Raw genomic sequence first — 98,913 nt, 5'->3', positions numbered from 1 at the left:
CCTGAGCCTTGGTCTGTTCAAAACTCTAAAGCTTAATTTTAATTGTAAAATCTCGCTCCCGCTTCAAACGGTAGCTTTTCCATTCCCTTAATTCAATATAAAAAAGCACTGGAATTTTTCCAGTGCTTTTTTGTTTATTGATTTTGTTTTTTATCGACAAGGCATTCCTTGACGAAGTATGAAAAGATATTGCGTGATGCTTCATCGCCTTGCAGAGCGAACTCTTCTGGATGCCATTGAATGCCCATCGCAAATTGGTGATTCGGGCTTTCCAAAGCTTCAACGAGTCCATCGGCTGCTCGAGCAGAAACTTGCAATTTATCGGATACATCTTTTACGCCTTGGTGATGGAAAGAGTTAACGTTGAACTCTTTTTCTTTCATGATTTTATATAACAAGCTATCCTCTTCCAGTTTCACAGTATGCGTGCGGTGCGTACGCATAGCCCTTTGTTTATGCTGGTACAAAGTTCCTTCATATTGGGCTTCAAGATCCTGATAAACCGTCCCTCCAAGTGCCACGTTGAACATCTGCATCCCACGGCACATGCCGATGAACGGTTTGTCGAGCTTCAAGAAGTTCAAAATCAGTTCCTCTTCATATATATCACTGCCAGGATACACAGCGCCTAAGCGGATATGCGGCTCTTCGCCGTAAAGGCTCGGATTAATATCGCCTCCACCGGTTACAATCAAGCCGTCCAACCGTTCACAAAGCAACGGAATATCTGCTTCGTCCACAATCGGGACGATTAGCGGCAAACCGCCTGCTTGGAGAATCGCCTGTGAGTAAACTGGATCCAAAGAATATGTTTGATCTTCCTCTACCTGTGCAGTAATTCCAATAACTGGTTTATCTTTTATTGCCATTTTAACTCCCCATTTCTGCAATCAAAAAATTGGCTGATGAAGTTTTATACCCCTTTTTATATGAATGTTAAACTATCAGCGCTTTGATTGCGGCTCTGGGAAATATTGATAGCATTCCAAGGATACTTTGCCGTTTGCCTCAACGAAAAGCCCCTCTTCTTCGAGCAAAACTTTTTGTGTGTAGCGTCCCTCAGCCTCTTGTATCGCAATTTCACCTTTAGCATTGACGATCCGATGCCATGGAATCGCTTCTTTTTCGCTCATACTGTGGAGAATCCGCACTACTTGCCTTGCTCCACGGGGACTTCCGGCCAAACGGGCTATTTGGCCATATGACATCACTTTCCCCTGTGGAATGCTTTTCATAATTTCAATTGCTTGTTTTGTGAATGCTTGCATATCGTAAATTACTTCCCCTTTTCATTCTCTTCCAAAGATTTTTCCATCACTTCTTTATGGAGTTCGCCACTTTGATAGCGCTGCAGCAACTCTTCGGCAAATTCGAATAGCTGCAGATTTGCGGCTTCCACCGCCAACCCGCCACTTTCTTTTTGAACAGCCCGGTAATAGGCGGTCATTTTTTCAAGTTGTTCCTGAAAGCCTTGTAGGCTCAACTCTTCGCTATGTTTGAGTTCACTCGGCGCCGTAGGTTTTTTGCGTTCGTTCACATAAAGGTAATGCGGTTGGTCCAGTTCTTGTACTTTTTGGTCAAACAAACGTTGCTGATCATCATAGCGATAAAAGTTCCGCCAATATTCGAAAATGCTTTTAGCGACACCTAAACGAAGCGCCCCTTCTACAGCATCTAATTGTTCGACAGCACAAATTTCATGCATAATTTTGCGAAGCGACTTTTTGTACTCTCTTTCCACTACACCTTTATATTGAGTATATCTCATCTCTAGGCCTCCCTAATCATTTTTTTACGAATTAAATGTTGCGGTATCGCCGGATAATTTCGTCGTCATCCAAGGATATAAATTGTTGGTATATCGCTTCGTTATGGATATGCTTTCCAATATAAAAAGTGTAGGACGGCTTGTTGGCGATCGCCTGTTTCGCTTGACCCAGTTCACTGTCCAGGCTGCCACCGAGATGAAACTCCTCATAGTAATTATCCACACCCCATTCGGCGACTTTCATCAGCAATTTCCGATCTGCCTGATGCGCTTTTGCTTCCGGCAAATTGCCTTCCAGGTGAAAATGGATTGTTTTCCCCATCGCCAACACATAACAGGCAGATATCAGTTTTTCTTCGTGGTAAGCTCCAAACAGATGAAGGTTCGGCCCGAGCGAACTGACTAAAGCTTCAAAATAGTCGTTTGTAAAAAAGTAATAACTGTCTGCTTCTTCTCTTCTGCGGGCTTCCGAATAGTACAAAACCAAAAATTCAAACATATGGCGGACTGTGCCGAGCTTTCGGATGTCGACATCAGCAGAAGGCAATTGGTTCCCATGTTCCTGCTGCCATAGTTTTAAATCAACCGAATAACTTTCGTATAATGGCAACAACTGCACATATCCTTTGAAGAAACTGGCGTTTTCGCGTGACGGATGAAAGCGGATAAATTCTGCAATGATTTGTTCGTTCCGGCAAAATGCAACAAACTCTTTACGAAAATCGGCTATCAGCGAATTGCTGTTTGTGCGGACCTTCAAGACCGGGCCGCCATAGCCGAATGGTGTTGTAATATCAAAGCATCGAGGTTCTTCTTCATTTACAAGCCGTTTGATAAATGGATAAGCAACTTCTCCATGCTCGCATTGGAAATGAAAAAGGTATGCTTCACCGGGATCCAATTTCAGGGCACTCAAAAAATATTGTGTTGTGTAGTAAATATCCTGTATTTCTAAGGCATCGAGTATTTCCTGCCACTTTATATGCTCTTGGATGGATACCAGCGTATACATAATTTGTTTCACCTCAACTTTGACTAACGGTCATTTGAAGACCGTTTGCAAATGCGTATTCTTTTTCTTGCCGTATTGGGCAAAGCGTCCTCTAAGGGCTATCAATTCGAAAAGGAAACTTAGGACTAAACCGGCTACAAGACCGGCTACCGCAGCAAGCGGCAAAAGAATGCCCAAGCTCTTGCTTTCTTCGAGCGAACTATAGGATGTTCCGGCTTTCAAAATGACACTGACATTATCCACTTTTAACGAACTCTTTACTTCTTCCTGCAGGCTGAATGCTATTGCGTTGGCCATTCCTGCAGCCTTGTTTTTATCAGAGGCGGTGACGACGATATTTAGTACTTGTGAATTTTCCGGGCGGTCGATCGCGATGCGATTGTGGAGCTCAGAAATGGAATAGGAACTTTCTATACGCTCAAGCACCCGTGACAGCACTGCAGGACTTTTCGCTAAAACCTGGTAGGCTTCAAGCGTTTGGTAGTCTGAGGCGAGGACAGGATCCCCCCAGCCTGTGTCAGCTGTCGGCGGCTCGATGAAAACTTGGCTCGTTGCTGTAAATTCAGGCTCATAGATGAATACCGAGACTAGCCATACAGCAAATACCGTCGAGACCGTCGTCCCTGCCACAAGCAGAAAGTTTCGGCTTATGCAGCTTAACAAGCGATGCTTAAGTATGCGTTTTTCCATAAATCCATCCCCCTTCCGCCAATTACAATGCCTTACATATCTAAAAATTCAGATTATTATAGTACATTTATATCACACTTCATTGGTTCTTTCTACACTTTTTTACTTATTTTCATGTTTTTTTTCAATAAATATAAGTATAAAGGCTTTATAAAGACAGAAATTATAGCAACTAAACCCTTTTCTGGTTATATAGATTCATTATGAATCAGTGAGTATTCACCTACTAAATTCCGACATTACCGCTAATTATTCAATCAAAAAATTTCAATCAACTGGGAATTCTCCACCCGGCTCTGATATTGTGTGACAGTTCTCGAATGGTTAACGAGTCCTATTCGAATCTCAGCACACCAAAAAAACAGGCTGAGAAATGAATTCTCAGCCTGTTTTTTTATTGAGTTTTCCTACTCGCTCCAAAATCCGATAATGCCGTTTCTTCTATAAATAATCTCTTTTTCCCCGAGCCGCTTTAATATTTTGGTCAAGGTTTGATGAGATACATTCAAGTCATGGGTTATCTCTTTTATCGTCTTAAAAAGAACTCCTTCATTAGAGGCATTCTTTATAAAATATTCCACGAACCTTTCGCCGATTTCTGCTGTTCGAGCAGTTTCCGATGAAAAATAATGGCGGCATTCCTTGAGGATTTTTTCCTCAGAAAAAGCACGCGCAGAATTGCTTATGTTATTCTCAACTACTTTCACTTTCATCACCTCCATATCAAGATTCGAAATAGTGCATAGTTATCTATACCCGATTCACTGAAAAATATACACTGCCTATCATTTTATCCTGTTAATTCCATCAAATTTCATTAAAAACCAAATTCTGTATGTTTCTCGATTCTCCCGCATGCCTCCCTTTTCACGGTACCTTTTAACTAAAAAAAAGACGGGAATCTGTCCCCGTCTCTTAAGATTAAAATTATTCGAATGCGCTTTTCTTCATTCGTGATTCAATAAACGCTTTTAATACGTGAACGCCTTGCACGCAATCCGATAATGACGACCATTCTTTCGGATTGTGGCTGATGCCGTCTTGGCTGCGCACGAATAGCATCGCGACCGGAATGCGCCTGCCTAAAATCATGGCATCGTGACCGGCGCCGCTTGGAATTCTGACAGGCTTGATCTTCTGCTGTTCCAAAATATCCGCCAGCTCCTGCTGCAGCTCATCCGCGATCGGCACTGGAGTGATGCTGGTGTTTTGCTGAAGCGTTAAAGAGACTCCGTGTTTTTCCGTCACTTCCTCAGCTAAGTGTTGAACTCGTTCAACGAGCAAGTCTCTCGGTTCTGTTTGGATATCCCGCGCATCGACATGCAAAACGACACGCTCTGGAATAACATTTATGCCATTTGGCGAAACATCGAGTTTGCCGACTGTCGCTACGGCCGTATCGCTGACCGATTGCGGAAGTTCCGGCAAACGGCTGACAAACTCCCCAGCTGCCACTAAGCTATCGGTTCTTCCAATCATCGGTGTATTGCCCGCATGTCCAGCGTGCCCGGAAAACTCAACTTGTATCCAGGCAGGTCCTGCTATGCCGCTGACGATGCCGACCGGTTCATTTTCCTGCTCCAACTTTGTTCCTTGTTCGATATGGACTTCTGCAAATAATTCCAGTTCGGATAAATCCCGGACAGATTGTTGAAAAGCCGTTAATGAGCTGCCGTAAGAAGTAAGCACTTGTTCTAAACCTTCGCCATTGTAATCCCTCAATTGCTTCATTTCGGCTTCAGTGATATCACCGGTCATCGCTCGGCTTCCGGTCAACCCGCTATTAAAGCGGGAGCCTTCTTCATCCGTAAAGATGACCACTTCATACGGTTTTTCAGGAACAAAGCCGGTTTCTTTCCAAGCTTCCACTACTTCAAGCGCTGACAGCACACCGAGTGGACCATCAAAGTTTCCGCCATTCGGCACACTGTCCACATGTGACCCTGACGCAATCGCTGGGCCTGCTGTTTTCCCTGCCAAAGACCCAAAGACATTTCCAGCTCCGTCTTCTCTTACCTTTAGTCCTGCCTGTTCCATCCAGGATTTGACCAATTGCTTGGCCTGTTTTTCCTCGCTGGATAAGCCGGGGCGTCTGACTCCACCCGGTTCCGTATAGCCAATTTCCGATAACTCATGCAGGCGTTTTGCAAGTCGTTCGCCTTTGACACCTGAATGATCCAATGTCACATCGTATGATTTAATTAAATCGTCATATACTGTGCTGTTTCCCATAAGTCCCTCCATTAGTTCGTTCGATTTTTGTCCAAATATGAATAAGCGTACTGAGCGTATAATTCTGCGCCCGTTGAAAGCGCGTCTTCATCAATGTTGAACCGTCCGTGATGATGGGCCCATTGTGTGTCTTTCTCCAGATTCCCTGAACCGACCAATGCGAAACAGCCAGGCGCCTCGTCCAGGAAGAACGAGAAATCCTCTCCGCCCATCGTCGGGTCTTCAACGTAAAGCGCATCTTGCCCGAACGCTTCCGCCGCAACTCTTTGTGCATGTTCTGCACTTTCTGCATCGTTAATGACCGCTTGCGTGCCGCGGGTATACTCCAGTTCGGCTGTCCCTCCGTAAAGCTCGGCGGTATTTTTCGCATACACGGCCAATTGCTTTTCGATATGATCTCGGACAGCCGGATCAAAACAGCGCACCGTCCCTTCAATGACTGCGTTTTCCGCAATGATATTAAAGCGGGTGCCGACTGTCATTTTCCCGACCGTCACGACTGCCGGCTGCTTCGGGTCGATGGTCCGTGAGACGATCGACTGTACGTTCATAACGAATGAAGAGGCCATGACCGATGCATCGATGCACGCTTGCGGCATCGCTCCATGCCCTCCGCGCCCTGTGAAACGGATCTTGAAAATATCGGCTGATGCAAACGATGGACCGGGCGTACACGATACTTTGCCAGTCGGGCTTTGCGACCAAATGTGAATACCAAAAACATTGTCGACACCTTCCATTGCGCCTTGCTTGACCATTTCCCGTGCTCCGGTCGCGACTTCTTCTGCCGGCTGGAACAAGAAGCGCACCGTGCCGGAAAGCTCTTCTTTCACCGTGGCAAGTGCCTTTGCCGCAATCAACAGCATCGCTGTGTGCGCATCGTGGCCGCAAGCGTGCATTTTACCGGGCTCTTTGGATCCGTACGGCAACTCTTCTGTCAGCTCTTCTACTGACAATGCGTCCATATCTGCCCGAAGCGCGACCGTCTTGCCAGGCTTGCCACCGGCCAGTTCCCCGACGACACCCGTCGGTTCGGTTTTACGGCATGTGATGCCGAGCTCCGTCAAATAGCTCGCCACGAATTCCGACGTCTTATATTCTTCCCAAGACAATTCCGGTTCGCTGTGCAATTTTCTCCGGATGCTGACCAATTCCTCGTTATTTTCTGCAATATAGTTTTTTATCGTTTTATGAATCATTGCAAAACCTCCTAATTATCGTTTACAAGAAACCGACGAATATACCCGCAAGAATGACCGATACGATGGTCACGGTAATAAATCCGGCGACGAGCATCGGCGGTAGCATGCGGCTTGTCAGCATTTTCCGTTCTTCCTCGTCACGTGTCAGGGCGTTGATTACTTCGACAGTGATGATATAATCCGCCGGGAATCCGTACAGAGCCGTCAATGAACAGGCAAATGCCATTTCTTTACTGACTTTGAGGATTTTCCCGATGATGAACGAGAAAATATACATTCCGATAAGGCCGATGATAATGATGCCAATCAGCGGGTACAGAATTTCTAGCATCATTTGAGGCGTCGCCGTTTTCAACCCATCAAAGATAAACAGCAATAACGCCATGATGGCGAAGCCGAAGCCGTTTGCCTTCTGCAGCGGATGGCGTTCCAAAAAGCCGATAGAACGTGCGATGACCCCAAACAATAAGCACAAAACGAACGGGCTTATCTCGACCACAGGTGCTGCGAGCGTCGATACGAGATAAGCGGCATAGCCAACTAATGCCAAGCGGAAGAACTTGAAGAAATCGGTATTGTATTTCTCAGGCATGGCTCTGAACATTTTTGGCTTTTCATCTTGTTCTGTAACTTCAGCTGTTTCTTCCGCTAAAGGCTGATAGTCCACCAATTCATTATTGCGGTATTTGTGCAGTAAATTGCGGCCTTCCTTTTTCAACATAACGGATGTCAGCGGATACCCTGCAAAGCCTTGGATAACGTAAATGACAATTGCAAATACGGCTAGCGTCGGCAATCCCGCTGCCGTTGCTCCTTCTGACATAATTAATGCAGATACCAATCCTCCAACAAGCGGTGGAATGGCTACGATGACCGTCTGAAAATCAAAGAAAAGTGTCCCGATGCTGAGCAGGAAAACGATAATCCCTAAAATTCCGGATAGGGCAATTAAAATTGTACGCCACTGTTTTTTAAGTTCATCCAATGACAGCAGCGTCCCCATGTTCGTAATCAAAAGATAAATCAGCATGACCGCGACAGTTGACGGAATTCCGCCAAGCGTTACGATGTCCTCAGGGAAGAATGTCCAATATCCGATCAAGAACAACATTCCGCTGATAAAAATGGAAGGAATCCAAGCTTTTGTTCGTATGGAGATCATCTCTCCGATAAACAAAATAAAAATCATAATGGCCAGAGCTAACATTTTCGGCATGTCGTTTCAGCTCGCTTTCATGACTTCCAAAAAAACTATAGAGATACAAGTTTTTTAGGAAATCTATTAGTTTTAAGCAATAGTAGCACAGAAATCCCATCTATAAAACGGAATTTATAGACTATTTTGAAATAACTTTAAATTGAATAATCATTCATTTTTTCGAAAACACGACAACCAGCAATATATTGCGTATTGTTTAGACTTGTTTATTTTTTTGACAAACCTTATAATTTTCGCATGATTTATGGTGAATGAGGGAACTAATATAAAGTAGCACAACCCTAGACTTATTCAAGAGAAGTATAATTAGCTATTAGAAAAAAGGAGGAATTTTTAATGAATGGCAAACATTATATAAATGGTGAGTGGACCGATAAAGGCAATGATTCGATTAAGGTCATGAACCCAGCTACTGGCGAACAAGTCGGAACAGTGCCTAACGGCGGCGAGGAAGAGGCAACGGCAGCGGTCGAAGCTGCAGCAGCTGCATTCCCTAGCTGGTCGAAAACGACAGCATACGACCGCGCAAAACTATTGATGAAATGGCACGATCTTCTGTTGGAGCATAAGGAAGAAATCGCCGAAATCCTGACGAAGGAAATGGGCAAACCGCTAAAAGAAGCGATCGGTGAAATCGAGTATTCCGCATCGTTCATCTCCTGGTTCGCCGAAGAAGGAAAACGGGTCTATGGGCGCACTATTCCAGCGAGCAAAGACGGCAAGCGGATTCAGGTCAACAAGCAGCCTGTCGGCGTTGTCGCCTCGATTACGCCATGGAACTTCCCCGCTGCGATGATGGCGAGGAAAATGGCTCCCGCTCTCGCTGCCGGCTGTACGTTTGTTTCCAAACCGGCGAAAATGACGCCGCTCACTGCTGTCCGTATATTTGAACTGGCCGAAGAGGCAGGGTTCCCGAAAGGCGTCATCAATTTAGTGACCGGCCGCGCATCAAAAATCGGCAAGGTGTTCACGAGCCATCCATCAGTACGCAAATTGACCTTTACAGGATCAACGGAGATCGGCAAGGAATTGATGAAGCAAAGTTCTGAGACGATGCTCAACCTGTCATTGGAACTCGGCGGCCATGCACCCATTATCGTCCTCGATGATGCCGACATAGACAAAGCGGTCGAAGGCGTCATGGCTTCGAAATTCCGCAATGCCGGACAGACCTGCGTTTGCGGCAACCGCATTTACGTTCAAGAAAGCATAGTTGATGCATTTTCCGATAAATTGCAACAAGCAGCAGGACATTTGAAAGTCGGCAACGGACTCGAAGAAGGGGTAGACATCGGGCCGCTCATCGACAAAGAAGGCTATGAGAAAGTGGCGCGCCACGTAAAAGATGCAGTCGATAAAGGCGCGAAAGTGCTCGTCGGCGGTGACGGCACAACCGAGAATGACGCCTACTTCTACAATCCGACCGTGCTCACCGGTGCAAAAGAAGACATGCTGGTCATGTTCGAAGAAACCTTCGGGCCGGTCGCACCGATCATGAGTTTCAAAACGGACGAGGAAGCAGTAAAGCTCGCCAACGATAGCCGGTTCGGCCTCGCTTCGTATTTCTTCACTGAAAGCATGTCGCGCGGAACGTTTCTCGCAGAAAATCTCGAATACGGCATTGTCGGCTGGAACGACGGAGCCCCTTCTACTGCACAAGCACCATTTGGCGGCATGAAAGAAAGCGGCATCGGCCGTGAAGGCGGACAGGAAGGCCTTGAGGCGTTTCTTGAAACGAAATACATCTCCATCCAGCTCTAAACACCGCATATCTTAACATACTACTCATTTGATTCATGCAAAATAAAAAACGCTCCGGAAAGCAAATGCTTTCCGGAGCGTTTTAGTTATGCGACTGTTTCACACGATTTCGTACCTGCATTCGCCGGTTTTGTCACCAAGCTTTCATAATGTGGAAAGCGTTCACCGAGAGCTCTAGCAATCCGCTGCTCCTCACCGCTTTTTACTGGAATGAATAGTGATGGGCCGGCGCCGCTGATGGCATAGCCATATGCTCCAAGTTCCAAGCAAACTGTCCCGATTTCAAGGTAGTCCGGAAAGCGATTTTGGCGGTACGGTTGATGGAACAGATCTTTGCTCATCAGTTTTCCAGCCTTTTCCCAGTCGCCTTGCACGAGTGCTGCAGATAACACATTTGCTGCAGCGCTCCCTCGCACACTGTCGCTGTAGGCCAGTTGTTCAGGCAATAACGCTCTCGATTCCTCTGTCAGAAAAATCGCTTGCGGAATGAGTAGCACGACGCCGATATCCACTTGTTCGATGTGCACCGTTTCGAGTTGGTCGTCATCAAAATAAGAAATCGTCAAACCGCCGAGCAGCGAGGCGGATATATTATCGGGATGACCTTCCATATCCGTGCCGATACGCACTTTCTGCTGTTGCGTCATATCCAGTCCGAGCAGGCGATCCGCCAGCTCGATGCCGGCTGCAATGGCAGACGCGCTGCTGCCAAGTCCCCTGCCGAGCGGGATGTCGGTATCGATTTCGAGTTTCGCCGTCGGCAATGTTTTGCCGTAAGCGGATGCTGCCTGTTTAGCTGCCTGCAGAATCAAATTATCTTCAACATTCGATAGATGGGCATATCCAGCAGTTTTATAGTCGAGCTGCCAAAAGTCCGAAGGCGACACGTGAATGTTCAAATGAAGGTCGAGCGCCAATCCAATGGAGTCAAAGCCCGGCCCAAGATTTGCCGTTGAAGCCGGTACTGCTATCGAAAATTCTTTCCAACTCATACATTGACCTCCTTTTTCAGCGCCTCCCAAAACCGTTCCATATCGTCGGCTTGGAGCATCCCTTCATCTTTGCTGACGTCGATGGCTGTTGCCGGATCCTTCAAGCCGTTTCCTGTCAGGACGCAAACGACAGTTGAACCTTTTTCTACTAGTCCTGCTTCCACTTGCTGCTTCAGTCCGGCGATCGATGCACAAGATGCGGGTTCCGCAAAGATTCCTTCTGTTTTAGCTAATAATTGGTAAGCCTCCAGAATTTTTTCATCGCTCCTTGCCAAAATCGTGCCGTTCGATTGATCCAGTGCGTCAAGCGCCAGTTGCCAGCTCGCCGGGTTGCCGATGCGGATTGCTGTCGCTACGGTTTCGGGCTGTTCAACGATTTTGTTCTGGACAATCGGCGATGCACCTTCTGCTTGAACTCCGAGCAACACTGGGCGTTTTTCGCCTGTGCGTTCTGCGTATTCAGTGAAGCCTTTCCAGGCAGCTGAAATGTTTCCGGCATTGCCGACCGGGAGTGCGAACAAATCAGGAACTTTCCCGAGTTGCTCGATTACTTCGAACGCAATGGTTTTCTGTCCTTCGATGCGATACGGGTTGACGGAGTTGACGAGTGCGATCCCTGGTTCTTTTCCAATTTCACGGACCATCTCCAGCGCATCATCGAAATTGCCTTTGATTTCCAAAATTTCTGCACCGTACATTTTGGCCTGCGCCAACTTTCCGAGTGCGATGCGGCCTTCCGGGATGACGACAATTGTCCGCATGCCCGCTCTTGCGCCGTATGCAGCTGCAGATGCCGACGTATTCCCAGTTGATGCACAGACCAGTACGCTGTCGCCTTCTTCTTTCGCTTTGGCGACAGCCATGACCATGCCGCGGTCTTTAAACGATCCCGTCGGATTGGCGCCTTCGATTTTAGCGTAAACATCGATGCCCCACTGCTCAGACAGTTTTTCCAAATGCACTAGCGGCGTATTGCCTTCCTGCAAAGTCAGTGAAGGAGTAGCTTCCGTTACTGGCAACCACTCTTTATATTGTTCGATCAATCCAGGCCATCTCATGCTGCTTCCTCCCCTTCAATGCGGTAATGGCTGATGACACTTGCCATGCCTTCCATTTCTTTTAACACATCCAAATGCTGCTGGCGTGAAATTTCATGTGTTTGCAAAATGAGTTCAGCTTTTCCTTCATGTTCACCGGTTGCAGGATTTTGCGTAATCGACTGGATGCTTGCGCCGTGTTTGCTGTAAATCGCGCTAACTTTCGACAACACGCCGACCACGTCATCGACGAGCAGGCGATGGAAGTATTTCGAGCAGCTTTTCTCTGCCGGTTTGATGACACGAGCGTATTGTGCGGAGTGTTTCCGTTTCCCATTGACGCCGAGCAACAAATTCCGACAAGCGGCGATGATATCCGAAACGACCGATGTGGCTGTCGGCAAAGAACCTGCCCCTGGGCCATAAAGCATTGTTTCTCCGACTGCATCACCATGTATATAGACAGCATTGAATTCATTATTGACTGCAGCGAGCGGGTGGGCGTTCGCCAGGAAAATCGGTTCTACGGAAACGTCGATGCCGTCTTCATCTTTTGTCGACGAGCCGACCATTTTCATCGTATAGCCGAGCCTTTCCCCCATTTCCACGTCGCCGTCTTTAATGGTATCCATGCCGCGGATGTGCACATCCTCCAATTTAACTTCTGTTGAAAATGCGAGAGAAGACAAGATGACCATTTTACGCGCTGCATCTAGCCCTCCGACATCTGCTGTCGGATCCGCTTCTGCAAAACCGAGTTTGGTCGCTTCCGCTAATGCGTCTTCATAGCTTTTCTTTTCCTGTTTCATTTTCGTCAAGATGAAGTTTGTCGTCCCGTTGACGATACCCATCATGCTAGAAATGCGATCCGACGCCAGCCCGTCTTCGAGCGTCCGGATAATCGGAATGCCACCTGCGACACTTGCTTCATAGAACAAGTCGCATTTTTCGGCATCCGCCAATTTCAAGAGCTCGTGGCCATATTCCGCCATGACATCCTTATTCGCTGTGACCACTTGCTTCCCGGATTTCAGCGCTTGTTCCATCGCCGATTTCGCACCTTCAATGCCGCCCATCACTTCCACAATGATGTCTAGGGAAGAATCATTCAAGATTTCTTCGATATCCGTCGTGAAGACATTCGGATCGAGGTCCGTAAACCGGTCTTTCCCGGCATCCCGCACCAATACTTTTCGGATCGCGACTTGGGCGCCTAGTTTATGCTGAAGATCATCCTGGTGTTGCTGTATGATTTTCGCTACGCCGCTCCCTACTGTTCCGAAACCTAATAATCCGATTGAAATTTCATTTTTCATTGACGATTCCTCCCATGGTGTGTACACTGTGAAAAAACAGTTGTTTTTGTCATAGAGACATTATAGTATTATATTTTAACGAATACAACCCTTTTCACTGACTATTAAAAAAGATGGGACTTGATACGATGAAAGTATGCAAATTCGGTGGAACTTCAGTCGCTAGCGCACAACAAATCAAAAAAGTCGCAAGCATCATCCAAGCAGACCCAGCGCGCCGCATTGTAGTCGTCTCGGCACCCGGCAAACGCTTCAGCGGCGATACGAAAGTGACTGACCTGCTGATTCGGCTCGCATCTGCAGCGCTTGCAGGCGAATCTGCCCAGTCCGCAATGCAAGCTGTCATCGACCGCTACACGGAAATCGCCGATGGGCTCGGGCTTGACCGTGATATCATCGACATCATCCGTGCAGACCTCGCAGATCGTTTGCGCGCGAACCGCGGCCAGCATGATTTGTTCTTCGACTCGATCAAAGCAGCAGGCGAAGACAATTCCGCAAAACTGATTGCCGCTTACTTCACTTCCATCGGATTACAGGCGGAATATGTCAATCCCGCGAACGGCGGACTTTTTGTCAACAATCCGCCAGAGCGTGCACAAGCGCTCGACGAGTCTTATGACAACCTCGCAGCCCTTGCCGAAAAACCGGGAATCACCGTTTTCCCTGGATTTTTCGGCTATACAAAAGATGGCATGCTCCGCACGTTCGACCGCGGGGGATCCGATATTACCGGATCGATTCTTGCAGCTGCCGTCAAAGCTGAACTTTACGAAAACTTTACGGATGTCGATTGTGTGTTCGCCGCCAATCCCCAAGTTGTCGAAAACCCAGTCGAAATCGAGCAGATGACGTACCGTGAAATGCGCGAACTGTCGTATGCCGGCTTTGCCGTGCTGCACGACGAAGCGCTGATGCCGGCTTTCCGCGCCTCTGTTCCGCTATGCATCCGCAATACGAATAACCCGTCTGCACCGGGCACGATGATCGTCGCAGAGCGCAGCGATTCTCTGCGGCCGGTGACAGGCATTTCCGCAGACAGCGGCTTCTCGACATTATACGTCAGCAAATACTTGATGAACCGGGAAGTCGGCTTTGGCCGCAAGCTGCTGCAAATCCTAGAAGACGAAGAAATCTCCTATGAACATATCCCATCCGGCATCGACAATTTATCGGTCATCCTCCGGAGCCATCAGCTTGATGCGGAAAAAGAAACACGCATCGTTGAACGGGTAAAACGCGAATTGTGCGCAGACGATGTCCACATCCGCAATGATTTTTCGATGATCGTCCTAGTCGGCGAAGGCATGAACAATCACAAAGGCTTGACTGCCCGGGCATCCGCAGCTTTTGCACGGACCGATGTCAACATCGAAATGATCAACCAAGGCTCTTCTGAGGTCAGCTTGGTGTTCGGCATTTTAAAAGCTGATGAAGAAAAAATCCTCAATGAACTGTACAAGGAATTTTTTGCACCGGCACTTGTCGGACAATGAAAAGATGCACAAGGCAGCTGCCTTATGCATCTTTTTTTGTCGTCATAGCTTCCATTCGACAACAAGGGGCCCATCGTCTCCGTAGACCGGATCCTGTCGTGGCAGCGGCACATTCGGGATATCTTCCAGCACATACGGCCGCTCGTCCGGTTCACCGATTTTAAGATTGTATTCGACACCGCCCGGATAAGCGCCGACGATGCGGAAATCATCGCTTGCTTCCAGGCATTTATGGCCTGTGCCTGCCGGCAGGACACAGACATCCCCAGCTTTCACTGTGACAGCCTCTCCATTTTCCCCGCCAAGCTGCAAACGCGCAGAGCCGCTTACAACGCCGAGCGCTTCATGTGTATTGCTATGGTAATGGTGATAGCCGAAAATGCCGCCTTGCCACGTATTGCCCCATCCATGCTGTTGAAAAGCGCGCTCGATGCGGTCAGGCTGCCCACTGAATGCACCGGGATAAAAGAGGACAGGCAGCGAAGGGTTGTTCGGCATGCTGCCATCATCTTGAAAACGGAATGATTGAGCATCGTTCATCCTGATCAGCTCCTTTTTTCCTCTTTACCCCGTGCGTAGACGGTTATGCGTTATTATCTGTGAAAATCGAGGTGAATTGGGAAAGCAATAAATCCTCCAAAAGGACAGGCATTTCCTCAAAAGCATTTTTCCGGTTCAGCCGCTCTGTCCGCTGATGCGCATCGCGCCCGAACGGCCCGACATTCAATACGGGAGCCTGCAATTTGTGCATTTCTTCAAATGGAATGCTGTAGCTTCTGCCGTAAACCGGTGTGTTTTGTTCATAAGTCTGCCAGCCGTCATTCTGGTCCTGGAAATTGACATAACTCAAATCCGAGATGCCGTTGAAATAATGGCCTTGCTTCACTTCCAAGCCAAATCTCTCAAGCGCTGTATTCTGTACTTGCTGGACGTATAATTTGACGAGTTCGGATTCGCTTGAATTGACCGGCGGATAATAAGGCGGCGCGAACAGCAAAATAACGGCTGGCGTCAGCTCATGGCACTGGATCAATAATTGATCCGTAATGGCGTGGGACTGCTCCCGCACATCGTGATCGACGTCTTCTGTCACGTTCGACATGATTTGCTCCACCGTTTTTTCGCCCAGTTTCTCCAGCGCATATTCCTTCAATTCTTCAAATCGGAACACTTTCACTTCATTGACCGGCTCAATGCCTTCGCGTGTGCACATCTCGACATAATCGCGGCTCATTTTATGAAGCGCGTCTCTCGCCGTATCTTCAAACAGTTGCATTGTCTGCTCTGCGTCGCGTTCGAGTAAAAAGACATTATACATGGACACTGCGCGGTATGGCGTCTGCGCGGAATATTCCATTTTGACATCGCGCTGCAGCACAGTGACCGGGAGCGGTGATGTTTCCCCGAAAAGCGTTTCACGGAATGATGGATTCCAGCTCATCTCCTGCGTCAAATACGACGCCATATAGTTCGACGTCAACCCACTGAGCGGTTCGCCGACATGTGTTTCCTTGCCGTAAAACAAGGCGCTTGGCATGATCTTTCCAATACTTCCGGAATATACTTTAAAATCCTGTTCTTTCGGGTCTTGCGCGAACACCGGTTCACCGTTCAAAAACAATGAATACGTCAGTTCATGCGCATCGGCCAGTTCCAAAAGTGCAGGTATCGCTTGGCGCATGCCGTTGGAGTTGACTTCTTCATCCGGCACCGTCAACAGCACCAAATTGATTGGCCATTCTTCAGTCGACGCTTTTTCCAGCAGCGCCATATGCAACGCAAGCCCTGCTTTCATGTCCATGACACCTCGCCCGAAAAGATAATTGCCTGACTCCAAATCTTCCAGCGCTTCTTTACTAAGCATTTCCTTGCGGTCATGAAGCGCACGGGTCAACAGCCGCGGACTTGTCGATAGCGGCCGCAATACGCCGTAATCTTCTGTCGAGACTGTATCGAAATGACTAATTAACACAATGGTATGTTTCGCTTCCACATGCTTGTAAAGCGCCGTCAGAAAGGTTCTTCCCCAGTTTACTTCCCCTAGCTCCAACTGATCCGGATTCTGTTTAAAATACTCCAATTCCCCGAGCAAGCCTCTCAATTTCACTGGAAACTCCGCTTCCCCTTGTGTTAAGTAAACGCTCTCCCAACTGACCAACTCACACAACAAGTCCTCCAATTTTTCCGGCGTATCCCAGAAACGCTCCATTATAACCAATCCTTCCATTTTCCATATACTTAAAAATCATTTTTTCTGCTTGTATTCAGTCCTGCCAGATGGTTAATGCTGCCCCCCAACAGTCCGTGCGGAAAATCCCGCCACAGGCTGCCTGACGTTACTGCTGTTATTATTTTTTAAGCGTTGATATAAATTTTTCCAATCGGTCCATACCTTTTTTTAACACTGGCATGCTATAGGCATACGAAATCCGCAAGAATCCTTCTCCGTATTCCGTGAATGCCGAACCGGGAACAGCCGCGACACCGCCTTCTTTCAGCAAGCGGATCGCAAATTCATAAGACGGCAGGCCAAACTTTTCGATGGACGGGAAAATATAGAATGCGCCTGTCGGCATGACCACATCGATCCCCATGTCCGTCAACCTTTTGTAGACAAAATCGCGCCGTTCGATATAGGCTTTGTTCATTTCAGCAGGCACATGGCGCTGATGAACAAGCGCTTCAATAGCGGCGTATTGTGAAGGAGTCGATGCGCAAATCGCATTGTATTGATGGACTTTCAGCACATGTTCCATCACTTTTGCCGGCCCTAAAATATAACCGATGCGCCATCCTGTCATCGAGTGGGATTTCGATAAGCCGTGCACGAGGATGGTTTTCTCGCGCAAGCTGTCAAAGCAAGCGAACGTGCAATGGGTTCCGCCGAACGTGTTTTCGCTATAGATTTCATCCGTTACGATAAACAGTTCGTGGCGTTCAAATACCGTTTTTAAAGCGTCCAATTCATCCATCGTCATGGTGACGCCTGTCGGATTGGACGGAAAATTCATCAGCACCGCCTTTGTACGCTCATTGATCAGCTTTTCGAGCGCTTCTGGATCCGGTTTGAAATCGGTTTGCGATGTATCCAAGTAGACGACTTTTCCTCCACATAGTTCCACGAGCGGCTCATATCCGGAATAAGTCGGAGCCGGCAAGATCACTTCATCGCCTTCTTCTAAAATCGTCCGGAACACCGAATCGAGTCCTTCGCTCGCCCCGTTGGTGACGATAATTTCATCTTCTACCCGGTAAGACAACCCGTAGCTGTCTTTGAAAAATGATTGTATCGCTTGGCGCAACTCTAAAACGCCAGCGTTATGGGTGTAATTAGTTTGATTGTTGCGGATGGCATCGATCCCTGCCTGTTTGACCGCATCAGGGGTCGGAAAATCCGGCTGGCCGACCGTCAGATTGACCGCATCCGGGTAATCCACCATTTGATTGGCGAATTGGCGAATGCCTGAAAAGACGATCGATTCAGCGCGTTTATTAATAGTCATGCTCATAAGGAAACAACCTTTCTGCAATTAGGAATAACTCTTACTCGTAAAGCCCTGGCAACCATAGGGAAATCTCAGGAACAAATGTGATGACGAGCAAGCAAACGATCATCGTGAATAAAAACGGCAGCACCGCGTAAGCGATCCGTTCGAACTTCACGCCCCCCACGCTCGAGGCGACGAATAAGTTGACTCCTAGCGGCGGTGTGACGAATCCGATCGCCAAGTTAGCGACGAGGACGACACCGAAATGAACCGGGTCGACACCTACCTCGACGACAATCGGGAGTAAAATCGGCGTCAAAACGACCAGCGCTGAAATCGTGTCGATAAACATGCCCACTACGAGCAATAATACATTAATTGCGAGCAAAATGACGAATGGATTGGTCGATAATGCCGTTAAATAATCCGAGATTTCTCCGGGAATTTGTTGGATCGTCATAAAATAAGCAAATGACACGGACAAGCCAATGATGATCATCGTCGTCGCATTGATGACGATAGTCTGCCGGAAGCTTTCGTATAAGCCTTTCCAGGACAGCTCTTTGTAGACGAATTTCCCGATGATTATGGCATAAACGACCGCAACGACTGCGGCTTCTGTCGGCGAGAACACCCCGCCGTATATGCCTCCGAGAATAATGACCGGAATGAGCAGCGCCCATTTCGCATCCCAAAACGCTTTCACTACATCTTTAAAATGGAACTCAGCTTGTTCGCCAGGCTCCGGTTTATAGCCGCGTATTCTCGAAATGATATACGCAGTCAGCATAAGCGCCGTCGCAATGAGCAGCCCTGGCAAAATTCCTGCCAGGAACATGCTGCCGACAGAAACGCTGCCGATGACACCATACAGAACGAACGGAATGCTCGGCGGGATCATGACGCCGATCGAACCGGCAGAGGCCGCAACGGCAGAGGCAAAGCCGCCGCTATAGTTCCGTGCAATCATCGCCGGAATCATAAATCCACCGATCGCCGCAACCGTTGCCGGACCCGACCCTGAAATGGCGGCGAAGAACATACAAGCGACAATCGTTACCATACTAAGTCCGCCTGTCATCCAGCCGACCATCGCCGAAGCGAGATCGAGCAGTCGCTTCGAGACGCCCCCTTTGCCCATCAACACTCCTGCGAGCATGAAGAACGGAATCGCGAGGAGCGGAAATGAATCGAGTGATGTGAACGCTTTTTGCGTAATGATGCTCAACGGCATAGTCGTACCGAAATAAATGGCTGTCAATGCCGAAACACCTAAAGCGATCGCAATCGGAACCCCAATCACTAAACAGACAAATAAAGTACCAAATAACAGGGCGATGGTCATGCCTTCACACCCCCTTCTTTATGCATTTCATAATCACCGCGCCAAATTCTGCGCAGTTGTTCGATTAATCGGAAACACATGCCAAAACCACCCAGTGGAATCGCAAGGAATGGAATCCACATCGGCAATTGCATCGCCGGCGTCACTTGGCCATTTGTGAAACTTTGCAGCACCAATTGCGTGCCGAAATACGCCAAGAACAACGCCATCGCAAACCAGATGGCTAATGAAATCGTTTCAAGGATTTTTCTCGGGAGGCCCTGGAACCGGGTAATAAATGCTTCCACCCGGATATGTTCACGCAATTTCACGGCATAGCTGGCACCGATCCATACTTGGAAAATATGTATATAGCGCGCCATCTCTTCCGTCCAGCTCGGCGCATTTGAAAATACATAGCGTCCGACGACTTGCCCGAAAATAAGAGCAACCATCGCAACCAGCGTCAGCACGAGAAAAGCTTCTTCTGCTTTTGCTAACTTTTTAATCATCTGATTCTTCCTCTCTAAAAGGAAAAATCAAGGAATTGCTTCCTTGATTTTTCATCTGTTTTCACTCAATTATTTGCATCAAGCGCACGGTCGATGATATCTGCACCGATTTGGCTTTCATATTTTTCATAAACTGGTGCTGCTGCTTCACGGAATTCATCACGCTGCTCATCCGTCAAGTCATTGATCTGCATGCCTTCCGCTTCCAGCTGCTCCATGAATTCAGTATCCTGTTGCTGAGCCAGTTCACGCTGCTGCTCGCGGAATTCTTCCGATGCTTCCATCAGCAACTCCTGAAGATCTTCCGGCAGGCTATTATAGAAATCATCATTCATTAGAAGAGAAGTGGCCGCATACACGTGGCCCGTCAATGTCAGGTAATCCTGCACTTCGTAGAACTTATTCGTGTAGTAGAGGGAGATCGGGCAATCCATTGCATCATACGTCCCTTGCTGCAATGCTGTATACAATTCACCGAACGCGAATGGCGAAGCATTCGCACCGAATGCATTAAATGTATCCGTATGCAATGGGCTTTCAAGCGTACGCATCTTCAAGCCTTTCATGTCTTCCGGGCTTTCGATCGGTCCTTCGTTATTGGAAACATGGCGGAAACCATTTTCTCCAAAGACCAAGCCTTTCAAGCCGTTACTTTCCAGATCCGCCATCAGTTCTTGCCCCAAATCACCATCCAGCGCTTCATACGCTGCTTCGTTATTGTTGAACAAAAACGGCAAATCAAACACTTGGAATTTATCATTGAATGAAGCCATTGCCGCAACTGCTGGAATGGTCATTTCGATGTTGCCGAGTTGCACCGCTTCAATCGCCTCGCGGTCAGAGCCGTAAAGTTGGCCGTTCGGATACAGTTCCACTGTAATCCGGCCATCCGACTCGGATTCCAGTTTCTCTTTAAAATCGACCGCGGCCACATGAGACGATTGTTCTTCAGGCACTAAATGAGCGAGGCGGATCGTGTACGACTCGCCGTCTCCGTCTTCTCCGCCAGTAGTGTTGCCCTCATCCGGTCTGCCGCAAGCTGCGAGAAATAAAACCAATATAAGTAAAAGTAATCCTGTAATTTTTTTCATAGTTCCTCCTGTGAGATGTATTTCAGCAGCCGGCTCTCGATATTATCGAGGTGGGCAGCCAAGTGTTGTTTCATTAGCTCCAAATTCCCTTGTTCGAGTGCTTCAATGATCGCGCCGTGTTCTTTATGGGCAATGACCGCACTATCAAATACTTTCCGCGACAACAGTAAAAACACTCTGCTGCCTCCCGTATTCACGGCGTGGATCATTTCCCGCAAACGCTGGTTCGGATGGTATTTGTAGAATCCGTCGTGAAACCATTGGTCCCAATCCATGAACAAGGCAAAATCATGGTCTTGTATCGCTTCCCATTGCCGCTCGTGGGCATAGCGTAATTCCTTCAAGACATGCTGTTGATCTGCTTTCGACAACCCTTCAATCCCATAGATTTCGAGCACTCGGCGTAGCTCCATAATCTCTTTGACATCCTGGTGAGTAAACTTTGCGACAAGCGCTGGTTTTGTTTTCCTCAACTCGATAAGCGCATCAACAGCGAGTCTTTTCAACGCCTCACGAAGCGGTGTCCGGCTAATACCCAGTTCCGCTGCCAGCTTTTCTTCCGGCAACTCTTCTCCCGGCTTCAGTTCACCGGTGATGATCATTTTTTTGATGGATTCGTATGCCTGTTCAGCTAATGTCGGCTGTTTGATGATTTTTCTCATGATTCCTCCCTTCCCATCCAAAACTTACATAGTGTATACTGTATACAGGAAGTATAAAATACTCATCTTTGTTTGTAAACATAAATTTTCAGAATTGACGAATAGTTAAACTTTGATTTTCGAACCTACAAAACCCTACACTTCTGAATCATCACTGACGAAAAATATTCCGACTATTGCATAACATTGCATAAAATGAATAGGAGCTGATTGCATGTCCGCTGAAACAACCACCGACTGGATCAAAATAGTATCAAGCCGCCTAGCCGCTGATCAAGTGTCTGTAAGTGAAGGTGAACGCTATCGCCATAGCCATGACGAATCCGACCATTCTGCCGTCGAACCAGAACTAGTGTGCTTCCCGGAAACTACGGAAGACGTACAGGCGATTTTGGAAACAGCTAGACAATTCAAAGTGCCAGTCACCGCTTTTGGTGCAGGATCTGGTCTTGAAGGGCAAGCCATTCCGGTCCAAAAAGGCATTTCACTCAATTTCGAACGAATGAACCAAGTGTTGCATTTTGCACCGGAAGATTTGCTCGTCACCGTTCAGCCAGGGATTACACGTCTGACTTTAAATCAGCGCATCAACCGCCACGGTCTCCAGTTTCCGGTTGACCCAGGTGCCGATGCGACAATCGGCGGCATGGCTGCGACCAACGCCAGCGGCACGACCGCCGTCCGTTACGGGGTGATGCGCGACCAGATTTTGGACATGGAAGTTGTGCTCGCTGACGGCAGCGTCATCCACACCGGCACGAAAGCCAAAAAATCTTCTTCCGGCTATTCTGTCGGCGGCCTGTTCACCGGCTCAGAAGGAACACTCGGCATCATAACGGAAATCACCTTGAAACTGCACGCGATTCCGGAACATACCATCGCCGCCTCATGTACATTCGATACGCCGCGCGAATGTGCAGAAGCTGCGAACAGCGTGCTATTGATGGGCATACCTGTCCAGCGTATGGAATTCGTCGATGCCCCGAGCATCAAAAAAGTAAATGAATACGGTGGATACGGCCTCCCTGAAAAGCATTCCTTATTCTTTGAATTCGCAGGACTTACCCAATCCGCAATCGAAGACGCCCAGATAGCCGAAGAACTTCTAATAGACCAAGGAGCGCAAAACTGGCACGTCGCAGCGGATGCTGAAGAACGCGCCTCCATCTGGAAAGCGCGCCACGAAATGGCGTATGCTTACCGCCACCAGCCAGGTGTCGCCGTTACAGGTGGAGACGTCTGCGTGCCGATTTCCAAATTGCCGGATCTGCTCGAGCATGGGCGAGAGTTGATTGAGACAAGCGGCTTGGAAGGTGGACTGCTCGGCCATATCGGCGATGGCAATTTCCACACCTGCATCGTTTACGACCCTACATCTGTAGAACAAAAAGAATTGGCTTTCGGCATCAATGACCAGCTCGCGTTCCGCGCCATCGAACTCGGCGGCACATGCACGGGTGAACACGGCGTCGGCCTCGGCAAACGCAAATTCCAAGAGACCGAACATGGCGCAGCACTGACATTGTTCAAAAATATGAAGCAAATGCTCGATCCGCATAACATCTTGAATCCAGGCAAGATATTTGAGTAAACACAGCATTCTTGGTATGTGTGACAGTATGAGCCGGAATTGGTGTGCGGAAATGTGCTTGCTTTTTTAAGGCGTCACATCGTATTAGCCGACTCGCTTGGAGCCCCGCTTTCGCAGTGAGCCAGGAAGAAAGACCACCTGTCTCACTGCTGCGCTTCACCCTTGCCGCGGGACGGCTGTTAAATTCCGTTGGTTCTAGCGATTGAAATACTATCTGCTTCTATAACATTCATCCGCTGTTTGGGGAATCGCTTCCCTAGAGGAGTGTAATGGTGGGAATGTAGTGGAATTGGTGCGCGGAAATGCGTATGTGCATGCTTAGGCCTTACATTATATTCAATGCCTCACTTGAGACTGCGTCGAATGGTTTAGAGCTATTTAGATGATACTTACATTCGTTTTATATAGGATGCTTCAAAAATTAAGTAATACCCCCAATGATCTAATAGCCAAAAGGTGTTGGGGTTTCTTCTATAAATGTTTAGCCAGGAAACTTTTCGATGTTCCTTGTGCCTTATTCCTCCGTTGATATTGGTATACTTTATAAATGCAGTCTAGACAGGACGCATTAAGAAGGACGGGATGAAATGAAACAATTAACGCCACTAGGTGGATTTATTTATACATACGCATATCATCCAGACGAGAAAGACTTATGCCAGTTGGAGATGCGCGCTTTTTTCGCAAAGGATACCGAAGAGAAAATCATTAAAAGCACGCGCGGTATAGACCCGAGCAGAAGCCCATTCATCAAGGAGCGGATTGAAGTGTTGTTTGAGGGCGCGGAGCTAGCGGACATTTTGAAACAAGCTGCCGAAGTGGATATGGAAAGTTACACGTTTAAAGTGATTTTCCCGAAAATCAACGGCTTGGCTTTGGGTGATAAAGTAGAGTACGCGGAAAAACGGGAGATTGAACGACAGATTGGCTTTGTTATCACAGGGAAAGCCGATGTTCATAACCCGGATGTCACTTTTGGGCTGATTCCATTTGAGGACCGTTGGTATTTTGGGAAATACCTGCAAAGCGAGTCTGTTTGGTTCAAACATCAGCGAAAACCACGGGAATATTCCACTGCGCTGAGTACAAGAGTGGCGCGAGCTATCGCCAATATTGCGGTTCCAGATCCTGCGGGAGTCAAAGCGATCGATCCGTGCTGTGGCATTGGAACCGTATTGGTCGAAGCATTGTCGATGGGGATCGACATTGTCGGCCGGGACATCAATCCACTCGTCGTTGATGGTTCGCGGGAAAACATCGCGCATTTCGGTTTGTCAGGAACAGTCGACTTAGGCGCGATTGCCGATATTAAACAGCAATACGACGTGGCCATTATTGATATGCCGTATAACCTGTACACGCACGCGACACTCGTTGAACAGCAGGAAATCCTTAAACACGCATTGCCATTCACCGAAAAATTGCTTGTCGTAACCATTGATCCCATCGATTACATGATAGAGGACGCGGGCTTCACGATAACCGACCGCTGCATCGCGAAAAAAGCATTATTTCTGCGGGAAATTTTGGTGTGCGAGAGAACAGATAAATCATCCCTTTCTGTCGCAGAATTACAGGAAGCATAAAATCTAAGACATGGTTGCAAGAACGTAAGCAGATTTTAGAAGTAGCTACAAAAAATCACCTGGACAAATATGTCCGGGTGATTTTTTCTGCCATAGCTCAAAACTAAATTACCTTTTTCATTCCAATTCTTGCACCGCATAAGAAACCATTTCATATCGCTGTTCTACACGAACCACCGTGAACGTTAATCTAAGATCATTTCGGTCCGCCAAATGCTGGATTGGATCGTTTCCTTGATACAGGTTTATCGCATAGTAATCATCGCCCGCTTTCACTTCGATCACGCGGCCATCTGCTAACCCAAAAGGTTCTTCTGTGGTGATTTGCAGCACTTTACCTGTGACTTTAAGCTCTTGAAGCACTTGCAATGTACCAGTTGGCAAAGCGATCGCGTCTCCGAATTTGTTTCGCAATGTGTACTTAGTGTCTCCAGACTTCACGACGTACTGTGCAGAAGTTCGTTGTATTACCCCCGTATCAGGATACAGCGTTAAGATTTGCCCAATCTGAATGAGGTCCGATGTTAAATTGTTAAGTCTCTTGATGCTGTCGATCGAAACGCCTGTCCGTTTGGAAATGGAATACAAGGTATCCCCTTTTACCACCCGATAATTTCTGTTATCCAGATTTTCCTGGTTTCCATACCAAGGCTGGTTTTTGTGAGGAATTGCGATTTTTTGTCCGGCTATTATTTTGCTGCTTGTAGTGAAGTTCGCCGCCATCAGCTGTTCAACTACCAAATCGTACTTTTTCGCAATGCTGTAGAATGTGTCTCCTTTTTGGACAATGTAATAACTGGCCACTTCAGTAGCTGCACTTGGTGTAACCACTGGGCCTGCAACTGCAGCGGACGAGACTAACGCAAACGACATGAGAATTTTGGCCATTCGTTTCTTTCCTTTCGCCGATTGAGGCTCTTCCTTTTTGGCTTGAGGGACGGGTTTCAAATTCATTTTCACCATCTTACCCCCTACTTTCTGGTTTTATTTTTGCTGCTATTAATACTTAAGTTACCCATAACGAAAATTAATAATCATTATTTTGTTATTTTTCTGATAATTTTACAAATTCATAATCGACTACCTACATACAAGAAAAGGATTTATCTATTTACACATAAATATTGACGGTCTCACTCAATCCTTGTTCTTTCAAATGTAAGATGGTTTCTTTTTACCTTCCTGGAAAAAATCTAAAATGCCTTTTTTTCGTCTAAAAAAGAGGATTTTCATCATTGACTGTCTAATGTTATATCAAACAGGCTTTCTAGGTGCTATAGAAGGCAGAGAGTTATCAGGCAGCCCTTACTGTCTGTGCTGTAACTCTCAGTCCAAATACTGGGGGGGTGATCGTTTTTCTTGATGTCTCCTAATTCGAGTGGTGACGGCTCCAAGTTGCAAATTGCTTCAAGTAATAAAAAAAGAGAAACATGAAAAGGGTACTCAGCCTGATTTCGAGAGGGGGCAAACACCATTAACCCGTTTAATCGCTTTTTACTAATTGTCTTCGGAGTAACTGGGTTACTAAGTATATTAGTATTGGCATCGGTCATTTTTGAGATCCCATACATCTCACCGTGGGTTCAGTCTTTTGATGGCACAGAATGGTTCTTTTATACGTTACTTTCCGCGAGTATATTTATCGGCTTCATCTTTCTAATTTTACTTCTATCTGGCCTTTTTTCTCCTACGCCAGAAAAGCAGATTATCATTCGAACGGGTGAGGGCAACATTGAAATTTCCAGAAAAGCAATAGAGTCTGTTGCGCTTCGTTCAGTTAAAGAACTTAGTGGTGTACGAGATCTTCTTGTCCGAGCAACCATTAATCGGAAACAGAACGCAGTGTCGATTATAGTGAGTTGTCAGGTATTCGATCAAACCAAGCTGCCATCTCTAGGCAAACAAATGCAAGAACGCGTAAAAGAAGCCGTAGGAAGTCTGTTAGAGATCCCTGTTGAAAACGTTGAAATTATAATTGGGGAAACCAAAGAGCTCCATAAAAAACAAACGCAGCGTGTCGTGTAAGGGGGAGGCTGATGAAAACATCCGATTATTTGATGCCCTACCGCGGTCGCTTGGCTGGACTGTTAATTGGGGTTATTATTGCGAGTTTATTTCTGACAATCAACGTAGGTCCAACTCTTTTTATCTTGGCATGTGCCGCTACCGGGTACATCATCGGAAAATGGAAAGATGGAAAACTGGATACAACATCGTGGTTTCAGTTTTTGAAAAACAAACGATAAACTAAAACGACAGGAGAAGATAAAAATGAAAGAAACTTTAACAACAACCAACGAGGTAAGCGGCCACAAAAACAAATTAACATTTGAAGAACAGGTTATTAAAAAAATTGCAGGTATTTCTGCGAGTGATATTAACGGGATCTTGTCAATGAGTGGTGGATTTATGAGTGGCATTGCGGATCGTTTTCGTGCTTCTGGAGATATCACAAAGGGAATTGACGTCGAGATTGGCGAAAAGCAAGTAGCACTTGACCTAAAAGTCATTGTGGAATATGGAAAAAGTATTCCGGCTATCTTCGAAGAAACGATTGCCCAAGTCAAAAAATCCATGCTTAACATGACAGGTCTTGATGTAGTGGAATTAAATATGCATGTAGAAGATGTGATGACAAGAGCCGAATTTGAAGAAACAAGTAAATTCGAAGAAAAAAATGCCCCTGAAACCGGAGAAGTGCCAAGAACACTCGAATAACACCTATAATCAGTAAGAAAAAACAAGCGTGTGCCCAGTAAGATGGCGCATGCTTGTTTTTTTTGAATGAACCTAAAGTAACTGGTTTCCTTCTTTGATTTTGAAAGTAACTTAATTACCATTAAGTTACATTCGTTTGAAGTGATATGTTAGCGTTTGAAAGATGATACATAAGTCGACCTATCAGGTTATCCTGCTATTTTGTTTGATTCTAATAGCAGCAGCGACATTTGCAGGAGCCCCATCAGGAACTCGCGTAAAAGAAATGACATCTTTTAATGCGATCCCTTTTTGGTGGGGGATAAAATCTAGTAATATTTCGCCAATAGAAAATAATTTTCCCATTCAGCACATCTACCTTTTTAAAACTTACTCTATTAATAGTCCCACTTTACAGCTTTAAACGCCGCAGAACCGCCTGTTGCAAAAAACCGAATTCCCTTGCTTTTTCTATCCGGAAAAATACGGGAGGTAAACACTTCAGTTCCATCGTTCACAAAAACTTCCACGGATGAAGAATCAACGAACAAATGAAACTTGTGAACATTTCCAACTATATGGCATTTTCTTTCTGTTCCAAACGCGCTTCCGATTACTTTGCCTGATAGCCTGCGGTCCAGTATGACTTTCCCTTGCACCGCATCATATTTGATCACCGTTTTTTTATCCCCTCCCGCGCAGAATTCTATCCCATATTCTAAGGCATCTCCTTGTTCAAACTCACACACAAGTTCATAAGTAACACCAGAAAATCCATCATACCCTTTCTTTTCATTAGAAATTCTATCCGCTGCTTCAGCTTTCTTTTTACGAAGTGACTGAAGTTCCGGCACAGGTTTTTGAATTATTTTTCCACCGTGAACCGATAATTCCCGAGGGAGTGTCAAACAGTGGGCCCATCCATTTATATCGCTAGGATACTCGATTCCAGGCAAACCCATCCAGCCGACTAAAAGACGTCTGCCATTTGGATCCTCCATGGTTTGTGGGGCATAAAAATCAAAACCTCTGTCAAGTTCGATAAAACTTCCATGATTCAATTCTTTTCGTTGCAGATCGATCCTCTCACCCAGCACATAACCCGCTTGGTAAATATTTTGATAAAGGTCCCCAACAGGCTCCAGTCCTTGCGGAGAGAAAACCAAGACACCTTGATTTTCTATTTCAAAATAATCCGGGCATTCCCACATAAAGCCGAAGTCATCCAACTTTGTGGCAAGTTCTCCTTCGAAGTTCCAATCCAACAGGTTAGTTGAACTTAATAAACAGACACATCCTGTTTTATTCGTTCTTTGTGCTCCGATCACCGCGTAAAAACTTTCTGGCTCTTTCCATACTTTCGGATCGCGAAAATGCTCAGTATATCCCGCTGGGACTTTATCAAGAACTGATTCTTCCAATTTAGTAATATTATCCTGGGCATCCATTATTGCTATACATAGATGTGGGTGTCTATCAAAATTCTCATCCCGTGTATTGCCTGTGTATAACAAATATAATTTTCCGTTATGCTCAATGGCACTTCCCGTATATGCTCCATGGCTGTCAAAATAATCGTCTGGTTTAATGGCTATCCCTACATTCTTCCAGTTTACAAGATCTGTTGATTTGGTATGGTACCAATATTTTAAGCCATGAAAAGGTCCTAACGGATGCCATTGATAAAACAGATGATATTCCCCGTTGAAGTAACTGAAACCGTTCGGATCATTGAGAAGCCCAGAAATCGGTTGAATATGAAACGTTTGCCGCCAAGTGCAGCTATTGACCCTTAAAATCAGCTTATCTATCGCTTCTTGGTTGACCTGATCGAGTCGGATGTAACTTTTCCCCAGTGGTAATTCCATTTTATTTATACTCCTTTTGGTAAAAGTAAAATCTTGCCTTGCAACATGTACCAGAAAACTTAATTATCAAAGAAACCCTTTTCCCACCAAAAGCCATTTTTGGAACCGTTCCCAAAAACGGCTTGAAACTTTGCCTATCTTCCTGTCATCTGTGATTCTTAAATCAAGATAACTCAAATACATCATTTAGAATAATTTATGTTGCTCGGTGCTGCTCACGTGGATGTGGCAAGGCAAGTGAAGTCGATGACAGCTTTGCTTGTGGCCTAACAGGGCCCTAACCCGGTTTTTCAGGTTCGTAATATGGTGATACTCGTGCCACTTCGATTAGCTTATACCTCATTATATCATGGGAAATAAGCAATCAGCTTGCCGAACAACCTGGAAAAATACGTTTTTCATAATCGATGAAGGCACCTTATATACAGCTTGAACTACTCCCACTTAAACGCTCAGGCGTTTAAGTGGGAGATTCCTAAGAACACCAACTAGGCAGTCGGTTGCTTGATTAGGCGAGCCCCGCAGTTCCTGCGGTTAGGAGTCGCATGGCCTCACGCTTGATATTGATACTGGCGTTCATATCCCGCTCGTGGTGCGCCGAACAGGACGGGCTGCTTGACGTCTGGATGCTGGTATCCGCAGTTCGAGCACAACTGGCTGGAGGCAAAGGTTTTGCCAACGGCCACGACGTGTTTGCCGTACCAGTTTGCTTTGTATTCGAGCATGCGGCGGAATTCCGACCAGCTAGCTTCACTGATTCCCTTGGCCAATTGGCGGTTTTGGAGCACGGCAACTACCTGCAAATCCTCGATGCCGATCAGGTCGTGGTTTTTGACGATGTCGGTCGAGCATTTGTGCAGGAAATCCGTTCGGGCAGTGGCGATTTTGTCGTAGATCCGCGCCACGTGCCGTTTTTGTTTCTGGTAGTTTTTCGCCTCCAGCAAGGGGCAGTCGCGTTTTCCGGCCAGCTCCCGACGCCTAGCTAGCTTCCTTTGCGCTTTGGCGAGTTTCTTCTCCAGGTTTCGGAAGCTTTGCGGATGTTGATAGACCGTGCCGTCGGACAAAACGGCGAATTGCTTGAGCCCGATATCGATGCCGACTGCCGAACCTGTTTTCGGCAATTCTTGAACTTCGGTTTCCACTAAGAGCGACACGTAATAGCCGCCGCTGGGTTTGCGCCGGACCGTGGCGCTCAGGATGCGTCCGTCGATTTCCCGGCTGTTGGCCACACGGACCCAGCCCAGTTTCGGCAGCTTGATCTTCTGTCCGTCAAGTGCGATATTGCCGTTCGTGAATTTGGTCGTATAAGACTGGACCGGATTCTTCTTGGACTTGAAGCGCGGCTTTTGGTTTTGCTTGTTCCAAAATCGCTTGAACGCATCGTCCAGATGATGGAGGGCAGACTGCAAGGCGATACTGTTGACTTCCTTCAACCAGAGCAGCTCTTTCTTCAGTTGAGTGAGCTGTGCAGAACAGTGGAGGTAGCCTAAGCCTTTCCGGTCTCTTCAAAAGTGGTATTCTAGTGACCCAGGAAGTGATTGAACACAAAGCGGCTACAGCCGATCGTTTTGGCAATGAGCACATGCTGTTTCTTATTGGGATAGAGTCGAAACTTGTACGCTTTGTGGACCATCACAGCAGGCCACCTCCTTACCAGTATTATGACCAGAACACATGTTCTTTTAACCGTGGAAAACGAAAAAAAAGCGATTCATTCCCGACCTACGCAAGGCGTTGAGGTGAGGGTCTTCTCGCTAAAGATGATAAACACTTTCAACTTCGCGCTCTAAAACTTGGCTGGTATTAGAAATTAGCATTTGGTAATTTTACACCCCCAATTGTTCGTCAATCCCCATTAATATTTTAGACGCGGCAAAGGAATCGAGACGAGGAACAATCGTCCCGATAATGTTCGGTTTTTTAGCTTTTAGACTTTGGGCAAAGCTATCGGGTGTGTATCCCGTTTCATTTATAATTCGCGTGATCTTTCTTTTAGTGGAGTCACTGATAGACCCACCATTAAGATATCGCGAAACCACACTTTTTGCTACACTCGCTAAATGGGCTATATCGTCAATTTTTTTTCATACTTCCAACTCCATAAGAATTAAACTATTTATCCTCAGTTTATACAAAACAATAGCAAACAACGCACTTTTTGATGGCGATTTATTCGGCAATATCCTCATAATTCGTTTTCCTGAACACATCTATTATAATTGAAGCGGTTATTCTAAAAACTATTCTAGCTTCGTTTCCGGTCCGCAAATCACTGCTTCCCACCTCTGCTTTGCGATTGCCTCTTGGATTTTTTCCTCATTAGATAAGAACAAGGTGGTGAACCGGTCGCATTGAAAACAAGGAAGGCTTCTTCTGGACCGGCACAAATCCTGTATCGTCCACTAATTTTTGCTCTTCTTCAGAAAAGATCCATTCAATGGAAGGCTGCACGTTCGGATTTTCCGTCCCCGCGGTAACAGCATAAACTTCAGAAGCCAGAGGGAATTTTCCCGAACGGAAATTCAGGATGCTTGGTTCAATGCCATCAACCGATATCAATTTAATTTTGTCATTGCGGACCATCTCGTTCGAATAGAGGCGGAAAGTAAAGCCAATGGCATTTTGTAGTTCCGATAGCTTGCCACTTCTCCACTTCTTCCGAGAAGAAGGTGTCATATGTTAACTTAAAGTTATCTCCTCGCGAATCCCTACATGTTTCCAGTGAACTGCTATCATAAAGGCTCTTTATGCGCTTCTTTTTCTTAATGAAAGCAACAGTTGCGACACAATCGTCAATATAGGCAATTCGATCAACGGGCCAATGACCAATGCTAAGGCGATCAAGGGTTTATCTGGGAAGGCGATGACCGCAATCGCCAAAGAGACGGGCGAATTGCGTGCAATAATGGTAAGGCTCAGGCTCACGGTATCTTCATAGGAAAATTTCATGGCTTTCCCTACCGTTTGCGCTACCCCAAAGTTGATGACGAAGAAAAGCAAAATCGGAATGAATAAAATAGCAATAACCTCAAGATTATTAAGCAGATAATTTCCCTGTGAGGCAAACATTGCCATGATCGCTAATGATAAAAAGAGAATTTGTGTCGCGGAAAAAAAAGGCAAAAGTCTGTCATTCAAGAATGTTTCCTTCTTTCGTAGAGCATAGCGAGTTGCATGCGCCAAGACAAATGGAATAACCAGAACCAATAGAATGCTTTCCCCGATAGTCGATAACGGAATCGCTTCAATCGTACCGGCAAAAATGAACAGGTAGACCGGCAGCAGTACGACCTGCAAAATCAAATTAATCGGCAAGACCGAAGTGGACAAAGGCACATTCCCTTTCGCGATCGAAGTGAACATCAAATACCAGTCGGTACATGGGGTGACCATCAGCATGATGAAGCCGATCCAAAGGGCTGGATGATCCGCAAGAAAGACTGCACCCAGCCCCCATGCCAAAACAGGCGTCCAGACAAAATTGATGATGGTGCTTGTCTTTAAGAACGGTAGGTTTTTAAAGGCGTTCTTTAGATGCTTCAATGGAATTGATAGAAATAATCCGTAAAGCATGAGCAATAAAAATGGAACAATAAAGGACTCGGCATGTTGCTCAAAAAAGGCAAACTGCCCGAAGAAAAGGCCGACGCCTACTGCAAGTAAAATAATAAGAGTTTGAAACTTCTCGAACACATTCATAAGGGCACTCCTTTGAAGAAATATCGGTTCGGAGATTACTGGGTATCAGCCGGTCGACTTTCATCACCTGAAAATAACTTCAATCCGACGATCCCGAAGACAATAAACATCAGGCAAATCATCTTCGCGATATTTTTTTCTTCTCCCAGCATGGCCATCCCGTATATGGCAGTTCCGACGGCTCCAATGCCTACCCATATCGCATAAGCGGTTCCGATAGGGATGGTCCGAGTTGATAATGACAGCAAGTACATACTGACCGCAATGAAGAAAATAGCAAATAAGCTAGGCGCCAATTTAGTAAATCCATTCGTTTTTGGCATCGTCGCAGCGTAGACGATTTCTGCTGCACCCGCACATAGTAGATAAATCCAGCCCATGTTAATGACCTGCTTTCGAAATATAATTTGCACGAATTTTGATGGAAATAGCCAGTATTGCAATAAAGCTAGTAAGAACTAGCGTGTATTAGTGTATATCACCATTCATTCTGATACCATTTTCTTGTTCTGTAACTATATAAAGCTAGTCCCTAAAATAGGCAATCGGTTTTAGAGTTGGAAATTAAATGGATTTTTCATCTCTCTACAAACCCCAGATGTCCCCCATTTTCCTTCACCCCAATTCCTTGACCCTTAACCACGTCTAGTGCATAGAATAGTCCGCCTTTCTTGTTTGAAGCAGGATCGATAGACTTGAAGCAAGAACTGCGAACTTAACAAGTTAGAAAGGGTGACAAGAATGGCAAGTAGGATTTATTTGTTTTTTTATGAATGCGGTTCGAATAGAGAGTGGACAGATTGATGCATCGCGGAACGCATGGCGAGTCTTTACGATATCAAACCGCTTCATAACTCGCTGTACCTTATCAAGACGACCGATGATGTGCAGTTGCTCGAAACGCATCTCATCAGTTGTTTCGAGCGAAAAGATACATATTTTTTGGTCGATATCACTGAACAGCCCCATCAGTATCAGAATCTATTATCAAAAGGGCTATTCAGTTGGATGGATAATATTTAATGCGTTTGGATGACCATCTTTAATCTGAGTTCATCGACAAACGAGTAAAAGGGAGAGAAGTGGCAGTTCAGTTAGCCTCTTCCCTCCCTTCGTTTTTATGCAGCTACCGATAATCCGGGATCTGTAAACTTATTTCTTATTAGACGGATTGTTTAAGAGATTCTTGCGAAAGGTAATAATTATTGCTCAAACTCTATTTAAACTTGTAAAACTTCTACATTTTCTTTCGAAGCAAAGAAATCTTTTAAATCCTCTGTAGAATCCTTATCCATTTGAAACGTTACGCTTTTATGCGGCAATAAGCTCTGGAGGTATCCTTCCCCTTCTTCAGTTACCCAAAGATGGTATTTCCGGTTTTCTTCACTTTTCATCATAAACTCCATAGAAAGCATTGGCCTTGTTGTAAAGACCTCTTGTTCTTTTAATTCTTCTTTACTTTTTATAGCTGTATTTCCTCACCCTCCTCTACATATAAGCGCATTCCTTTTAAGTATAGTAATAATGAACAGGCCGTTTTAATCGTCTTGCTCATTATTATTTACACGTGGGAACCGTTTTATTAAAACCTACCTCTTCCTACTACTTTTTGCTTTGTCGACAATATAGATAATTATCCCTAAAAGAATATACATAAACGCATAACTTATTGAAGCATCTCTAAATGCATCAGGGTGCAATTCTGTAAAAAGACTATTACTCCAAACATAAGCCAAAAGAATTCCCCAAGTTACAAGAAACGTTATCATATATATTAATAATTTTGATTTGATCTTTTTTCTTAAAGTATCAAAAATAAATAATCCACCCACAAGTAAGCTAAGCAGGATAAATCTGCCCAATAAATGAATATACGGTCCTTGTCCTAACTTTGCTGGCCAGAACCCCAGTAGGATTGGTATGGTGTCTAATAAAGTAATAACAGTAAACAGAATGCATACCGTTACAAACTTATTGTTTAAAATTTTTGTATATAGTCCTTGAATTTCACTATCCATATTACCGCTTTTCATTTAGCTCCCTCCCTCAGGTTCAACTAAATCTGATTATGAATATCTTTCAACGAGTAACAGTGCTTGCGGTTAGGAAAGTGGTTATACAAGCTCTTTAAATTCTTTTATTCAACAAAGTTCAGAATTTTTCCTCCTACAAATAGAAAAGCCATGCCCTCCCGTTACTTTTAGCGGAAAGACAAGGCTTATTAATTTTCTTTTTCAACTCCGCTCTATTTGAAATCAGTTGATTCGGAGCCAGCCGCAGTTACATGGGCCAGATCTTTCTTGGATTTGATTTCATTCCTCTAAAATTCCCGGAATAGCAGCAGTCAATCACCCAACCGAACTCGAGATTACCAAATAAAAAAGAAGCCGTATCGTTACAGCTCCTTCTCTTCAAATTTGATTCATAGCCTATATATGAATCAAATTTGGCAGTATTTTATTGATGCTTAGGGGGTTGGATTTTCCAAAAAGTGCCTCCTTTAAGTTGTTCAATCCGTTCTATAAATTGTCCGTGATTCGCGGCATTTCACAAAACATCCGAAATTCCCAACTTCTGCAAACCCTGGCCAACTCTAATTTTAGTGATAGCTCATAGTGTGGTCTAAGATGCGTTAGTATTTGTATGCCCGGGAAACTGATCCTTACCCATTCTTTTTTGAAGGACAATAACAACAGCCCATGGCATCAGAGCCAAAATCCAAGTAATGGAAGGGGTAAAGGTTTCCATGAAAGATACAACTATCAGTGAAGTGAAATTAAGTACTCCATGATATAAAGCAGCAAGAAAAACGCTTTTCGTATTATTGTAAAACCAGGCATAAATATAAGTCTGCCCTATAAGAGTCATGGTGAATCCGGCAAGAGTCATAACTATACCTATCAGCATTCCCGGTACAGATATATTCTCCATCGAAATTATCGTATGATACACTACAAAAGGGTAATGCCAGAAAGCCCAGATCAATCCGAGAACCCAAATATACTTTTCCCCGCCAAAACGCTTCTGCAGCCTGGGAAGAAGAAACCCGCGCCATCCGGGTTCTTCACCGAAACTAATAACGATTTCCCATAATAAAATCAGCAATATAAAAGGAGCAAGTACACTGAATCCTGTGACACTAAAATTAGCAAACGGCGTTAATACTGTGAGGAGAAAAATGACACCTGGAATTAATACAGCTATTAATCCTGCTTTTAAGTACCAATTCAGTCCTATACGAAATTTAAATGTCTGCCCCCTGAGTTCTGCAAGACCTGACCTGCCTGATTCGAACCCCACAACAATGATGGCCGCAATAAGAGGGCCAAATCCTCCTAGAATGAATATCAGCGAAATGAAAATATGGAAAGTATCAGTAAAACCCGTTTGAATTAACTCAGTATACACTTCCTGGACCGGCAAAACATAACCTATATTATATGAAACAATAAGGGCGCTAATCCAGCATAACCACGTAAAACCACAGGCAAGGACTACATAAGCGGTCACGGGATATTTATTGAGAAAGAAACTTAACCACTTCTTCATTACAGCCCCTCCAATCATTCTGAGTTTTTTGCACCAGCCTTTTCTACGGCAGTTAAAGCTAACATAACCTGAATACTCACAATTAAAAGTATGCAATTTACGATCAACATTACTGTCTTTATAACTTGTACTTCATCTTTTCGCCTCATAACTTTGTACTTCTATTTTGCATTACACAGCATCTCTTATAGCGATACGGACAGTCTACGCATGAAACATCGGAAGACGTTATTTCTAGAAATAAATCATCAAACTCAATTGTCGTAATTTCATCAATTCCACATTCACTCAGTTCGCCAAAATACTTTATACTCCTTTTTAATAACTTCTACTACTCTTTAAAAGCGTTCGTAAAAGTACACTTATACAGAATAAAAAGAAGAGAAGATCGGCTTTAATGAACTGAACCCCAACTGTTAGACACTTTAAAAAAGTGATTACCATTTGAGGCTTTTTCTGTTTTCAGACCCCGATATACTAAATTTAGCTAACTTGGACGGGAGAAGATCACATAAGTAAAATCATTTTCAACGAACACCAACAACGGGTCTTGGAGGCGAATCCACATGTCGCTTCCGTATCTGATCGGGCGATTCAGTACACACCAGAATTCAAAATCCATGCTGTGAAGGAGAACCTTGCGGGCAAAGGTCCTGCCCGAATCTTCAGTGAATGTGGGTTTGATTTAACTGTTATTGGGTCCAAAAAAGCGAATTCATCTTTGAACCGTTGGTGGACAACGTTTCAAACTTATGGAGAAGAAGGATTCTTTGAAGAGCGCCGCGGAAAAGGCAGTACCGGCCGACCATCCACCAAGGATCTCTCTGCGGAGAAAAAGCTGGAGAAGGCGGAAGCCCGCATCAAATACCTAGAAGCGGAAAATAAGTTGCTAAAAAAGCTCGAGGCGCTCGAGAGGCTGGCGAAGAAACGCAGCTGACCCCAATGGAAAAATATAAAGCAATCAATGAGGTGGTCCGCAGATTTCAATTGAAGAATTTGGTGAAAACCCTTCGTCGCACAGCGAATGTCAGCCGCAGGGGCAATTGCATCAACAACGCCCCTATCGAATTGTTTTTTGGCCACTTTAAAGATGATCTAGATTTTCGACAAGCAACCAGTCTCGCCGAACTGAAAGGGCTGGTGGATGATTACATGGAGCATTTCAACGGAACACACAAGCAATGGAATTTAAAAAAGATGACTCCGGTACAATACCGAAATCATCTCATCGCAGCCTAGCTGCAGGGTGCTTTTATTAAACTGTCCATTAAATGGGGGCTCAGTTCAAAGAGATCTTCTCCTTTTTTACGTACTAGGTAACTCATCTATTGCTCTACTTTATTTAAATCGAGGGGTTTAGTTTCTATAAAAACAACAGAAGACACTCTATCATCATGCTCATGAGCGTGATGATCTTCTAAAAAATGAGAACATCGGCAAAAACAATTTGCTCCTGAGCCTCATCATTTCCGTCCAGATGCTTTGTAACATGTTTACTATCTACAACAGTGATAATGCTGTCTACTTGGAACTTTTGTGAAAGCAATTCATCCATGAAGAAAGTTTGAGCCACTAGGCTGGGTCAGCTAAGCCCGTAGTTTCAATTAAGACACGATCAAATTTCACTTTCCTGGTGGAAACCACCGGCTTGGTACACGACGGACCGGTCGGCGAAGAATTAGCCGACCAACGGTTTATCCAGCGTCTGCCGGAAGACAGAACCAACATCCCCTGAGATTTCACCTACCGGCTCGATACGTCTTAATCGCGATTGAAGAAACGCCACTGCGTTGTCTTCTTCACTGACCATGAAGGACAGGAAATCCGGGTCGTCACGAGCCTGCGCCATGTTTCGGCCGAAGCCGTCGCGGCGATGTACAAAACTCGGTGGGGCATCGAATCGTTTTTTCGCTGGATCAAACAAAACTTGAATGTACCGAAGTTATTCCGCCAAACGCCGAATGCCGTCTATAATCAACTTTTTGCGGCATTGATCGCTTATGTGCTGGTACAATGGCTATATCAAAAGACAAAGCCAGCCATGCGGAAGCCGTCCTTATCGCTCGTGGCTTTTCAGCGCACGATATTGAACAGCACTTTTCCCCTGATTTGGCTGGATCCCTTGACGACGTTTCTGCACGAGCATTTTGCGCGCAGCAGGAGAATTCTGTCATTCATTGGTTAATCAACACCCCGTGTTATAATAATCTAAATAAGATAGAGGAGGAATTCAAGATGCTACCAACAAATTTGACAAAAGCGTTAAACGATCAATTCAATAACGAACTTCAGGCGGCGCATGCGTACACAGCGATGGCGTCATACTTTTCAGGAAAAGGGTACCATGGATTTGCCAATTTCTATTTAATCCAATCAAGAGAAGAACATGTTCACGCGATGAAATTCTATCAATATCTGGTGACGATGAATGAACAGCCTGTACTCCAGGCGTTAACAGAACCTAAAAACCATTATACAAATGCCCTGGATGTCATGGAAGCTTCACTTGCGCAGGAGAAGTCAGTGACTGCAAACATATATACACTGGTAACCTTGGCGGATGAACTGCAGGAACATGCCACGTTATCATTTTTGGATTGGTTTATTGAAGAACAAATGGAAGAAGAAAAAATGTTCCGAGATATTATCATTCGCTTAAAAGGCATCGAAGAAGGCGGCGAGTATTTCCTGAAAATGGACGACGAGTTTGCTGCAAGAAAACTGGAAGAATAATACGGGCGAAATCAAACAGCACACGGCTGAGATTGTGTGCTGTTTGTTGTATGGAAAGAGGTGATGGACTATAAACCTTCTATATATTTTAACAACATCAGTTTCTCGATTGGCGATGTGCATATCCTGAAGGAAGTGACCGGCTCTTTTCCATAGGGTAAAATCACCACACTTGTTGGCCCATCGGGAGCCGGGAAAACGACCTTATTAACATTATGCAATGCGCTGTTGTCCCCAAGTAGAGGTGAACTGTACATTAAATCGACGAGTAAGAGCCGGTGGAACTGCGCCGGAAAGTTGGATAGGCTACACTTTTTTGGACAGAAAAATGAAGGGGGCGTAAGCTAAAACAAAATCAATCCCCGAAGAGGAGTACTTATTATGCCCCAAGATCGTCGCGCTTTTTCGCGTGAATTCAAGCAACAGATGGTCGATTTAGTCGAAAACGGCAAAAGCAAAAAGGAAATCATTCGAGAATATCACGTTGGCTCGTCCTCGCTCGATCGTTGGATCGCTCAGGCCCATCGTTCCGATTCGTTCATTGAAAAAGAGAATCGCACAACTGAACAACAAAAGTTGATCGACTACAAAAAACGCGTTCAACAACTGGAGATGGAAGTCGATATTTTAAAGCAAACCGCGCTGATCATGGGACAAAAATAGAGATTATCCAAAAGAATCAGGATCGCTATTCGGTATCAGCAATGTGCAAAGTCCTCGGAATCAGCCGCAGTAATTTCTATTACGGAACGACGACTGCGGTCGTAAATCAACAAAAGAAAACCGATGAAGAACAGACATTAAAAAAGAAAATCTCTGCGATCTTCCGCCAGCGCCAATGCCCACCCATACCGCATAAGCGGTTCCAACAGGGATCTCGTCCGAGTGGATAAAGAGAGTAAGTACATACTTGACCGTAATGAAGAAGACACAAAACAAGCTTGGTCCCAGTTTCGTGAATCCATCCGTTCTTGGCATCATTGCGGCATAAACGATTTCGGCTGCACCCGCAAATAGCACAAAAATTACTTCCATAGAAAAAAGCGAGAATTTTATGTCGTCCTCACTCTTCCGATAACATGACGATATGTAACCTGTTTTTTGAAAATATTTAATCAGAAAAATTTTATTGCATACTGATTGTTTCTTTGTTTTTCAGAGAATCTATTTAGCGCTTATATTTAGCCAAGAAAGGGACGATGCCAATACATTGGCATCGTCCCTCCGGATTTATTGTTAGTTTTTGATCTTTTCTCCGTTTTTTATTGCTTTTTTCTATCACGCGTGTTGATTAACCAGAATAATCCAAATCAATACAAAAAGAGACACCTTTCTTGTAGACTGTAAGTGCGAACCAACAACTACAGGAAGAGGTGTCCCTTATGAAACAGAATACCATGTTCCCGAACTTGATTCAAAAGTTGATTACAGATGAAGAAGTGGCCACGCTCACGGAGCTCATCGGCTACGAAGACACCGCGCGGAAGCTCACTATCGGGTATCAAGCTTCATGTCAACTATACACCCGAAACCAGTATGCCGCTAGACGTGGTTGAAACCACCGGTCTGGTACACGATGGACCGGTCGGTGAACGCTTGGCCGACCGCCGGTTTATCCTGGTGCAGGACCGGGCGTATTTCAACATCAAACGCATTGACCGGTTCGTATCGGATCACCAGGATTTTGTCATCCGAGTGAAAGAGAATGTGGAACTGTCGACCATCAAATCGCTGCAGCGCCTGCCAGAGAAAGGGTCCAATGTTAGCCGTGACTTCACCTGCCGGCTGGGAACGCCTCAATCGCGCTCAACGAAACGACACCGCATGGTCTTTTTCACGGATCATGAAGGACACGAAATTCGGGTCGTCACCAATCTTCTCAACCTGTCAGCTGAGACCAGCGCTCAAATCTACAAAGCGCGTTTGGGGCATCGAATCCTTTTTCCGCTGGATCAAACAGAACCTGAATGTGCCGAAGTTATTCGGCCAAACGCCCAATGCCGTCTATAATCAACTGTTTGCGGCATTGATCACTTATGTGCTGGTGCAGTGGCTCTATCAAAAAACAAAGTTGACCATCCCTACGCCTGCCTTGTCGCTTTTAGCCTCCCAGCGCACACTGTTGACTGGCACCTTGTCCTTGATTTGGCTGGATGCCCTGACGACATTTCTGTACGAGTATTTTGCGCTCAACAGGAGCAGTCTGTCATTTATTGGTTAATCAACACACGTGATAACCAATAATAATTACTCATATTTCAATCGATTCGTTGACCTCCAAAAGAGCACAATTAACCCCCATTTTTCTTACCTCATCATAAAAATAAATCTCATCAGCAGGATTTGCATTCTTTTTATGGAAAGCAGAGCAGTTATAGTGGCACGGAATAACTAATTTAGGTTTAATCATTTCAACTGTTTCCAGTGCTTCATCTTCATCCATAGTGTTATGTACTTTTCCGCCACCTATTGGGGTCATTAAAATATCTGGGGAATTGATTGTTTTCCATTCTTCTCTATGGATAAGTGTGTCACCTAAATTGATTATCACTTTGCTGTCCAATCGAATTTCAAAACCGATAGAACCCCATCCAATTCTTTCTTTAGGACCGGGCTTTAGTGTTTTAGAAAACGGTCCTAGCTTAATAGTTAGGGGTCCATGAGCGGTTTTCACCCCGGTTATGTCCATGTCGTCCACCTTTATAGTTTCAAAAGGAGCTATAGTATGTAAATTATCAACTTCTGTAGTAAAGGCCAGTCCTCTATTCCTGGGTCCTAATAGCAATGGTTTACCGTCTATTTCTTGTATCATTGTTTTGTTGCATATAATGGACGCACTTGATTTTTCAGCTATCCTGTCTGCATACCAGTAATGATCTGGATCGCCATGTGTTACGAATATATGAGTGATGTCATCCCATTCCGATAGTGGGATAAGACTTTTCAACCATCCTTTAAAGAAATACAGACCACCACCAGGGTCAATAACAATTTTCTTATCTTTGGATTTGACTACAAACGTATTATATCCATAGAAAGTTATGTTCATTATTTTACTCCTTCACAAAGTCCTTTTAAGTGATTCCTCCTATTCCACTCGAGCATTTTGCGCGCAGCAGGAGTGGTCTGTCATTTATTGGTTAATCAACACACGTGTTTTTCTATAATAGCAACTTAACAACCCAGCCAGCAGAAAGGCGCCATCATGCCACCTAACTAAATAAGGCAGGACTTCCTTCTAAAGCCCGGCAACTGTTCTGGTTCTATGAAACATCTTCTCAACTGCTTTGTAATTCTCATAGCATTCTCTCCTGTAGCGTCCTTCCAAAAAACCTCGAAGTGCTTCTTGCCCGATTGAAAATCGGCTCTCCAAAGTTTCCGAAGAATCGCCTTTGCTGTGGTAAAGATACAGCATCGTATAGACATCCTCACCTCGGAATTTAGCCAAGTATTTGCCGGATGGCATCTGGGGTCTCCCCTTTTTCAATGGCATCCCATTTTTTCTTCAATTGCTTATACAATTTGTACCCGGCGATGTATTCCTCGTAGTAGCACATATTCCAACTGAATGTATCTTTCACTTTCGCAGATTGATATTTTTCCATGAGCTATTCCTCCTCGAATCGTCTGTTTAAGAACTTGGATTTATTTCTTTTGTGCCGACTACTTGAATTCCTCATAAGTTTCCGTGCAGCAAGCGCACATCTGTATCTAGGAGATATTCTATGAACCAGTGCCTATATACCTTTGAGAATTTTTTCTTTCTCTTCTTTGTATTGTTTATAGCCTCGGATAAACTCCTTGTACGATTGCAGACGCCGCTTATTCACATGCGCCATTTTCACAGGATTCTTTACCCCAACACCCATTCTGTCCACCTCCCTTTTCCTATTGCCGCGCGAATGGCTCAGCAATAAATCATTGTCTTTTGATAGCTGCCGGCAGCTTCCGTTCAGCAATTCTCCAAGCTTTGTTCCAACTCCTGCCACGGAAGGAACATCTCCCGATTGGCCTTCACGTAATAAGGAATAATGCCATACAGTTCGTTCGGACACCTTTTGGACAGTTGCAGTAAATGCCGAAAAACTTGTTCAGACACCTCGTATTTCTCCATGCAATTTGGCATTGTCTTCACTTTTTCAGTTGCGTGGTCCATCCCCAGATCATCGATTTGGACCCAAAATGTATCAACTTGCGTCTGTTTCTCCCGGCCCGTGAAAGAAGTGATTTCACGCGCCAGCCTGGCGAACAAAGTAATGGAGGTTAACCCATTTCCCATGTGTACATCTTTGGATTTGAGAAAGAAATAAGTGACTGATTTCTGAGGAATGGACTGTTTTTGCACCATCTTCTTGATTCTCCTTTCCCTTTTTCAGTTAGATTCTTTATGAAAACGAAATCGATCCGTCCAGCAAGCTGATTTCGGATTGCTGGAACCATTGTTGTGACGGGGGTATTTTTCCTGTTGCTTCCCTATCCAATGGTTCTGGCAGTCTGCGGGTAGTTAGAATGGAATGGTTGTACAATCTTATTTAATAATGGTTTAAATTCTCACATACAGTTCTACCATCAATTTTTTCTGATTTCCTTATGATTTGGCCTTTTTCATACATCGAGCGAGCTGTCTTTTTAGAAAGGGTTTTCTTGCATTTGTTGTCCATGAAGCCGATAGAAAACCATGTTCCCTCGGCAGTTTGAACAAAGTCTAGCAGCTTAAAATCCACTTCTTTTACTAACATGTCGGTTACCTCCCGTTTCATAATCATCTTATCCAGTCGCTGGTTCAGGCGCCTTCTCTTGCAGACATTTTTCTTTTCGGCATATTCTTCAAACACAAGCATCTGCACTCTTTCTTGCAGGCCAATAGTGCATAGCTGCAGATCATCGGGTAATCAAGAGGTTCTTGTAATGACTGGAACTTGCTGTTCAAGAACCAGCAGCGCCTCATAAAGACGTCCTGCAAAATGTTCAGCGGGTTCAAGCGATTCGAGTTCCAGACAGCACAATCCATGTTCCAGCGTCATCACCTGCTGCAAGTAGTTTGCCGGAAATAAGAAGGCCTGTTGTTTGAGCGCTGACGTGATAATGGGAACTTCTTCAGGCAGCAGGAAAACTTCAGCCATGTTAACAGCAGACCTGCCTTCTAAAATTCCATAAAAGGATACATCTATATTCAGTGAACAGCAAAAACCGGATGTGCGGTTCTCCAGTTTGACTGCTCGTTTCTTCCTGAAACTCCATATTCCCGAAGTCCATTCAACTTCTGTGTTCATTAACTGGCTTATTTCCGCTGCTGCCTGTGCCAATGAATCTGTTCCTGCCACTTAGACCACTTCTTTCTCTATTAACTGTGCAAAATTGATAATCGGCGCATCTTTCTATAAATCGACATAAGTTCGGCTAAGCAGAATGGCTTTTTGAACGAATCTTTTTAGCGAATGCCGGATCAGTCGATAAAAGGGTCTGGGTTTCTGAACCTTCATCTCCCAGATAAAAAGCGCGTAAATATCCAAACAATTAAGATATATACCTAATACTTTACACCTACTACTTTAAACCTACACTATCCATGTATTTTGTGCTGTGACATTTCTCACACAAGAGGATTTTTTGAAAAATTGAAAACTTCGGATAAAAAAGTCATCCTCATGCTCATAGGCAAGCTCTTCTGCAAATCGATTTTGCATCAATAGATCGGGCAGTTTTCACAATTTGTTTCTGACTTTTAATGCTCACTATCTTGAACAAGGAGTTTTTCTTCACTCAAGGTCAAAAGTCCACTCTTTTTCAAATCATTCAGCATCCGGTTGACCACTTTCCTCGTCATTCCGCAAATGTTCGCCAGGTCCTAATTGGTGAGCATGCGATCAATCTAAAGTGCAAAGCGTATGTTCTGCTAAGCTGGATCAGAGATAGCGAATCTTCGGTTCACTGTTTTTTAAGTTGTTGTCATTTCTCAACATGTTAGACCTTCGCTGTTTTAGTGCACAGCGCAGCTTTTTCCATTTTGTATTGTTTGTAGCCGCTGATATATTCCTCGTACATTTGCAAATAGCTTTTAGTTTGGTTATCCATTGTTGTTTCTTCCTTTAAAATAGTAGTCATCTGATTCATCCTCCTCGGTATTGTTCTTTACACTCATTAGTCACATAGTTGGCAGGGGAGAAGAGCAATTATTCCGAATTCTGATTTGATTAAAAAAACGTAGCTAACTATAAATTTCGCTTGTGCCTGCTTTGGCAGTTTAGGATGCGATTTCAGGTAATGAATTCCTTGTGCGGGGATTTCCGGTGATAGGGCGTGATGTAAAAGAGTTCTTCAGGACAACTCTTGGATAAACGACATAAGCTATAGAAGACACTTTGTGTGAGTTCGTATCGCTGCTTGCAATCCGGTAATGCTCTTACTTTTTCAGATGCGTGTCCCAACATCACATCATCTACGTCCACCCATACCGACTGAACCTGGGTCTGTACCTTCCCTTCTTTTCTAAAGGAAGTTTCTCTTGTCAGGCGAACAAAGAAAGTGAGAAAAGCCGATCCATTTTCCACATGCACATCTTTGGATCTGAAAAAATAATAGCCAACCGATTTTTGAGGCAATTGCTCCATCGTTTCCATTTTCACTTCCCCCTCTTAAATCAACTCTTATCCCACGTTCCTCTGCTCATTTCTTTATCCCAGTGCACAGAGCGCTTCGGAAAGGCGTTCAGCAAAATCTTCGAAAGGCTCCTGGGATTTTAATCGAATGCAAGACATGCCGTGCTCCATTGACAGGTGCTGCGAATAACTGACGGGCAATAAAATAGGGTGCTGTATCAATGCCTCTGTAAAAAGTGGCAGTTCTTCGGGAAGAAGAAAGACTTCAGCTTCATTAACAGCTTCCCGGCCATCACGAAATATTTTGAAGGAAACCGCGAGGTCCAGTGACCAGCCAACACACATACCGGGGCTCTTGTGCACTTCGATCATCCGTTTCTTAAGCTGCCAAAATTCTGTATTTACTTCCACTTCTGTGCCCATAAATCCGTTTACTTTCTCAGCCGTTAATGCCAGTGAGTTTGTTTCTGTCACTCTAACCACTCCTTCTGCTCTCTTTCACTAAAGTTGTTGGCATGCTGATCGGTTTACTGCGATTCCCCATAACTAGTGCATTCCAAAGAGCTGATCTCCTTCAATGAAAGAAAGCGAGTAAACTTTCAACTTTTAACTTAAGTGGCTTTCTTTTGTTAACGAATAATGGAAATTCAGCCGAACGATCATTCAAATAATGCGATAGATGGTATTTACTTGCAGCTTTATAAGATGAATATTTTTACCTGTTTTAAGCTAAAAAATGCTATTAATATTCCATTTACTAATACAATAAACCTATAGTATAACCTTGAATATGTAAAGTATTTTAGAATATTTTAATAATTCAGATTTTTTATTTGTTTTTCTCATATACTTTCACTCGGAATGAACACAGATTCAGTCAAACGAAAAAGAAGATGCCGGATCTGTCGCATCTTCTTCGCTTTTAACACTCAATGGATCAGATCTCGTTTCGTCAATGGTTGCTGCAGGGTGATAAGTTTCCCGTTTCCATTTAGTTTGAAGCAGAATGGATTACAAATTAACGGGTAGAACGATGCACCTTTTTGCTGGCCCAATTATCGTTGCGCCTAATGAAAAAAACTGATGTTTATGCAAAATAACTATTAAAGTAATAGTTTGAAATAGAAAAGCGATGTGTCAAAAATGGTTGCACCAGTCGCCAGAGATCTTCATCACTAAAAGATCCACACCGTGTTATTTTACTGAAGAACGACCCTAACGCATTGGCGTTGATTATTGCATTGTAAATGAGCCACTCGTGCGGAAAAAGGAGCCACCATTTACACAGCCCCAAACCATTTTTTTTGTGAACGTAAACACATATTGTTTTTCCTGGCAATGCAAGGGGAACAGATGTATAGATCCCGTACACGACATACAGGTCAAACATTGGTCAGGAGGGTTATGATGTCGGCAGAGATGGTTGGGTTTAGCATACTACTGATTGGTATTTTATTGTTAATAGGGAAATGGATTCGTGTAAGTTTTTCCGTTTTTCAAAAATATTTTCTGCCAAGTTCTATTATCGCTGGGTTTATCGGCTTATTTTTGGGCCCTGAAGTATTAGGAGCCTTGATCAGTTTCTTCACGGATGGTTTAACATCTCCTGTTTCAAATGGACTTTTTCCGGAGGACGTGCTCGAATCATGGTCTACTTTCCCGGGTTTGTTGATCAGCGTCATTTTTGCAAGCTTGTTTTTAGGGAAAAAGATTCCCAAAATAAAAGATATCTGGCTGTTGGCTGGCCCCCAAGTTTCGTTTGGCCAATCAGTGGCTTGGGGGCAGTATGTCTTTGGTCTTCTTTTGGCACTACTCGTACTAGCCCCCTTCTTCGGCATAAATCCGATGGCTGGAGCATTAATCGAAATAGGGTTTGAAGGCGGACACGGAACAAGTGCCGGTTTGGCGAGCACTTTTCAAGAACTGGGATTCAGCGAAGGCGCTGATCTTGCCATCGGATTAGCTACTGTGGGGGTTGTTTCAGGAGTTGTATGCGGAATCATTTTAATCAATTGGGGCGTCAAAAAAGACAAAGCGATGATTTTAGATAACACGAACGATCTTCCGGAAAACAAACTTCGAGGCATTATAGAACCCGAAGACCGTCCGATTGCAGGAAAAATGACGACAGAACCACAGTCGATTGAACCTCTTGCTTTCCATATCTCAGTAGTGGGAGTCGCCATTCTGATCGGTAAGATTCTGTTGGAAGGGCTTATCTATTTAGAATCTGCCACTTGGGGATCATGGACTGAAATTGAAATTATGCCTTTTTTACCTTTGTTTCCCTTAGCGATGATTGGCGGTGTCCTGCTGCAACTTTTTTTGGATAGATATGATAAGTACAAACTCGTCAACCGGAAAATGGTGCTCCGGATACAAGGGCTTGCTTTGGATTTCTTGATTGTCAGCGCACTGGCCACTTTATCTTTAACAGTTATCGGAGACAATCTGATCCCATTTTTACTGTTGGCTGCGACAGGAATTGCCTGGAATACCCTAGCGTTTGTCTTTTTAGCCCCCCGCATGATTCCGGAGTACTGGTTCGAGCGCGGAATTGGGGATTACGGACAGTCCATGGGAATGACTGCCGCAGGTTTGATGCTCATTCGAATTGCTGACTCGAAAGACGAATCCAAAGCATTGGAAGCATTCGGCTATAAACAATTGATGTTTGAGCCGATCGTAGGAGGCGGATTATTCACTGCGGCTTCCCTTCCCCTCATTGCACAGTTTGGTATTATACCTGTCTTAATCTTTTGTTCAGTCCTTATGCTTAGCTGGGTTGGAATCGGCTTATTTTATTTCGGAAAAAAATAATGCCCCTCCAAAATTCAATTCTGTACAGAATATCTCAAAGAGAATTTTCTATTTATTACGTCTTTCACGATGGCCTACTTGGTTTCACTTGAATACATGTTTTTGCCCATGCAAAAACATCTCCGAATATACTAAGTGAAAATTGATAAAGCAAGGGGGATTTGGAAATATAACCGTTCGTAAAAGTACCTTCCCAAACAAAAAAGAAGAGAAGATGTGCCGTGATCAGTCTCTTCTCTCCTTTTAAATTCAAGCACCTTCTGTTAATCGGTCATCTGTTAACTAATTGAATCAATTCTATAATCTTGGAATTCTATTTAGCCAGAGCAATAGTTTAGAGATTTTAAAGCATTCCAAGTTACTTCCCGCCCTGTATATCATCGAGTTTATTTTCGATAATTACAAAATCTCCGTTTATATCTACAGAATGTAAACCCAGCCTTTCATTTGTATCCTTTAAGCTGCTAGGCTCTTTATTGGATTATTAAAACCTGCTCAGCAAGCTTTTCTGTATTCTTACAAATCCATTCTTGTAGATGCTTTCTTTCTTTAAATCCAGGCTTTTGGAACGCTTTCCATAAGAGACTTCAGTTAAAGCGGTATTCTCTAGTTTTTTTCTAAAAATTTCTTGAATTCTTCATTCATATTTACATAGCCGATAGCTGTTTTAGATATCATTCCATTCATAAACAAAACTATTGGACCTTCGAATTTTTCTATTTGCTTAAACCTGATTAGATTCTCATCGATATATTCAATGATAAATTCATGAATACCTCTATATCCAATAAGCAAAGATCCTCCACCCCAAACTACTTTCTTACCATCCTCTATTTCAAAAACAGTGGGTTTAAAATTCATTTCTTTAAGACCAGGTGATTTTACTTTTATCATCATTTTATTTCCAACCTTTAATTCACCCTTTGCCACAGGAATAAAAGAATTCCATTGTGTCCAAGATTCAAAATCTACAAGTGCATTCCATGCTTTATCAACAGTAGTATTAATTTCTACCCAAGACTCTAAAATTCTAGTTAAGCGATATCTTTTCAAGATTATTTCACTTGTTTTCCCAATTTTTAAATTTTTCACTTCCATAATTTTTACCCCCTCTTTTACTTATTGTGTTATAAATCTATTACAAAAAGTTTTGCAAGCCCATATAAAGAAACCCTTATTTCTTTATATTCGAGAATTCCGAATGTTTTTTGATTTTTTGTTTTATTATAGATTATCATCTCCTGAAAATGCTTATTAATTGATTATTAAAATTCCTGTGTTCCTGTTAAAATCCGTTCGTAAAAGTACACCCTTACGAACACTCGAAAATAGCTCAATAAGACGAAAAAGAACATTCGTAAATGTGTAAAAAACACTTTACGAACGTTCGCTTTATTGAAGACAGATTTACGAACGCTTTTTAGATTTAAATAGACAAAAACCGCTGACAAATTCTCAGCGGCTTTTTGCATTTATTCATATAGAAGGAAACCTACATCCACCAACTCCACGAAACGATCAGCGCGATAACCGAGACGACGATCGACGCGATGACTGATAGCGATCGTTCTCTTCTGGCGAGCATCGCGAGAACTCCGGCAAACAGCGCCACCAGAAACGACGCGACAGAAGCCAAGACCAACAGCGATAACAGCAAATTATCGGACATTTCTCCTTCAAACGTCAACGGCAATTCCTGAAACGCACCAGCAATCGCGATAACTAGAACTAATAGCAGCGGAACAACTGTGAAGACAACTGAAATATTGCCTAACTTGGATATGGGCCATACTCTCATATCAGCCTCCGCCTTTCTCGTTCCTTTTTTGCTTACTGCTTAGTCTATTCCACCTAGCGCGCTCATTTCCTGCCAGATCAATTGTAAAAAATGTTAAAACCCAAGGCGGTTGCGCACCTCCGCCGTATAGTTCTGGCTGACTGGAATCGTCGAGCCATCACGCAAGGTCAGCACATAGTTCGACGCGACATCTTTTGCAATCTCTTCTATATAATGTACGTTCACTATATACGAACGATGCACCGACAAAAAGTAATCCGGCAACCGCTCCTTTAAGTTCTTCAGGGTATGGCTGGAACAATACGAATCTTCGTCTGCATAAAACCATGTCTTTTTTTGGCTGCTTTCGATATGTGAGACTTGCTTGATTGGAATCGGCCGCCACGTTTCATCCTGCTTGCCCGTCAGGAACGCCAGCGGTTTTTTCGGCCCCACCACATAATCCGGCGGCAGCGTAATGACAAGCACTGCTTCTTTGTCATCGATGTTAATCGGATACCCGATTCCGTAATAAGCCGAACCCAGCACAGCTTGTTCGACATACATCTCGACTTTGCGCCCTTCCTTGGCTACACGTGCAGCAATCGTTCCGGACGATACCGGCTGTCCTTCTTTAATAGAGAGATCATGTACGCCTGCCTTGTAATAAATGTACTGATTATCCGCCGCAACTGCGATCGATGCCTCTTTCGGAATCCAATCCCCAATAATGAATCCCATCTGTTCCAATACAGTGTTCCCCATCCCCTAGTCCCCTTTCAATTGCGTTCGTCTGAATATTCCGGCTTTCGTCTCATTATACCGTTTCCTGTCATTTTTTCAAGACAATATCGCGGTTCTGTTATATATTAATATACATCAAAACAAACTGTATTAATACAGTTACTGTTTTCTTAAAAACTTCTACTTTGAAAGGGATGGTTAGATTGGTAAACAAACAACAGCAAATCGAAAAATTGAACAAAACGTGGCAGGAAGATAAAAGATGGGAAAACATCGAACGTCCATACACTGCAGAGGACGTAGTAAAGCTTCGTGGTTCGGTCTTGATCGAGCACACACTCGCACAGCGCGGAGCTGAACGCCTCTACCGCCAGATCAATGAGATGCCGTTTGTAAATGCTTTAGGTGCACTTACCGGTAACCAGGCCATTCAGCAAGTGAAAGCTGGACTTCAAGCGATTTACTTGAGCGGCTGGCAAGTAGCAGCGGATGCTAACTCCGCAGGGCAGATGTACCCTGACCAAAGCTTGTACCCGGTAAACTCGGTTCCTGATGTTGTACGTAAAATCAACCGCGCACTTCAACGTGCAGACCAAATCGATAGCGTAGAAAACACAGAAGGCTTTGACTGGTTCGCACCAATCGTCGCAGATGCAGAAGCAGGCTTCGGCGGACCGCTAAACGTATACGAATTGATGAAATCAATGATCGAAGCTGGCGCAGCTGGCGTTCACTTTGAAGATCAGCTCGCTTCCGAGAAAAAATGTGGCCACTTAGGCGGGAAAGTATTGCTGCCGACACAAAACGCAGTAAAAAACCTTGTCTCTGCTAGACTTGCAGCTGACGTAATGGGCGTACCGACACTCATTATCGCCCGTACAGATGCTGACGCAGCAGACTTGATCACAAGCGATATCGATGAGCGCGATCATCAGTTCATCACTGGCGAACGCACACCGGAAGGATTCTACCGCACAAACCCAGGCATCGACCAGGCAATCGCCCGCGGCCTTGCTTACGCACCATATGCTGACTTGATCTGGTGTGAAACTTCCCACCCGAACTTGGAAGAAGCACAGCAATTCGCGGATGCGATCCATGCACAGTTCCCTGGCAAGATGCTCGCTTATAACTGCTCGCCTTCATTCAACTGGGCAGCGAAGCTTGACGAAGAAACAATCGCAAAATACCAAGTCGAGCTCGGCAAAATGGGCTATAAATTCCAATTCGTTACACTTGCAGGTTTCCATGCATTGAACCACAGCATGTTCGAACTTGCTCACGACTACAAAGACAACGGCATGGCTGCTTACTCGAAACTTCAGCAAGCTGAATTTGCAAGCGAATCGAAAGGCTACACAGCAACTCGCCACCAGCGCGAAGTTGGTACTAGCTACTTCGATGAGATCTCGCAAATCGTATCCGGCGGAACAAGCTCAACGACTGCGATGCAAGGTTCTACTGAAACTGATCAATTCCAAAAGACGAAAGGATGATTTGATTGCTGACGAAATCGAATGTACAGATTATAGGTGAAGACATTCCAGGCATGGAGGAAATTTTGACTCCTGACGCTCTGGAGTTCATTGAAAAACTGCACGTCCATTTCGATAAGCGTCGGATCGAACTTCTGGAGAGACGCCAGGTACGTCAGAAAGAACTTGATAGCGGCAAGAAGCTCGATTTCCTTCCTGAAACGAAAAGCATACGCGAAGGGGACTGGAAAATCGCTCCCCTTCCGGAAGATATGAAAGACCGCCGCGTGGAAATCACCGGCCCGACCAACCGCAAAATGCTCATCAACGCGCTGAACTCCGGCGCGAAGATGTTCATGGCGGATCTCGAAGATTCAACAGCGCCAAGTTGGTTCAACATCATCGACGGCCAGATCAATTTGCGCGATGCGATTCGCCGCCAAATCGATTTCACGGCCTCGGAAACCGGCAAAAAATATACGCTGAATGAAAAAACAGCGGTATTGATGGTCCGCCCTCGCGGCTGGCACCTACCGGAGAAACACATCTTGATCGGTGGTAAACCGGCTTCCGGAAGCCTCGTCGACTTCGGCCTTTACTTTTTCCACAACGCCAAAGAGCTGATCGAGCGCGGCACTGGCCCTTACTTCTATTTACCAAAACTCGAAAGCCATTTGGAAGCCCGCCTATGGAACGATGTCTTCATCTTTGCACAAGATGAACTGAGTATTCCACAAGGCACAATCCGGGCGACTGTATTGATCGAAACGATCATGGCGGCATTCGAAATGGATGAAATCCTCTATGAACTGCGTGACCATTCGGCTGGCCTCAACTGCGGCCGCTGGGATTATATCTTCTCTGTCATCAAGCGGATGCGCAATAATCCGGATTATATCTTCCCGGATCGCTCCCAGGTGACGATGACGGTTCCGTTCATGAAGGCTTATACGTCCCTTAGCATCAAAACCTGCCACCGGCGCGGTGCTCCAGCGATGGGCGGAATGGCTGCCCAAATCCCTGTCAAAGGGGATGACGAGGCAAACACAGTCGCTTTCAATAAAGTCGCTGAAGACAAACTCCGCGAAGTTACAGACGGGCACGACGGCACATGGGTCGCCCATCCCGGAATGGTTCAGACGGCGATGGAGCAATTCGATAAGCATATGCCTACGCCAAACCAAATCGACAGACAGCGCGATGATGTTCACGTAACCGCGGAAGAGCTGGTTGAAGTTCCGGAAGGTTCGATCACCGAACAAGGCCTCCGCTCCAATATCTCTGTCGGAATCCAGTACATCGCCTCTTGGCTCTCCGGAAACGGCGCTGCACCAATCAATAACTTGATGGAAGATGCAGCGACAGCGGAAATTTCCCGCTCCCAAGTATGGCAATGGATCCGCCATCCGAAAGGTGTCCTAGAAGACGGCCGGAAAGTCGACGTCAGCTTGTTCCACGAAGTCATCGAAGAAGAAGATGCCTCAATCAAACAAGCGGTCGGAGAAGAACGCTACAATACTGGACACTACGCGGAAGCTCGCGAGTTGTTTACAAGTCTCACTTTGCAAAGTGATTTTGCCGAATTTTTAACACTGCCAGGGTATGAAAAACTAACCTGAAAACTGGAGGAGATCACTATGAAAAACATGCAAACTTACGGGACTCGTACACGAAAAGAATGTCGCGAATGCGGTTGTGAAATCAAGGAACGCCGCGAATCAATCATCTATGAATGCGAACGTTGCATCGCTAATAAAGAAGAATAGAAAAAAGCTGAGGGAATCCCCTCAGCTTTTTCTTTTTTCACTTCTTCAAGCAACCGGTCTGATTCATCTTGTGTTAATTCCACATAACCGGCCGTACTCCGTTGCTTTGCCATGTCCATACGCTGCGGAAGAAAACAGCTAAACATACTTGGATAATACTGGTTGTTTCCGCTATGATGGAAACAGCAGGAAAATGAGAGTGGAGGGATTTTATGCGCGTCGCCATATTTGATTTCGATGGCACTTTGTATGCGAAAGAAACGTTTCAACTGATGATGGATCATCTGAAGAATCACCCGGTCCATAGCCGCAGATACCGCAAATTCTACCGCACCATCATGCCGCCGTATATCGGCCATAAACTTAAAATCTATCCCGAAGCGAAAATGCGGGCGCGTTCTGTCCAAGCTTATCTTGCAGCTCTCGAAACATTTTCAAAAAAAGAACTGGAAGAATATTTCGGTGAAATTGCCGACCTCATGCACGATGACTTTAACCATGAAGTCGTCGAACGTCTCAAACAGCACGTGTCAAATGAAGATTATTGCATGCTCGTCTCAGGCGCATTCACACCACTCTTGCACGCCGTGACGAAAAATCTGCCGATCGAAACAATCATCGGCACAGAAATTCCGTATGATGCAGATATCCTGGCGCACCGAACGCCGGTCATCCACATCCAAGGCCCGCTGAAAACCGAAAAGATCCTGGAAGCGCTCGGCAGCGCATCGATCGACTGGGCAAACAGCTATGCTTACGGCGACAGCCATTCTGATCTCCCTGTCCTGGAACTTGTCGGCAACCCGGTCGCCGTGCGCCCTGAACCGCGGCTCCGGACGATTGCTTCCGAACGCAACTGGGAAATAATCTAAAAAAGAACCGCAAATTGCGGTTCTTTTTTTCATGGAGTGGTCCGCCATTCCAATAGACGGATGGCAATCGCCATGCAGACGCCGCCGAATCCGAGCAATAGTGCAGGCGGCAAAACAATCGATTCGAAACCGTTGCCGTAAACCGCGACACTTTTTAATGCTTCCAGTCCATACGTAATCGGCAAGACTTTGGCGATTGTCAGCAGGACTTCATTGCTCACCAGCTCCGTTGGCCAAAATGCTCCGCCGACCATCGCCATTCCCGTCGCAATGATCGGAATGACCGCGCCGAGCTGCTGGGGTTTCGTGATGAGCGACATGATCAACAGCCCAAGTGCGACGATGGAAAATGTATAGCAAGCCGCAATCAAGATCAAGAGCCAGAAATGTTCCCCAAGATCAAACCCGAAAGCAAAACGGAATAATAGAAAGATCAAGCTGATCTGTGAAAAGCCGATCAAAAAACTATAGCCGAGATGGCCGAGGTATATTTGCCATTTTGTTGCCGGTGAAATGATCATGCGGCTCCATGTGCCGGTCCGTTTTTCATCGACGATGCGCACAAGGCTGAACATGATCGTGTAGATAACAAAGAACAAAGTCATGCCGAATAATAACTGAAGTTCGCCATCATACTGAAAGCTGTCTTGCGCTCCTTGGGCTGATGCAACGGAAAGCGTCAGCGCAGGGTCAGAAAGCGATCCTTCCACTTGTTCCCGGATGCCGGGTGTCTGCTGCTCCGCATTTCTCAAGCGCAGCTCTTCTGTGTATGAACGGCGCAGGAATGAATCCAAGGCAAAGCGGGACGAATCTTCTCTGCCGACCACTAAACGGTAATCGGCTTCGAGCAACTTGACAGCTTGTGGAACATCCCCTTCTGCCACATGCTCCCGCGCAAGTGATTCCGGCATGAGCTCAAACAAAAATCGCTGTTCCGCATTCAGTCGTTCGAGCCATTCCTGCATCTCTGTGTCGCTCATCGAGGCATCAGCATAGATTGGTTCAGTAAGGTTCAAGCTTGTCGATTCATGCCCTACATACGAAAACGCTGTTGGATTCGACCTGTTTAATGATATCGCAGAAGAACTTGAGGGTGAACCGGAACTTACCGGCTCGATTACTGGCCACAGATCAGTGATTGTGCTCTTGGATGGCCCATCTACTGCACAGCACGCTGAAATAATTGCACTACAATATTGTTCGAGCTTTCCCCGAAAGCCCGAGCAACATTCACCCATTGTTCATGTGATGCTCAAAACTCCACCCGGAATTCGGCCAGCTGCCATGCTATAATCGGTAAGGCAGGAAATACCCGAAACTTGAGGTGGAAATAGTGTTCAAAAAAATCGTCATATTGGTTATTACATTGTTCTTCATGGTGCTGATCGTTTTTACAGCCGTCATGTTTTTGAAAAGCGAAGAAACACTTTATACGAATGGAGATGTTGAAATCAGCATCGATAAGCCGCAATTCATCACAATCGGCGAAGCCCAAACGGAAACGACCGGCGATGTGACAGAAAATGTCCATGCGCTGAGCCTCCTCACCCTCTCGATCGGCTCACTGACCATTACCGAGCAGCAATTGCCCAACGGCGACATTATGCTGTTCGATAAAGTCGATAACACCGGATGGATGCCCTTTACCATGTCGATGAATCTCAACGGTCTAGAAGATGCGGTCGTCACCCGTTGGAACGAAGAGCCGATGCTCCAAAGCGATGAGCAGACATATGGGAACGATGTGACACGCAACCCGTTCGGCGTTGTCAGAACTGACAGCACCGAGACATTGGTCGGTAATATTTACGTCTCCCGCGGACTAACACTCGGCAACGGCGAACGCGTGCAGGAACTGCGCCACGAGATCCATGATTTCGCCGTTGAAGAAGGCGTCTTGTCAAAAAACTTCTGGCTTCCGCCGAAGCACCAGAGCGAAAGCTGGATGCTTTTATCGGCCGATGCGCTTTTTGATTCCCCTGAAACGGAAACCGACTGGGTCCAATTTGCGAACACGAACCGACGTGAACAGTTCAACTGGCTGACACCTGTCGGGCCTCGCCAAAAAATCGCATTGACGGATGACCTGCGGACCGAGCTCGCCTACGCGATTCCTCAACAGCCTGAAGCAGCCTACGCGGAATGGTTCGAACAAACGTCTGCGCGCTATTTCGAATCGATGGAACAATATTTAGCCGAATAACATACAAACCCCTGACCGTTTTCATGCGGCCAGGGGTTTTTCATTGAGCAGCTGACAAGCAAAAAATGTTTCAACCTTTCAAGTCAAAAGATTACCAAAAAGACAGAATACTCTGTATAATTGGGGTGACAAAAGAAAAGTCCGTCGTTCTTGCGATTTGCATACGAAGGAGGGTAATCATCATGGAACGCAAATGGGTGGAACGAAAAGAAGTGGAACTGCGGCTCGATGAAGAGTTCAACTCGATTCTGAACATGATCGGTGAAGGTGGTCCAGATTACGCAAGTATCGACGATGACATGGAACCAAAAGAGTTGAAAGACTGGCTCGCTGAAGAGTTCGACTCAATTCTGAACATGATTGGCGAAGGCGGTCCGGATTACGCAAGAAACGATGAAGACATCGAAATGCAAATATCAAAACACGAAAAAGAAAAACCGCAAGACCTTCACTGATCATTCCCCCTTCTTTACGGAGGGGGTTTTTCTATTGAAAAAGCACCAGCTCCTGAGCTGGTGCTAGTTGTTATGCCATCATATCCGCAAGCAACGTGTACGAATGCAAGCGGTCTTCCAGGTAAAACACTGGTGAATTGACGATCACTTCGTTGGCGCGCGTTTTGGTGAGGAATGCCGCGAGCTTCTCACGGACCAATTCCGGCGTGCCGATAATCATCGAATCGGATTTCAGTTTTTCACGGAACATCGCAATTTCCCGCGGTGTCCAAACCGATCCGAGATCATCAATCGGCGGCTGGAATGTCGTCGGTTCGCCGCGCATCAACGCGAACATTTGCTGCTGGGAAGACGTGGCCAGCCATTCCGCCCGCTCCTGCGTATCGGCCACGATGAGCGACACGCCGACCATCGCGTACGGGCTATCCAACGCGGCAGACGGCTTGAATTTTTGGTGATACAACTGCAGCGCCTGCATCGTAAAGTCCGGCGCAAAATGGCTGGCGAATGAAAACGGCAATCCTTTTTGGGCGGCGAGCTGTGCGCTGAACCCGCTGGAGCCGAGAAGCCAAAGCGGAATATTCATGCCGGTTCCGGGATACGCCTGCACTTTGCCGACTGGGTTCTTAGAGAAATAATTCTCCAGTTCCATCACTTGCTGAGGAAATTCATCGCCGGTGCTGTGGAGAGAGCGGCGCAGTGCATAAGCGGTCGCCTGATCGCTCCCCGGCGCACGGCCAAGGCCAAGGTCGATGCGGTCCGGGTACAGTGAAGCGAGCGTCCCAAACTGTTCCGCAATGACGAGCGGTGCGTGGTTCGGCAGCATGACGCCGCCAGAACCGACACGGATCGTTTTCGTATTTCCTGCGATATGCCCAATCAATACCGACGTCGCTGAACTGCCGATCCCCGGCATATTGTGATGCTCCGCCAACCAGTAGCGGTTAAATCCAAGTTTTTCGACGTGCTGTGCAAGTTCTACGCTATTTGCAAATGATTCCGTTGCAGTACTGCCCTCATTGATCGGCGCCAAATCGAGCACCGCAACCGGAATCTGCTGAAATGTTTTTTGTGTCATTAGTTTAAGCACTCCTTTACCTCTCCATTGTACAGTTCTCTAAACGGAAGGCGTATGAAAATGCTCAAGGACTCGAACACATGAAAGATTCTGTCTTTCTTTGTCTACAATTCACTCCACTTGTTATTCCAAATCGAGAAAATCTGCGATGATCTCTGCACTTCCAGGTGAAAACATGAAGAGTGAGACACCGATGCAAACAGCGCCTGTCAGCAAAAAGCTGGCTTTGACGCCGAGCGAAAAACCTATTTTAGGCATCATTCCTGCAAACAATAGACAAATGCCGATGAATAATAGCAGCATATACCAAAAGCCCATGTCTCCACCCCTTTGACTTTGTTACTAACTGGACGTTTTGAGAGCGGGAAGGTTCTCTTGAAACCGGACCAATGGTGACTTATTGAAATTAGCTTATCCAAATACTCACTCGCTATAAGACAGAAAAATAACCGGCTGCAAATTCCCTTGCAGCCGGTCTTTCGTCTACTTGCCCATCACTTGTTTGAAATATTTCACCGTCTTCATTTCCCCGCCCGTACTACGTGTATTCCACGTCAGCTCGGTGAAAATCTCGGCGAGCGGCGTGTAGATGCCCCCGTGTTTTCCTGCCCACTCGAGCGCAACTGTGTTTTCAAAAAGCCGCGCCATTTTCTGCATCAAATTCTTCGCGTCAAAACTTTGGAGGGCTGCATCGAATCCTGCGAATGCCGTCAGCTCCTCGTGCAGATTTTTCGTTTTCTCCTGCAGCAGTTCCACATCAACAGTCGTCTGCAGTTTTGCAAGACGTTCTTTGACATGGCAAATAAACAACTCATGTGCTCCGAATTTATTTACGAGGCGCATCAGCTCGAGGCCGAGAATGTTCGCCGTACCTTCCCAAACCGTCAATACTTGCGCGTCCCGCAATAAACGCGGCGTGACGAAATCTTCGATATAACCGTTGCCACCGTGCATTTCGATCGCTTCATGCGAAAAATGGATCGCTTGTTCAGCTGATTCTTTTTTCAAAATCGCAATGAGCAAGCGGTTCAGCACTTGCTCTTCCTGCGTGGCGTCTCCTGCTGTGACCCGGTCATACAAGCCGATCCCTTCAAAAATCGCTGCCGTTTCAAACTCCTGCTTTGCGCGCAGTTTCATTAGGCTGTCCTGCACCATCGGAAACTCGCTCAACTTTTGTCCGAACGCATTGCGGCGCTCTGCGTATTCAGCAGCTTCATCGAGTGCCCGCTTCATGATGCCGATCGACGCGACTGCGTTGCAGATACGGGATAAATTCAGCGCTTCCATCATATACTTGAGGCCATTTTTCGGGTCTCCGACGACAAATGCCTGTGCTCCGTCAAACTCAACTTCACCCGATGGCACCGCCCGGACGCCGAGCTTGTCTTTCAACCGGCGAATGCTGATGCCGTTCAGTTTGCCGTCCACTTTCCACGGCACAGCGAACAAAGTGAGCCCTTTCGACCCTTTCGGTGCACCTTCTAAGCGGGCAAGCACCATCGCCACACCCGCCATGCCGGCATTCGATGCGAAATATTTCTCCCCGTAAAGCCGGTAGCCGTCTTCGGATTGGAGTGCTTGCACCACGTTCGCTCCGACGTCCGAACCGCCTTGCCGCTCGGTCAAAAACGTCGCGCCTTCAAACAGTTCCGTGTCACCTGTTGCACACACATGTGGCAAGAACCGCGCCTTAACGTCTTCGTCTGCATAATGATCGAGCAGATATGCCGTTGCCATCGTTAAGGTCACTGGGCAGTAAAAGCCGGGTTCTGATTGCGACAATAGGTAGCCTTGCGCAAAGCTGTATAGGTAATTGCCTTTAGTTCCGAGTTCGGGAATTTCCTTGTGGACATAGCCGACGATGCCCGTTCGGTAGGTTTCGTCGACCGTTTTTTTATAGCCTTCGTTGACCCACACATGCGAAATGTCTTCACCGAGCCGGTTGTATTTCTCGAGCCGAGGCGCGCCTTCACGGTCGGTATAGCGTGCACGTTCATCGATGTCGTTTGCCGCGAGCTTACCGAAAGAGGTGAGTTCGCGGTCTGCATAGCGGTAAAAATCATCCGGCAAGCTTTCCGCCAAAATCTTCTTCAAAGTCTCGTCCCGTTCGTAGAAATTGCGTTCACCCGTTGGTGCTGCACCTTTTAATACGACCATTTAAACACTCCTTTCCCGCAGCGGCTGCTTGAGGATTTTCAATGATCCAAAATGTATTCGATTTCTTTTTGCCCTAATTTTGCGCTGACCGGCACGACGACCGCATTCACACGCTGCGCGGCAAAATAAGAGACCACGAATTCCGGTACGTTCGGCATGAACAAAACCACTTTGTCTTCGCGCCCGATGCCCCGCTTCCTTAAAGCGTAAGCTACGTTGTTTACAAGCCTGTCCATTTCCCGGAATGTCAGGCGCTGGCCCATTCCGACCACTGCCTCATTGTCTGGATATTTCCGCGCATTGCGCTCGAGCAATTGTGAAATATTCATTTCTCCATCCCCTTAAGTTTTGATAGTTTTTCTGAGAACTCGCCAAGCAGGAATTCCATCTCTGATTTCGTCTTTTCGAGTTCTTCGATGCGTTGTTCCATCACTCGGATCTGCTTTTGACCGTATTCGATCGTCCGCTCGAGCTGCTTTTTTCCGGAACGGTCCGCATCGAACAACAGCACCATTTCCTTGATTTCGTCTAAGGTGAATCCGTATTTCTTGCCTCTGTCGATCAGTTTCAGTTTCGCGATTTCGGCACTCGAGAACAGGCGTTGATTCGCGGTTGTCCGCTCCGGCTTGAGCATGCCCAACTCTTCGTAGTAGCGGATCGTGCGCGTCGTCACTCCGAACTCCTCTGAGGCTTCCCGTATTGTTTTCATCTCCCGCCTCCCTGTCTGATTTTTTTGATATTTCCAGTTTAGCATTGACGTTAACGTAAAGCACAAGCCTTTCTTTTCGAACGAAAAACCAGCATCCCATTTGCTCTCGGCGGGATGCTGGTTGAGGTGAAAGTTTATTCGATTCTGTACCACTTCAATGCATTTTTATAGAGAACTTTCTCTGCTTGTTTCTCTCCTAAGGTTTCTTGGATCAAAGTTATATCACTCGCTTGAAACGGAGTTTTCACACGCGTCGATGGCAGGTCTGTGCCGAACAGCAGCGCTTCGGGATCGAGCTCATGAATCGTGCGAACTGCGGAAGCCTGGTCAAAATCAATCCGGCCAAATCCGGTCGCTTTCACTTTGACGCCTTGCTCCACTAACGACAATAACTCGGGAAATCCGTCTTTCGACAAGCCGAGGTGATCGATGGAAACTGCAGTCAAGCGCTCGATCGTCTCTTTCAATTCACCGAGATCTTTCGAATTGATATACAGTTCTGCATGCCATCCTGCGATTTCGTACACACGCCTGGCGAAATGATCCAGTTGCACAATGGTTTCCGAGCCCCCCGGTTCACATTAAAGCGCAGCGTGCGTATCCCTTTATTATGTAACTCAAGGATCTCTTCATTCGATGCAGTAGACGGCAATTGCGTGATACCGACGAACGAATTTGTCGCCAAGCTTATGTAAATGTGCATCGAATAGTTTCATTTGCCTGCCCCGTCCACCTGTATATTCTAAATGATATCGATCAGCTGTTCGTGAACAGCAACAAAATGAGCCGCCAATACTTGCTCCAAGGAATTCCCCAGCTCGTAATACGCCTGGTCCGCCTGCTCGATCACTTTGTAAAACGCAGCTTCGTCTGTTTCGCCATGTTCTAGTGCAACAAACTGATACCACATTTCTTTCCCGTATTCCCGCTCAAACCGGGCATAATGCTCCGCCCCTATGCGTTCGAGCGCGGTAGTAAGTTCAGTTAAAAAATGCTCGGCTCCAATTTCTTGTACATACTCAAAGAAAGCATCCAGCAGGCTCTTATGTCCGCCACTTTCCATAGTGGAATAATAATGGAACGCCAAGAATGTATCCTTCCGGGCGCCTGGCTCCATCGGCAAATCCATTTCACCAATCGCTTCAATGACCGCATTCCAAATATCGTCTTGAGAGCTTAGCTCTGTTTTGTGTTTTTGGAGCTTCTTCAACTTCATTGCACCTCCTGCTCTATGTATGATTAAGATTCCCTGTTTAGCGCTTCTGTTAACATAGCGATCGCTTTTCTCACTTCAGCTATATTCTCTTCATCATTCATCTCGTTTCGCGCATGCAACAATACCGGCTGGACCCATTCGACGGAACGCCCGAATTCGCACATCCAATCATAACGCGGAACCATCCATGCGTGGAAATGATGTGTCATGTCTTCGTTGTAGAAATAATAGACCGCCTCGATGCCCAGGACGTCGCGCTGCGCTTCCTGATTTTCGACAGAATATCTATGTAATCGAGCCGCTCCGCTTCCGTCAATTCATCCAAGCATTTCAGATGGCGCTTGGACGCGAGGATGATCAAGCCCGGAATTGAATACGCCACGCCTTGACGGGCATGGAAATGTTCCGTTTCCACTACAACTCCGCCTTCGGATTGGATCAAGCCTTTGACCATCGCGCAGCTCAAGCACTCGACTTCAACGGTCTCTCCACCGGCTACTATGATTTTCCTCATGTCATTCTCTTGCCTCTATTGATTTTTTTCCGAACGATTCAGCAGCAAAGAAAACAACGAGCCCGATCATCAAAATTAAAAACGAACTTTCGATTAATGCTGTTTCCGTGAAATACTCAAAAATACCATTCACCAAAAGAATCGATCCCCAAACTGCGAAGACCAGAAAATAATTGTTATGGCCATCGTTATTTTGTTGAGAATCGTCTTCAAAAAACAAATCCAGCAGTTTCTTCATCATTCGCTAACTCCTTCGAAATATATTGATTGTATCATTTACTTTCCATCTCATTATTCTCTTTTAGCTGCTATTTAGCTAATCTTTTTTTGCTATATGAGTTGAACTAAAGAGATATCAGTGAATTACCACTACTACTTGAACATTAACAATTTGCGAACAAACAGATATGTAGAAAAACTACGGAGAAAACCTTGCTGCGCAAAGGATTGCCCTCGCAAGGGTCGGGCAACACCTTTCCCGCGGGAAAGCGAGACAGCCGAGACCCCGCAGGGAATGAATGAGCGAAGCTTAGCTGAGCGCATTCATTTGCGACGCATCTGCCATACAGATGTGGGAGCACAAGGGTTTTGAAGCGACTGAGGAGGCTTGGCGCTCGCCCGCAGGTAACGAATAAGCGAAGGGAAGCTGAGCTTATTCATTTGCGATGCTCGAACGCAGTGAGAGTAGAGTAAAGCTTTTTCGGAGTGGTTTTGCGGAATATCTACAGTGAAAATTTATTAGTTCAACTTATATAGATCAATTCACTAGCAACTGGAAGAACTTTCAGATTGATGTGATATTCTTCAACAAGTGATTGTTTTCCTCTTGAATAATTCTCTTTCAAATCGACTGTACAATGAAAAAAGTGCCGAAGACAACATCCTTCGGCACTCCTTAGTATATTCTTTTAATCAATTTGTTTCCCGCAACGACTCGACCGCCTCTTCAAAACTGTCGCGGCTGACCGCGCCGTAATATTCGGGGTCTCCTTTAAAGAAAGTTTCGATGGTATGCTGCCGTGCGCAGTCTAGGTCACATTCGTGCGTACTCATAATGAGTGAAAGGTATGACTTGAAATACGCTGGCTTTAGACGGCTGCCGCGATTGACTGTCATCGGTTTCCCCTCCTTTTCAGCAGCACCCAGCGCCGCTGATTGTAATCGCTTGGTTTCCACTTTTCGAAATTCCGGAACTGCAGACACCCGTTTCAGGCAAGTCCAATTCCACTTTCTCTGCGGCTTCAACATCACCAGTCAGATATGCGACAATCGAACGGACTTGTTCATAACCGGTCGCCATCAGGAATGTCGGTGCCCGGCCGTAGCTTTTCATGCCGACGATGTAAAAATTCTTTTCTGGCTGACGCAGCTCTTTTTCTCCGTGTGGGCGGACGGTGCCGCAACTATGGATGTTCGGATCGATTAGAGGGGCCAGTGCTTTTATGCTTTCAGTTGCGGAATCAATATCCAAGCGGACTTCCCGCAAGAAGCTTAAGTCTGGGCGGCTTCCTGTATTGACGATCACTTCATCGAGTTCTTCGATAGAGTAGTTTTCGCCTTTCCATTCGCCTTCCAATGTCAGTGTCTGACCGTTCTCGAAAACATTCTCAACTCGGAACGGTGTATAGATCTCCACACGACCAGAATCGACAAGCTCATGGATACGCAAACCGAGCGCACCGCGTGCTTCAAGGGCATCGTCTGCTTCTCCTCCGTAAACGTCTTCGATTTTCGGCTTGCGCAAAATCCACGTGATTTTTCCGTTAGGCTCATTCCCACCGAGTTCGGCAAGGTCTAAAAGAGTATTGATGGCAGAATGCCCGCTGCCGATAACTGCCACATGTTTTCCGGCAAAACGTTCGCGGTCATGCCCTTGAATGTCTGGAATGCCATAAAAGATGTGTGGTTGAAGATCCCGCTCACTTCTCGTCCAAACGCCATCTGCGTGGAGCGGGTTCGGCTGCCCCCATGTTCCCGTCGCATCGATGATTGTTTTCGCTTCGATTCGTTCTATTTGTTTTCCTAAAGTTTCAACATATAATACGAACGGCTGGTTTTCCCGGTTTGCCGTCTTCATTTTGTCCTGGTGTTTTCGGCTGATGCCGACAACGCGCGTGTTGAGACGAAGAAACGGTTCAATCTCAGGTACAGTGGCCAGTTTCGTTAAATAGTTCTCGACTAACTCGGCTCCAGTCGGCAATTCCTCGCCCATGGGCGCTTGCCATCCGGAACGCTCCAATAATTCCCCCGCTGCCTTGTCGATATTATATTGCCAAGGAGAGAACAAACGGACATGGCCCCATTGCAACACATGATGGCCGACCATCTGCCCTCCTTCAAGGACAAGAAATGGTTCATTCGCCAACGCCAACTGAGCAGCTGCCGCCAACCCTATTGGTCCTGCACCGATTACGACAACCGGCAGATTCCCAGATTGGTCTTTTGATTTTTCAAAACGGATCGGTTGTGGTGTTATAGAACTGCAAGCAGTTTTAGCATTCATATTATAGCCTCCTAGTTTTTATAAAAAATTGATTTTTGCAAGTATTTTTTAATAATTAATACATCGGCTTGCAGCAGACAGATGATTTCGCCATCGCTTCGTTCAATAGTTTGATCGATTGCAGGACAATATCCCGTTCGAATTCCGTCATATGCGAGAAAATTTCATCTAAATGCGCTTCCATATCTTGTTGGATGACGGTTGCCAGTTCTTTTCCTTCCTCAGTCAACCAGAGAACGGAAATCCGCTTATCTGCATCAGACGGCGCCTTAACTACTAAATTCAATTTTATCAAGCTTTGTACTTGCCGGCTAAACGTGGAAAGGTCCGTCGCTAATGCGTCCGCAACTTCCTGCATCGACGGCAGTTCACGCCGGTCGATCTCATAAAGAATATGGCTTTGCACCAAACTGATTTCCACTTTTCCGACGGTGCAACAATTTCTATTCAGCAGACCAAAGCGTTTGACCATGCTTTGAAAAAGCTCTCGTTTGTTTTCCATTATCTACACCTCACATATACATCATACGAAAAATACTTGCATTTTGCAAGTATTTTATTTATAATTTTTTTAATAATTCATCGGAGGCGAATAGAATGGAATATATAATCAGACGAGCAACCGAAGACGACTGGCCGGAAATCAAGCGGATCTATGAAGCAGGAATCAACACTGGTCTCGCGACGTTTGAAACTGAAGCACCCAGTCATGAAAAATGGGGCGATGAAAAAACAACTGCTTGCCGCATAGTCATCGAGTCCGAGCAGCAAATCCTTGGCTTTTGCAAGCTTTCACGCGTGTCACTGCGGGCAGTCTATTCAGGCGTCGGGGAAGTGAGCATTTACGTTGATCCCACGCAGTTCGGTAAAGGCATCGGCCAACAGATCATGCACGCATTGATTCAAGCTTCGGAGCAGCAAGGATTTTGGACTTTGGAAGCAAAAATCTTCCCGGAAAATAGTGCAAGTTTACGCCTGCATTTGAAAAACGGCTTCCGTGAAGTCGGCTTCCGCGAGCGCATCGGGAAACGGGACGGCGTATGGCGCGACAACATCCTTCTAGAACGCAGAAGCAGCGTGAACGGAATCCATTAAAAAAAGAGCTCACTGATGAGCTCTTTTTTCGTTAGTTAACAGCCAGTTGGTGCACCGACCATAACAAGGCCGCCTTGTTCGCCTTGTGTATCAAAATCCAAGGTAAGGGTATCCGCTAATTGTTTCGCATCCGGCGCAATCGCTATGCGGATGCCGTTCACATCGACGAGTTCATCCGTTTGTTCCGGCGCATCCAGCGATAAGCCGATCTGCGGGCCGCAGCAGCCAGCGACTGCATAGAGGCGCAAGTTTTCCGTTTGCTTTTCTTCTAGAATGGATTGGATATAGCTTTTTGCTTCCTCGGTAATCATCATTTGATCCATCTCTCCTCTTCTTATCTTTTATTATTTACTTTAACACGAATTAAGCTTGTGGAAAAATGCGCTCAAGTGATTCTTTCAGTTCAGGCTTCACACTGATTTTCGGCCGCACGGATGTCGCCATCTGTTCCGCTTCCTCGACCGTATCCGCTTCCCCTAGTGCGAGAAGTGTCCCTATAGCTACAGTGCCGGTTCGGTTACTGCCGCCAGCACAGTGGAAAAATATTTTCTTGCCTTCTTCGTAAGCAATGACGACTCCATCGATTGCGTCTTGGATCGATTCATCCTGGTGTTCAACGGAATCATCGACAATCGGTGCATGGACGCGGGGATAGCTTCCATCGCTATCCGTTGCTTCTGCGCGCAAATCGAATACGATATCGATGCCTTCTTTTTCCACTGCAGTTTTCGCATCTGCTGCGCCGCCGATAAAAATACGGTCTTTCACTAATTGCTGATAAGTTTCGCTCATCGTTTTCCGTCATCCCTTCCTGGCTGCCTCAATATAAATCTATGCTATTTACAAAATGAACGCTTTTAATTGTTCATAACCGATTTTCTCTTCTTCGAGCCACGGAATAATTGCACATTTCTGCGCGAGTTCATCATTCACTTTGCGAATCCACTGTTTCTCAGAAGCGGCACGCCCTTTTAAGACCAGATCGGCCGTATCTGTCGCATACAAGCTTTGGTTGATGACCCACCATTTCGGCTCGATCTGGGCACGCTTCAAATCTTCCTCTAGGCGCGCTGCCTCCAGTACCGGCGTCGCTTCAGCCAGTGTGACGATGACGACACCCGTTTCTTTCGGGTTGCGAAGGCGCGGCAATAGCTTTTTGACGCTGTCCGGCACATCCCCGGTCGAGCGGCTCATTTCTTTATGGTACGCTTCCGTCGAATCGAGCAGCAATAAAGTATGCCCGGTCGGCGCGGTATCAATGACGACGACTTCGTTCTCGGACTTTTCCACCACTTTTGCGAATGCCTGGAACAACGCGATTTCTTCCGTGCATGGTGATTCCAAATCTTCCTTCAAATAGGCGAGCTCTTCATCTGTCATCCCCATACCTGCCTGTTCGATGACGTTCTGTTTATAGCGTTCCACTTCAATTTCCGGATTGATGCTGCTGATCGACAAATTGTCGCGGATTCCGCTTCCTTCAAACGTATAGGCGAGATGAGCGGCCGGATCGGTCGTCGTCAAATGGACTTTATGCCCTTTTTCGGACAAACCGACTGCGATTGCAGAAGCAACGGACGTTTTGCCGACGCCTCCTTTGCCCATCGTGAAAATGACGCGTGTATTGTTTTCGGAAAAATCATTGATGACTTCGTTCAGTCCCGGCAAGTTTAGTTTCTCTCCTGCCTCTTCTGTTTCGAACGTTGTAATGGCATATGAACTGAACAGATGGCGCAAATTTTCCACGCCAGTTAACGAGTAAGAGACATATGGAAGTGAATAGGTCATCACTTGCTTCAATGCTTCCGGTGTCTGCTCGATTGCTGCACGCTGCCGCTTGTAAAATGCTGTCGATATGGCATCTTCCGGCTGATGTGTCTGCAGCAGCCCGTTGACGATGAGCAACTGGTTTTTGATGCCGATTTCTTTCAGTTCAAATGATGCACGATCGGCTTCGAGCAAAGACGAATTATCAGGACGCGCCACCAACAGTAAAGTTGTCTTGTCGCCATCCGATAGTGATTCGACTGCTTTTGCGTACATTGCTTTTTTGCCTTCTAGGCCTGCAAGCGGGCCTAGGCAGGAAGCGCCGTGCGTACTGTCTTCTAAAAATCCGCTCCACGCCGTCGGCAATTGCAAAAGGCGCAGTGTATGGCCGGTCGGTGCAGTATCGAAAATAACATGGTCATATTGCGCGAGAATTTCATCATCTGCGAGTAAATGCGAAAATTCATCAAATGCCGCAATCTCGACGGTGCAAGCACCGGATAATTGCTCTTCCATTGTCGCAAGAACAGTATCCGGCAATTTGCCGCGATACGGGTCGACGACGCTTTCTTTATAAACACGTGCCGCTTCTTCCGGATCGATATTGCAGGCGGACAAATTTTCGACAGCCGGAATGGCCTTCGGGTCATTTGTCAGTTCCACTTCCAGAACGTCTTGCAGATTGGAAGCCGGGTCGGTGCTGACGAGCAATACTTTCTTGCCTTGATCAGCGAGAGCGACCGCAGTGGCACATGCTGTAGACGTCTTCCCGACGCCGCCTTTTCCTGTAAAAAACAAAAACGGAGTAACTACCATTTTATTCGGATTGAATAATGAATACATCGGAATCCTCCTTTAGTTGTTGATATTGAGTGACAAGCGTACGCGCGGTTTTTCCTGCAATTCAGCCGGCGTCATCTCGAACCATTCCGCCAACTCTTCCGTTGTCGGGTATTCGGCTACTTTTACAACTTCCCCGTCGACTAAAACGATCGGCAATGCGTCCGGGCCTTTTTCGACGAGTACTTGATTGACTTGTTGATTCTTCACAAACGCACCAGGATCATCCGTCAAATTATGGCGTGAAATCGTGAAACCTTTTTTCTCCAAAGAATACACTGCCGATGCAATGCGCGTCAGTTCCGGATCCACAGTCGGTCCACACACTCCTGTAGAACAACACATCGCCGGATCAAAAATTTCAACTTTTTTCATGATCAATTCTCCTTCAACTCATGTATTTTCGTTCTATCAAATAGAATGGTTTTAATAGAATGGACGAATTATATATATCTAATCTGTTCGACGCCGGCATCATTACGCTTCAAAACAATATTCCACTTCATTAATAGAGATGAAGCGCAAGACCTGGAGCGCGATCTCCATTCCATGCCTCTTACTTATATAAAATCTCAAACTGCTTTACTTACTCCCCAGTCGCCGCAAAGTGGCGGATGCGCGCCTCGATGTCATCGCGCACTGACTGGAACACTTTCCATTTCTCTTCTTCCGTACCCTCCGCTTTCGCCGGATCCGTAAAGCCCCAATGGTCACGCTTCACATGAGGCGGCGTCATCGGGCATTTATCTGCTGCATCGCCGCATAAAGTGACAACAAAATCTGCATTATTCAAAATCTCCGTATCGATGACATCCGAAGTCTGTTCTGAAATATCAATGTCCACTTCATTCATCGCTTTCACCGCGTTCGGGTTCAAACCGTGCGCTTCAATCCCAGCACTCAATACTTGCCAGTCGTCACCTAAGATTTCTTTCCCCCAGCCTTCCGCCATTTGGCTGCGGCATGAATTTCCTGTGCATAAAAAGTACAATGTTTTTTTCGTCATTTTTATTAACTCCCTTATTTAAATATAAAATTTTCTTGACTGGTATATAATCCAGTATGATATTGCACCCCAATAAGATATGGAGCAAAACTGCGGAGACTCCCGCGGGAAAGCCGAGACAGCCGAGACCCCGCAAGGCGCGTAGCGACTGAGGAGGCTTGGCACTCGCCCGCAGGAAAGCGCAGCGGTTTTGCGGAATATCATTATGCTAAAACTTGATAACTTAAACTTCAGTCACAACGGATGCGCAAACCTTGTTCCACCAATTTCTCGATGCGCTCATCTTGGCTTGGAATAAATGCCAGCACTTGCATCAACATTTCATAAAGCTCACTGTCCTGGTTCAATGAATAAAAAATCCATTGCCCTTTACGCTTTTCCTTCACCAATCCCAGATCCCGCAATTTCCGCAAATGTTGGCTGATGGCGGACTGGCTGACGTTGAAGATTTCAACGAATTCACAGACGCAGCAATCGTTCTTTTCCAACAGTTTGACCATCGATAATCTTGTCTTGTCCCCTAAAAGCTTGAGCACCATGCTCGCCTTTTCGATTTCAATCTCGCGTGCTTTCACTTCCATATAGTGATTCACCTCACTCTATTAATAATTCGTTGTATGTAATGCTTAATACTAATTACAGCATATCAGCATATACTTATATCTTCAAGTGTTGCTGTCTTTTAAAAATGTTTTTTAAGCAAATTTTCTCATACAAAAAAGAGGAACGGAAATTCCGCTCCTCTTTGCCCAACGTTCCATCTATTCCGCTTTAATGATGCTCATGCCCCGCTTCTTCGCTATCTTCTTCTGGCTGACAGCTGATCGAATCCTCATGAGGATTGTCTTCTGTTTCCAGCTGCACCGTGACATGGCCGATTTTCAATTCCGCGAGCGCTTCTTCGATTTCCCTTAAAACCTGCTGGCTGTCTTTGAAAGAGATATGTTCTCTTATAACAACATGCCCAGACATCGCATTTCTTCCGCTCGTAATGCTCCAGACGTGCAAATCGTGGATGCTTTTCACGGCCGGCAGCATTTCAATTGCACGTTTCACTTGTTCCAGGTCGACGTTTTTCGGTGTTCCTTCCATTAAAACATGGATGCCTTCTTTTGTAACGCGCCATCCGCTGATCAAAACAAGTATGGCCACCAGTACACTCGCAAGCGGATCGGCCCATGCCCACCCGAAGAAAATGATCAGGAGAGCCGCTGTAATCGCACCAACCGATCCAAGCAGGTCACTGAGGACGTGCAAAAAAGCGGCACGGAGATTTAGATTTCCCTTTGTGTCCCCGCCGCGCATCAGAATCCAAGCGACCAGTATGTTGACGAACAAGCCGATCACCGCGATGATGAGCATGCCCGACGTCGCAATTTCTGGCGGGTCGGAAAAACGCTGATAGGCTTCATAGAAAATATAGAGCGCAATCACCACGAGCAACACGCCGTTAAAAACTGCAGCCAATATTTCAAAGCGCTTATAGCCATAAGTTTTCATTTTGTCGGCTGCTTTTTCGCCGATAGAAAAAGCCAGGTAAGCAACGCCAAGCGAAACCGAATCGCTGAGCATGTGGCCGGCATCCGCCAAAAGGGCAAGGCTATTCGTCAAATAGCCCCCGATCGCTTCGACCACCATATAGACGGTGATAATTAAAAATGCGATTAATAAAGTCTTTTTATTTCTGTTGTGTGAATGATTGTGCTCCGCTCCCACTTGACTCTCCTTCTTTCATAGGCCCTCGTGATGCAAGCCTTCCTTTGTTATATTCCCTGTAGGCTTCCAAATATCCTATTGAAAAAACAGGAAAATCGCTTCAACCCGTTGAAAAAGAAAAAAGAAAAAATATTCGACACATTTCAGCCGGCTTAGTTTTCAATGCGCGTTAAATCACCTATTGAAAACAAATCTACAACAAATTCCCCACCACTTTCTTCAAAGGTGGAGATGAAGGTCATGCTCAAAAAATTAACAGCAAATTTCAACAAGAGAAATAAAAGTGAGCGCCATTTTATGATTTGTCCGATTATTTTCAATATTCCGCTTGTATTTTCTCTCCCTTTAACGTATGATGAAAAACATCAACCAACTGCATAAGACGATTTCTTATCGAGAGAGACGGAGGGATTTGGCCCTGCGAAGTCTCAGCAACCGGACTCAGTCACGGTGCTAATTCCAATAGGCGTTGCCTGGCAGATGAGAAGATAGCATATACAAACAATGGCTTTCTTCTATTATAGAAGAAAGCTATTTTTTTATCCCACTTTAACGGTCCGTAAGATTCCCACTTGCAAAAGCAGGAGATCAACGGTCCGTAAAAGTCCGATTGGATCAACTAACAATCAGTGGGGATGAGACCCCCACTGATTGAAGTTTCGCTTTATTGAAAGGATGAGGACCATGACAGATTATAGCTTGGAAACACGTCTCGTGCAGCTCGGCAACCGCAGCGATAAACAAACGGGTGCGGTCAACCCGCCCATTTACCTCTCCACCGCGTATGAACACGAGGGGCTCGGCAAATCGACTGGCTATGATTATACCCGCACCAAAAACCCGACGCGAAATCTTTTAGAAGAAGGCATCGCCAACTTAGAAGGCGGCGATGCAGGGTTTGCCTGCAGTTCCGGCATGGCGGCGATCCAATTGGTCCTTTCCTTATTCCGTCCGAACGACGAAATTCTCTTGCCTGAAGATATTTATGGCGGCACTTACCGCCTGATGCAGCAATACAGCGACAGTTACAATATTCGGCCGGTATACGATGCATTTACCGATGCAAAATCGACTGAAGCGAAAATCACTGCCAACACCAAGGCGATCTTTATCGAAACGCCGACCAATCCCCTGATGCAGGAAATCGATTTAATCGCTTATGCTGAACTCGCAAAACGCCATGATTTATTGCTGATTGTGGATAATACCTTTTTGACGCCATATTTGCAGCAGCCGCTCACAATAGGCGCGGATATCGTCCTTCACAGTGCCACTAAATATATCGGGGGCCATAACGATGTGCTGGCAGGACTGGTCGTTGCAAAAGGCTTTGAGCTCTGCGAAAAGCTCGCCACCGCCCATAATTCTGCGGGTGCAGTGTTATCGCCGCTGGATTCATGGCTATTGATACGCGGCTTAAAAACTCTGCCGCTGCGCATGCGCCAGCACGAATCAAACGCCCGTGAACTCGCGGATTATCTCCAAACCCATGATGCCATCACCGAAGTTCTGTACCCCGGTAAAGGCGGCATGCTGTCGTTCCGCTTGCGTGAGGAAGAATGGATCGGTGAATTTTTGGAAAACCTGTCACTCATCACGTTCGCCGAGAGCCTCGGCGGTGTAGAAAGCTTTATCACTTATCCAGCCACGCAAACCCATGCCGATATGCCGGTTGCACAGCGCACGGCACGCGGTGTATGTAATCGCCTGCTCCGTTTTTCCGTAGGCGTAGAGCAGACAGAAGATTTAATCGCTGATTTGTCCCAAGCCTTGGCCAAACTGGAAAAGGAGGTCATTTCTTATGAGTGAACGAATTGAAACGAAACTGATCCATTCTGCAGGAATCGACCCATTAACGGGCGCAGTCAATGTGCCGATTTATTTGTCATCGACGTTCCATCAAGAAAGCATTGATGCGTTCGGGCCGTTCGATTACAGCCGCTCCGGCAATCCGACGCGCACATCACTCGAGGAAACAATCGCGAAACTCGAAGGTGGCGCTCGCGGACTTGCCTTTTCTTCCGGCATGGCGGCCATTTCTTCCGCATTCATGTTACTGAAAGCAGGCGATCACGTGCTCGTCTCTGAAGATGTCTACGGCGGCACATACCGATTCATCACAGAGGTGCTTGAAAAATTCAAAATTGACTTCACCTTTGTCGACATGACTGATTTGGGCGAAGTGGCATCGGCGTTCCAGCCCAACACGAAAGTCGTCTATATTGAAACGCCGTCCAACCCAGTCATGAAAATCACCGATATCGAAATGGCCGCAAAACTGGCAAAAGCCAACGATGCCCTGACATTCGTCGACAACACATTCATGACGCCGCTCTACCAAAACCCGCTGGCGCTTGGTGCAGACATAGTGTTGCATAGTGCAACGAAATTCTTATCCGGCCACAGCGACATCACTGCAGGACTTGCAGTCACAAAAGACGCCGGGCTTGGCGAGCAATTGGCGTTTATCCAAAATACCTTCGGTGCGGTTCTCGGTGCGCAGGATGCATTCACTTTGATCCAAGGCATCAAAACACTCAGCGCCCGCATGAAACAATCCGGTGAGACGACTGCGAGCATTGCAGCGTATTTGAACAATCACCCGCTAGTTGATGAAGTCTACTACCCGGGCTTTTCGTTCCATCCCGGAAATCCGATCCACAACCGCCAAGCGAGCCATGCCGGCTGTATATTGTCGTTCCGTTTAGCGGATAAAGATGCAGCACGCATCCTCGTTAAAGAACTGCAAATTCCGGTGTTCGCCGTCAGTCTCGGCGCGGTCGAATCGATCTTGTCCTATCCGGCAACGATGTCCCATTCCTCTATGCCTCCTGCTGAACGGGAAAAACGCGGAATCACCGAGGGCCTGTTGCGCTTTTCCGCCGGGCTTGAACACGTGGACGATCTGATCGCCGACTTCAGCCAGGCACTCGAAAAAATTGCAGTGGCCAAAGGCGTCAGCATCGCCTATTGATGGTTCCCCATATACAAAAGGACTGCCCAAAAGCTCATGAAAAACGGCTTTCTGGGCAGTCCTTTTTCGTTTGGGGGATGGCTGATATCCACTTTCATCAAAAACCCATAACAGCACAAAAAAGCCTGAATTCCCGGGGGACAGGAATTCAGGCTTTTTTCTATTATAAGACAATCTGCTGGGCAGGCTCTTTGAGCGATACCCTGGCGACACCTGTTTCCACAGCGGCTTTCGCTACAGCTTCTGCGACTGCCAGTGCGACACGCGGGTCGAACGGTTTCGGGATCACATATTCTTCATGCAGTTCATGTGTGGCAATCAAGGCGGCAATCGCTTCGACCGCGGCGATTTTCATCGCGTCATTAATATCACTCGCCTGCACATCAAGCGCACCGCGGAACAAGCCCGGAAACGCTAGGACGTTATTGACCTGGTTGGCGAAATCAGAACGCCCGGTCCCGACGACCCGTGCACCAGCGGATTTTGCAACGCGCGGCAGGATTTCCGGGTTCGGGTTCGCCATCGCGAAGATGACCGGTTCATCATTCATCGAACGCACCATGCTTTCTGTCAACGCCCCCTCTGCCGATACACCGATAAAGACGTCAGCACCGACGATCACATCACCAAGCAACCCTTGTTCCATCTCATAATTGCTCATTTCCGCAACTTCTTCTTTGAACGGGTTCATGCCATTCTGGCGGCCTTTAAAAATGGCCCCTTTCGTATCGCACATGACGATATGGCCAAAGCCGAACTTCGCCAGCAATTTGACGATTGCAATGCCGGCTGCACCTGCTCCATTGACGACCACTTTGGTATCTTCTATTTCCTTCTCTACTAATTTCAATGAATTGATGAGTCCTGCAAGGGTCACGATTGCCGTGCCATGCTGATCATCGTGAAAGACAGGAATGTTCATTTCCTCTTTCAAACGCTGCTCGACGATAAAGCAAGTCGGGGCAGCGATATCTTCCAAATTGACCCCGCCAAAGCCCGGTTCGAGTAATTTCACGGTACGGATGATCTCTTCAGCATCGGTCGTATCCAGGCATATCGGGAATGCGTCGACTCCAGCAAATTCCTTGAACAATAATGCTTTTCCTTCCATGACCGGCAGCGCTGCTTGCGGCCCGATATTGCCAAGGCCTAGCACCGCTGTGCCATCTGTAATGACCGCCACTGTATTGCCTTTCATCGTATACTCATGGACTTTGCTTGGATCGGCATGAATTTCCCGACATGGTGCCGCAACGCCAGGAGAGTAGGCGAGGCTCAAATCCATCTCGTTTTTTACAGCCACTTTTGAACGAATCTCCAATTTCCCTTGATGCCTTCTATGCAAGCTTAGCGAATCGTTTTTCAAATCGGTCATTTGCCTCATCTCCTTTTGTTTATAATTGTTTATTATATAGCCTCCTCATTAAATTGAAAGACTTTTCTTTCAATTCTGAATAATTTCAGACTTTAGACTGATAAAGAAGTAGAGAAATGATGCTTGTTCCCCCTTATTCTGCTTCCATATCCTGTTTCAAAAAGTGGATTAGTGCTTCTTCTCGCTTGTCTTGAACTGCTTTTGATTTTTCTGCTGGCCAGTCGTAAAAGCCGCGCCCGCTCTTTTCGCCCAAGTGGTTTTCTTCCACAAGTTCACGCAAAGTCCGACCCGGTTTTTGATCGGTCGACAGATCTTCGAACAAGTAATCGGAAATGGCGTAGAAAATATCCAAGCCGCCAAGATCAGCTGTTTGAAGCGGACCGGTCACCGGAAGGCGCCTGCCGATGCTATAGGTAACCGCGGCATCGATATCCTCCTTTGAAGCCACTCCGGCATCGAGCAGCGCTTGCGCTTCACGGAACAAAGCGAATTGAAGACGATTGCCGATAAAGCCCGGCAATTCCTTTTTCAACAACACCGGTTTCTTGTTCATCTGCTCGATCACTTTTCTCGTTTGCCTCAGTGTTTTTTCGCTCGTCCGTTCGCCAGCGACAATTTCCACGAGCGGTATCAAATGAGCCGGGTTCCAGAAATGCGTCAGGACGAACCGTTCGGGATGATCCATCTGCTCCGCTAATGCAGTCGGCATCAAACCGGAGCTATTGCTCGCAATCACGATATCCGCCCGAATCAGGTTCTCTAGCTGGCGATAGACTTTATGCTTCAATTCCATATTCTCCGGCACGGCCTCGATGATGAAATCCGCACCTTTCACCGTTTCCTCCATAGAGGTATGGAATGTGACGCGGCTTTTGATTTCCTGTACTTCTTTTTTCCCGATAAGCTCGTTGACTGCCATGAGTTGCAACTTTGACTCAAAGCCTTTTTGTGCGCGTTCCACATCGTGTGCATCGACACCGAAAACCTCCGCCGTCTGGCCGTGCCATGCAGCTGACAGTGCAATCGAATGCCCCATCGTTCCTGCTCCGATAATTGCTAGCTTGTTCATCCTAACCCTCTCCTTATATGTATTGAGTTGATTTTCAATTACCCCGCCGAAAAGCCCGCTTTTTCAGCGGGCTTTTCGGTTCTTCATTATTTCATCCCGCTTTAACGTCCGATTGCATCAACTGACAATCAATGGGCATGGCGAAAATCCCAACTGATTGAAGTTCCCTTTATTTCGTTTTTTCGCCAAGCTCAATGGACGCTAAAGTCGAGGTGATCCAAAACTCTTCCGGATCATCGGCATTTGCACGGAATTCGCGCTTCACTTCACCGAATCCTTCCACGAAATAATTACGGTTGATTGAACCTTCCTCTTCTTGTTCCAATACGAAGACATCATCAAAATCACGGTATGGCGTCTCTAAACTCGCTCCTGTTTCAACAACGGTTGCATCGCCGATCGCTTGACCTTCTTCGATCGGAAATTCAAGATACGTTGATATCACTTCCAGCGCTTCCAGTTCCTCGAAGCTCGCATTGAATTCATCGTAAAACTCACCTTCTTGCTTAACCAGTTCGATGCTGTCGTCATTCAACCGGAATACCTTAAGCACGACGGTTCCACCATTATTTTCGTATGTCGCTACGTGATTCGCTTCCATGTAATCGGTTCTTAATGTGAACTCCGCAAACTCATTGCCGAATCCTTCAAATTGAGCCGTTGAACCGTCCTCCATAAAATAATCGTACGGATCGATAGTGGACGCCTCATCGCCGTGGCTGTCGCCACTCGTGGTTTCTTCTGTTTCTTCTGTTTCTTCTGTTTCTTCTGTTTCCGTTTGTTCCACCGATTCAGTCGTTTCCTCTTCGCTGGCCGTTTCTTCCGGTTCTTGCTCCGTGGCCATGTCTTGAGTTCCACAGCCCGCGACTGTTAATATGAGCGCTAGCCCGCCTGCACCTATCCAATACTTCATCGACAGTCCTCCTTTTTTAGAGTTGACGTATACACCAATGAATAGTTACCGAATTTTCAGTAAATAGTTTGCAAAAAAATCTTAAGCTTCCTTATTTTCAATAGATCACTAAAGATGCAGTGAATCGTGGTAGATCGGCTTCAAGTGAATGTCGTATTCTTTTCTCACTTCGTTCAAATCGTAAATATTGCCGGGGAATTCCGGGTCTTCAAGCTTTTCAATCTGCTCATGCACCAAGTCTGCAAAATACACGCCGACCGCGATGCCCTTTGGGTATTTGCGCTTCACTTCTTTGACGAAGTCCTCTGTCAGCATTTGGTTGAACGCATGGTACAGTGCCGCATTCACGACCGTCAACGAGTCTTTCGTGGCGTATGAAACTACGTAATAGTTCCCATAATCGTCCTTCAGTAAATCTCGCTCTGCTTGAATGTCCATCCTCTCTCCTCCTTTTGCTACTGTTAGTTTTCCATACCCTTAGTCCGCTTGCCGGAAACGAATTTTCCAGCAGCACAACAGAGAACACGCTCAGCCTCGTTGCTAAAAGCACGGAGCATCCAGCTAATCGACTGCTTGCGGATACGATATCGATAGTTTCAAATTGGCATTGCGTTCTCAGATCCGGCCGAGTAAATTCAGGCCTGTGCCGCGGATTGCAAATGCAGAAAATGACTATAGTCAGGAACCCCATGAAAGGACTGAGACCTTTCCGAGAATTTGATTAAAGAAATATAATGATTTTTTTCAAATCACTATTAAAATCAGTATGCCCAGATTTTTGAACAAAAAACCCACCCGCTCCCTTCTTGATGAAAGGCATCAGGTGGAAAATCCTAAGGTTTGAGCTGCACCAGGTCGCCAAACAGCGAAATGAGCAGTAAGCTTACCGCTCCAACAGAGATGGCGGCAATCAAACCGATATAGAAAGGCCGCAAGCCCATGCCACGGAAGATCTTCAGATTAGTAGATAAGCCGACGCCTGCCATAGCGAGCCCGAGCATATACGTCGACCCAAACGAACTCCAGAAGCTATAGAAACTTTCCCAGTTTTGTGCACTGAAAAAGCTGAATGCCTGGCCGCTTGAAGCAAGTGTCGCATCCCCGACCGTCCGTATAAATGACAGGAGAAGAAATCCAAGAATGAAGAATGGGAACAATTTATACCATTTCGGCATGTTTCCGCTTACGCGTCCTTCACTGCGGAAAAACAAATAGGCAATCAACGGAATAACGGCGATGATGAAAAGATTGCGTGTCAATTTTGTAATCGTCGCCACATCGAGCGCCAAAGTCGACCCGTACATTTGTTCATACATCAATGCAGCACCTGTCACTTGTGCCGTGTCGTGTATAGCCGTTCCGAGAAAAAGTCCAGCTTTGATCGGCTCTTCCGCAAAAAAGAAGTGGGCCAAATAAGGGTAGAACAGCATGCCCAGCAATCCGAAAATGGTGATATTGGCGACTGCGTAGGAAATTTCATTTTCCTTCGCACGGATGACCGGTGCCGTTGCCATAATAGCCGTGACACCACAAATCCCGGTGCCGTTCGCAATCAATGCGCCGAGGCGATTGGACTGCCCGAAAACTTTCGTAAAAAACAAAGTAACCCCGATGCCGACAGAGATGCAAGCGACAATGAGCGGCAATCCCCAAGCACCGAGCGTCAGCGCTTCCGTCAAACTCAAGCGCAAACCGAGCAGGATGATGCCGATTCGCAGCGCATATTTCACCGCAAATCCGACACCTTCTATGAAGATATCTTGCAAGCCGATGGTGTTGCGGATTACAATTCCGAGCAAGATTGCGACAAAAATCCCTGAAACCGGGCTTTTTCCGCCTTCCGGCAAGAGCCCGATTGCGCCGAGTGACGACCCAATGGCGGCTGCACCGTAAATTCCAGCTAAAATGACCAATAAGCAAATGGCCAGACCGGGTAGCAGTCTGACCATTCGCTGACTTTTCGTGTTTTGTGTCACACTCATCTGCTCCTTGCGAACCGTCTTTTGATACCGTACTTATCGTACCACCAAATGGCAGGTCCGTCTAAGGGCGCTTTAAGGTAGAATCTCTTCGATCAATTGAATGATGCGGTCTTGTTGGATCGGTTCCAAATCAGACCCCGAAGGCAAGCACAGCCCTTGTGCAAATAACTTTTCGCTGACGGCTGTTTTGCCGTGCGCGTTATGAGAGTAGAATTTGCATCCGGCAAAAAGCGGCTGCAGGTGAAGCGGTTTCCAAACGCGGCGCGCTTCGATATTTTCCGATTCCAGCCATTCCCGAATGTAATCTGGAGAGCGGTCTGTTTTCGCCGGGTCAAGCAACATGACGCTCAACCAGCGGTTCGACCGGGTCCCTTCCAGTTCAGGCTGGAATTTTACTGCCGAATGATTACCGATCGCTGCAAAATAGCGGCTGTATACTTCACGGCGAGCGGTAACGCGCAACTCGATGGCCTCCAATTGGGCACGCCCGATTCCTGCTAAGACATTGCTCATCCGGTAGTTATAACCGACACGGCTATGTTCATAGTACGGGGCATCATCTTTTGCCTGGGAAGCAAGGAAGCGCGCTTTGCCGATTGCTTTTCGGTCGTTCGAAACGAGCATGCCGCCTCCGGAGGTCGTAATGATTTTATTGCCGTTAAACGAGAAAATCCCATATGTCCCAAGGCTTCCGGTTTTTCTCCCTTTGTACGTGGAACCGAGCGATTCCGCGGCATCTTCGATGATCGGCACCCCGTAATGGCTGCAAAGGGCAATCAGTTCATCCATGCGCGCGCATTGTCCATAAATATGTACAATGATCACTGCCTTAGGAAGTTTGCCCTCTTGCTCTGCGGCTGCAAATGCTTTTTGCAAAGCCCACGGAGACATATTCCATGTCTCTTCTTCCGAATCGATAAACACCGGTTCGGCACCAGCATAGATGATTGGATTCGCGCTCGCCACAAACGTTAAACTTGAACAGAACACACGGTCCCCTTTTCCGACACCAAGCAATTGCAAAGCCAAGTGGATTGCGGCAGTGCCTGATGATAGCGCTGCCGCCGCACCCGTTGTTGCATACGCAGCTATTTCCGCCTCGAACTGATTGATGTTCTCTCCCATCGGCGCAATCCAGTTTGATTCGAACGCTTGGGCGATATACTTCTGCTCGTTCCCTGTCATATGCGGGGCCGAAAGAAAAATCCTGCCTTCTGTTTCTTTTGCCGGAACCGGAAATTGCACAACCGATGCTTCTGTATCTTGTCGAATGTTCATGTACAACAGCCTCCTCTTGTTTCATTAGCTTGTTCAGTTCATGCCGCAATCGCTTTGGCAAATGTGCTTTTGCAAGTTGTTAATCACCAATCCGGGATACCTGCCCGAATCTGCTGTTTCCACGTGTCTTCTAGAAACTGTAAATCGCATATCTGCACCGAATATACTGATCATTTCTTGTCTGATTTGCTGTTCTGTCTCAAGCAGAAGAGTGCCCTCGCCGTCGATCCAAATAATGATCTCGTCCAAGGAATTTTGGACGAATTGCATGGCTGGCGCCAATTGACGGAACTTTTCACGGACCGTCGCCAAATACAAACTCGTCACTTTCCCTCTACTCTTCGATTGCAGATACTCGGATTCCGGTTCGGTTGGTTTACGGACGACCGGATGGGCGCTGCCGCATGGACATGGACAATGGACGGGCAGCAAGCGATCCTTGATTTTCAGCCGGATCAACGGAGTGCCGTGCGTATGGAAGCGGGTCAGCAGAACTTCACCCTTCTCGCCAAATTCCAGCACGCCGGTCCGCATATTAAAATGCAGATTGCCTGCGGCACATTCGAAAAGGAACGGTGAGCGCTCCGACTTCATGCTCCAACGGCGGACGATACAACCGAAGGCACTTTCGATTTCCAAGCGTTCACTATCCGACAAAATTTCCGTTTCAACAAATACGGCAGCCGTTTGAAAGGTCAAAATGATGCATTGATCATTAATGAATCGGGATAGCGCCAAAATCGCAGAAGGCAATCCATCGATAAAGTCAGGGCGGAATTCGTTCAAATTCCGGATCACCGACTCCAGAAACGGTTCCATGCAATGGTGGGCTGAGTAAATGCGCTGATTGAGGTAATAAATGTCGCGCCAGAATGCTCCTTCTGTTTGGGCGTGCGGGACAAAATCGCCGCTATAGAAAGTGGCGCGCTTCATCTCCAAATTAATCACTCCGTTTTGCTTCTTAAAATAATCGATGGCGGCCGTTTGCCTCTGCACATCCAAGTTCGTCAACTGGAGAGGCGGAAATCCTGTTGGTGCGCTGCCGCTTGAAAATGCTTCTTTTTTTCTTTGTGTTTCCGTATGGATTTCTTCAATGCGCTCTGCAAAAAGCGTCTCTTCGATAATCGGCAGCTGCGTTAACCCGTCTGCGCTTTGAATATCCGAAGCCTTATTTTTGTAAAGTTCCCGGTAAAACGGACTATGCTGCACAGCATGCCGGATAATCGCCTGAACCTCCCGATCCTGGAATTCCTGTTCTGCCAGCCGGTCTCCTTCATCCATGATGGAAAGCTGTTGAAGAAAGCGGTAATAACCCATGCCATATCGCTTCCTGGAATTGGCATATTCATGAAAACTCAGCAGTAGATTTTGGAGATAGATAGGAGAATTCCCGTAAAATCCCGATGATAGTAGCTTCATTACCCATCCCCCCTGCGCCTATCAATCAAATCTGTATTTAAGCAAATTTCCCTTTGGCTTTCCATTCCTTATTCCACTCCAACTCTTTCGCCTTTTCTTCTTTCGGGCGATTTGCGAGCTTCAGCAAAGTTTCACGGATTTCTTGTTCTCTCATTTCCGGAATCTTTTTCAGGATCCGGCTAATCTCCATTTGGCTAATTGGCGTCGCTCTGCCGATATGGATTTTTGGAAAGACTTTTTCTGACTGGATCTCACTCGGATCCAACAGCTCTTCATAGAGTTTTTCTCCTGGGCGCATGCCGCTATATTCGATTTGGATCTCATCCTCTTCAAATCCGGATAAGCGAATCATATTGCGGGCGAGGTCGACGATTTTCACCGGTTCTCCCATATCAAGAACGAACACTTCACCGCCGGAAGCAAGCATGCTTGCCTGGATCACCAAGCGGGATGCTTCCGGGATGGTCATAAAATAACGCGTCATTTTCGGATCAGTGACGGTCACCGGGCCGCCTTTGGCGATTTGTTCGCGGAATAGCGGAACGACGCTGCCTCGTGAACCGAGCACATTGCCGAAACGGACCGCTGCAAATGTCGTATTGGAAGAACTAGCCAAATTTTGGACGATCATTTCAGCAAAGCGTTTGGAGGCGCCCATGATGTTCGGTGGATTGACCGCTTTATCGGTGGAAATCATGACGAAGTTTCCAATGCCATGGTGATCTGCCGCTTCAGCTACATTTTTAGTCCCGAAAATATTGTTTTTCACTGCTTCCAGCGGATTCGCTTCCATTAACGGCACATGTTTATGGGCCGCAGCGTGGTAAATGATATCCGGCTGAAATTTGCCGACCATGTCAAAAATCCGTTCTCGGTCTTGGATATCGGCTATGATTGGAACGATTTCCGTCTGCTTCGAAACCAACGCGCGAAGTTCGCGGTCGATGGTATAAATTGAATTTTCCCCGTGACCAAGAAGCAGGATACGTGCCGGCTTAAAGATGCTGATCTGCCGGCAAATCTCTGAACCTATCGAACCTCCTGCACCGGTGACCATAATGCTTTTTCCTTCAATTTTCTCCGTCAACGCTTCCATATCGAGCCGTACTTCCTCACGGCCGAGCAGGTCCTCGATTTTGACGTCCCGGATATCGCTGACTTTCACTTTCCCGACCATCAGATCCTCAATGCGCGGGATGGTCTGGACTTTCAAGCCCGTTCCAATGCAAATCTTCGTAACTTCCGCCATCTCCTTTTTCGACAATGACGGAATGGCAATGACAATCTGGTCGATCCGATGGACTGCCGCCACAAGAGGAATTTCAGAAATCGGCCCTGCGACTTCCAAGCCGAACATTTCAAGCCCCCATTTGGTCCGGTCGTCGTCGATAAAGAGAATCGGCTTTCTGCCCCATTGCTTGTTTTGCTTCATTTGCCGCACGATCATCCGTCCAGCTTCGCCGGCACCTACGACCAGCGTCCGGCTCAACTGGCTTTCAACCGATTTCGGCTCCCGTTCGTGGTAAATCCGGAACGAAAAGCGCGATGCCCCCAAAAACAGGATCAGGAACATCCACGTCAACACCAAGATGCGTCCGAATAATTCACCCGTCTGGACAAACTGCATGACCGTCACCACAAACATCGTCAAGGTCACGGCTTTGACGATCGACTTCAGCTCATGGACTGAAGCATACGCCCACACCTTCCGGTAAAGCCCGTAATGCCAGGCAAAGGAATGATGGGCAATAAACAAAGTGATTGTCGTGAGCAGAAGCAACTTGTCCGACATGAAACTATCGAATGGCAGCAAAAACAAATAGCAGAGATACGTAGCTGAGAGGATGATCAGCGAGTCGATAATGAACAATGAAGTATAGCGTTTTGTAATTGTCATATCATTAGCTCCTTCACCTCGCGTAGAGACCGCTTTTAGTTGTATTCGTGGCTGTAATAATGATCTTTACTGAGTTTATAATTATTCATCACCACACCGACGATATACGCTCTCGCCGTCGAAAGACTGTCGCGCGCTTTTAATGCACTTTGCTTTTCCGTTTTGCCGGTATTGACAACCAGCACTGTGCCGTCGCATTTGTTCGCCAATATTTTGGAATCGGTCACCGATAAAATCGGCGGCGAGTCGAAAATGATCAGGTCGTAGCGTGCTTTCATCTCCGCAATCAGTGAATCGAGCACCGGTGAATCCAGCAGTTCTGCCGGATTATAAGGGATCTGGCCAGACGTCAATAATTCCAGGCCTGGGATGCCGCTATCGCGGACACTTTGTTCCAGCTCCCCCTTGCCGACCAGCAAATTCGATAATCCTGTATGATTATTCAACTGGAATGTATGGTGCAATGTCGGCTTACGCATATCCGCATCGACGATCAGCACCTTTTTTCCGGATTCCGCAAAGACAATCGCCATATTGGCGGAAGTCGTCGATTTCCCTTCTTCTTTTGATGCTGATGTGAACAGCAGCGTTTTCATTTCATTGCCGGGTAAGGAAAAATTGATGGTCGTGCGGATTGTCCGGTACTGTTCACTAATGACGGAGTTCGCCTTAGTACGTGCTACCAACTTTCTGGCGTGCGGCCGCTTTGACGCTGTCTGGTTCAACATTCTCATCCAACTCCATTCTGTCAGTATGTTTCGATGGTTTATCCGTTTTTCCCAAATCACCGACCGGGCTCACGACACCGAGCACTTGCAAACCAAGCAATTCTTCAATATCTTCTTCCGTTCTTACCGTTGTGTTCAATTGGTCAAGCACAATGGCAAGCCCTGTGCCGAGCATAAAGCCGATGATCGCCCCGACTGCCATATTGAACAGCGGATCGGGCTTGACCGGCTGTGGATCAGCTGGCATCGTCGCAGGAGCCAGCACGCTGACATTATCGACACGCATCAAATTGCGGATTTCCTGTTCAAACACTTTAGCGGTCGTGTTGGAGATCAAAACTGCCTGCTGCATTGAAGCGTCTTCAACTTCGAGTGTCACCACCTGGGAATCTTCGATGCTGGACACCGCAATCCGCTCGTTCAGTGATTGCACCGTTTCGTCCAGCCCAAGCTCACTGATGACTTCAGTTAAAATGGCCGGGCTTTTGATGATGACGTTATAGGTACTGATCAACTGGAGATTCGTATCGATATCCTGCATGCTGAATTCCTGTGCGTTAGCGGGTGCTTTATTGACCAGGATTTGTGTGGATGCCTGGTAAACCGGCTTCATCCACAAGTAGCTGACCGCTGCAGCAATTGCGACAAAAGCGACCGTCATCGCGATAATGAGTAGCAACCGTTTTTTTAAGTTTTTCAGAAACTCTTTCATATTGAATGTGCTTTCCATATACTTCACCTCATATCCCCGTCTACGGGGTGATTTTGCTTGTTCAATGGAGCTGTTTTTCTACAAAGCGTCCGATGATCCATAAGTGCAGCGTTTTTCCGTTATGTGCGTTAAGCATTAAGATGATCCACAGCACCAATCCGATCGGCATGAGCAGCACTTCCGCAATCCAACCCACCATCGGCGTTAATCCCACTGCTGTGAACAAGGTGAAGAAAAGAATCGAAACGTATATGGACTGAAATGCGTGAAAACGGACAAATCGATTTTCCCGCTCCACCATCAGCAGAATGAAGCCCGAGAAAAATCCGAGCAGATACGCCAAAGAGCCGGCGACATGTTCCGGCAGTCCAAGTCCCGTAATGGAAGGCTGGGCACTCGGAGCTTCACGGCTTTGCTTAAAGACGGTCTGCTGTTCGAAGTTCACAGGAGATTCATTCGTGATTTTGACTTTGTTCTCAATCATCTGCTTTTCCTCCTTGAAATCTGTCTTCCTATCGCTTAAGACCAATACTAAAGAGAGCAGGTTAAAACAAAGTTAAATAATTTCACTAGTTGAATTTATCTAATAAAATATTCCCCCTCTCGCTTTTCGGCATGGTTATTCACTCGAAATCCTGGTCTGGCAGTCATGTGCCCAAAAACGAAATTGGTTTTTGTATAGCTTCATGAATGCAAAAAAAAATCGGCTGGTTCGCCTCTAGGGCAAAACCAGCCGATCTATATTTTTTTAACTTGTAAACTTATAGCCAAAACCTCGAACTGTTTGGATGTACTTCGGCGAAGTGGTATCGCTCTCCACTTTCCTGCGCAGATTGCTGATATGGACCTTGACTGTCTGGATATCCCCTTCGGAATAATAGCCCCACACTTGATCGTATAATTGTTCAGCGGTCCACACGCGGTTCGGTGTCTGCGCCATCAATAATAATAATTGGAACTCTTTATGGTAGAGTTTTACCGGCTTGCCTTTCACGTAAAGCTCTCGCGCGTCCACATGGATATGGAGGTCGCCGAACTTCAATATCGACAGCTTGTCTTCTTCCCCGCTCTTCCAGCCGTTGCGCCGCAAAATCGCTTTGACGCGCGCTTCCAGTTCGGTAAAATCGAACGGCTTCGTAATATAATCATCGCCGCCGACTTCAAGCCCTTGAATTTTATACGCCAATTCTTTCCGGTAGCTGACAAATAAAATTGGCGTCTTCGTCCGGATCCGGATTTTTTCGCAAAGCTCCAAACCACTCATCCCAGGCATTTCGATATCCAAGCAAATCAGATCCGGATTTTCTTTCGACAGAACATCCATCGCTTCAAAGCCATCTTCGGCTTCGAGCACCTTATAGCCTTTTTTCAATAAAAACAAGCGCATCAGTTCACGGATTCCATCTTCATCTTCAACAATCAATACAGTCGCAGTGTTCAAATCAATCCCCTCCATTCCTTAATATCTCAACGGCAAGGCAATGATGAACGTACTGCCCACGCCTTCTTTGCTCTCTGCCCAAATCTCGCCTTTATGCGATTGAATGATTTCTTTCGCAATCGCGAGGCCTAGGCCGCTTCCTTTATATTGCACCGATTCATCAATTTTGAAGAACCGGTCGAATATATGCGGCAAAGCTTCGGTTCTGATGCCGCAGCCATTGTCTTCGACACGGATCAACAGCTCGGCGTCAGCGTCCAACGAATCCAGCGCGGTTCCGCTTGCCTGTATGCTTGCACTTAAAATGATACGCCCGTCTTCCGCCGAAGTATGTTTGACGGCATTCCATAATAAATTCGAAAATACTTGATCGACACGGTCCACATCGAGAAGGAGCCGCCAGTCAGCCAGCCCTTGTGTCTTGGCCGGCCCGACAAAGCGGAAACTTCGCCCGCTTTGTGCCAAGTCAGACTCCATCGAGCCGGCAACCCTCTCGAGCCATGATACGAGTGGGATCTCATCAAAGCGCAATGTCATATTGCCCGATTTGTATTTCGTCAACTCGACCAAGTCTTCTGTCAATCGCTCGAGCAACAACAATTTCTTATGGATCATATCCAAATAGCGCGGATTATTTTCTTCAATCAAGCTTTCTTTCACTGCTTGGATATAGCTGTGGATCAATGTAATCGGCGTTCCAAGCTCATGCGAGATGGCCGACAGCATTTCATTGCGCGATTTCTCGACTTCCTGGATTTCATCGTTGACGGTCAATAAGTTCATATTGGTGATTTCCAGTGCCATCGTCCGTTCCTTGACGTTGCGCTCGAGGAAGAAATTCAAATTGGTGATTTCCTGCGTCATGCTGCGCAGCGTCGCAAGCGTTTCCACTCGCATCATGAATTCTTCCAAATCACATGGTTTCACTAAATAATCATTCGCGCCCGCACTGAACGCATTGGTTTTTTCTTTAACCCCTTCTTTATCGGACAGCATGAGAACCGGCAATTCCGTTAAAGTCGCATTCACGCGGATTCGCTTGCAAAGCTCATCCCCGCCCATATCCGCCAGTTCATCGTCGAGGACGACTAAATCTGCCGGCCGGTTTTCCAAATGCACGAGCGCTTCTTCGCCACTGCTGACACCATCCGCTTTATAGCCTTCACCTTTCAATTGATGGACCAGCATGAGCCGGTTCACTTCTTCCGCCTCTACGACGAGGATACGCAACCCTTTTTTGACATTCTTCCCTTTGATAAGCGAGTCCGCAAGCTGCGACGCCGTCAGTTCCTTGATGTCATCCGAGGCCGGTTCCGGTTCACGCTCTTCTTCAGTCAACGGCAATGTGAAGGTGAATGATGAGCCTTTTCCGAGAACGGATTCCGCCTTCAGCCAACCGCCTTGCATCTCCACGAGCCGCTTAGTGATTTTCAAGCCCATTCCGAGACCTAAATGAGGAGTGGCAGAGTTGCCAGCGGGCTCAAACAGCGCATCCACTCGTTCTTCTTCCATTCCGTTTCCGGTATCTTTCACCGTAATGGCCACTTGCTTTTTGAAGGTCTTTGCTGAAATGATGATTTCGCCGCTCTCGGTATGTTCGACCGCATTGCCGACTAAATTGTAAAGCACTTGCCGCACGCGTTCCGGATCAGCGATCGCTTCCGGAAAATCTTTGGGGATGGTATGTTTCAATGCGACTTCACTATTTCTGAGGAGCGGTGTACATAAACGGATCACCGAATCGGCGATTGCTGCCAGCTTCACTCTTTCAAGGTGAAGCGGCACTTGATGCTGTTTGGATCCAGAAAAATCCAAAGTATCGTTTATCATGCGCGCCAGTTTTTTGCCGCTGTCTGCAATCGTTTCCAGCTGTTGAATCACTGAATGCGGCATTTTGCTGTGGGCGGATTCCTGTAAAGATTCGGCAATTCCGACCATGCCATATAATGGTGTGCGCAAACTATGGGATGTAATGGCGAGCAATTCATCTTTTCGGTCGTTTGCCTGGCGCAGGCGATCAACTTCGAGCCGCTGCCGCTCAGCCGAGTTGCGCTCACGCTTCTGTTGTCCTTGCTTGCGTATTTTTTCTTTGTCGCGCAAAGCAAAAGCCGCAAACAATACGGCGAGTATCCCCATTAAAAAGATGCTGCCTTGAACGACCCCTGATACCGGCAAAACTGCTATTCTATAAAGAAAGTTTAATGTAGTTGCAAGAGCAAAAAACAACAGCGACAGTGCATAGAACCGAGCGTGTACCAATCCTCTTTTCCTTCCCTGAAATGTAATCAGGAGGCTGATTACGAGTGTTAAGGCCAAGACAAACCAAAGGAGCAACCGTGCCCATTCTATTGAAATGAATAAAGTAGTGAGAACAGCTGCATTAAACACAACCAGCGATTTGATGATTCGAGCGGTTTCCGGCATATGACGTTTCGTATTCAATAAACCTTCCGTCAATAATGTAATGGACATCGCCGATAATCCTGTAACAAAAACAATGCTATAACTATTCCACAAATCCAACTCCGGCCAAATCACATCCAAACTGACGCCCGCCGCTGAAGAGAACAGGAAAAAAGAAGTGATCGCATAAAGCACGAAATACAAATATGCGCGCTGGCGGAGGGCGATGAACCGGTATATAAAATGCGCCAGAAATAACAGGCTTAAGCCGCCAAGCCCTCCAACAATTGCAATTTGCTGCCTCGTTTGGATTTCAAACGCGTCTTTTTCCCAAATCGTTACCGGCAGTTGAATCGGCGAATCCGACTCCACACGCATCAAATAGATAACGGGTTCATCTAAAACCGGTGAAATCGGAAACACTGCCGTTCGGTGGGTAATATCAGAAGGCACGCCTTCGCCGGCTTGCTCAACTGTAACCCCCCCTCCATTGTTCGGCGTGTACAAACTTACTTCATCTACACTTGACGAAGTGAATTCGAGAAGCCACTCATGTTCCATGTCTGCCAGGTTTAACACTTCAAGCTTCAGCCAATACACCGAGTTGCTCAAACCGATATTCATAGGGTATTCACTTGCCGGCAAAAAATTCCATAAATTAGGTGGCTGCAAAATCGTTTCCGCTTCCAGGTTGCCAGAAGCATCTTCCAACACAGAAAGCCGGCTTCCTGCTGGAAGTTCTTTCGTGCCCTTTTCCAGTATGAGCTGTCCCCCGCTATGGGCTGCTGTAGCAGATGGGGGAAAAAGCGCGATGCAGCATATAAGAGAAAAGAGTAGCGCTGCGGTTATCTTTCTAAAAGAATAACTCATCATACTGCACCTCTTTTTTATCTGAATTATCAGTTTAATCAAATTTCGCTGTTTACCTCATACCAAAGCGCCCTCCCTTTATAACTAAGGCAAAAGATGTGTTTTTTATATTATAAATACATATTATGGAGATTAACTAGGTTCATTGATTTAATGAAATCATATCATTTATCACAGGAAAAGAAAACCATTTTAATTTCAGAATATTCAAATATATAGTTAGCCCTATGAAAATTTATTTTGTTTTTCTCACTTAGTTCAAAAGACACGAAAAAAACCATAAGCTCTTCGCTTATGGCTGTAAAATCCCTTATTCTTATACATTGCTTCGTCCGCGCGCTTTAATATAGAGGAAATTGTCTCCCCTGCCGCGGAAGCAACAGCAACACCGATACTGAAATTAACCATTACCGGCATTTTTCCAATCTTCCAGTCGCCTGTCAGCGCGGTGCGGATTTGAAGGGCCGCTTGTTCTGCTTCATTGCTCGTCTCACGTTTTCCAAAAAGACAACAAATTCATCTCCGCCCATTTGTGCTGATATAAAAATCCCCCTGTTTCTCCCTAATAACATCACCCTAAATTTACTTGCTTACATCTTATCAGATAATCTTCCAAACAAAAACTTCGTACCTATTTATAAGTACAAAAAACCTTTTTTCGGTAAATTCCGTTTGGTTTAACAGTCCCCTTTGTGCAAGCACATCGAAAGCTAAGCCCCTCCACTTCCGTTATAATAAAAGCAAAAAGGAGGTTCTAGCCATGTGCTTGATCAATTTGCAATTCCAACATCACCCCCGCTATAAATTAATAGTAGCGGCAAACCGCGATGAGTTTTACGGACGCCCTGCAGCGCCTGCCCATTTTTGGAAAGACGCTCCCGCCATTTTAGCTGGACGTGACCTGAGCCAGATGGGCACATGGCTTGGCGTCAACAAATCCGGACGCTTCGCGGCGCTGACCAATTACCGGGACCCTGAACACATGGCGGCCGGCGCGCGATCCCGCGGCGAGCTTGTTACGCAATTTCTTGAGGGCCACATTTCACCGGAAGCATACTTGCAAGCTATTGACGACCGACAGTACGCGGGATTCAATTTGATCGCCGGCGATGCAGAAGGCCTTTATTATTATAATAATATTCATGGTGAACCGGTCAAAGTGCCGCCTGGGACGCACGGACTTAGCAATCATTTCTTGAATACACCATGGCCGAAGGTGGAACGCGGAAAAGAAAAGCTGGAGGCATACGTATCATTGAATGAGGATGTGCAGTTAGACCGGCTGTTTGAAATTCTGGCAGATGCCGAGCAGGCGTCTGATGACCGGCTTCCGCAAACTGGCGTCGGTTTGGAACTGGAGCGTGCGCTGTCTCCGATGTTCATCAAGATGCCAGACTACGGAACACGGTCAGCGACGGTGCTATTGATTGATCATGAGGGGCTAGTGACGTTTGCAGAACGGAGCTACTTAAACGGGGAGTTTCGTGAAGACCGTAAGTATGAGTTTCAGATTTCTTGAGGCGAATTGCCACCTATTCATGACAAGTTAGCTAGTGCTATGAGACTGCGCTTCAGGGGCAGGCTTGCCGGGGGCGGACGTCGAACCAAGGCGGCTAAAGAGCGCGCCGCCATTGTTTCGCCAGTCCCGCGCAGCCCCCCAGGCGTCGGCCCCTTGCGCTCCGTCTCTAGATTTCGAGGTGTTGATCGTTTCTTCATCCTCTCACACTAGTAAGCAGTGGAAGATATCTCTTTGTTAGCACAAACGATGCTGCACACTTCTTCTCGACAGTTGGAGAATAGAACAGGTTATTTCAACATTCACTGAACGAGCTAATCAGTTTTCTGTTCACTACGCTCCACCAAGGAAGCGATTCCCCCGACAGCGGATGAATGTTACAGAAGCAGTTATTATTTAACTTACTACGACCAATAAAATATAACAGCCGCCTAGTGCATACGGGTGAGCCGATGCAGTGAGACAGATGGTCTTCCTGGCTCACTGCAAGAAGCCGATCCAAAGCAAGGCGGCGTCTATCTGGATGATACTTAAATCAAACAACGCAAACGTGCCACATTCATATTCTAGATTTCTTCAATCATCAATCTAGCTAAGGCAAAATTTCGGATGACACTAATAACAATCAGCTCGATTTTGCCTTATTCGAATTCTAACTTTCTCCACTCAAAAGAAAAGCCAAGCGGAATGGCCGCTTGGCTTTTTGTATTTATGCGAAATCGACGCCCATGCTTTCGAAGAGGCGCTTGTATTCAGGGTACCAGCGCTCCCATTCGGATGTGCGCTCAATACCATGCCCATCAAGAATGGCTTCCATAACATCAAGTGCAACATGCCAACCGGCGACGTCTTTTGGTGTTTGGTTCGTAATACCCGGCAAAGTTTCGATCATGTGCACATTCGTGCCGTTGTCTGTTGGTGTCAGATTGAAATGCACATGGTCTTCACCCCATTCAAAAGCAAGAGTTTTTCCTTTTTCGTAATCGGTAATGGGGAATTCTTTCTTTTTCCCGTGGCCCAGCTCTAATGTCAAGTGGCCGGATTCGCCTTCTTGTTCCATTTGAAGCCCGTAGAACCAGCGATGGATCTTTTGGTTGTTTGTCAGCATGGCCCATACTTGTTCAGGTGGATGATTAAAATGTCTGTCGAATGTCGCATTGTAACCTGTGGTGCTTTTGGTAATTTCTGCTGTCATTAAAATTCCTCCTCCACTCGTCTTTACTATACTATACCCGAGTTCCGTGTGTTTTCTACTCAAATCGGGTATATTTCCTATAAGGAGTTGAAAGCGATGAGATTGGGTTACGCTTGTATGAATACGGAACTGAAAACGGTTTTCCGGACATTGCGTCTGGCAACCGCAGAAAAAGAAGGCATTGAAAAAATCAAGGAATTAACTATCAAAAATATGGACACAACTTTACAAGTCATTCGCTGGAATTTGGATCACGGCATCTACTTTTACCGTGCTTCGAGTTCCATCGTACCGTTATCGACGCATCCGATCAATGATTGGCGTTGGTGGGAAGATGCGGATTTCCTGGCGATTGCAAGCGAAATCCGCAGTTTGGCTGTAGAACACGGGATTCGGATTTCAGTGCACCCGGGCCAGTATACGGTTCTCAATTCACCGAAACCGGAAGTTGTCCGGAAATCCATCGAGGACTTGGAATATCATGATAAGTTGATCCAGTTGCTTGGAGGTACTGATATCATCCTTCACACAGGCGGCGCATATGGCGATAAAGAAGCAGCCAAGAAACGCTTTTCCGAAAATTACCTGCTGTTGTCAGACACCATACGCCAGCGGCTGCGCCTGGAAAATGACGATAAGACCTTCACTTTGCGCGATGTATTGGACGTTCATGCCTTGTGCAATGTGCCGATTTGTTTCGATATTCACCATCATAATTGCAACAACGACGGCAAACCTGTCGATTTCGCAGAGATTTTGGCTACTTGGGAAGGCGTCGGCCGCCCGAAGATCCACATTAGCAGCGGGCGTGAGGGCTTCACTGATTTGCGTCATCACAACTTGATTTCAGAAGAAGATTTCCTGGAATTGCTTAAGCTGGTAGAAGGGTATGAAGTCGACATCATGTTCGAGGCGAAAATGAAGGAACAAGCTGTGCTGCCATTTTTGAAAAAGCTGCAAAACCAATAGAAAAACGCCTGGAGTAGACCGGATCATCCGGTTTCCCCAGGCGTTTTTTCGTTATTCGGGAAGTTTTGGAAACTCCAATGTGAACTTCGTGCCTTTTCCGACTTCTGAGTCAACAATTATTTCTCCGCCCATTTGGTTGACGATGCTGTACGTGACCATCAGCCCGAGTCCGGTTCCTTTGGATTTATTGGAGAAGTACGGTTCGCCGAGGCGTTTCATCGCTTCTTTCGTTATACCGACCCCTTCATCCATTACGTGAACACAGACCGTTTGCGACGAGTTTTCCAGCTCAATGTTCAGTTTGCCGCCAGTCGGCATTGCTTCTATGCCGTTGCGGATGATATTGACTAAAGCTTGATGGAGTTTTTGCGGATCGCCAAGAATCAAACTCGATAAATGATCGGCACGGACAAAAATTTCCACATCTTGAGCTCTCGCATACGGCGACATGATTTTGATGACATGCAAGAGTTCCGTTTCCAATTCTATACGCTTTAACTCACCGTAGGCAGGTTTGGCGTATACAAGGTAATCATCGATCAAGTCTTCGGCGGCATTTATTTCATTTAAAATCGTCTGTTGAAATTCCAGTTGCTTCGAGCGCGGGTATTCGTATTCCTGCATCAATTGCACAAATCCCTTAATGGTCTGCAACGGGTTCCGCAGTTCATGGGACACGGCCGCAGCAAAATGGCTGACCGTCTCCAATTTTTCATGGCGCATGAGCGAATTATACAAGTACTCCTGCTTTTGCAAATGCTCGATCAGCAATGCCGTCAGAATGATGATGCCGCCCTGATTGAGCATTAGCATCAGCCAAATTCCAATCAAATCATGGATCGGATCGCCAAAAAAGAAATATCCGGCAAACAGATTGAACAGCAACGACACAATGGAGATGCTGAAAACGAGCCCCGCCTTCCACCAGCGGTTGACTTTTTGGTAGAGCGGTGCGAGAAACGGAACCCCCGCAGCTACGAGAAACTGATTGAGAATGGCGATATGCATGCCGTCTCCGCCGATGGCAATGCGCCCAATGGCAGAAACGATGAAAAGCACTGCGCTGACGATCGGCCCGCCGTAAAGGGCACCGACAATCATTGGGACTTGCCTAAGGTCAAATATATAATCTTCCGTTAAAAACTGGTAGGGAAATATCATACACAAAATGATGGAGATGGAAAACAAGATTGTCATCGTAATCCGGTGGCTGACGAAAAAATTCCGCTGCCCTGCAGTCGCGAACATTTGGTAAAGAATGATCGGAAAGATGATAAAAAAGATATTATTGATCATGCCGGTCATCATCGCTTCCATATGGGCACCTTCCCTTCATCTTTTCAGACTCCCATTATACCGATAACTTGCCCATTCCTTCCAGTTATTTTTGGCCCTCTTTATAAGGGTGGGGAATCGCGAGGCGGATTTTTGTGAAGGTCCGCTCACGGCGCTTTTTCATCCCCGATAACGAGAGCCCATAGCGTTTTTGCAATTCGGTTAAACTATAGCCGTCCACGTACAGTTCTTGCAATAGGCGGCGTTCTTTAACGGACAAGGACACGTCTTCCAGCCATTCCGGCAATTCTTCCAGTTGCCATTCCGCGGCTGCTTCTTCCTCCTCCAGAATCTGTTCGGCATCTTTGACGAATTGCCCACCTCTTTGCCTTCTGCCCAACTCATCTTTCATCGCACCTTGAATGCTCCGGTAAGCAAACGGCGCGAAATGGCCGATCTCCGGTTCATGCCGCTCCCATGCTTGCCATAAAGCGATGACGCCCAATTGCCGAAAAGATTCATAGTCTGTGTAGATATTCAGCTTCCGAATAATCGATGACACCATAGGAGCGTATTGCTCCGCTACTTCTGCAAATTTTTCCATGTACTGTTCCTTCTGGACGTCCTTGAATTCCCGGGTAAGAACAGCTTAAAAGTAAATAAATATCAAAGCGAACCAGAAAACAGAACATATACACCTATCAAAAACCAGATTCTAATGATTATTAAAAATTACGTTTGAACCAGTTAAATGTAAAATTAAATACATTTTTCTATTTATTTGTATTGATATCACGTCATTCGAATGGTACGATTTTCTAGTAATCTAGAAAGGAGAGGTATTAGTTGAAGAACTATGAAGAATCCCCAATTGATCGCAATGTGCTGTTTCTTGAATCTTTCTATGAAACAGAACGGCGTTCAAGAATCACGACAAAAGATGGTGTACGATATTCGCGTGATTCCCCGCTTGTCTTGATCGACAAAGCTTGCATGCTCTTCGCTTCCACATACGAAGGCCGCGTCAAAGCTACTCGCCATAACCTCAAGCAACATAAAAAAACCACTCTTCTAATTTCAGAGGATGGGCTCGCCGCTTATCCAACCAAGTCTCCCTCCCAGCTTGACTGCGTGTGGATCTTCAATCACCAGTACAGGCTAGAAGCAATTTCCCCCGCACGGACCCGGATCATCTATGATCAATTCGGCGTCTTTACTGAAGTGAATGTTTCGATGCATATCTTATCGAAACAACGGACACGATTATATGAAATGATGTATTTCTATTCGGCAATCCGGGAACGCAATAAAGGCTAATGCTTAAAGACACCTCTCCGTCTGCCGGACCCTATCCGGCAAAGGGTGAGGTGTCTTTTTTATGCTGCATGATCCGCGAGCAATAAAATATATAACTCAAGAGTCCACGCATCGCTCATCTTTTTTTCGAGTGGATCCGTGACGAAAAAAGCGAAATGTCCATCCCATATTTTCGTCTCGCCTTCATATCGCAAAGCAGCTGCAAGACCTTCTCTTTCAATCCAGTCGATCAACCCCAGTGACGATTCCCACAACTCACTTGGCGGGCCGTGGTGAACTGCATGGACAAATGCGCCGCCCGGCAAATAGCCCGTCACCATACGATGATCTTCTGAAAGCAAACGTTTCGTCGGAATCCCCACTTCAATCAACCGCCGCCCATCTTCTTCGAGGCACCAATAACGAATAAAAGGGCGTCCCGTCGGTGTTTCCTTCTGCTGGATCAGCCAGTCCAAAATCTCGGCGGCAAGTGCTGAGGCTTCTTCTGCTCCAGCTGATACTCGCGCAGCAATCCCCACATATGGCTGATAGCTGCGCTGTTCGATAATTGGCTCATTTATATAATACATATCCAATTAACTCCTTCCGTTCTGATCAATTGCTTTACCATACCCGCCAAGCTCCTTTTTCATTCATCAGATCTCCCTGAAGTAAGAAAATTATCACCGAACAAAAACGAAATTACTCAGATTATTCGACTTTTTATTGATATGTAATTTCCACTGTAGATATTCCGCAAAACC

The 98,913-nt window shown here is 46.2% G+C and carries 106 protein-coding genes, 4 pseudogenes and 1 riboswitch; of the genes and pseudogenes, 27 read left to right on the top strand and 83 right to left on the bottom strand.

Translation table 11 applies throughout. The annotated features are described in order from the left end of the window. Positions 1 to 134: 134 nt before the first annotated feature. From J7E21_RS02565 to J7E21_RS02525, 9 genes are all read right to left on the bottom strand, one after another. Complete coding sequence (locus J7E21_RS02565) at positions 135 to 869, bottom strand: gamma-glutamyl-gamma-aminobutyrate hydrolase family protein (RefSeq protein ID WP_215104461.1); 735 nt, start codon at positions 867 to 869, stop codon at positions 135 to 137. A gap of 75 nt (positions 870 to 944) precedes the next feature. Further along, positions 945 to 1,268 carry an MGMT family protein gene (locus tag J7E21_RS02560; protein WP_215104459.1) on the bottom strand — a complete coding sequence of 108 codons (324 nt, stop codon included), beginning with the start codon at positions 1,266 to 1,268 and terminating at the stop codon, positions 945 to 947. Between the two features lie 8 nt (positions 1,269 to 1,276). Beyond that, positions 1,277 to 1,768: a hypothetical protein gene (locus J7E21_RS02555; RefSeq protein WP_215104457.1), complete on the bottom strand. Its 492-nt coding sequence runs from the start codon at positions 1,766 to 1,768 to the stop codon at positions 1,277 to 1,279. A 31-nt stretch (positions 1,769 to 1,799) separates the two neighbouring features. Then, entirely contained in the window at positions 1,800 to 2,780 is a 981-nt protein-coding gene (locus tag J7E21_RS02550; RefSeq protein ID WP_215104455.1) for a GNAT family N-acetyltransferase, read from the bottom strand. 30 nt (positions 2,781 to 2,810) lie between these two features. Continuing rightward, the gene (locus tag J7E21_RS02545) at positions 2,811 to 3,470 is read right to left on the bottom strand and encodes a YveK family protein (protein WP_215104453.1); all 660 of its coding nucleotides are present in this window, start codon (positions 3,468 to 3,470) and stop codon (positions 2,811 to 2,813) included. A 407-nt stretch (positions 3,471 to 3,877) separates the two neighbouring features. After that, positions 3,878 to 4,183: a hypothetical protein gene (locus J7E21_RS02540; RefSeq protein WP_251047768.1), complete on the bottom strand. Its 306-nt coding sequence runs from the start codon at positions 4,181 to 4,183 to the stop codon at positions 3,878 to 3,880. A gap of 214 nt (positions 4,184 to 4,397) precedes the next feature. Continuing rightward, a complete protein-coding gene (locus J7E21_RS02535; protein ID WP_215104449.1) occupies positions 4,398 to 5,702 on the bottom strand; it encodes a Zn-dependent hydrolase in 1,305 nt (434 codons plus the stop codon). Between the two features lie 11 nt (positions 5,703 to 5,713). Then, entirely contained in the window at positions 5,714 to 6,901 is a 1,188-nt protein-coding gene (locus J7E21_RS02530) for a M20 metallopeptidase family protein (RefSeq protein ID WP_215104447.1), read from the bottom strand. A gap of 22 nt (positions 6,902 to 6,923) precedes the next feature. Continuing rightward, entirely contained in the window at positions 6,924 to 8,120 is a 1,197-nt protein-coding gene (locus J7E21_RS02525; protein WP_215104445.1) for a hypothetical protein, read from the bottom strand. A 339-nt stretch (positions 8,121 to 8,459) separates the two neighbouring features. Here J7E21_RS02525 and J7E21_RS02520 point away from each other — a divergent pair, with 339 nt between their 5' ends. Continuing rightward, positions 8,460 to 9,884, top strand: a complete 1,425-nt coding sequence (locus J7E21_RS02520; protein WP_215104443.1) for an NAD-dependent succinate-semialdehyde dehydrogenase — start codon at positions 8,460 to 8,462, stop codon at positions 9,882 to 9,884. An 86-nt stretch (positions 9,885 to 9,970) separates the two neighbouring features. Here J7E21_RS02520 and thrB read toward each other — a convergent pair whose 3' ends face one another. Genes thrB through J7E21_RS02505 form a run of 3 tightly spaced genes read right to left on the bottom strand, consistent with a single transcriptional unit; the run spans position 9,971 to position 13,229 of the window. After that, entirely contained in the window at positions 9,971 to 10,876 is a 906-nt protein-coding gene (gene thrB / locus J7E21_RS02515; RefSeq protein WP_215104441.1) for a homoserine kinase, read from the bottom strand. Then, the gene (gene thrC / locus J7E21_RS02510) at positions 10,873 to 11,934 is read right to left on the bottom strand and encodes a threonine synthase (RefSeq protein WP_215104439.1); all 1,062 of its coding nucleotides are present in this window, start codon (positions 11,932 to 11,934) and stop codon (positions 10,873 to 10,875) included. The genes thrB and thrC overlap by 4 nt, the downstream gene beginning before the upstream one ends. Then, on the bottom strand, positions 11,931 to 13,229 hold the full coding sequence (locus J7E21_RS02505) for a homoserine dehydrogenase (RefSeq protein WP_215104437.1): 1,299 nt from the start codon (positions 13,227 to 13,229) through the stop codon (positions 11,931 to 11,933). The genes thrC and J7E21_RS02505 overlap by 4 nt, the downstream gene beginning before the upstream one ends. A 128-nt stretch (positions 13,230 to 13,357) precedes the next feature. Here J7E21_RS02505 and J7E21_RS02500 point away from each other — a divergent pair, with 128 nt between their 5' ends. Next, positions 13,358 to 14,725 carry an aspartate kinase gene (locus tag J7E21_RS02500; protein ID WP_215104436.1) on the top strand — a complete coding sequence of 456 codons (1,368 nt, stop codon included), beginning with the start codon at positions 13,358 to 13,360 and terminating at the stop codon, positions 14,723 to 14,725. Positions 14,726 to 14,767: 42 nt separating this feature from the next. On the opposite strand, the gene J7E21_RS02495 is transcribed toward J7E21_RS02500, so the two are convergent. From J7E21_RS02495 to J7E21_RS02465, 7 genes are all read right to left on the bottom strand, one after another. Next, the gene (locus J7E21_RS02495) at positions 14,768 to 15,265 is read right to left on the bottom strand and encodes a cupin domain-containing protein (RefSeq protein ID WP_215104435.1); all 498 of its coding nucleotides are present in this window, start codon (positions 15,263 to 15,265) and stop codon (positions 14,768 to 14,770) included. A gap of 43 nt (positions 15,266 to 15,308) precedes the next feature. Next, complete coding sequence (locus J7E21_RS02490) at positions 15,309 to 16,934, bottom strand: M20/M25/M40 family metallo-hydrolase (RefSeq protein ID WP_215104434.1); 1,626 nt, start codon at positions 16,932 to 16,934, stop codon at positions 15,309 to 15,311. 139 nt (positions 16,935 to 17,073) lie between these two features. Beyond that, positions 17,074 to 18,234 carry an aminotransferase class I/II-fold pyridoxal phosphate-dependent enzyme gene (locus J7E21_RS02485; protein ID WP_215104433.1) on the bottom strand — a complete coding sequence of 387 codons (1,161 nt, stop codon included), beginning with the start codon at positions 18,232 to 18,234 and terminating at the stop codon, positions 17,074 to 17,076. A gap of 34 nt (positions 18,235 to 18,268) precedes the next feature. Then, positions 18,269 to 19,558 carry a TRAP transporter large permease gene (locus J7E21_RS02480; protein WP_215104432.1) on the bottom strand — a complete coding sequence of 430 codons (1,290 nt, stop codon included), beginning with the start codon at positions 19,556 to 19,558 and terminating at the stop codon, positions 18,269 to 18,271. After that, positions 19,555 to 20,049, bottom strand: a complete 495-nt coding sequence (locus J7E21_RS02475; protein WP_215104430.1) for a TRAP transporter small permease — start codon at positions 20,047 to 20,049, stop codon at positions 19,555 to 19,557. Before J7E21_RS02475 ends, J7E21_RS02480 begins: the two co-directional genes overlap by 4 nt. A 65-nt stretch (positions 20,050 to 20,114) precedes the next feature. After that, complete coding sequence (locus J7E21_RS02470) at positions 20,115 to 21,140, bottom strand: TRAP transporter substrate-binding protein (protein ID WP_215104428.1); 1,026 nt, start codon at positions 21,138 to 21,140, stop codon at positions 20,115 to 20,117. After that, positions 21,137 to 21,802 carry a GntR family transcriptional regulator gene (locus J7E21_RS02465; RefSeq protein ID WP_215104427.1) on the bottom strand — a complete coding sequence of 222 codons (666 nt, stop codon included), beginning with the start codon at positions 21,800 to 21,802 and terminating at the stop codon, positions 21,137 to 21,139. The genes J7E21_RS02470 and J7E21_RS02465 overlap by 4 nt, the downstream gene beginning before the upstream one ends. A 214-nt stretch (positions 21,803 to 22,016) precedes the next feature. Here J7E21_RS02465 and J7E21_RS02460 point away from each other — a divergent pair, with 214 nt between their 5' ends. Both J7E21_RS02460 and J7E21_RS02455 read left to right on the top strand, forming a co-directional pair. Next, complete coding sequence (locus tag J7E21_RS02460) at positions 22,017 to 23,393, top strand: FAD-binding oxidoreductase (RefSeq protein ID WP_215104426.1); 1,377 nt, start codon at positions 22,017 to 22,019, stop codon at positions 23,391 to 23,393. Between the two features lie 587 nt (positions 23,394 to 23,980). Then, entirely contained in the window at positions 23,981 to 24,979 is a 999-nt protein-coding gene (locus tag J7E21_RS02455) for a TRM11 family methyltransferase (RefSeq protein ID WP_215104425.1), read from the top strand. A gap of 117 nt (positions 24,980 to 25,096) precedes the next feature. On the opposite strand, the gene J7E21_RS02450 is transcribed toward J7E21_RS02455, so the two are convergent. Then, positions 25,097 to 25,939 (bottom strand): LysM peptidoglycan-binding domain-containing protein, encoded by an 843-nt coding sequence (locus tag J7E21_RS02450; RefSeq protein WP_215104424.1) that lies wholly within the window; start codon positions 25,937 to 25,939, stop codon positions 25,097 to 25,099. Between the two features lie 513 nt (positions 25,940 to 26,452). On the opposite strand from J7E21_RS02450, the gene amaP reads away from it, so the two are divergent. From amaP to J7E21_RS02435, 3 genes are read left to right on the top strand one after another with little or no spacing between them, the layout of a single operon-like run. Further along, a complete protein-coding gene (amaP, locus tag J7E21_RS02445; protein ID WP_215106068.1) occupies positions 26,453 to 27,004 on the top strand; it encodes an alkaline shock response membrane anchor protein AmaP in 552 nt (183 codons plus the stop codon). A gap of 11 nt (positions 27,005 to 27,015) precedes the next feature. After that, positions 27,016 to 27,225 (top strand): DUF2273 domain-containing protein, encoded by a 210-nt coding sequence (locus J7E21_RS02440; RefSeq protein ID WP_215104423.1) that lies wholly within the window; start codon positions 27,016 to 27,018, stop codon positions 27,223 to 27,225. 25 nt (positions 27,226 to 27,250) lie between these two features. Then, a complete protein-coding gene (locus J7E21_RS02435) occupies positions 27,251 to 27,697 on the top strand; it encodes an Asp23/Gls24 family envelope stress response protein (protein ID WP_215104422.1) in 447 nt (148 codons plus the stop codon). Between the two features lie 213 nt (positions 27,698 to 27,910). Here the strand turns inward: J7E21_RS02435 and J7E21_RS02430 are convergent. The 11 genes and pseudogenes from J7E21_RS02430 to J7E21_RS02380 form a co-directional block, all read right to left on the bottom strand. Then, a pseudogene (locus J7E21_RS02430) lies at positions 27,911 to 28,042 on the bottom strand (carbohydrate kinase); the annotation flags it as partial. A gap of 32 nt (positions 28,043 to 28,074) precedes the next feature. Further along, positions 28,075 to 29,544: a glycoside hydrolase family 32 protein gene (locus J7E21_RS02425; RefSeq protein ID WP_215104420.1), complete on the bottom strand. Its 1,470-nt coding sequence runs from the start codon at positions 29,542 to 29,544 to the stop codon at positions 28,075 to 28,077. A gap of 508 nt (positions 29,545 to 30,052) precedes the next feature. Next, positions 30,053 to 31,177, bottom strand: a pseudogene (gene tnpB, locus J7E21_RS02420) (IS200/IS605 family element RNA-guided endonuclease TnpB). A gap of 130 nt (positions 31,178 to 31,307) precedes the next feature. Then, positions 31,308 to 31,622 (bottom strand): annotated as a pseudogene (locus J7E21_RS02415) (LacI family DNA-binding transcriptional regulator); the annotation flags it as partial. A gap of 162 nt (positions 31,623 to 31,784) precedes the next feature. Then, entirely contained in the window at positions 31,785 to 31,877 is a 93-nt protein-coding gene (locus tag J7E21_RS16520) for a DUF2711 family protein (protein WP_215104418.1), read from the bottom strand. Beyond that, complete coding sequence (locus tag J7E21_RS02405) at positions 31,864 to 32,220, bottom strand: type 2 periplasmic-binding domain-containing protein (protein WP_215106181.1); 357 nt, start codon at positions 32,218 to 32,220, stop codon at positions 31,864 to 31,866. The genes J7E21_RS16520 and J7E21_RS02405 overlap by 14 nt, the downstream gene beginning before the upstream one ends. Before the next feature lie 69 nt (positions 32,221 to 32,289). Further along, positions 32,290 to 33,243 carry an arsenic resistance protein gene (locus tag J7E21_RS02400; protein ID WP_215104416.1) on the bottom strand — a complete coding sequence of 318 codons (954 nt, stop codon included), beginning with the start codon at positions 33,241 to 33,243 and terminating at the stop codon, positions 32,290 to 32,292. A 35-nt stretch (positions 33,244 to 33,278) separates the two neighbouring features. Next, a complete protein-coding gene (locus tag J7E21_RS02395) occupies positions 33,279 to 33,623 on the bottom strand; it encodes a DMT family transporter (RefSeq protein WP_215104414.1) in 345 nt (114 codons plus the stop codon). 840 nt (positions 33,624 to 34,463) lie between these two features. Then, complete coding sequence (locus J7E21_RS02390; RefSeq protein WP_483313482.1) at positions 34,464 to 34,709, bottom strand: YhfM domain-containing protein; 246 nt, start codon at positions 34,707 to 34,709, stop codon at positions 34,464 to 34,466. A gap of 123 nt (positions 34,710 to 34,832) precedes the next feature. Then, positions 34,833 to 35,276 (bottom strand): DUF6608 family protein, encoded by a 444-nt coding sequence (locus J7E21_RS02385; protein WP_215104410.1) that lies wholly within the window; start codon positions 35,274 to 35,276, stop codon positions 34,833 to 34,835. 589 nt (positions 35,277 to 35,865) lie between these two features. After that, complete coding sequence (locus J7E21_RS02380) at positions 35,866 to 36,792, bottom strand: CPBP family intramembrane glutamic endopeptidase (RefSeq protein WP_215104408.1); 927 nt, start codon at positions 36,790 to 36,792, stop codon at positions 35,866 to 35,868. Positions 36,793 to 37,303: 511 nt separating this feature from the next. Here J7E21_RS02380 and J7E21_RS02375 point away from each other — a divergent pair. Next, positions 37,304 to 38,031, top strand: a pseudogene (locus J7E21_RS02375) (IS3 family transposase). Between the two features lie 178 nt (positions 38,032 to 38,209). On the opposite strand, the gene J7E21_RS16630 reads toward J7E21_RS02375, so the two are convergent. Beyond that, positions 38,210 to 38,347, bottom strand: coding sequence for a GTP-binding protein (locus J7E21_RS16630; protein WP_483313481.1), 138 nt, complete (start codon positions 38,345 to 38,347; stop codon positions 38,210 to 38,212). 216 nt (positions 38,348 to 38,563) lie between these two features. Between J7E21_RS16630 and J7E21_RS02365 the strand changes: the two genes are divergently transcribed. The 4 genes from J7E21_RS02365 to J7E21_RS02350 all read left to right on the top strand — a co-directional run bounded on the left by J7E21_RS02365 (position 38,564) and on the right by J7E21_RS02350 (position 40,188). Continuing rightward, positions 38,564 to 38,977: a transposase gene (locus J7E21_RS02365; RefSeq protein WP_251047767.1), complete on the top strand. Its 414-nt coding sequence runs from the start codon at positions 38,564 to 38,566 to the stop codon at positions 38,975 to 38,977. 50 nt (positions 38,978 to 39,027) lie between these two features. Then, entirely contained in the window at positions 39,028 to 39,525 is a 498-nt protein-coding gene (locus J7E21_RS02360) for a ferritin (RefSeq protein WP_215104406.1), read from the top strand. Positions 39,526 to 39,687: 162 nt separating this feature from the next. Beyond that, positions 39,688 to 39,873, top strand: coding sequence for an ATP-binding cassette domain-containing protein (locus tag J7E21_RS16515; protein ID WP_353047738.1), 186 nt, complete (start codon positions 39,688 to 39,690; stop codon positions 39,871 to 39,873). Between the two features lie 33 nt (positions 39,874 to 39,906). Continuing rightward, entirely contained in the window at positions 39,907 to 40,188 is a 282-nt protein-coding gene (locus tag J7E21_RS02350; RefSeq protein ID WP_215104404.1) for a transposase, read from the top strand. A gap of 60 nt (positions 40,189 to 40,248) precedes the next feature. Here the strand turns inward: J7E21_RS02350 and J7E21_RS16510 are convergent, their stop codons facing one another. Beyond that, positions 40,249 to 40,560, bottom strand: coding sequence for a DMT family transporter (locus J7E21_RS16510; protein WP_353047715.1), 312 nt, complete (start codon positions 40,558 to 40,560; stop codon positions 40,249 to 40,251). A gap of 396 nt (positions 40,561 to 40,956) precedes the next feature. Here J7E21_RS16510 and J7E21_RS02340 point away from each other — a divergent pair, with 396 nt between their 5' ends. Continuing rightward, the gene (locus J7E21_RS02340; protein WP_483313472.1) at positions 40,957 to 41,535 is read left to right on the top strand and encodes a transposase; all 579 of its coding nucleotides are present in this window, start codon (positions 40,957 to 40,959) and stop codon (positions 41,533 to 41,535) included. Positions 41,536 to 41,776: 241 nt separating this feature from the next. Here the strand turns inward: J7E21_RS02340 and J7E21_RS02335 are convergent, their stop codons facing one another. The 9 genes from J7E21_RS02335 to J7E21_RS02295 form a co-directional block, all read right to left on the bottom strand. After that, complete coding sequence (locus J7E21_RS02335; protein ID WP_215104400.1) at positions 41,777 to 42,574, bottom strand: MBL fold metallo-hydrolase; 798 nt, start codon at positions 42,572 to 42,574, stop codon at positions 41,777 to 41,779. Between the two features lie 391 nt (positions 42,575 to 42,965). After that, positions 42,966 to 43,130, bottom strand: coding sequence for a hypothetical protein (locus J7E21_RS02330; protein ID WP_215104398.1), 165 nt, complete (start codon positions 43,128 to 43,130; stop codon positions 42,966 to 42,968). 347 nt (positions 43,131 to 43,477) lie between these two features. Then, positions 43,478 to 43,804 carry a hypothetical protein gene (locus tag J7E21_RS02325; RefSeq protein WP_251047766.1) on the bottom strand — a complete coding sequence of 109 codons (327 nt, stop codon included), beginning with the start codon at positions 43,802 to 43,804 and terminating at the stop codon, positions 43,478 to 43,480. A 253-nt stretch (positions 43,805 to 44,057) separates the two neighbouring features. Continuing rightward, positions 44,058 to 44,264 carry a hypothetical protein gene (locus tag J7E21_RS02320; protein WP_215104394.1) on the bottom strand — a complete coding sequence of 69 codons (207 nt, stop codon included), beginning with the start codon at positions 44,262 to 44,264 and terminating at the stop codon, positions 44,058 to 44,060. A 153-nt stretch (positions 44,265 to 44,417) separates the two neighbouring features. After that, on the bottom strand, positions 44,418 to 44,831 hold the full coding sequence (locus J7E21_RS02315) for a hypothetical protein (RefSeq protein WP_215104392.1): 414 nt from the start codon (positions 44,829 to 44,831) through the stop codon (positions 44,418 to 44,420). Positions 44,832 to 45,250: 419 nt separating this feature from the next. Then, positions 45,251 to 45,361 (bottom strand): helix-turn-helix domain-containing protein, encoded by a 111-nt coding sequence (locus J7E21_RS02310; protein ID WP_353047737.1) that lies wholly within the window; start codon positions 45,359 to 45,361, stop codon positions 45,251 to 45,253. A gap of 128 nt (positions 45,362 to 45,489) precedes the next feature. Then, positions 45,490 to 45,630: a hypothetical protein gene (locus J7E21_RS02305; protein ID WP_215104390.1), complete on the bottom strand. Its 141-nt coding sequence runs from the start codon at positions 45,628 to 45,630 to the stop codon at positions 45,490 to 45,492. 152 nt (positions 45,631 to 45,782) lie between these two features. Further along, complete coding sequence (locus tag J7E21_RS02300) at positions 45,783 to 46,145, bottom strand: hypothetical protein (RefSeq protein WP_215104388.1); 363 nt, start codon at positions 46,143 to 46,145, stop codon at positions 45,783 to 45,785. A gap of 54 nt (positions 46,146 to 46,199) precedes the next feature. Then, the gene (locus J7E21_RS02295) at positions 46,200 to 46,598 is read right to left on the bottom strand and encodes a hypothetical protein (protein ID WP_215104386.1); all 399 of its coding nucleotides are present in this window, start codon (positions 46,596 to 46,598) and stop codon (positions 46,200 to 46,202) included. Positions 46,599 to 47,531: 933 nt separating this feature from the next. Here J7E21_RS02295 and J7E21_RS02290 point away from each other — a divergent pair. After that, positions 47,532 to 48,944 (top strand): sodium/glutamate symporter, encoded by a 1,413-nt coding sequence (locus J7E21_RS02290; RefSeq protein ID WP_215104384.1) that lies wholly within the window; start codon positions 47,532 to 47,534, stop codon positions 48,942 to 48,944. Between the two features lie 606 nt (positions 48,945 to 49,550). On the opposite strand, the gene J7E21_RS02285 is transcribed toward J7E21_RS02290, so the two are convergent. From J7E21_RS02285 to J7E21_RS02275, 3 genes are all read right to left on the bottom strand, one after another. Next, positions 49,551 to 50,042 carry an SRPBCC domain-containing protein gene (locus J7E21_RS02285; protein WP_215104382.1) on the bottom strand — a complete coding sequence of 164 codons (492 nt, stop codon included), beginning with the start codon at positions 50,040 to 50,042 and terminating at the stop codon, positions 49,551 to 49,553. A 394-nt stretch (positions 50,043 to 50,436) separates the two neighbouring features. After that, positions 50,437 to 50,742, bottom strand: coding sequence for a hypothetical protein (locus J7E21_RS02280; protein WP_215104380.1), 306 nt, complete (start codon positions 50,740 to 50,742; stop codon positions 50,437 to 50,439). Between the two features lie 93 nt (positions 50,743 to 50,835). Continuing rightward, complete coding sequence (locus tag J7E21_RS02275; RefSeq protein ID WP_215104378.1) at positions 50,836 to 51,486, bottom strand: LytTR family DNA-binding domain-containing protein; 651 nt, start codon at positions 51,484 to 51,486, stop codon at positions 50,836 to 50,838. Positions 51,487 to 51,668: 182 nt separating this feature from the next. On the opposite strand from J7E21_RS02275, the gene aceA reads away from it, so the two are divergent. From aceA to J7E21_RS02255, 4 genes are all read left to right on the top strand, one after another. Then, the gene (aceA, locus tag J7E21_RS02270; protein ID WP_483313471.1) at positions 51,669 to 52,961 is read left to right on the top strand and encodes an isocitrate lyase; all 1,293 of its coding nucleotides are present in this window, start codon (positions 51,669 to 51,671) and stop codon (positions 52,959 to 52,961) included. Between the two features lie 5 nt (positions 52,962 to 52,966). After that, on the top strand, positions 52,967 to 54,559 hold the full coding sequence (gene aceB / locus J7E21_RS02265) for a malate synthase A (RefSeq protein ID WP_215104374.1): 1,593 nt from the start codon (positions 52,967 to 52,969) through the stop codon (positions 54,557 to 54,559). 18 nt (positions 54,560 to 54,577) lie between these two features. Beyond that, complete coding sequence (locus tag J7E21_RS02260; protein ID WP_215104372.1) at positions 54,578 to 54,706, top strand: YhfH family protein; 129 nt, start codon at positions 54,578 to 54,580, stop codon at positions 54,704 to 54,706. Between the two features lie 212 nt (positions 54,707 to 54,918). Continuing rightward, positions 54,919 to 55,578, top strand: coding sequence for an HAD family hydrolase (locus tag J7E21_RS02255; RefSeq protein WP_215104370.1), 660 nt, complete (start codon positions 54,919 to 54,921; stop codon positions 55,576 to 55,578). Positions 55,579 to 55,607: 29 nt separating this feature from the next. On the opposite strand, the gene J7E21_RS02250 is transcribed toward J7E21_RS02255, so the two are convergent. Next, positions 55,608 to 56,594, bottom strand: a complete 987-nt coding sequence (locus J7E21_RS02250) for an ABC transporter permease (protein ID WP_215104368.1) — start codon at positions 56,592 to 56,594, stop codon at positions 55,608 to 55,610. 317 nt (positions 56,595 to 56,911) lie between these two features. On the opposite strand from J7E21_RS02250, the gene J7E21_RS02245 reads away from it, so the two are divergent. Continuing rightward, on the top strand, positions 56,912 to 57,781 hold the full coding sequence (locus J7E21_RS02245; RefSeq protein WP_215104366.1) for a hypothetical protein: 870 nt from the start codon (positions 56,912 to 56,914) through the stop codon (positions 57,779 to 57,781). Between the two features lie 182 nt (positions 57,782 to 57,963). Further along, positions 57,964 to 58,236: a hypothetical protein gene (locus tag J7E21_RS02240; protein ID WP_215104363.1), complete on the top strand. Its 273-nt coding sequence runs from the start codon at positions 57,964 to 57,966 to the stop codon at positions 58,234 to 58,236. A 70-nt stretch (positions 58,237 to 58,306) separates the two neighbouring features. Here the strand turns inward: J7E21_RS02240 and J7E21_RS02235 are convergent, their stop codons facing one another. The 12 genes from J7E21_RS02235 to J7E21_RS02180 form a co-directional block, all read right to left on the bottom strand. Then, on the bottom strand, positions 58,307 to 59,314 hold the full coding sequence (locus tag J7E21_RS02235; RefSeq protein WP_215104361.1) for an LLM class flavin-dependent oxidoreductase: 1,008 nt from the start codon (positions 59,312 to 59,314) through the stop codon (positions 58,307 to 58,309). Between the two features lie 123 nt (positions 59,315 to 59,437). Continuing rightward, the gene (locus J7E21_RS02230) at positions 59,438 to 59,632 is read right to left on the bottom strand and encodes a hypothetical protein (RefSeq protein WP_215104359.1); all 195 of its coding nucleotides are present in this window, start codon (positions 59,630 to 59,632) and stop codon (positions 59,438 to 59,440) included. 165 nt (positions 59,633 to 59,797) lie between these two features. Beyond that, positions 59,798 to 61,471 carry an acyl-CoA dehydrogenase family protein gene (locus J7E21_RS02225; RefSeq protein ID WP_215104357.1) on the bottom strand — a complete coding sequence of 558 codons (1,674 nt, stop codon included), beginning with the start codon at positions 61,469 to 61,471 and terminating at the stop codon, positions 59,798 to 59,800. A 38-nt stretch (positions 61,472 to 61,509) separates the two neighbouring features. Continuing rightward, the gene (locus J7E21_RS02220) at positions 61,510 to 61,800 is read right to left on the bottom strand and encodes an AMP-binding protein (protein ID WP_215104355.1); all 291 of its coding nucleotides are present in this window, start codon (positions 61,798 to 61,800) and stop codon (positions 61,510 to 61,512) included. Beyond that, positions 61,797 to 62,180 (bottom strand): MerR family transcriptional regulator, encoded by a 384-nt coding sequence (locus tag J7E21_RS02215; RefSeq protein ID WP_215104353.1) that lies wholly within the window; start codon positions 62,178 to 62,180, stop codon positions 61,797 to 61,799. The genes J7E21_RS02220 and J7E21_RS02215 overlap by 4 nt, the downstream gene beginning before the upstream one ends. Positions 62,181 to 62,314: 134 nt before the next feature. Continuing rightward, on the bottom strand, positions 62,315 to 62,734 hold the full coding sequence (locus J7E21_RS02210; RefSeq protein WP_353047713.1) for an amidohydrolase family protein: 420 nt from the start codon (positions 62,732 to 62,734) through the stop codon (positions 62,315 to 62,317). A gap of 188 nt (positions 62,735 to 62,922) precedes the next feature. Further along, positions 62,923 to 63,390 carry a hypothetical protein gene (locus tag J7E21_RS02205; protein WP_215104351.1) on the bottom strand — a complete coding sequence of 156 codons (468 nt, stop codon included), beginning with the start codon at positions 63,388 to 63,390 and terminating at the stop codon, positions 62,923 to 62,925. Between the two features lie 211 nt (positions 63,391 to 63,601). Then, positions 63,602 to 63,910, bottom strand: coding sequence for an HIT family protein (locus tag J7E21_RS16505; protein ID WP_353047712.1), 309 nt, complete (start codon positions 63,908 to 63,910; stop codon positions 63,602 to 63,604). 1 nt (position 63,911) lies between these two features. Further along, on the bottom strand, positions 63,912 to 64,151 hold the full coding sequence (locus J7E21_RS02195; RefSeq protein WP_215104349.1) for a hypothetical protein: 240 nt from the start codon (positions 64,149 to 64,151) through the stop codon (positions 63,912 to 63,914). 671 nt (positions 64,152 to 64,822) lie between these two features. Then, positions 64,823 to 65,026, bottom strand: a complete 204-nt coding sequence (locus J7E21_RS02190; protein ID WP_215104347.1) for a hypothetical protein — start codon at positions 65,024 to 65,026, stop codon at positions 64,823 to 64,825. Positions 65,027 to 65,042: 16 nt separating this feature from the next. Further along, on the bottom strand, positions 65,043 to 66,413 hold the full coding sequence (locus J7E21_RS02185; protein ID WP_215104345.1) for an NAD(P)-binding domain-containing protein: 1,371 nt from the start codon (positions 66,411 to 66,413) through the stop codon (positions 65,043 to 65,045). Between the two features lie 55 nt (positions 66,414 to 66,468). Next, positions 66,469 to 66,915, bottom strand: coding sequence for a MarR family winged helix-turn-helix transcriptional regulator (locus tag J7E21_RS02180; protein WP_215104343.1), 447 nt, complete (start codon positions 66,913 to 66,915; stop codon positions 66,469 to 66,471). 95 nt (positions 66,916 to 67,010) lie between these two features. On the opposite strand from J7E21_RS02180, the gene J7E21_RS02175 reads away from it, so the two are divergent. Further along, a complete protein-coding gene (locus tag J7E21_RS02175) occupies positions 67,011 to 67,508 on the top strand; it encodes a GNAT family N-acetyltransferase (protein ID WP_215104341.1) in 498 nt (165 codons plus the stop codon). Between the two features lie 35 nt (positions 67,509 to 67,543). Here the strand turns inward: J7E21_RS02175 and J7E21_RS02170 are convergent, their stop codons facing one another. From J7E21_RS02170 to J7E21_RS02140, 7 genes are all read right to left on the bottom strand, one after another. Further along, a complete protein-coding gene (locus tag J7E21_RS02170; RefSeq protein WP_251047764.1) occupies positions 67,544 to 67,831 on the bottom strand; it encodes a HesB/IscA family protein in 288 nt (95 codons plus the stop codon). 40 nt (positions 67,832 to 67,871) lie between these two features. After that, on the bottom strand, positions 67,872 to 68,300 hold the full coding sequence (locus J7E21_RS02165) for a protein-tyrosine phosphatase family protein (protein WP_215104339.1): 429 nt from the start codon (positions 68,298 to 68,300) through the stop codon (positions 67,872 to 67,874). Between the two features lie 48 nt (positions 68,301 to 68,348). Then, positions 68,349 to 70,118 (bottom strand): arsenical pump-driving ATPase, encoded by a 1,770-nt coding sequence (arsA, locus tag J7E21_RS02160; protein WP_215104337.1) that lies wholly within the window; start codon positions 70,116 to 70,118, stop codon positions 68,349 to 68,351. 12 nt (positions 70,119 to 70,130) lie between these two features. Further along, positions 70,131 to 70,490, bottom strand: a complete 360-nt coding sequence (arsD, locus tag J7E21_RS02155) for an arsenite efflux transporter metallochaperone ArsD (protein ID WP_215104335.1) — start codon at positions 70,488 to 70,490, stop codon at positions 70,131 to 70,133. Positions 70,491 to 70,701: 211 nt separating this feature from the next. Continuing rightward, complete coding sequence (gene arsC / locus J7E21_RS02150; protein WP_215104333.1) at positions 70,702 to 71,121, bottom strand: arsenate reductase (thioredoxin); 420 nt, start codon at positions 71,119 to 71,121, stop codon at positions 70,702 to 70,704. Between the two features lie 230 nt (positions 71,122 to 71,351). Continuing rightward, positions 71,352 to 71,702 (bottom strand): ArsR/SmtB family transcription factor, encoded by a 351-nt coding sequence (locus J7E21_RS02145; protein WP_215104331.1) that lies wholly within the window; start codon positions 71,700 to 71,702, stop codon positions 71,352 to 71,354. A 190-nt stretch (positions 71,703 to 71,892) separates the two neighbouring features. Continuing rightward, a complete protein-coding gene (locus J7E21_RS02140) occupies positions 71,893 to 72,837 on the bottom strand; it encodes a cation diffusion facilitator family transporter (protein ID WP_215104329.1) in 945 nt (314 codons plus the stop codon). A gap of 240 nt (positions 72,838 to 73,077) precedes the next feature. On the opposite strand from J7E21_RS02140, the gene J7E21_RS02135 reads away from it, so the two are divergent. The 3 genes from J7E21_RS02135 to J7E21_RS02125 all read left to right on the top strand — a co-directional run bounded on the left by J7E21_RS02135 (position 73,078) and on the right by J7E21_RS02125 (position 75,811). After that, positions 73,078 to 73,218 carry a hypothetical protein gene (locus J7E21_RS02135; RefSeq protein ID WP_215104327.1) on the top strand — a complete coding sequence of 47 codons (141 nt, stop codon included), beginning with the start codon at positions 73,078 to 73,080 and terminating at the stop codon, positions 73,216 to 73,218. 6 nt (positions 73,219 to 73,224) lie between these two features. After that, positions 73,225 to 73,324, top strand: a riboswitch (SAM riboswitch). Positions 73,325 to 73,521: 197 nt separating this feature from the next. Continuing rightward, positions 73,522 to 74,646: a methionine biosynthesis PLP-dependent protein gene (locus tag J7E21_RS02130; protein WP_215104326.1), complete on the top strand. Its 1,125-nt coding sequence runs from the start codon at positions 73,522 to 73,524 to the stop codon at positions 74,644 to 74,646. Then, on the top strand, positions 74,639 to 75,811 hold the full coding sequence (locus tag J7E21_RS02125; protein WP_215104324.1) for an aminotransferase class I/II-fold pyridoxal phosphate-dependent enzyme: 1,173 nt from the start codon (positions 74,639 to 74,641) through the stop codon (positions 75,809 to 75,811). Before J7E21_RS02130 ends, J7E21_RS02125 begins: the two co-directional genes overlap by 8 nt. 163 nt (positions 75,812 to 75,974) lie before the next feature. On the opposite strand, the gene ystJ is transcribed toward J7E21_RS02125, so the two are convergent. The 14 genes from ystJ to J7E21_RS16500 form a co-directional block, all read right to left on the bottom strand. Continuing rightward, positions 75,975 to 77,186: an NADP-dependent malic enzyme gene (gene ystJ / locus J7E21_RS02120; protein WP_483313470.1), complete on the bottom strand. Its 1,212-nt coding sequence runs from the start codon at positions 77,184 to 77,186 to the stop codon at positions 75,975 to 75,977. Positions 77,187 to 77,319: 133 nt separating this feature from the next. After that, positions 77,320 to 78,255 carry a 3-hydroxyacyl-CoA dehydrogenase family protein gene (locus tag J7E21_RS02115; RefSeq protein ID WP_215104320.1) on the bottom strand — a complete coding sequence of 312 codons (936 nt, stop codon included), beginning with the start codon at positions 78,253 to 78,255 and terminating at the stop codon, positions 77,320 to 77,322. Positions 78,256 to 78,424: 169 nt separating this feature from the next. Beyond that, a complete protein-coding gene (locus J7E21_RS02110) occupies positions 78,425 to 79,168 on the bottom strand; it encodes a hypothetical protein (RefSeq protein WP_215104319.1) in 744 nt (247 codons plus the stop codon). Between the two features lie 108 nt (positions 79,169 to 79,276). After that, the gene (locus tag J7E21_RS02105) at positions 79,277 to 79,606 is read right to left on the bottom strand and encodes a hypothetical protein (protein ID WP_215104317.1); all 330 of its coding nucleotides are present in this window, start codon (positions 79,604 to 79,606) and stop codon (positions 79,277 to 79,279) included. Positions 79,607 to 80,001: 395 nt separating this feature from the next. Next, the gene (locus J7E21_RS02100; RefSeq protein ID WP_251047763.1) at positions 80,002 to 81,117 is read right to left on the bottom strand and encodes a YeiH family protein; all 1,116 of its coding nucleotides are present in this window, start codon (positions 81,115 to 81,117) and stop codon (positions 80,002 to 80,004) included. Between the two features lie 105 nt (positions 81,118 to 81,222). After that, a complete protein-coding gene (locus J7E21_RS02095; protein ID WP_251047809.1) occupies positions 81,223 to 82,335 on the bottom strand; it encodes a DegT/DnrJ/EryC1/StrS family aminotransferase in 1,113 nt (370 codons plus the stop codon). Positions 82,336 to 82,461: 126 nt separating this feature from the next. Then, positions 82,462 to 83,847, bottom strand: a complete 1,386-nt coding sequence (locus J7E21_RS02090; protein WP_215104311.1) for a phenylacetate--CoA ligase family protein — start codon at positions 83,845 to 83,847, stop codon at positions 82,462 to 82,464. 37 nt (positions 83,848 to 83,884) lie between these two features. Then, entirely contained in the window at positions 83,885 to 85,744 is a 1,860-nt protein-coding gene (locus tag J7E21_RS02085) for a polysaccharide biosynthesis protein (RefSeq protein WP_215104309.1), read from the bottom strand. A 35-nt stretch (positions 85,745 to 85,779) separates the two neighbouring features. Continuing rightward, positions 85,780 to 86,472 (bottom strand): CpsD/CapB family tyrosine-protein kinase, encoded by a 693-nt coding sequence (locus tag J7E21_RS02080; protein WP_251047762.1) that lies wholly within the window; start codon positions 86,470 to 86,472, stop codon positions 85,780 to 85,782. After that, positions 86,414 to 87,202 carry a YveK family protein gene (locus tag J7E21_RS02075; protein WP_215104305.1) on the bottom strand — a complete coding sequence of 263 codons (789 nt, stop codon included), beginning with the start codon at positions 87,200 to 87,202 and terminating at the stop codon, positions 86,414 to 86,416. The genes J7E21_RS02080 and J7E21_RS02075 overlap by 59 nt, the downstream gene beginning before the upstream one ends. A 43-nt stretch (positions 87,203 to 87,245) precedes the next feature. Beyond that, the gene (locus J7E21_RS02070) at positions 87,246 to 87,668 is read right to left on the bottom strand and encodes a DUF4870 domain-containing protein (protein WP_215104303.1); all 423 of its coding nucleotides are present in this window, start codon (positions 87,666 to 87,668) and stop codon (positions 87,246 to 87,248) included. Between the two features lie 264 nt (positions 87,669 to 87,932). Then, positions 87,933 to 88,625 (bottom strand): response regulator transcription factor, encoded by a 693-nt coding sequence (locus J7E21_RS02065; protein ID WP_215104301.1) that lies wholly within the window; start codon positions 88,623 to 88,625, stop codon positions 87,933 to 87,935. Between the two features lie 18 nt (positions 88,626 to 88,643). After that, a complete protein-coding gene (locus J7E21_RS02060) occupies positions 88,644 to 91,742 on the bottom strand; it encodes an ATP-binding protein (protein ID WP_215104299.1) in 3,099 nt (1,032 codons plus the stop codon). Between the two features lie 414 nt (positions 91,743 to 92,156). Beyond that, positions 92,157 to 92,414, bottom strand: a complete 258-nt coding sequence (locus tag J7E21_RS16500; RefSeq protein WP_215106064.1) for a diguanylate cyclase domain-containing protein — start codon at positions 92,412 to 92,414, stop codon at positions 92,157 to 92,159. 244 nt (positions 92,415 to 92,658) lie between these two features. On the opposite strand from J7E21_RS16500, the gene J7E21_RS02050 reads away from it, so the two are divergent. Then, positions 92,659 to 93,417 (top strand): NRDE family protein, encoded by a 759-nt coding sequence (locus J7E21_RS02050; RefSeq protein WP_215104297.1) that lies wholly within the window; start codon positions 92,659 to 92,661, stop codon positions 93,415 to 93,417. A gap of 706 nt (positions 93,418 to 94,123) precedes the next feature. Here J7E21_RS02050 and J7E21_RS02045 read toward each other — a convergent pair. Next, the gene (locus J7E21_RS02045) at positions 94,124 to 94,609 is read right to left on the bottom strand and encodes an SRPBCC family protein (protein WP_215104295.1); all 486 of its coding nucleotides are present in this window, start codon (positions 94,607 to 94,609) and stop codon (positions 94,124 to 94,126) included. Between the two features lie 96 nt (positions 94,610 to 94,705). On the opposite strand from J7E21_RS02045, the gene uvsE reads away from it, so the two are divergent. Then, on the top strand, positions 94,706 to 95,578 hold the full coding sequence (gene uvsE, locus J7E21_RS02040; RefSeq protein WP_215104293.1) for a UV DNA damage repair endonuclease UvsE: 873 nt from the start codon (positions 94,706 to 94,708) through the stop codon (positions 95,576 to 95,578). Between the two features lie 51 nt (positions 95,579 to 95,629). Here uvsE and J7E21_RS02035 read toward each other — a convergent pair whose 3' ends face one another. Together J7E21_RS02035 and J7E21_RS02030 are read right to left on the bottom strand one after the other, a co-directional pair. Further along, a complete protein-coding gene (locus J7E21_RS02035; protein ID WP_215104291.1) occupies positions 95,630 to 96,895 on the bottom strand; it encodes an ATP-binding protein in 1,266 nt (421 codons plus the stop codon). Positions 96,896 to 96,959: 64 nt separating this feature from the next. Next, complete coding sequence (locus tag J7E21_RS02030; RefSeq protein WP_215104290.1) at positions 96,960 to 97,457, bottom strand: sigma-70 family RNA polymerase sigma factor; 498 nt, start codon at positions 97,455 to 97,457, stop codon at positions 96,960 to 96,962. 242 nt (positions 97,458 to 97,699) lie between these two features. On the opposite strand from J7E21_RS02030, the gene J7E21_RS02025 reads away from it, so the two are divergent. Continuing rightward, complete coding sequence (locus tag J7E21_RS02025; protein WP_215104288.1) at positions 97,700 to 98,170, top strand: competence protein ComK; 471 nt, start codon at positions 97,700 to 97,702, stop codon at positions 98,168 to 98,170. Between the two features lie 59 nt (positions 98,171 to 98,229). On the opposite strand, the gene J7E21_RS02020 is transcribed toward J7E21_RS02025, so the two are convergent. Then, a complete protein-coding gene (locus tag J7E21_RS02020) occupies positions 98,230 to 98,739 on the bottom strand; it encodes a GyrI-like domain-containing protein (protein WP_215104286.1) in 510 nt (169 codons plus the stop codon). Between the last annotated feature and the right edge of the window lie 174 nt (positions 98,740 to 98,913).

The sequence above is a fragment of the Planococcus sp. ISL-109 genome (assembly GCF_018613655.1).
GTDB lineage: Bacteria > Bacillota > Bacilli > Bacillales_A > Planococcaceae > Planococcus.
This window is presented reverse-complemented; position numbering and strand designations above follow the sequence as displayed.

What these genes read in the sequence shown, in the direction of transcription:
- J7E21_RS02255 (WP_215104370.1), top strand. Translation starts at nt 54,919, where the DNA reads ATGCGCGTCGCCATATTTGATTTCGATGGCACTTTGTATGCGAAAGAA.
- J7E21_RS02225 (WP_215104357.1), bottom strand. Translation starts at nt 61,471, where the DNA reads ATGGTCGTATTAAAAGGTGCAGCACCAACGGGTGAACGCAATTTCTAC.
- J7E21_RS02290 (WP_215104384.1), top strand. Translation starts at nt 47,532, where the DNA reads ATGTCGGCAGAGATGGTTGGGTTTAGCATACTACTGATTGGTATTTTA.
- J7E21_RS02085 (WP_215104309.1), bottom strand. Translation starts at nt 85,744, where the DNA reads ATGACAATTACAAAACGCTATACTTCATTGTTCATTATCGACTCGCTG.
- J7E21_RS02260 (WP_215104372.1), top strand. Translation starts at nt 54,578, where the DNA reads ATGAAAAACATGCAAACTTACGGGACTCGTACACGAAAAGAATGTCGC.
- J7E21_RS02455 (WP_215104425.1), top strand. Translation starts at nt 23,981, where the DNA reads ATGAAACAATTAACGCCACTAGGTGGATTTATTTATACATACGCATAT.
- J7E21_RS02550 (WP_215104455.1), bottom strand. Translation starts at nt 2,780, where the DNA reads ATGTATACGCTGGTATCCATCCAAGAGCATATAAAGTGGCAGGAAATA.
- J7E21_RS02435 (WP_215104422.1), top strand. Translation starts at nt 27,251, where the DNA reads ATGAAAGAAACTTTAACAACAACCAACGAGGTAAGCGGCCACAAAAAC.
- J7E21_RS02125 (WP_215104324.1), top strand. Translation starts at nt 74,639, where the DNA reads ATGAGTGAACGAATTGAAACGAAACTGATCCATTCTGCAGGAATCGAC.
- J7E21_RS02520 (WP_215104443.1), top strand. Translation starts at nt 8,460, where the DNA reads ATGAATGGCAAACATTATATAAATGGTGAGTGGACCGATAAAGGCAAT.
- J7E21_RS02035 (WP_215104291.1), bottom strand. Translation starts at nt 96,895, where the DNA reads ATGGAAGCGATGATGACCGGCATGATCAATAATATCTTTTTTATCATC.
- J7E21_RS02500 (WP_215104436.1), top strand. Translation starts at nt 13,358, where the DNA reads ATGAAAGTATGCAAATTCGGTGGAACTTCAGTCGCTAGCGCACAACAA.
- J7E21_RS02560 (WP_215104459.1), bottom strand. Translation starts at nt 1,268, where the DNA reads ATGCAAGCATTCACAAAACAAGCAATTGAAATTATGAAAAGCATTCCA.
- J7E21_RS02285 (WP_215104382.1), bottom strand. Translation starts at nt 50,042, where the DNA reads ATGGAAGTGAAAAATTTAAAAATTGGGAAAACAAGTGAAATAATCTTG.
- thrB (WP_215104441.1), bottom strand. Translation starts at nt 10,876, where the DNA reads ATGAGTTGGAAAGAATTTTCGATAGCAGTACCGGCTTCAACGGCAAAT.
- J7E21_RS02425 (WP_215104420.1), bottom strand. Translation starts at nt 29,544, where the DNA reads ATGGAATTACCACTGGGGAAAAGTTACATCCGACTCGATCAGGTCAAC.
- J7E21_RS02215 (WP_215104353.1), bottom strand. Translation starts at nt 62,180, where the DNA reads ATGAAAACAATACGGGAAGCCTCAGAGGAGTTCGGAGTGACGACGCGC.
- J7E21_RS02195 (WP_215104349.1), bottom strand. Translation starts at nt 64,151, where the DNA reads ATGATGAAGAAACTGCTGGATTTGTTTTTTGAAGACGATTCTCAACAA.
- J7E21_RS02545 (WP_215104453.1), bottom strand. Translation starts at nt 3,470, where the DNA reads ATGGAAAAACGCATACTTAAGCATCGCTTGTTAAGCTGCATAAGCCGA.
- J7E21_RS02340 (WP_483313472.1), top strand. Translation starts at nt 40,957, where the DNA reads ATGAAGAAGTGGCCACGCTCACGGAGCTCATCGGCTACGAAGACACCG.
- J7E21_RS02330 (WP_215104398.1), bottom strand. Translation starts at nt 43,130, where the DNA reads ATGGAAAAATATCAATCTGCGAAAGTGAAAGATACATTCAGTTGGAAT.
- J7E21_RS02110 (WP_215104319.1), bottom strand. Translation starts at nt 79,168, where the DNA reads ATGAAGTATTGGATAGGTGCAGGCGGGCTAGCGCTCATATTAACAGTC.
- J7E21_RS02240 (WP_215104363.1), top strand. Translation starts at nt 57,964, where the DNA reads ATGGAACGCAAATGGGTGGAACGAAAAGAAGTGGAACTGCGGCTCGAT.
- J7E21_RS02190 (WP_215104347.1), bottom strand. Translation starts at nt 65,026, where the DNA reads ATGACAGTCAATCGCGGCAGCCGTCTAAAGCCAGCGTATTTCAAGTCA.
- uvsE (WP_215104293.1), top strand. Translation starts at nt 94,706, where the DNA reads ATGAGATTGGGTTACGCTTGTATGAATACGGAACTGAAAACGGTTTTC.
- J7E21_RS02130 (WP_215104326.1), top strand. Translation starts at nt 73,522, where the DNA reads ATGACAGATTATAGCTTGGAAACACGTCTCGTGCAGCTCGGCAACCGC.
- J7E21_RS02385 (WP_215104410.1), bottom strand. Translation starts at nt 35,276, where the DNA reads ATGAAAAGCGGTAATATGGATAGTGAAATTCAAGGACTATATACAAAA.
- J7E21_RS02525 (WP_215104445.1), bottom strand. Translation starts at nt 8,120, where the DNA reads ATGCCGAAAATGTTAGCTCTGGCCATTATGATTTTTATTTTGTTTATC.
- J7E21_RS02380 (WP_215104408.1), bottom strand. Translation starts at nt 36,792, where the DNA reads ATGAAGAAGTGGTTAAGTTTCTTTCTCAATAAATATCCCGTGACCGCT.
- J7E21_RS02535 (WP_215104449.1), bottom strand. Translation starts at nt 5,702, where the DNA reads ATGGGAAACAGCACAGTATATGACGATTTAATTAAATCATACGATGTG.
- J7E21_RS02105 (WP_215104317.1), bottom strand. Translation starts at nt 79,606, where the DNA reads ATGGACATTCAAGCAGAGCGAGATTTACTGAAGGACGATTATGGGAAC.
- J7E21_RS02095 (WP_251047809.1), bottom strand. Translation starts at nt 82,335, where the DNA reads ATGACAGGGAACGAGCAGAAGTATATCGCCCAAGCGTTCGAATCAAAC.
- J7E21_RS16630 (WP_483313481.1), bottom strand. Translation starts at nt 38,347, where the DNA reads ATGGATGAATTGCTTTCACAAAAGTTCCAAGTAGACAGCATTATCACT.
- J7E21_RS02080 (WP_251047762.1), bottom strand. Translation starts at nt 86,472, where the DNA reads ATGTTGAACCAGACAGCGTCAAAGCGGCCGCACGCCAGAAAGTTGGTA.
- J7E21_RS02490 (WP_215104434.1), bottom strand. Translation starts at nt 16,934, where the DNA reads ATGGAGCGTTTCTGGGATACGCCGGAAAAATTGGAGGACTTGTTGTGT.
- arsA (WP_215104337.1), bottom strand. Translation starts at nt 70,118, where the DNA reads ATGTATTCATTATTCAATCCGAATAAAATGGTAGTTACTCCGTTTTTG.
- J7E21_RS02220 (WP_215104355.1), bottom strand. Translation starts at nt 61,800, where the DNA reads ATGAATATTTCACAATTGCTCGAGCGCAATGCGCGGAAATATCCAGAC.
- J7E21_RS02030 (WP_215104290.1), bottom strand. Translation starts at nt 97,457, where the DNA reads ATGGAAAAATTTGCAGAAGTAGCGGAGCAATACGCTCCTATGGTGTCA.
- J7E21_RS02135 (WP_215104327.1), top strand. Translation starts at nt 73,078, where the DNA reads ATGCTCAAAAAATTAACAGCAAATTTCAACAAGAGAAATAAAAGTGAG.
- J7E21_RS02170 (WP_251047764.1), bottom strand. Translation starts at nt 67,831, where the DNA reads ATGGATCAAATGATGATTACCGAGGAAGCAAAAAGCTATATCCAATCC.
- J7E21_RS02485 (WP_215104433.1), bottom strand. Translation starts at nt 18,234, where the DNA reads ATGAGCATGACTATTAATAAACGCGCTGAATCGATCGTCTTTTCAGGC.
- J7E21_RS02020 (WP_215104286.1), bottom strand. Translation starts at nt 98,739, where the DNA reads ATGTATTATATAAATGAGCCAATTATCGAACAGCGCAGCTATCAGCCA.
- J7E21_RS02495 (WP_215104435.1), bottom strand. Translation starts at nt 15,265, where the DNA reads ATGAACGATGCTCAATCATTCCGTTTTCAAGATGATGGCAGCATGCCG.
- arsD (WP_215104335.1), bottom strand. Translation starts at nt 70,490, where the DNA reads ATGAAAAAAGTTGAAATTTTTGATCCGGCGATGTGTTGTTCTACAGGA.
- arsC (WP_215104333.1), bottom strand. Translation starts at nt 71,121, where the DNA reads ATGACGAAAAAAACATTGTACTTTTTATGCACAGGAAATTCATGCCGC.
- J7E21_RS02565 (WP_215104461.1), bottom strand. Translation starts at nt 869, where the DNA reads ATGGCAATAAAAGATAAACCAGTTATTGGAATTACTGCACAGGTAGAG.
- J7E21_RS02530 (WP_215104447.1), bottom strand. Translation starts at nt 6,901, where the DNA reads ATGATTCATAAAACGATAAAAAACTATATTGCAGAAAATAACGAGGAA.
- J7E21_RS02480 (WP_215104432.1), bottom strand. Translation starts at nt 19,558, where the DNA reads ATGACCATCGCCCTGTTATTTGGTACTTTATTTGTCTGTTTAGTGATT.
- J7E21_RS02300 (WP_215104388.1), bottom strand. Translation starts at nt 46,145, where the DNA reads ATGGAAACGATGGAGCAATTGCCTCAAAAATCGGTTGGCTATTATTTT.
- J7E21_RS02405 (WP_215106181.1), bottom strand. Translation starts at nt 32,220, where the DNA reads ATGACACCTTCTTCTCGGAAGAAGTGGAGAAGTGGCAAGCTATCGGAA.
- J7E21_RS02555 (WP_215104457.1), bottom strand. Translation starts at nt 1,768, where the DNA reads ATGAGATATACTCAATATAAAGGTGTAGTGGAAAGAGAGTACAAAAAG.
- J7E21_RS02175 (WP_215104341.1), top strand. Translation starts at nt 67,011, where the DNA reads ATGGAATATATAATCAGACGAGCAACCGAAGACGACTGGCCGGAAATC.
- J7E21_RS16505 (WP_353047712.1), bottom strand. Translation starts at nt 63,910, where the DNA reads ATGAGGAAAATCATAGTAGCCGGTGGAGAGACCGTTGAAGTCGAGTGC.
- J7E21_RS02350 (WP_215104404.1), top strand. Translation starts at nt 39,907, where the DNA reads ATGCCCCAAGATCGTCGCGCTTTTTCGCGTGAATTCAAGCAACAGATG.
- J7E21_RS02180 (WP_215104343.1), bottom strand. Translation starts at nt 66,915, where the DNA reads ATGGAAAACAAACGAGAGCTTTTTCAAAGCATGGTCAAACGCTTTGGT.
- J7E21_RS02335 (WP_215104400.1), bottom strand. Translation starts at nt 42,574, where the DNA reads ATGAACATAACTTTCTATGGATATAATACGTTTGTAGTCAAATCCAAA.
- J7E21_RS02460 (WP_215104426.1), top strand. Translation starts at nt 22,017, where the DNA reads ATGTCCGCTGAAACAACCACCGACTGGATCAAAATAGTATCAAGCCGC.
- J7E21_RS02505 (WP_215104437.1), bottom strand. Translation starts at nt 13,229, where the DNA reads ATGAAAAATGAAATTTCAATCGGATTATTAGGTTTCGGAACAGTAGGG.
- J7E21_RS02305 (WP_215104390.1), bottom strand. Translation starts at nt 45,630, where the DNA reads ATGACTACTATTTTAAAGGAAGAAACAACAATGGATAACCAAACTAAA.
- J7E21_RS02185 (WP_215104345.1), bottom strand. Translation starts at nt 66,413, where the DNA reads ATGAATGCTAAAACTGCTTGCAGTTCTATAACACCACAACCGATCCGT.
- J7E21_RS02475 (WP_215104430.1), bottom strand. Translation starts at nt 20,049, where the DNA reads ATGATTAAAAAGTTAGCAAAAGCAGAAGAAGCTTTTCTCGTGCTGACG.
- J7E21_RS02090 (WP_215104311.1), bottom strand. Translation starts at nt 83,847, where the DNA reads ATGAAGCTACTATCATCGGGATTTTACGGGAATTCTCCTATCTATCTC.
- J7E21_RS02070 (WP_215104303.1), bottom strand. Translation starts at nt 87,668, where the DNA reads ATGATTGAGAACAAAGTCAAAATCACGAATGAATCTCCTGTGAACTTC.
- J7E21_RS02235 (WP_215104361.1), bottom strand. Translation starts at nt 59,314, where the DNA reads ATGACACAAAAAACATTTCAGCAGATTCCGGTTGCGGTGCTCGATTTG.
- J7E21_RS02145 (WP_215104331.1), bottom strand. Translation starts at nt 71,702, where the DNA reads ATGGAAGTGAAAGCACGCGAGATTGAAATCGAAAAGGCGAGCATGGTG.
- ystJ (WP_483313470.1), bottom strand. Translation starts at nt 77,186, where the DNA reads ATGACCGATTTGAAAAACGATTCGCTAAGCTTGCATAGAAGGCATCAA.
- J7E21_RS02115 (WP_215104320.1), bottom strand. Translation starts at nt 78,255, where the DNA reads ATGAACAAGCTAGCAATTATCGGAGCAGGAACGATGGGGCATTCGATT.
- J7E21_RS02440 (WP_215104423.1), top strand. Translation starts at nt 27,016, where the DNA reads ATGAAAACATCCGATTATTTGATGCCCTACCGCGGTCGCTTGGCTGGA.
- J7E21_RS02280 (WP_215104380.1), bottom strand. Translation starts at nt 50,742, where the DNA reads ATGAGAGTATGGCCCATATCCAAGTTAGGCAATATTTCAGTTGTCTTC.
- J7E21_RS02465 (WP_215104427.1), bottom strand. Translation starts at nt 21,802, where the DNA reads ATGAGAAAAATCATCAAACAGCCGACATTAGCTGAACAGGCATACGAA.
- J7E21_RS02320 (WP_215104394.1), bottom strand. Translation starts at nt 44,264, where the DNA reads ATGTTAGTAAAAGAAGTGGATTTTAAGCTGCTAGACTTTGTTCAAACT.
- J7E21_RS02325 (WP_251047766.1), bottom strand. Translation starts at nt 43,804, where the DNA reads ATGGGAAATGGGTTAACCTCCATTACTTTGTTCGCCAGGCTGGCGCGT.
- J7E21_RS02395 (WP_215104414.1), bottom strand. Translation starts at nt 33,623, where the DNA reads ATGGGCTGGATTTATCTACTATGTGCGGGTGCAGCAGAAATCGTCTAC.
- J7E21_RS02050 (WP_215104297.1), top strand. Translation starts at nt 92,659, where the DNA reads ATGTGCTTGATCAATTTGCAATTCCAACATCACCCCCGCTATAAATTA.
- J7E21_RS02400 (WP_215104416.1), bottom strand. Translation starts at nt 33,243, where the DNA reads ATGAATGTGTTCGAGAAGTTTCAAACTCTTATTATTTTACTTGCAGTA.
- J7E21_RS02360 (WP_215104406.1), top strand. Translation starts at nt 39,028, where the DNA reads ATGCTACCAACAAATTTGACAAAAGCGTTAAACGATCAATTCAATAAC.
- J7E21_RS02165 (WP_215104339.1), bottom strand. Translation starts at nt 68,300, where the DNA reads ATGAGCGAAACTTATCAGCAATTAGTGAAAGACCGTATTTTTATCGGC.
- J7E21_RS16510 (WP_353047715.1), bottom strand. Translation starts at nt 40,560, where the DNA reads ATGGAAGTAATTTTTGTGCTATTTGCGGGTGCAGCCGAAATCGTTTAT.
- J7E21_RS02100 (WP_251047763.1), bottom strand. Translation starts at nt 81,117, where the DNA reads ATGGTCAGACTGCTACCCGGTCTGGCCATTTGCTTATTGGTCATTTTA.
- J7E21_RS02470 (WP_215104428.1), bottom strand. Translation starts at nt 21,140, where the DNA reads ATGAAAAAAATTACAGGATTACTTTTACTTATATTGGTTTTATTTCTC.
- J7E21_RS02540 (WP_251047768.1), bottom strand. Translation starts at nt 4,183, where the DNA reads ATGAAAGTGAAAGTAGTTGAGAATAACATAAGCAATTCTGCGCGTGCT.
- J7E21_RS02075 (WP_215104305.1), bottom strand. Translation starts at nt 87,202, where the DNA reads ATGGAAAGCACATTCAATATGAAAGAGTTTCTGAAAAACTTAAAAAAA.
- J7E21_RS02275 (WP_215104378.1), bottom strand. Translation starts at nt 51,486, where the DNA reads ATGGGGAACACTGTATTGGAACAGATGGGATTCATTATTGGGGATTGG.
- J7E21_RS02045 (WP_215104295.1), bottom strand. Translation starts at nt 94,609, where the DNA reads ATGACAGCAGAAATTACCAAAAGCACCACAGGTTACAATGCGACATTC.
- J7E21_RS02230 (WP_215104359.1), bottom strand. Translation starts at nt 59,632, where the DNA reads ATGGGCTTTTGGTATATGCTGCTATTATTCATCGGCATTTGTCTATTG.
- thrC (WP_215104439.1), bottom strand. Translation starts at nt 11,934, where the DNA reads ATGAGATGGCCTGGATTGATCGAACAATATAAAGAGTGGTTGCCAGTA.